Genomic DNA, 115343 nt, shown 5'->3' on the forward strand with positions numbered 1-115343 from the left:
CATCTGCAATTCGTTGTCAACAACTTTTTAAAATTTATTTTGTTGTTAATCTGTTGAATCGTTTGTGTGATGCGCATTGCGTTATGCAACGATAATTAATTTATCATGATTCCAAACCGAAAGCAAGTCTTTTTTAAAATAAAATAGTACAAGTTAAATATTTCTATAATTCATTTTATTGAAGCAGTTTTAAAACCCCTTAATAAATCACTATTCTCAAAGGTTTTCCTCTCTTTCACTCCCTTACGTATACATACAAAAGCACCGACAGAAGAGTAACCTTCCAGCGGTGCTTTCAACAATAATATAATGGTTAATTAACGATTTTTCATTTGCGGGAATAACAGTACGTCCCGAATAGAAGGCGAATTTGTTAACAGCATCACCAAACGATCTACTCCAATTCCTAAACCGCCAGTTGGTGGCATACCATATTCTAATGCTTCTAAAAAGTCTTCATCCATATAATGTGCTTCATCATTTCCTTGGTCTCTTTCTTTCACTTGCGCTTCAAAACGTTGGCGCTGGTCAATCGGGTCATTCAGCTCACTAAAGGCATTAGCATGCTCTCTTCCTACAATAAATAACTCGAAACGATCTGTAAAACGCTCATCCTCTTTGTTCTTTTTAGCGAGAGGAGAAATTTCTACAGGATGTCCAAAAATAAATGTAGGTTGAATGAGTGTTTCCTCTACCTTTTGCTCAAAGAATTCATTTACAATATGTCCGAAAGTCATCGCATCTGTAATTTCTACGTTATATTCCTTTGCTAAAGCACGTGCTTCATCATTCGATAAGTGCTGCCAGAAGTCTACACCTGTCTCTTTTTTTATCGCATCTACCATATGCAGTCTTGTCCATTTAGGCTCAAGGTTTACTTCCTCATCGCCATATTGAATCGTCGTTTTTCCATATACTTCTTTTGCAATATGTGCAATTAAGTTTTCCGTAAGATCCATAATATCATGATAATCCGCATATGCTTCATATAGTTCAATCATTGTAAATTCAGGGTTATGTCTTGTGGAAACCCCTTCGTTACGGAATACACGGCCTATCTCATATACTTTTTCTAACCCGCCGACAATAAGGCGTTTTAAATGTAGTTCGATTGCAATACGCATATATAATTCAGCATCCAGCGCATTATGATGCGTAATAAATGGACGCGCAGATGCTCCGCCCGGAATACTGTGCATCATCGGTGTTTCTACTTCTAAATAACCTTGAGCATTTAAATATTCACGCATGGATTGAATAATCTTACTGCGGGCTACGAACGTATCTCTGCTGTCCGGATTAGTGATTAAATCAAGATAACGCTGACGATAGCGCTGTTCAATATCTTTTAAGCCATGATATTTTTCTGGCAGCGGGCGCAGTGATTTGGTTAATAGATGAAATTCTTTCGCTTTAACAGATAATTCTCCAACATTTGTTTTAAACATAACCCCTGTCACACCGACAATATCACCTAAGTCCACTGATTTAAATACATCATATGCCTCTTCGCCAATTGCATCTTTACGAACATATAATTGAATTTGTCCGCTTAAATCCTGAAGATGCGCGAATCCCGCTTTCCCTTTTCCGCGCTTTGTCATTAAACGTCCTGCAATCGTTACTTCATCTGGAATTTCCTCCAGCTCTTCTTTAGAATATTGATCATATTTTTCAACTAGATCGTTTGTTAAATGCGTACGTTCAAATTTTTCACCGAATGGATTCAATCCTTTTTCCATGTATTCTGTGAGTTTGTCACGTCTTACCTGCATATGTTCATTCAATTCTTCTGACACTTCTACCACTCCACTTCTTAATTAATTATGATATCTTCTAACCTTGTCATTAAAACAGTTATTGCTTTATCATCACGGAGAATCACCCGTGAAACTCCCACGGAATGAAGCTTCGTTTTATATTTCTGTCTTCCACAGTCTGACGTCCGCCTTATCCTTCTCTGGAAGTTCTTCTAAATAGGCTTCTACAGTCTTCTTTTGTACAGGTACAACAAAACCCGGAGCGATTTCTGCTAATGGAATTAATACAAAAGCCCGCTCATGCATGCGGGGATGCGGTATAATCAATCTTTCTACTGTACTATTTTCATAATTAAATGTCAAAATGTCAAGGTCAATCGTCCGCGGACCGAATCGGATATCACGTTTTCTGCCGAGTTCTTTTTCAATCTGCTGACAAGCCTCAAGCAGATCCATGGATGATAAATTTGTTTGAAGCGCTAATACCATATTTAAAAAATCTGCCTGGTCCTGGTATCCAACCGGCGCAGTTTCATATATAGAAGATTTTTTTTGGATAGAGATATATTCATTTGTCTCTAATAAGTCTAATGCTTGCGTCAGATGTTCTTCTCTCGGTTCAATATTTGTTCCGAGAGCAATAAATGCTTGATTCATTTCGTTCTCTCCCTATAAATTTCTACAGCTACCGATTCATAGTAGCCCGGAATCGGTGGATCCGGCTTTGTTAGACGGATGGAACATGCCTCCAATTGTTCAAAAGAAGTAAAGAGCTCATCTGCAATTGCTTCTGCCACCGCTTCAATCAAATGAAACCTTTCCCCCTCTACGACATGCTTTATTTTTTCATATGCTTCCCCATAGTGAACGGAGTCCTCCATTGCATCAGACTGTCCCGCCTTCTTTAAAGACAGGTACAGGTCAGCATCCACATAAAAACGCTGCCCCAACGTATTTTCTTCAGGTAACAGCCCGTGATATCCATAAAACTGCATTCGTTTTAGAATAATTTTGTCCATCCTTGTCCATCCTTTCTTTAAACATGCTCTCTCCTCTATTCCTATCCCTTATAGATTCGTATAATAAATCGCATCTGCTACTTTTGCCGCTTCCAGGTTCGCCTTTACATCATGTACACGAACAATACGGGCGCCTTTAGCAATTCCAATTACTGTCGTTGCTGCCGTCCCGATATCTCTTTGATTTGCAGGAACATCTAAAATATCACCAATAAATCTTTTACGGGATGCTGCCAAAAGCAGCGGATAACCAAATATATTCAGCTCTTGCAGTTCTTTAATCATATATTGATTCTGCTCCATTGTTTTTGCAAAGCCGATACCTGGGTCAAGAATAATCTGTTTATCCTCTACACCGGCTTGTTTAGCAATAGAAACACTTGCTTGTAAGTCTGCTTTCACATCCGAAATAAAGTCCCCATAGTCCATATCCGTTCGATTATGCATAAGAATAATGGGCACCTGATAACGGGCAGCAACCGCAGCAATTTCCGGTTCTTTTTTTGCTCCCCAAATATCATTTATCATAGAAGCGCCGGCTTTTACTGCTTGCTCTGCTACAGATGCTTTAAATGTATCCACGGATATAGGTATCTGCAAATCATTTTTTAACGCTTCAATAACCGGGATAATACGCTCTGCTTCTTCTTCCGCACTGACAGGAGTATGGCCCGGCCTGGTGGATTCTCCGCCGATATCAATGATATCTGCTCCATCTTCCTCCATTTTCTTCGCTGCGGCAGCCGCCTTTTCAATATCTGTATATTGTCCCCCGTCCGAGAAGGAATCCGGCGTCACATTTAATATCCCCATTATATGCGTCCGTTTATTTAAATCTAATTGAAACTCTTTTGCCTGCATCACTTGCATTATCCGCCCCTTCTCTGTTAAAAATATATCTATTCTACATCCTACCCTAAGAAGGTAAAGAACAAAAGTGGAAAGCGCTGGTTAAGAAAGATTAACGTAAAAAAGGAACCAGCTTCAATACGGCTGATTCCTTTTACATTCCGAGATTTATTTTTCGTCTTCAAATTGATACAGCGCTGTAGATAGGTAACGCTCTCCGTTATCAGGAAGGACGGCAAGAACCTTCTTCCCTTTTCCTAGGTCTTTTGCTACTTTTAACGCTGCAGCAACCGCTGCTCCAGAAGAAATTCCTCCCAGAATTCCATTTGTAGTAGCAACTTTACGCGCTGTTTCAAAGGATTCTTCATTTCCGATCGGAAGTACCTCATCATAAATTGATGTATCAAGCACTTCTGGTTTGAAGCCTGCGCCAATTCCCTGAATTTTATGAGGTCCAGGATTTCCACCAGAAAGCACTGGAGAATCCTTTGGCTCCACAGCATAAATTTTAATACCGTCAAAATGTTCCCTTAGCACTTTCCCTGCACCAGTAATTGTTCCGCCGGTACCAATACCGGAAATGAAAGCATCTAATCCATCTGACATCTGCTCTACAATTTCTTTACCAGTTGTTTTTGCATGAATTTCCGGGTTAGCTGGATTATTAAATTGCTGCGGCATAAAATAACCGTTTTCTTCTTGTAATTCCTTCGCCTTAGCAATAGCGCCCTTCATTCCTTCCGCTCCTGGAGTTAAAACTAACTTCGCTCCATAAGCCTTCAATAAATTACGGCGTTCCTGACTCATTGTATCCGGCATAACCAGAATTGCCTGGTACCCTTTAGCAGTAGCCACCATTGCCAGACCAATCCCGGTATTTCCGCTGGTTGGTTCAATGATCGTGTCACCTGGTTTTAATTCCCCTGACTTCTCTGCTGCTTCTACCATTGCGGCTGCTATACGGTCTTTTACCGAACTTCCCGGATTCATGAACTCTAATTTAACATATACATCTGCGCTATTCTCATCTGCAATATTATGAAGCTTTACAATGGGTGTTCCTCCGATTAAACCTGCAATATTATTAACGACTGTCATATAACTCCTCCTAATACCAAGTATTTTTATATGATTTATATATAATGTATTTCTTTATTAAGAAAATGTCAATCCTAAATGCGAAAAAAACGCCTATTTTTCTAATCTAAAAGCAATATACGAATTTGTCGTCCGATTTTAGCTGCATCCAAAGCAGCTCGTCATGTTTCCATTTTTATCAATGTACCACCTATGATTGCTTAAGTTCTTCTAGCTCTTCTTCTGTAAAATGGTAGTGTTCATTACAAAAATGGCAGGTTGCTTCTGCTCCGTGATCTTCATCGATCATTAGCTGGATTTCTTCATTACCTAACCCAATGATAGCATTAGCAAGTCTCTCTTTCGAACATTTGCATTGAAATTCAATTGGCATTTTCTCCAATATATTTACATTTTCTTCGTCAAACAAGGTATATAGAATTTCTTCTGGTGTTTTTCCTTCCCGAATCAGCGTAGAAATAGCAGGGAAAGACTGAATACGGTCTTCCAGCCGTTCAATCACCGCTTCATCCGCTCCTGGCATTACTTGTACGATAAAACCGCCTGCCGCTAAAATACTCAAGTCCGGGTTAACCAGAACCCCTGCGCCTACTGCGGATGGAACCTGTTCAGAGGTTGCAAAATAATACGTGAAATCTTCACTTATTTCTCCAGAAACAATCGGTGTTTCACCGGTGAAATAGTCTTTCATCCCTAAATCCTTGATAACGCTCAGATTCCCCTCTGTCCCGACTGCTCTAGCCACATCCAGCTTTCCTTTATCATTTAAATCAAAATCGACATGCGGGTTTGTAACATAGCCGCGGACGTGACCTTTACCATCTCCATCAGCAACAATAGCTCCAGTTGGTCCATTTCCCATTACTTTTACGGTAACGGAGTCGTCCCCTTTTAACATTGCTCCCATCATTGCTGTTACCGTTATGGTACGTCCAAGTGCTGCAGAAGCTGTTGCCCATGTATCCTGTCTCCGGCGAGCTTCCTCCACTGTTTCTGTCGACGTAATAGCATATGCTCGGATCATGCCATCATAGGTTGTCGCTTTAATTAAATAATCCTTCACCATCATCATTCCTCCGTTTATTGATAATACTTTTTATAAATAAGATACAGCCCATTCAACGTGAGATAGGGCTCGACAGCATCTATGGTTTCTGATTCATGTGCAATAAGTTTAGACAAACCACCCGTTGCGATAACCGTTGAGTTTGTCCCTTTTTCTTGTTGTATTCGTTTGACCAGCCCATCAATTTGACCAATGTACCCGTAAAATACACCAGATGTCATTGCCTCAACAGTAGAAGAACCAATCACACGCTGCGGTTTCTGAATCTCAATTTTCGGCAGCTTCGAAGCTCTTGTGTTCAGCGCCTCCATCGAAATATTTACACCCGGGGTAATAATCCCGCCAGCATACCTTGCTTCTTCATCCACATAGCAGTAAGTTGTCGCTGTCCCAAAATCAATGATGATTAGCGGTGCTCCGTATTTTTCAATACCTGCTATAGCATTAACAATCCGGTCCGCCCCAACTTCAGACGGATTTGGATAATTCATCTTAATTAGCTTATCATAAGAAGTTTTCCCGATAACCACAGGTTCTATATCAAAATAATCGCGGCTCATTTTTTCTAACGCAAACATAATAGGCGGTACAACGGAAGAAATAATCACCCCGGTGATTTCCTTAAAATGAACCCCTTTATATTCAAATAAAGAATGGACAAGCATGCCAAATTCATCTTCTGTTTTATACCGGTCGGTTTTTATCCGCCAGTGATGAATTAATTTATCATTATCAAAAACACCCAGAACTGTATTGGTATTCCCTACATCAAGAACAAATAACATCTGTCACCATACCTTCCTTTGTTTCTCTAAAATTTAATATAACATACTTCTTTTCAGGAAAAACCAAAAAAGCATCCGTCCAATGAACAAAAAGAAGCAGCCTTTCTATTCCTTTGGCTGCTTCCTTTCTATATCTTTTCCAATCCTTTAGTTTTTACGATCAGAATCGGAGTCATCTTCCTTATTATCATCCGTGTGATCTGTTTCTTTTTCTTCAGAACCACCGCCCATAATCGGGTCGTTAATATAAGAGTCGGATTTCTTTTCCGCTCTTTCTTTTGCTTCTTCAAAAGAAAGACCTTTTTTATCCTCATCCTCTTTTTCTTCCTTCGAATGGATGCTTACCTTCACATCATCTGAATCCTCTTCCGGTTCAGGAAGCGTTCCATTTTCAAAAAGAGACTTGATTTGTTTCGCATCGAGTGTTTCTACTTCTAATAATGTTTTTGCAAGCAATTCTAATTGCTCTCTATGCTCTGTAAGAATACGTTTTGCACGGTCATAACAGTAATTAATGAAATTTTGCATTTCCTTATCGATATCCTGTGCAATCGCATCCGAATAGGTCTGTTCATTTTGAATGTCTCGGCCAAGGAATACATTCCCGCCACCGCCGCTGCTGAATTGAAGCGGACCAATCTTATCACTCATACCGAATTCGGTTATCATCTTATGCGCAATACCTGTTGCACGCTGGAAGTCATTCGAAGCACCTGTACTCACTTCGCCAAAAATGATTTCTTCTGCAACACGTCCGCCCAGTAAACCGGTGATTTTATCAAACAGCTCTGGTTTTGTCATGAAGTAACGGTCTTCCCTTGGAAGCATCACCGCATAACCGCCGGCTTGGCCACGAGGAACGATGGTAACTTTGTGAACCACATCTGCATCATCAAGAACCATCCCGATAACGGTATGACCACTCTCATGATAAGCAACGATATTTCTTTCTTTTTCAGAAATAACTCTGCTTTTCTTCGCAGGTCCCGCAATCACACGGTCAATGGCTTCATCGATATCCAGCTGACTGATTTTCTTACGGTCAGCTCTTGCTGCAATTAATGCTGCTTCATTGAGTAAGTTCTCTAAATCCGCACCTGAAAAGCCTGGTGTACGCATAGCAATCGTTTTTAAATCTACTGTATCTTCCAACGGTTTATTTTGAGCGTGAACACCAAGAACCGCTTCACGGCCTTTGACATCTGGACGATCTACCATAATCTGCCTGTCAAAACGTCCTGGACGCAATAGGGCCGGGTCAAGAATATCAGCACGGTTTGTTGCAGCGATCATGATAATACCTTCATTCGCTCCAAATCCATCCATTTCCACCAATAGCTGGTTTAATGTTTGCTCACGTTCATCATGTCCACCGCCAAGACCCGCTCCACGCTGACGGCCGACTGCATCAATCTCATCAATAAAGATGATACATGGCGAATTTTTCTTCGCATTTTCAAATAAGTCACGGACACGGGACGCACCGACACCAACGAACATCTCTACGAAATCAGAACCACTGATAGAGAAAAATGGTGTTCCCGCTTCACCAGCAACTGCTTTTGCTAATAAAGTTTTACCAGTACCTGGAGGTCCGACAAGAAGTACACCTTTTGGAATACGTGCGCCTACTTGTGAGAATTTGCGCGGATCTTTTAAGAATTCCACAACCTCGACAAGCTCTTGTTTCTCTTCATCGGCACCAGCGACATCTTTAAAGCGGACTTTTTTCTTATCTTCAGAGTACATTTTTGCCTTACTCTTACCGAAGTTCATCACACGGCCGCCGCCACCGCCGCCTTGCGCCTGGCTAAGAATGAATAGTAAGAATAGACCAATCAATAAGAATGGAATAATTCCAGTTAAGAATGTGAGCCAAGGACTAGGCTGCTCTTCCTCTTCCACCGTTAATTCACTTTGCTCGCTTGCACTATTTGTAATTTGTGAAACAAGTGCTTCATTATCCGGTACCTGAGCAACAAATTCTGTCTCATCGTCCATTAATGTACCCGTCAAACGGATGATACCATGTGACGGCTGAAAGGTCAGTTCTTTAATCTCACCATTATTTAAAGCATTCATAAATTGCTGTACATCATACTGCTCCTGATCTTCACTTGGATTGTTAAATACTCCGATTACACCAATAATGATTATAAATAAGAGCATCCATACGAAGACCTTACGAAATATCTGATTCATTGCTTACCTCCTCCCAAATGGGGAAAAACTATAGTAAATCGTATCATAGTAAAATCGCTTTATACAAATAATTTAACCATTTTTGACGAATTATTTTTTTGGAATGTTTAAGAAATCCGATAAATATAATCATACGCTTGGAACATCCGCATGTATGAAAGAAATTATTGCAAAAACCCGGATGATATCGTCCAAGATGATTTTTCAAATACATGCATTGCCCGCAAAGTAAAAAATCTATTTTATGCGGGCTTTCTTTTACAGCCTGTCCCTTCCCAAGCGCGGCTTCTTCCTTTTCATTTTCTCCATCAGCCGCCATAAATTTCTGGCTTAAGAACACCGATATACGAAAGGTTTCGATATTTTTCTGCATAATCTAAACCGTAGCCGACAACAAATTCATCCGGAACTTCAAAACCAATTAAATCTGCTTTAATATCTGCTGTTCTTCCAGCCGGTTTATCAAGAAGTGTCACGATCTTAATGGAATTTGCTTTACGATATTTAAACAGGTCTACTAAGTAGTTCAATGTCAGTCCGCTGTCAATAATGTCCTCAACAATAATTAAATCGCGGCCCTCTACTTTTGTATTCAAGTCCTTCAGGATTTTTACTTCTCCTGTGGAGGATGTGCCGCCGTCATAGCTGGATACATCCATAAAATCCATTTCTAAATGGATTTCTGTATGCCGAAGAATATCTGACATAAACGGCAATGCACCTTTTAACACGCCAATAGCCAAGGGAAATTTGCCCTCGTATTCTTCTGTTAATATTGCACCGAGCTCCTTGCATTTTTTTTGAATTTCTTCCTCGCTTACCAAGATTTTTTCAATCTCATTATGAATTGTTTCCTGCGCCATTTTTTCTCCTCCTAATCAGCGTCATGAGCTAATTTTCAGTTTTATATTCATTCCTTTACCATTTTGTGCAGTCTCCGCTTTTTTTAGACCGACGACCCACAGGATCTCCTCTTTATCATCCACTATTATCGGCCAATTATCCCGCAGATTTTGGGGTATCTTCGCATCTATAAAAATATCCTTCAGCTTTTTTGAACCATTTAGTCCCCTTACAGACATACGATCTCCCGCTCTTCTTACTCGGATATGTAGTGGTAATGAAATCGAATCTAGCGGAAAAACAAAGGTTGCTTCATCCTCTGCCGGGGCTTCTTTGATGATGGCAGCCTCAATCTTTGTGCCATCAGACAGCACCGTTTCACCTGGAACTGGCAATAAAGAGGGTTGAGCTGACTTTACGGATGATTGATGACCAAATTGCAGATAAATCTTCCCATATATATTTGTCACACGGAGCCTTAACGGAAAATCAATACTTGTACTTCCATTTCGGCGTCTCAACAGGTCAAAAAAGTTTATTTCGTGGATATAAGATAGGTCTTTAGGCAAGGTTCCATATAGATAGTTTAATATTAGATGAAAGGCCCGTCTTTGTAAAGCCTGAGGAAGCTCTGAAAACGCTTCTGCTGCAAAACAAATTTCCCTTGTATCTTCCCGAAATTCCGCCACTTTTTCTACCATTTCCTTCGCCTGCTCCTGCAAGTATTGTTCGTCCTGGACTAACGTTTCGCTGAGCGTCTGAATGGTGTCTGCGATACGCGGATTTTTCTCCTTCAGCAGCGGGACGACGTTTTTCCGGTAATAATTTCTCGTATACGTATCATCCGCGTTCGTTTTATCGACCTGATAGCTCAATTGATACTTTTCCAAATAAGCCAGGATGTTATTCTTTGTCACCCCTAATAAAGGACGGATAATTTCACCGCCGGCAAAATCACGCCGCACGGGAATCCCTTTTAAAGCATTTGAGGTCGCCATTCTTACCATTCGCATAACCATCGTTTCAATTTGATCATCGGCGTGATGTCCAAGAGCAAGCAGATCAGCTTTTTTCTCATGCATCAGATCCAAGTAAACATTATAGCGTAATTCACGTGCAGCAACCTCTTCACTGACACCCTTTTCCTTTTGATATTGTCTGACGTCCACCATTCTTTCCACGCAGGGTATTCCCCATTCCTGACAAGTATCTTTCACAAATTGACAATCGTCGACAGAATCTCCGTTACGCAGCTGATGATCTATGGTCACTGCTATAAGGCTTAATTCCCATTTGGATGAAATGTTGTTCAAGAAATGTAATAGCGCAATCGAATCCGGTCCTCCTGAAACGCCGACAAGAACCGTTGCATGCTTTTGAATTAGGCGGTGCCTTCTGATAAATGCACACACTTCCTGCTCCATCTCATTCCTCCTCCATCCATCGGTTCTGGCTCCCTATACGGTTAGGATAAAATTAGAAAAAAACCGTATTTTAACTATACTTCTATCATACTCCTTTTTGAGGAACGGTTCAAAAGAGAGGATGCAAAAAAGCATATTTTCAGTCGATCTTTTTTCAGTTTAAGGCAATAACAAAGAAATAATCCAAAAAACAGAGGCTGCCAGAGAAATACTAAAGGATTCTTTCACAGGATATACTTTTTTTTGCTGTGTTTTTTTTCGATATTGGCTGCGCTTGTGCTGTACCTGTTTTATCTTGCCCATTACATCTTTTTTCATTTCTGTTGCGGTAGAATACTTTCCTTTTAGTGCCTTCTTTAAAAATGGATGCAGGAGCTGCAGGTCGTTGGCCCGATACAACTTTTTCTCAAGCAGCTTTTCAGAGGATTCCCCCGCTATCCGGTCAAAGCGTCTCGGATAATAGATATGGAGAAACACCATCGCAACCGCAAATAAATCATAGCTTGGCTCTGCCTTGCGCGTTCCAAGCCCCCAATAGCCGCGATCAAAAAACTCTGTATATTCTTTAATAGAACGCCCCATCCTTGTTGTGCCGCCTACATCAACCAGTCTGATTCTTGGCGGATTCGATTCCACAAGAATATTATCTGTTTTTAAATCGCCAAAGGTCCAGCCTGCCTGATGAAGCTGGTCTAAATCCTCTAACAGCTGAACCATCAATACGCCCAGCCACTTCTTGCCTCTCGCCTGAATAAACGCACCTAATGTCTGCCCCTCCATATACTCCATCACATAAAAGGAATACACCCTGCCGCCTGGTGCTCTCCAATCATCGACATCCAATAAAGAAGGTCCAAGGCGATATCCTTGAACCTTTTTCAATGCTTTGAGCACATTGACTTCTACCGTTACAGCCGTATCCTGTTCGCTTATTTTCAAAGCAACCGGCCGTCCATGATGCATGCAGAGATACACAGCTCCAATTGCACCTTCGCCAATTTTTCTCACAACGGTATAGGATTTTTGATGCCACTTCCCTGTTATCTTTTGCTGAGAATGTAACCTAATAGCCGGTTTCTTCCATGTCGAATGGTTCTTCATCCGAATTCCTCCGTAGCTGCTTTTTGCTAAATTGGTACATTGCTGCTCGTAATGCCGGCCCGGTCGGGGTGATTCCTCCGCTTGTTAATTTCGGAAAAACCTTGGAAATCCCATCCAGCCTCGGCGACCAATCAAGCACAAGCTCAATATCGTTCCGTCTGCCCGGAAACCGGTAAATACAAAAGCGGTTTTTTCCAACTCGTGCATTCAAGCTCATAGATAAGTCAAACAACGCCTCCTTGACTGTTTCTAATTTATCACGCATGCTCGCACTGCTGTCGACTAGCACCACCACCTCTAAATCGCTGGTTTCTCCTAAGTCCTCTACCACTTCCATGATTTCACCGCGTTTTTCCGGATCCAGCTCTTCCATCGACTGGTCTTTTCCTAAAATGCTGCGCAATTCTTTATTGACAAATCCCTGCAATGTTTGTGTCATTGCCTGTCTGGTTACCATTTGCACCGTTTGAGATAAACGTTCACTATAGACAATTTGACTGACGCCGCCGCCAGATACAGCGATATCCTCCACTTCCTGAATACCCTCTGGCTGTTCCGTCTGATCATCGTCTAATATACCAATGACATTCACTGTGATTCCCTGTTGGTTTGCTAAACCGGCTACCGTTGCAGGGCTTTCGCCTTTATTGGAGCAGCCATCGGTTAATAGCAAAATTTGTTTTAATGTTCCTGCGTTCATTTCATGTATACCTCCTCATCTTCCATTACCATCATCACCAAATAATGCCTTCTGTATACGTATATTTGGCAGATTGGCTTGAGAGAAAGAAGCATACAGCTGAGCGTGCTCTACATCGAGAGCAGCTTCTCTTGCCGGACTGGAACATTAGCCCATTTCGGTGTATTTTTCTTTACTTTAGCAACCAATACGGTCATGTCATCATGAATATCCCCCGATCTGGTTCGAATCACCTCTTCTAATAATAAATCAGCAATTTCCTGCGGATCCTCCGTATCCATCTCTTTGATTTTCCGTTTAATCCAAATATCAATGTTTTCCACGTCTTTCGGGCCGTCAAAAATGCCGTCACTCATCATGATTAATAAATCATTCGGCTTTAGCTGCTCACTGACAATATCTACATCAAATTCCTGAATAATCCCCATCGGCAAATTGCTGGCCTCAATTTTTATCATGGAATTCCCTCTGCGGACAAAGCTTGGAGTCGAACCAATTTTTAAAAATTCAGCAGATGCATTATGCAGATCCACCACTGCTAAATCAAGCGTTGCAAACATCTCATCCGTAGTACGCAAAGCAAGAATCGAATTAATTGTTTTGATTGCTACCTTTTCCCGTATCCCAGTCTGCAAAATTTGCTGCAGTAAACGTAATGTCTCTGTACTTTCTTCCTTTGCACGCTTTCCATTCCCCATCCCATCGCTGATAGCCATTGCAAATTTCCCTGCGCCCAGCTCAATGGTCGTAAAGCTGTCACCAGATACAAGCCCCCCTCCTTTTGCTGCATTGGCCGCCCCTGTCTCCACCTCAAAATCCCTTGCTGATCCAAAGACGAAGTGGCTGTATCCATAAGGGAAAGAAGAAATGTCCTCATTCCTTACCACAATCATCTCATCGAGCAGCTCCGAAAGAACCGGAGCAATTAATTTTTCCCCTTCCCCATGATATTCGTAGAAACTTGTCGTTAGTTCAATATCTACATTTCCCTTCTCTAAGTGATAAATATCTAAACGGACTAATTCGATTCCCATCTGTTTCAAAGCTTGAATAATTTGCGATTCCTGCAGTTCATGATGCTGCCGTTCCTTTAATATTTCTTTAGCAAAATCATTCATTACATCAGAAACGCCCTGAAGCTGGTCAGAAACTAAGCGCTTACTTTCTGTCACCTGCTGTCTCAGCTGTTGGTTCGCCTCATAGAAGCTCATTTCTGACTGCATTGCCTCCTTGACCTGGCGCGATCGCACACAATGATTCTCAAATTCCTTCACGACATTTCGGTGGGGCTCCTGCCCGGCGGTAATATTCTGCTTCATCGTCTCCATCAGCGAATAGGTTTTATCAAATTCCTTCTGCCAGCATTTATTCTTTAAAAAGCAGTCCTGACATGTTTTTTCCGTTACCTGGCTTAAAAAGTAATCGGTATCTCGCTTCTCGTCCCTTTTTTCATCACTTAATGTCCTGTCTGTCACGGCAAAGCTTTTGGATAACGCCTGAAAGACATCGGAAAATTGTTCCACGCGTTTGGCAGTAACATTTCGGACCTTTTGCGAGTACTGCTCCTGTTCATTTGTATATGCTTCTGTTCCCGGAATATAACGGGCAATTTGCTCCAGCCAGGATGCCGGTGTCATCAAAAATAGCAGCACAGCCATAAGTGATTCCGTTAACGACGGCAATAAAGCAACACTCTCCCCATAAACACCGATGAGTCCTGTCCCAATCAAAAGCCCCACCGCTGTTCCCGGTTTCCTTCCTTCCTTCAGCAGTCCTCCAAGCACACCTGAAAATGCAAGCAGACTCATTTGATAGAGGTTAACCACATTGGCTAATGACAAGATCATTCCTGCCACCACGCCCACCGTAGAACCAATAGCAGCACCTCCAATAAAGGCAAACACCAAAACAAAATACCTTGAAAAAACATGCTCTAAGGATGCGCCGTACACCTCCCAGCCGATAAACCCTGTTAATACCGAGGCAATCAGAATAATCAAGCAGACAATTTCTTCACTTTTTAAGGTGGGTTTATATCGTTTTGGTGATAATAACGGAATACTTTGCATAAATATAAGTACAAGGATTGCCCCAAGGACTCCTTCAACGGCCAGCATCATCCATTCAAAGGATGATATGGTGCCCTGGAGAGAATATAAAAACATTCTCGGCAGACTGGTTGCAAAAAAGACAGTAATGGGCAGCATCCACTGTTGATGCTTTAAAGATTTTGTTGCTGCCGAGATAAAGATAAATAAAATAAAAGCAATAAAAATATAAGCTACATGCTGCATCGAGTAAGTCAGCGCCCCTAATATAACAGCTATCATCGACCGGAAGGATTTTTCCCGATGGACAAGCCACATGCTCGCAATGAAGGCCACAGCAAATGGAGATACTGTCTGCAGGATGACAGCTCGTCCTAATAAAAAGCCTGTAATATAGAATAACCAGCCCTGTGCGATCAATATATGGTTGACCTTCGCAGTAATCTGTTCTCTCCATTTTCTCTTTTTACTTGCTTTCTCGATTGTAATGCTTCCCGATTCCACCCTTGGAATTGAACCTATCATTTTATCCACTCCCATCTTTCCAACTAGTAAAACATAGGTTGCTTTCTTTTTTTGTCAAAAAAACATGGCAGTTTATAAAAATCGTTCGACGTAATCTTGGGAAGTTACCATCGTTTTACAAAAAGGGTGTACCTTAGGATATTCATCCAGTTTCATTAAAAAAGCAGAGGATACGTTGATTTGCAAATCATATACGGGATTTTACTTCATTTTAAACCTCCGCATTTTTTTAAACATCGCTACATCATTTGTAGAAAAAGTGAGGGGAAATGCGGTTCTTTTTTATAACCTCGACAAGATAACCGAACTTTTCGAAATTAAGGAAGTAAACGCGGATTTTTTAGTTCGCAGGAATCATATCCGGAAGAATTTTAAAATAAGCTTCAAAAAATTATAGAGAAACTATTGACAGTTTATGCTGTCTGTTGTATGATTTTTCTTGTTGATTTCACTTGGCGGCGTAGCTCAGCTGGCGAGAGCGTACGGTTCATACCCGTGAGGTCGTGGGTTCGATCCCCTCCGCCGCTATCCTAAATAATAAAAAAACTCATTTCTTTAAATAAAGAGATGAGTTTTTTTGTGTAAACGAAATAAATTGATTTCATCATTCCAGGAGGAGAAATCCTCGCTACATGTAAAAAAAAAGCAGGAACCAGCGTCCCTGCTTTTTTATTTATCCATAGAGCATTATTAATAGACAGCAACTACTATCCTCTTCTCGCACCCCGTCCTCCGCGCTTGGATTCTGTGTGCTTCTTCAAAGAGGCTAAACGATCCTCGGAATCCTTCAGGAAACGATTCATTTTGGACTCGAAGTTCTCTGTGCGTTCTTTTTGACTCTTTTGACTTTTTGGACGTGCTTGTTGCGGGCGATCTTTCGCCTTTCTGATGGACAGGCCGATTTTGCCATCCTTTTCGACATTAATGACTTTAACTGTTACTTCGTCTCCAACTGTTAAATGCTCATTAATATCTTTAACATAGTTGTCAGCAACCTCACTAATATGAACGAGACCTGTTTTACCCTCTTCTAACTCCACAAAAGCTCCAAAATTAGTGATTCCGGTTACCTTTCCTTGCAGCTTGCTGCCTACTTCAATTGACATAAAAGAAATGCTCCTCCTTAAAAGATTAAATGTTCTTCAATATATAGTATATTAATCAAAATAAAAAGTGTCAATATGACGGGTCTTCATCCGGTAATTTAAATATAAGTTCTCCTTCATTTGAGAAGAAATAATTAGTTCTGGCAATCTCAAGAACATATTCTTCATCCTGCAGGAGTTCGATTTCATGATTTAAATCTGATTCTTGCTGCTCTAAATCTGCAAGCTGCTGTTCTAACTGTTCGTATTCTTCCATTTTGTCTGCCTTTGTTGCCCGCTGATTAAAATGATAGATGGACATACTTCCTACGATAACCGCTACAACTAATGCATACAGTACCAACCGTCTGGTAAGACGCTGTTTTTTTCTATTCTGCCGCTCTATGTACGCATCGTACTGGTGCACGGATTTAGATTGAAGCTTTGTTACTTTCTTCTTTCTTTCCTCCACAGCTTTACCTCCTTCGATAAGACTGAATCCATTTTGGGATGCTTAAAAAATCCACTTAATCATATTTTTTAAACACGTATTTATAAACTATATTCTTCATTTTACTATAAAATCCTGCTATTTGCAGAAAGAAATTTTGAATAGATTGTGGACAAAGGCGAAAAAGCCCTTTCCCTATCCACCGGAAAGGAGTAAATAAAAATAGACACAGCCATGTTATTATTTTGAAAACTCCCATCAGAATTGCCTTTATCATACGATAGAACGTCAAGAATATCCACTGCAAAGGAGAAATAAGCAAGAAATTTATTATTTTTTCTATACCCCGATAAATTGCTTTAAAAACACGAATCATATGCTCTAATAATTTTTTATACAGCTGCTTCGCCAAGGCCTGGTAAATAGAAAAACCAAAGAGACACGCTAACACAATATAAATCCTGAGCTCTCCTTGGTTGACACGATATAATATATAAAATAAAATGCCGGCCTGGGTCATCCAAAATAATATTTCTAAAAAATAAGTTAAAAATAATCGTCCCTTCCAATAAATCGTGAAGCGCCGGAAGGTTTCCTGGACAACACCTAGATAAAACCCACTTATAATCATCGTGATAAGTGTTAAAAATTGCGTAGATAACGTCATCGGAATATCTTGCTAAAGAACCCTTTAGCTTTCTCCTGCTGCTGATCATCTACATAGGAAAGCTCGTATATTTTTCCTTTAATGGTGACAATACCTTCTGTCACATCTAAATTCTTCAATTGCAGATTCTGTCCGCGGATAATCAAGTATCCCATCACCGTTTCTAAAAGGAATGCTTCATTATCAAAGCTGTCCACTTCTTTGACGCCCGTAATTTCAAGGTTTTTTCGTTTGTCTATTTTTACGGTATGCTCTAGTTCAACATGATTTCTTACATCTTTATTCTCATAATAATTCATATAAAAACCCTCCCTATCGTTAATAATTTATGATGGGAGGGACAAGTATAGAACTATATTTTTACTGCTCTATTTTTTCTTCTTTCACAATGGTGTAAAGGGTATCTGCTTCATCTTTACGGACATTTTCCCGCAGTGAATTTACTTTTACCGTAACCAATTTCTGGCCAAATCGAATAACAAGCTCATCCCCTTCAGAAAGGACGGAAGAAGCCTTCGCTGCGTTTCCATTTACAGTGATTCTTCCTTGGTCTGCTACTTCTTTAGCTAATGTACGGCGTTTAATGATTCGGGATATTTTTAAAAATTTATCTAATCTCATCTTTCTTCTCCTCTCACCGCTTGATTTTTCTTCGCTTCTTCCCAATAAGCATCCATTTCCTGCAGAGAAGCTGTTTCAGGACTCTGCCTCTTTTCTTCAAGCTTGTTTTCTATATATTGAAATCGGCTGATAAATTTCCGGTTGGCACGCTCCAGCGCAACCTCAGGATTGACTTTATAGTATCTGGAAATATTCGCTAAGACAAATAATACATCTCCCAGCTCCTCTTCCACATCCGTCAAATCTTTATCCTGAACAGCTTCGATAACTTCATCGATCTCTTCCTTCAATTTCTCCCATACTTCGTCTACATGACGCCATTCAAAGCCGACTTTCCCTGCTTTGGACACAAGCTTATATGCTTTAGCTAAAGCAGGAAGATGTACGGGAATACCGTCCAGCACGGATTCCCTCTCTTTTCCTTTTTCCTGTTTTTTGAGCTCTTCCCAGTTCTCTAACACTGTTTCCTCAGTATCTGCTGTTGCTCCCCCAAAAACATGCGGATGGCGGTAAATCATTTTATCCGAAATCGACTGAATTACATCATCTATCGTAAAATAACCATTGTCCTCGCCAATTTGACTATGCAATAAAATATGCATCAACAAATCACCAAGCTCCTCGACAATATGGTCATCATCTTCTTCATCAATCGCTTCAATCAGCTCATAGACCTCTTCAATCGTATGATGACGCAAGGATTCATGCGTCTGCTTCTTATCCCACGGGCAGCCATCAGGTCCGCGCAAAATCGCCATCACTTCACGTAAGAACGGGAAGGTATGGTGCAGATATCCTTTTGGAACCGGAGGGATATATAGCGTAGTCAAATTGCTGATTTCCATCCGGTGATCCAATTCCTCTAAACGAACTTTTTCAATTTTTTCCGCCCTGCTGCCAGCCGCTTCCACAATATAAACCTCATAAGCAGGCGGCAAATCCTCCAATAAAGTCAGCTTGACCTCGGAGGCAATGAACATGTCATATACCTGACAAACAAATAAATGATTACCGAAATGAAGCTGATCACGTCTGAAATCTGTTCCGTCTACAAATTGAAATCCTTCAATAGGATCAATTTGCATGGCAGTAAATAAGTCATCTAAATAGCTTTGCCCGCCTGCAATCAATACCTCGACCTCGTTCTGCTCCAATAGAAGCTGAACGGTTTTCTCTGCCAGCATAGGATGGCCGGGAACAGCGTAGATAACGGTGTCCTCACTTGTTTTAGCAGCTTCTACAAGCTGTGCTGTAATACGGGCATATACCGTATCAAACTGCTCTTCTTCTTCATAAAGCGTATCAAAAGAAGTAAAAGAGACTCTCTCTGCTTCCAGCACTTTGATAACGGGATGATCATTAGTTCTTGCATAAATCGTTTGCTGTGCTTGCGTTAATTTTCTATATATACCGAGCGGGAGCTGCTCTATATCTCCTGCGCCCAATCCAATAACCTCTATTTGCTTCAAGGTTTTTTCCTCCCTTTATGATAAATACGTAACAGGTACGCTGATTTTGGTAAAATACGAATTTGTGCTTCGGTTAATCCGCCTGTTTTTAGCAATACAAAGAGGAATAAACCTGCGCCTGATACCGAAATAAAAAGAACATATATCAGCAGCAGCAGCCTTATATCTATCACAAGTGCAGAAAACATTCTCTGCATCACCAAAAGGTATATAACCATCGATAAGCTCGCTGCAGCCAAGCTTTTCCATGACATTGAACGATATAATGACACGCTTGGCAATTTTCGATATAACTCGATTCCTACAAGCAATAATAACACACTGAGACTTAAAATCGTTGCTATACTCGCGCCATATACCTCAAAATGCGGAATAAGAATCAGGTTGCTGCCTACCTTCACTACAAAGGAAATACCGATAAATACAGCTGTTCGCACAATCATCCCCAAGCTTTGCAAAATCGATGCGCCGATAATCGAAATGGTAGACATGCCGATAGCTATAATCAATAATCTTAATTCGCTCGTACCCTGCATATTTTTATAAAGCAGCTGGTTGACCTCCGGGAAAATAATAAATAGCCCTAAAACAGCACCTATGGCGATAAAAATACCAACATGCATGGCTGTTTGAATATAATTCATTACTTGCTCCCGTTGTTTTTTTAATTTCTGATAATTAATCGCCGGTATAATCGCTAAAGCAATGGACGAACCAATGATGGTCACCACCTGAATCAGCGGCTGCCCCCGGTCAAACACGCCTTTCATTTCTTTAGCAGCTATCTCTGCTGCTCCGCTTGCCATCAATCTCGGCACAAATGTAAAAGCATCTGCTAACTGCATGAATAAAAGTGTCATATGATTCATCGCCGCAGCTACCCCAAATAAAAGCAAGGTTTTCACATATTTTTTCCATGGGACAGCTTCCTCCAAAGAAAATGCTTTAACGTCTGCAGGGGAATGCTTTCGATTTTTATAATAAAAGCACACCAGCACAACAAGCGCACTGACTCCTCCCAGCAAGGATGCAAGCACGGCCGTCGTTCCAATGGCATCAATTTGAAAAATACCTTGGCTGACCAGCAGCGCTCCGGCAATAATGGTCCCTACACGAATAAATTGTTCTCCGATTTGCGAAAATGCAGTAGGAGCCATCTCATACTTTCCCTGCTGTATCCCCCGGAATAAAGCCAGTACAGGAACAATCAGGAACACGGCGGCTGTAACTTGATATAAACCAACAAAACGCTCATCCCCAGCTAATCGGGCTAATAATGGAGCTGTAAAATACACGATTACAATAAGCAAGAGATGAAAGCTCCCAAGAATAAAAAGGATTGGCCGATAGAATCCTCTCCAGGACAGCGCTCTTCCTTTTTCCAGCTCCGTTGCTGTTAGCGAGGAAATAGCAGAAGGGAACCCGTACAATGCAAGCATCGTAGCAATTCCCAATAATGGATAGAGCTGCTGATACATATAAAAGCCGATATCCCCTGTTAAGTTTTGCAATACAATACGATAAACAGCACTAAGCACTTTACTTATCAAACCAGCGATACTCAGTACCACCGCACCTTTAACCAGCCGGCTTGTTTCATTATCTGACATGATAAATTTTTCCTTTTCCAAATGAATTTCTCTCAGTATATCATATCAGGGAGAGAAGCACGTTGCTAAGAAAAATCAAGAAAAAAAGAAGCCTGTCTTCTAGATTGGAGGTAACCTAGAGAAAGCTTCTTCTAGAAAAAATAATAGTAAAAGTATGGTCTATTCCATTTGTTTCGCCAGGAAAACAGATGCCGTCTCTGCCGCCTTCTGTTCTACCTTGCTCAGTTTATCTTCTTTCGAAAAAATCATTACACAGCCGATGGGGTCGCCATTGGCAATAATCGGATGAATCGAATAAGAGTGCAGCTCCTGTTCATTTCCATCTACAATTTCCATCTGGGACTTATCCCCTTCATAAACAGGCGATCGTCCTTCAATAATGTCAGTAATCTTACCGCTCAGCGATTTATTCAAGTACTCTTTTTTAGATTCTCCTGCTACAGCAATAATTTCATCCCGGTCAGTGATAATAACCGGTGCTTGCAAGGATTGAAACAATGCCTCCGCATATTCTTTCGCAAAATGACCCAGTTCACTGATTGGGGAATATTTCTTTAAAATAACCTCTCCTTCCCGGTCAACGAAAATTTCGAGGGGGTCTCCTTCACGAATACGCAAGGTTCTCCGAATTTCTTTTGGCACCACTACTCTTCCTAAATCATCGATACGTCGTACGATTCCTGTTGCTTTCATCTAAGTATCCTCCCTTTCTAAATGACGATTCTGACCTGGATGGAAGGACTTCCTTCCATGATTCATCACCGGTTGTTGTTATAGTATTAAACAACCAGAGATAACTATACATTCCAATTGAAATTTTTGTTATTTTATTTGGAATGTATAGGAAAAACCTCCGCTCCAGCCGTGTTCTTCGCATAAAAAAAGCTGCTCTCTTTTCGTAAGAAAGCAGCTTTTCACTGGTTTATCATAACTTTAACGATTCACATCGCTTAATTTTTTAATGAATTCAATAACGGTATCGTGCCGTTTATAAGCCTTGTCTTTGCTCCATTTAATACCTGCTTTTAAGTTTTGATTTTCGGTGCCCAGACTGACTTGACGATCAAATTGATTCGCCGCTTCAAATAATTTAGAGCCATCAATTTCCTGACTTCTTTCTTCATCGAGCAGCATCGTGATTTTTTGCGGCGCTTCTGTAATGGATTGCACACGCTGTTTCTTCGCATGCATTCTCATAATGCTTACCGTGAATAAATTTTCGACTTCTGCAGGATAATCTCCGAAGCGGTCAATTAATTCGTCTCTTAAATCCTGGACTGCTTCCGGGCTATCCACGTTTTGGAATTGCTTATACATTTCAATTTTCTGTTTCTCATCATTCAAGTATTCATCCGGAATATATGCATCGATTTTTAATGAAATCTCCGGTTCAAACGGCTTAATATCTTCTACTTCTTTTCCTTCTTTGCGGGCATCGATTGCATCCTTCAGCATTTGAGAATACATATCAAACCCAACTGAATCAATAAATCCGTGCTGCTGTGCGCCGAGTAAATTTCCAGCACCGCGAATAGACAAATCGCGCATCGCAATCTTAAATCCAGAGCCGAGCTCTGTAAATTCTTTAATGGCCTGCAATCGTTTCTCAGCCACCTCTGTTAATACCTTATCACGCTGATACGTGAAATAAGCATAAGCTACACGATTAGAACGCCCGACACGGCCTCTTAATTGGTAAAGCTGGCTCAGCCCCATACGATCGGCATGATTGACAATCAAAGTATTCACATTCGGGATGTCCACCCCTGTTTCAATAATGGTCGTACTGACTAAAATATCAAATTCCCCTTCTATGAAACCGAAAATAACATTCTCCAGTTCGGATTCATTCATTTGTCCATGCGCAATGGCTACCTTGGCATTTGGTACAAGCATGCCAATATCGCGGGCTGTTTTCTCAATATTTTCTACTCTGTTATGCAGGAAGAAAACCTGCCCCCCTCTGGACATTTCCCGATCAACAGCTTCCCGAATAAAGGATGGATTATATTCCATCACATAGGTTTGAATCGGAAATCTGTTTTCAGGGGGGGTTTCAATAACAGATAGATCCCTTACTCCCAGCATGGACATATGCAGTGTTCTTGGAATAGGCGTTGCTGTCAGCGTTAAAACATCGACATTGGTCTTCAGCTGTTTGATTTTTTCCTTGTGCTTCACACCAAACCGCTGTTCCTCATCGACAACAAGCAAGCCTAAATCCTTGTATTTTACATCCTTTGATAACAGACGATGTGTCCCTACAACAATATCCATATTTCCATCTTCCAGCCCTTTTACCGTTTCATTGGATTGCTTACGCGTGCGGAAACGGCTTAATAAACCAATGTTTACCGGGTAATCCTGGAATCTTTCGCGAATTGTCTCATAATGCTGCTGTGCCAGAATCGTTGTCGGCACCAGAATAGCAACCTGCTTTCCATCTGCCACTGCTTTGAAAGCAGCACGGATAGCAACCTCTGTTTTCCCGTAACCAACGTCCCCACAGAGCAAGCGGTCCATTGGTTTTACTTTTTCCATATCCTCTTTGATTTCTGTGATACACCGCAGTTGATCCTCTGTCTCCTGGTAGGCAAAGGACGCTTCAAATTCACGCTGTAATTCAGAATCTGGTGAGAAAGCGTAGCCTTGCCGGGATTCACGCTCCGAATATAACTTGATTAAATCATCAGCAATGTCTTCCACAGATCGCTGAACTTTGCGTTTTACCTTTGTCCATTCCGTACCGCCTAATTTATATAGCTTCGGTTCCTTTCCTTCAGAACCGACAAATTTCTGAACTAAATCAATTTGATCAATTGGCACGAACAGCTTATCGTCTCCAGAGTAACGGATCAGCATATAATCCTTATGCAGTTTGTTAACTTCTAACGTTTCAATCCCGAGATATTTCCCGACACCATGATTTGCATGAACTACATAATCGCCGACCTTGAGCTCTTGATAATTCTTAATGCGCTCTGCATTCGTAATCTTTGGCTGTTTTCTAGAACGCTTCGTGCGCTGCTTGAACAATTCATTTTCGGTGATAATCGCCAGCTTATGCATCGGGAATTCAATTCCCGAATGCAACTGCCCCACGATAACGGTCGGCTTTTGTATCGGCAGTTTTAATTCTTTTTCCACCTGTGTTTCAATATCATAATCTTCTAAAATAGAATGTACTTTTTCTGCGCGCTGTTCATTTGGTGTCAGAATAACAACCGAGTAATCTCCCTTTTCCCAGCGCTTTAATTCATTTTTAAATAAAGGCATCTGCCCATGAAATTCCTGCATCGTTCGTGTCGATAGATTAATAATATTTTGCGGGTTCGTATTTGGAATATGCCGCATAAACACAGACATATATACACGAGAATGGGAAATACCGTCTATCAATGTATTCCATCCAAAAGAAAATTGACTGCCCTGGACCATTTTATTTCCTTCCAGCAGCCCCGTATACCATTCCAGCTCTTCATGATCTAAATTGGTCGCCGTTTCCTGAATACGGCTCATTTCATCAAAAAAGACAACCCCATTCCGCGGCAAATAGTCTAACAAACTAGCTGGCTCGTCATATAAATAGCCAATGTATTTATACATCCCCTGGAAACGGTTTAATTGTTTAAATTGTTCAATATCTTGTTCAATAACCTCCACAAGCTCTTCTTGATCAGAAGGTTTTTTGACTTTTTTCAATGTATCTGAAAGGGCATCCTCTAGCCGTTCTGCTACTTTCACCATTTCTTGTTTATCTATCAATAATTCTGTAGCAGGGTGGATTATTACCTCTTCTACTTTGTCTAAAGAACGCTGTGACTCCGCATCAAAATAGCGGATAGAATCTACCTCTTCATCAAATAGCTCAATCCGGATTGGATGCTCCTCCGTAATTGGATAAATATCAATAATTCCTCCCCGCTGGCTGAATTCACCAGGGGCGGTAACCATTGAGGCGCCTTCATAGCCCATTTCCACCAAGGAACGCAGATAGGCCTCTACCTCAATGTCTTTTCCTGTTTGAAATAGAAGCTGATATTTATTCCAATATGCTTTTGGCGGCAGCATTCTTTTTAATGCTGCAACAGGAGCGATTAGTATCCCTTTATCTTTCTGTGTCCAAGCAGTTAATGCTTCAATCCGCTGAGCGCGCAATTCAGGGCTCGCTACAGCCATTTCGGAGGCTATTAACTCGTTGACAGGATAAAGATATACCCCCTCCTCATTTGCCAGCTCTGCTAAATCATCATACAGCTGCTGTGCCTGAGCGAGCTGATGGGTAACAATTAATAAAGGACGATTCATGGATTGATGTATGGTGGATAAGAGCAGGCTTCTAGCAGAGCCGCTTAAGCCGGCAACCATCTGCTCCTTCATGCCTGCCAGCAATCCATCCATAATCGACTGAATATCTTCCTGTGATTTTAAATAATTATGAATTGCTTTCATTCGTATTTCCCCTCTAAATTGTTAAAGTATTTTAAAAACGCGCATTGTGCGTGAAAATAGTCGATAAAATATATTTTATTTTTAAGAAAATGGTATATACGGTCATAGGTCTATCCAGAAAATAATCATCAGACTGGAATCCATTCAGGCTATTGTAAAAAATGGTCCAATTCATGATAATCAGGATGCATATCAAGAGCCTGCTGACAGTATTCACAAATGACTTCTAAGCGGAAATAGCCATCTTTTTCAGAGACTATCATTTCTGCTAAATCCTTTTCCTCCAGAAGTTCAAGGAATCGTAAGGTTATATCCATTTCTGTATGCTGCAGCACACCCAGCTCTTTTCCGCAATGTCGACAACCATAGTAGATAACCATCTCATTCACCTCGATTAAAATACAAAAATTTAGAGCGCAGCCTATTCCTTGCTCAGAAAGGATATCTGCACTTTTCATTTAGTTTTAACCGAGAGGAATAAGAATATACCCTGCTTCCATTTCCCACTCAAAAAGGTGGATGAATGGAACTTCCCCTTCAAACCAAAGGTATGCTTTATTGATTAAAATCATTCATCACTTCTACAAAAGGTTTGCCTTCTATCCACGCTTCAATAGCATCAGCTGCATCTTGAACACTTTGTTCAACCGCTTCTTTTTCATCTTTGGGAAACTTCCCTAATACATAATCTACGACAGGAGTTGCATTTACCGGTCTTCCTACCCCTAAACGTATTCGTTTAAATTCTTTTGTTCCTAAATGTTCAATTGTGGAACGAACTCCATTATGACCGCCATGGCCGCCCTTTTGCCGTAACCTGATTTTCCCTGTCGGCAAATCAAGATCATCATAAATAACGATCACGTCTTCTGTCTCTATATCATAATAATCCATCAGCGGCCGAATGGACTCGCCTGACAAATTCATATAGGTTTGCGGCTGTAATAATACAATCTTTCCTCCATTGAAATGTTCAATGGCATAATCCCCGTGAAATTTCGAGTTATTCAGCTTCCATCCATGACGATCTAACAGCGCATCAATCGTACGGAAGCCAATATTATGACGCGTCTTCTTATATTTCCTTCCAGGGTTTCCTAGCCCAACAATTAACTTCATCACCATACCCTCACTTTTCCCTGTCCACAATTTCTGTTAAACGCAATAACCCTTCTTTACGCATACCAGTATTGTATGCGTAAAGAAGGGAGGTATTACTTCTATATTGTTAACTTAAAAATTACTCTTCCTCTGAGTCAGATTTTTCTTTAATGACTTCCGGTTCTGCATTTTCATCTGCTTCTGTGTCTGTTTCTAAATCTTCTTCTGTAGTTGGAGGAACAACGGAAGCGATTGTCGTATCTGGATCATCTAAAAACTCATAGTTTCCAGTTACTTTCAAATCAGAAATAGATAAGCTTTCGTTCACATCCAGGTCAGAGACATCTACCACGATTTCCTCAGGAATATCTTTTGGTTTTGCACGGACTTGAATTTCATAAAACGGCTGCTGTAGTACGCCGCCTTCTTTTTCACCTTTTGATTCACCATCAAGGCGAACAGAAACATCAACGTCCATTTCTTCAGACATATTTACGATATAGAAATCGGCGTGAAGCAAATCATCTTTTATCGGATCTATTTGATAATCATGCAGCATCACATCTACCGTGTCGCCGCCTTCGACTTGAAGTGAAATGATTGCATTTCGTCCTTCATCCCGAACGGTTTTCACTAAATCAACGCTATCTACAGAAATTGTCTTCGCGTCTTTGTCCTTTCCATAGACGACCGCTGGAATTCTACCGCTTTTTCTAATTTCGCTTGTTACTGATTTTGCAAGATCTTCTCTTTTTTTTGCGTTTAATTTTACTGCCATTCGTATCACCCTCCAAGTTGATTAAAAAAATAATATGAAACATTGTTACTGCATATGTTGCATTATTTCTTTTTCTCAATAAAATAAACGGTCAATATAATACATACCCTAAAATGGAACAAGTTAAACCTTTAATCAAAAAGAATACTTACAGATTGCATTTCGTGAACACGGATAATCGCTTCGCCCAGCAGAGAAGCAACCGATAATTCGGTAATTTTATCAATACATTTTTCTTCCGGCAAAGGAATCGTATCTGTGACAACGAGCTCTTTGATTTTTGAATTGTCAATGCGCTCGATAGCTGGTCCAGAAAGTACCGGGTGGGTACAACAAGCATATACTTCTTTTGCGCCACTTTCAATTAATGCGTTCGCAGCTAAGGTAATTGTACCAGCTGTATCAATTAAATCATCAATTAAAATAGCTGTCTTCCCTTCAATGTTACCAATAATATTCATCACTTCAGCAACATTGGGCTTTGGACGTCGTTTATCAATAATACCAATTGGGGCTTTTAAGCGGTCTGCCATTTTTCTGGCACGCACTACACCGCCATGGTCAGGAGAAACAACAATCACATCCTCCAGATTCTTCTGTTCGAAATAAGTAGCTAAAATAGGGACACCCTGTAAGTGGTCAATTGGAATATCAAAGAAGCCTTGAATTTGTGGTGCATGCAGATCAAGTGTAATCATTCGATTTGCTCCTGCTTTTTCAATTATATCTGCCATTAATTTTGCCGTAATCGGCTCACGGGCTCTGGCTTTACGGTCCTGCCGAGCATAACCGTAGTAAGGCATAACAATATTGATTGATTTGGCAGAAGCGCGCTTCAATGCGTCGATCATAATCAGCAGCTCCATAATATTCTGGTTTACCGGTGCTGACGTAGACTGGATAACATATACGTCAGAACCACGCACACTCTCATCTATATTAATTTGAATTTCACCGTCACTAAATTGCGTTACGGTACATTTTCCTAATTTCGTTCCGATTTGAGCTGCAATACTTTCTGCTAATGCTGGATTCGAATTTAACGAAAATACTTTCAACGAAGCGTCCTTATAGTTGGATGACATTCCTCTAACCTCCATGACTTTGTTTGTAGTCTATTTTTTAAACTTCTTTGCATATCCTTCTTTATTTGATTGCTTCGATCTTGCAATGGATAATGCCTCGTCCGGCACATCATTTGTAATTGTCGATCCGGCTGCCACATATGCACCTTTACCAACTGTAACCGGCGCAATTAAATTGGAGTTACATCCAATAAACGAATCATCTTCTATTGTTGTCAGGAATTTATTTTTTCCATCATAATTTACTGTTATTGTACCACAACCGACATTTACACGCTCTCCCACATTAGCATCCCCTACATAACTAAGATGAGAAACCTTGCTGTTGTTGCCCAGAGTCGTTTTCTTCAGCTCTACAAAATTGCCAATTTTTGTGTCGTTTCCAACATTTGAGGCTGGACGGATATGTGCGTAGGGACCAATATTCACTCGATTCCCAATGCGGCTGTCTGCAGCGACACTGAATCGGATCGTTGTAGCTTCCCCAACTTCACAATCTTTTATTTCTGTATGCGGACCAATCTCTGAACCAGCCGCAATGGAGGTATCCCCTTTTAAGACCGTTCCTGGATGAAGATACACATCTGCAGCAATTTTCACATCCGGACCGATATATGTATTATCAGGATCCACGATGGTCACACCATTACGCATGTGCGTCTCATTAATACGCCGTTTCATAATTTTTTCCGCTTCACTTAATGCAACACGATCATTAATCCCTATCGTTTCATTAAATTCAGCTGCTACATAAGCGCTGATACGCTCTCCCTGGTCACCTAAAATTTTAATGACATCAGGTAAATAATACTCTCCTTGTGCATTGTCATTAGACACCGATTTTAAAGCTTCAAATAATGCTTTATTGTCAAAACAATAGGTTCCTGTATTAATCTCATTTATCGTTAATTCCTCTTCCGAAGCATCTTTATGTTCGACAATTTTCTCAACTTCCCCTGCATCATTTCGAACCACCCGGCCATATCCGGCAGGGTTATCTGCAAGTGCCGTCAATATACTTGCTTTAGAACCCGTCTGCTCATGATGTTCAAACAATTTTTGGAATGTTTCTGCACGAATCAAAGGGGTATCCCCGCAAGCTACAATGGTTACACCTTCTTTATTCTGTAACAGTTGTTCCGCCTGCATCACAGCATGTCCTGTGCCGAGTTGTTCTTCCTGTACGACAAAGTCACTGGACGCTCCAAGCTGCTCTCTTACTTGCTCTGCTCCAAATCCGACAATGGTAACTAATTTATCTAACCCAGTTTGTTGTAATTGATCCGCAACATGCTGTACCATTGGTTTGCCAACTACAGGATGAAGCACTTTATATAACTTTGATTTCATCCTTGTTCCTTGCCCAGCTGCTAAAATAACAGCAAATCGATTCGTCATTAGGAAACCTCCATCATCTCTAAATATCCATTTAAAAATATATCGTAAAAAAACCTTTATTTCAATAAAATAAAAGGTTTTATTTCTATATCTTATGTTATCATATTTTTATTTTTTTCGTGACATCGCTTAACTAAAATACGAAAAAAACTTTCATTGCTGCATTCATTGGTTTATTACAGACAAAACGGCAGCCGGTAGCTCAAATTAATCCCATAAAATACCAGGTTTGTTATTATTAAAAAGCCTTTGAGGTCGCAGCAAATATATTTTTTCTACAAACGATTGCTGCGGAAATATACTACATCAGCCAGTTGCCTTGATCACATTTAATTTGATTTTTCGGCCATATGGTGCTGCTCCAATAAAAAAGAACAAAAAAAAGAAGGCAAATCTTCATTCAGATTTCTACCTTCTCGCCCAATCGCCCTCCAGCGTATGTTCAGGAAACACCGGCTTCTTCTTTATAGCCTAGTCCCTCTTCATTCTCACGTTCACGTTGATACTCCCCTAAAACAGCTTCTTGAATTTTTGAGCGTGTTCCAGAATTAATCGGATGAGCAATATCCCTAAACTCTCCGTCTGGCGTCCGCTTTGACGGCATTGCAACAAATAATCCACTATTCCCGTCGATGACACGGATATCATGGACAACAAACTCGTTGTCTAATGTGATTGAGGCAATGGCCTGCATTCTTCCATCTGTTTTTACGCGGCGCAATCTTACGTCAGTTACTTCCATGATGTTTCACCACCTTTTTCCTAATTCAAAAATCATCCTTTATACTTATACTATTTCAACATAAATTACAAAAATCCTTCTTATAAATACCAATAAAATAAAATATTTTAAATTTATTCTCCCCTATACCTAAGAATTGATTTGTTTTCGACTTTCTTAGTCATTATTATCCACCTTTTTCTTCCAAGTAAAATGATTGTCTAAAAACAATGAAATTTCATCTTTTTAATCAATCAAATGTATAAAAAAAGACCTTAATCTGTAAATAGATTAAGATCTGTATCGTATGCTTGGATACGGTTTATTCCATTTGATAATTCCCCGGCAGTACAGACACATGATGATTCTGTATGTCGACAGGAGATATTTTCAAGAGGGACGTATAATCGGTAATCACTCTTTCATCTTCCTCATCATCTGCTTCTGCCAGTACTCCAACAGCCTGTACCGTTGCAGAGAATTCCTCCAAGAGGCTTTTTATCCCTGTAATCGTTCCCCCTGCTTTCATAAAATCATCGATGATACATACGTTTGAGCCATCAGGCAGACTGCGCTTTGGCAGCACCATCGTTTGAATTTTCCGGGACGATCCAGAAACATAATTGATACTTACAGAGGATCCTTCTGTTACTTTGGGGTCTCTGCGCGCAATAACAACCGGCACATTTAAAAAGGATGCTGTTGCATACGCCAAAGGAATCCCCTTTGTTGCAACAGTGACAATTGCATCAATCTCTAAATGGGCAAAGCAGGAAGCAAAGACACGGCCAATTTCCCGGACCATGGAAGGGTCACCAAGGATATCGCTCATATACAGATACCCTCCTGGAAGAATACGGGCAGGATCTTCTAACTTTTTCTGAAGCGTGGAAATAAACTCTCTGCTTGATTCTGCCGAGCTGGTAGCAATATATTTCACACCGCCGCCAGCTCCGGTCGTTCTCTCCAGATACCCCAATCCTTTTATTTGAAAAACTTCATGTATAATATCTAAATCCTCACTTATCGATGACTTCGTTGTATCACAAAGCTCGACAAAGTAAGGCAATTGAATATGTTTCCTCGGGTTTTCTAAAAAGTACTCTGTTAACACAACCAATCGATTACTTCTTTTCAAACTCACACCTCAAATCCGAATGTTCTTAATATAATATAGCATTTTCATATGCATTTTAGCAATGCCTATCCTAACATTCGGATTAATTGAACGTCCTTGCAAAAGCCCCGCATACTGTTATAAATCCGCAGTGCCTTCCGGTGATGCTTCATTAAGCCAAACACGGTCGGCCCGCTCCCGCTCATCATCACACCTTCTGCTCCTGCCAGCTGCATCGCTTCCTTCAGCCGTGCAACTTCCGGATGCATGGAAAAAGTAATTGGCTCCAATGCATTTCCCAGATGATTGCACAGCTTTGAAAAGTCTCTTTCCTCCAAAGCTGCCAGTACCTGCTTAGTATTTGGGTGCTGTAACTCCGGAATTTTAATTTGATCAAATACAGTATAGGAGGATACACCAATATCCGGTCTGGCAAGAACAACCCAGCAAGTAGGCGGTGCAGGCAACAGTTCAATGCACTCGCCGTAACCTTTTGCTATCGCTGTTTTACTGTGAACGCAAAAAGCAATATCCGCCCCTAATTGCGATCCTAAATCAGCTAATTCAGCTAACGGGATATTCAGTCCCCATAATCGGTTCAATCCCCGTAAAACTGCTGCAGCATCAGCACTTCCGCCCGCCAATCCAGCAGAAACAGGAATCGATTTATCAATTTGGATGTGAACACCTTTTTTGATATTGTATGTTTTTTTAAATAAAATTGCTGCTTGATATGCTAAATTCCGTTCATCGCTGGGAACATAACGGCTTTCCAAAGATAATTGAATTTTATCTGCAGGTAATTCCCGTAATTCTAAACGATCTGCTAAGTCTATTGTTGTCATGACCATTTCAACATCATGATAGCCATCCTCCCGCTTATTTAGCACATCTAATGATAAATTTATCTTAGCAGGCGCCTTCTCCATGACAAGCATCTTCAATCACATCCTCAAAGCGTTGGAAATTCGTTCACCTATTTGAAACTATAGCTACGTCCATAAAAATATGTTTTATTGTATCATAATCAAAACACGTAGGCTAATTTAGTTTAAGAAAGGGTTTCAAGGGCAGCCGAAAAAAGATCTTGATTAAGCTTTTCAGTCTCCTGAAGCCAGGAACAGAATTGCGTTAAAACAAAAAAAGCAAGCCCGGTCAGGACTCGCTCTTTTTCATACTTTCTTCTGCCATTTCTATCGCCCGTTTCACCATATTACCGGCATCGCGAGCTTTTATTCCTCCCCAGCCTTCCTGCTGTACCGTATCGTAAAATCCTAATTCTTTCGCTATTTCTTCTTTCATCTGTGTGGACATAATCCCTCGTCTACCCATATAAAAGCTCCCCTTTACGAATGAAGTTTTATTTTATCGACAGGCAATTATAGCTTATGTACTTTTCCTCCATTCAATCACAAAAGAATTAACCAAGAAAACCATTTTCTGTTCTTTTTACCCAATATAAAAAACAGCAGACAATATGCTTGTCTACTGTTTAAAAAATACCGCTGAACTTCCTTCCACAAAATTCAGCTCCACCGTTTCTGTCAATATGTCTGTATAGCTGTATGAAACCCGTTCGAATGCATTCTCGTCCTGGTCAAGCTCAACAATGAAAACAGAGGGATATGTCTCCGCTAGAACACCGCATCTTTCAACGGTTTTCCGTCTTCCGCCATTCGCTCTGAGCTTTAACCGTTTACCTACCTGACCATCTAGACCTTGCTTGATTTCGATCAACGTTTTGCCCACTACACTCCACCTCACATACATTTATTTTAGCATATATGCCGATGAAATGTCAAGCAAAACAAACAATTATATCAGCATATGTTTTAGGTTGTCAACTATTTATTTTGTCTATTTCTGATATTATTTGTCATGATGCTATTTTTATACATAAATTGTCACAAAAAAATGCATAATAGGCTGATTTTATAAAAATTACAAAAAAATAACTAATCTGAATGGTCTAATTACAGGTTCCAATTCATTGGAAAGAAGGAGGAACAAAAGCATACCTCATATTCCCATAACTGTCTTTTCTAAGCAGCTTTTGATATTATCATTCACCTTCGTCCTCATTCGCTAAGTAAGGCATGCCTGTTCGTAATAATCCTCTTGTTTGTATTCCTCCTAACCCTTTTTCTCCCGTTAACGTATTACGGAGTGCTTCCCACACCGATACACTTTCCATAAATGACGTGTACGCTACCTTCGCGACAATATAGACTGGATCCAGGGCATGAATATTGACTCTGGATGGCGAGCTGGCAAAATTGGATCCCGCACGAATCAATGACTCAAAATGCGATTGGCATGCTCCTGCAAAAATAACGAGCTGATCCAGATTCGGATAAACGCTCCTCGCTTCCCGCACAGCCTCTACAAAATATTTAGAATGTCGGTAGGCACTTAAATCATGCTTCATCCCCTTATTATGTGAATAAGCATCGTGACCCGTAATAACCATAATATCCGGCTGGATTTTCTCAAGCAGATCTTTTATTTGAAAAGGCATCTCTGTCTCCGTTAAGTGAACACCATGCACTTGCAGCCCAATACGCTGATATAATTGGATACACTTTCTTAAATAGGACGGATCTCCATCAATATGAAGGACTTTTGCCGGTAACTGAAAATAATTTGCAGCATCCGTATAGCCTTCTGTTGCCTCATAATTTCTTTTTTCTTTCATCATTTGATAGTCCTGACGAAATAACCGATAGGAGGATTCTTGTTTTTCTCTGTCTACTGCTTTTCTTTTTTTATGCTCCCTTTGGTTTACTAGTGTTAAATCAGATAAAGCTGCATCTGCCTTTAACCTCAATTCTTCCCCGTGAAGGATAGCAACTCCCTTTTTTATTTCTGCCACACGGAATAATAAATCATGATCATATGATTTCCTTGTAACTAACGCACCCTTCTGTATATCCATCGCTGCACCTCTCACCTTTTACTCTTTCTCATTGTATGAATAAAAGCACAGCTCTGTTCCAATCATAAGAAAAAACAAGAACACCGCTTGAGCTTTAAAACTTCGGTGTTCTTGCCAAAGAGATGTCCGCTACGGAAAGTCGCTTTCCGCGGGCAACGTTCAGCCGCACGGTAAGAAAACCGCTTCCTGTTCAGGTCTACCTGTTGCTTTTCCCGCAGGAGTCGACAACATCCGCTCCCATCTAAGTGGAATTATGTTTTATTTGCTTTTTTACAAGGAAATAACGCAAATTCTAGCGACGGTTTTGATGGGGCGAGTAATCGCAATGGTTTTCGGTGGGACGAGTAATCGCAGTCCCAGGGGGAAGACCCCGCAGGAAAAAAGGGTTCTTCTTTTTTTCTACCCGCGGGGCATAAGTGCGACTATGCTTCTGTCTGCGCCTGACGGCTTGCCAATCAGCAAGTCTTCTTTAAAGGAGATGAGCTCGGGGCCCACGGAAAGCGGAGTGTATTTCTGGGGTTGCGGTTACTCACCCCATGAAACCCGTTGGAGCGGCTATATTCAGCATTTTTTATCCTTTCTTATTCTTAAAAAAAACTGATCAAAAGATTATATCTTCTGATCAGCTTTTTGGAAGCTCTTTATGGATTACATTTGCCAAGGATGCAAATTCCTCCATGGTTAAAGTTTCACCGCGTCTTCCTCCATCTATTGCTGCGTTTTCAAGGAAGGTTTCTATTTGCTGTTTTGCAAATTTATCCTGCAAAAACCGGTTTAAGTTATTACGGAGGGTTTTTCTTCTTTGAGCAAAGCTTGCTTGAATCAATTCAAAAAAGAAATCTACATTATCTACTTGAACAGGCGGTTCTTTGCGCATCACAAGCTTTAACACACTGGAATCGACATTAGGCTGCGGCATAAACACCTGCTTCGGCACATTTAAAACGACACTGGCTTCCGTATAGTATTGTACGGCAATGCTAAGCGAGCCATAGCTTTTGGTATTTGGGACAGCAGCCATTCTATCCGCTACTTCTTTTTGGATCATCACAGTCAGGCTGGTAACCGGAAGCTGATCACGTACAAGCTTCATCAAAATTGGTGTCGTAATATAGTAAGGAAGATTAGCAACGACATGAATATCCTGACCTTCCTCGAAATGTGTCTGAATCACTTCTTCTACATTCGCCTTTAAAATATCATGATGAATAATTTCTACATTATCGTAATCGGCTAACGTCTCTTCTAAAATCGGGAGCAGGCGCTGGTCAATCTCAAATGCAACAACCTTGTCTGCATGAATAGCTAATTGCTCCGTTAAAGCACCCATTCCAGGTCCAATTTCAATAGCTCCTGTTTCCTTTGTTATCCCCGCTTGATGGATAATATTTTCCAATACATTCACATCAATCAGGAAATTTTGTCCTAAGCTCTTTTTAAATGCAAAACCATATTTGTTCAGCAGTTCTTTTGTTCTCGTCGGTGTTGCAATAAATTTTTTAGACATCCTGCTCCTCCTGCTCTATAACTTCCATCGCTTCCTCCAATTGTTTCTTGGGAATTTGGAATTGGGTAAGGCGTTTTAACAGCTGCTTTCCATTGGTATGTCCAATATGCAAAAGCTCTCCCAGACGTTTTCTCCGTCCGGCCGCCTTCTTACCTCCAATTAATCCATAATCAATCAGGTCTGCTTTGTTAATATCGCTATCCGAAAAATCCGCTAGTTCATAAACATCCGCAAGTGCTTTTTGAATATCCTCCACAGAGGCATGTTCAATACCTAAGCTTTTATTCATGGAATGCTTTGCCTTTGCCTGATCTCTTCGTAAAAAAGCGTGCTTGCAGCCGGGGATTGCCTGATTAATTAAGTGCCTGATCCGCTCGCCCGGATAATCCGGATCTGTAAACACAATCACTCCGCGCTTTTCTTTTGCATGACGAATTTTATCGAGCGTTGCTTTGTTCACTGCAGAACCATTTGTTTCAATCGTATCTGCATCCACAGCAAGTCTGATTCGTGTTGTGTCGTCCCGTCCTTCTACTACAATCATTTCTTTTATCTTCAATCGATTTCCTCCACTTTATTCCATAATACGACAGATTTAATCAATTTTAAAAAATCGTTTCGCATTTTCAGTTGTAATATTTCCAATTTCCGCTGTATTCATGTCACGTAATGCCGCAATATCTTCCGCTACACGTACTACATATGCCGGCTCATTTCTTTTTCCACGGTATGGATGCGGTGCTAGAAATGGGGCATCTGTTTCAATCAGCAGACGGTCTAAAGGGACCTGCTTTGCTACTTCCTTCGGCAACGGAGCATTCTTGAAGGTTACCGGACCGCCTAAGGAAATATAAAAATTCATATCCAGACATGTCTGGACATATTGGACAGAATCATTGTAACAATGCATGATGCCGCCAACCTCTGCAGCGTTTTCTTCCTGCAGGATAGCAATAATATCTTCTGTCGCTTCCCGGTTATGAATAATAATTGGCATTTTTACTTTTTTAGCAAGTGCGATTTGCTGACGAAAGACCTTCTTCTGTACATCTTTCGGCGATTTATCCCAATGATAATCCAAGCCCATCTCGCCAATCGCGACCACTTTAGGATGTTCTGTTAATTCTTCAATCCATTCCAATTCTTTCTCTGTCATATCAATTGCATCAACAGGATGCCAGCCGACTGCCGCATATATATTCTCATGTGCTTCCGCGATTTCAATAGCCAGGGGAATTGTTTCATGATCAAAACCAACCACGACCATATATTCCACACCTGCATCCTTTGCGCGCTGAATTGTCTCTTCTCTATCTTCAGCAAACTGCCTTGCGTTTAAATGAACATGTGTGTCAAATAACATTCTAATCATCCTTTTTTGTTCTTCTATCGAAAAGGAAGGAGCTGACATGAACACGATGACAGCTCCCTTCCATCTATTATTAATTAAGAAATCGGCGATCCGTTTGGTGCGCTTTCCGGTGCTGGAACGATTTCTAATTTCCCGTCCTTCTCGGCAGAAAGAATCATTCCCTGACTGATTTCTCCACGCATTTTACGCGGTTTAAGGTTCGCTACGATAACAACCTTTTTCCCAATCAATTTTTCCGGTTCCGGGTAATATTCGGCGATTCCCGACAAAATTTGTCTGTCAGCTTCATCACCAGCGTCCAGGCGGAATTTCAATAGTTTATCTGCACCTTCGACCTTACTGCAGTCTTTCACTTCCGCAACTTTCAGCTCTACTTTATCAAATACATCATATTTGATTTGTTTTTCTTTGGTAGAAACAAGCTCTGTTTCATTCGGGTCCCAAGTTTCTTCTTCTTCAACTGCAGCAGTTCCTCCCATTTGGGAACGGATATATTCTACTTCTTCTTCCACATCTAAACGAGGGAAGATAGGCTGCCCTTTTTTCACAACGGTAGTGCCTTCCGGGAAGTTTCCAAACGTAACATTCTCCCAGGCTAATCCGCTGGCTTCGTCTAAACCAAGCTGCTCGATGATTTTTTTCGGTGCATGCGTCAGACAAGGCTGAAGCAGCGTTGCAACAACACGTAATGTTTCTGCCAGATGTGCCATAACACTGGCCAATTCAGGACGCTTTTCCTCATCCTTCGCAAGAATCCACGGCTGTGTTTCATCAATATATTTATTCGCACGGGAAATTAACGTCCATACTTTTTTCAATGCATTACTGAATTCCATCTGCTCCATCGATTCTTGATAATCCTGGATAACAGATGCTGCCAGCTCCTGCAGATCAGCATCTTCTTTATTAATAACGCCGTTTACTGTAGGGACTTTTCCGTCAAAATATTTATTAATCATCGCTACAGTACGGTTCAATAAGTTCCCTAAATCATTTGCTAAATCATAGTTTACTCTGGAAACAAAATCTTCCGGTGCAAAGACGCCATCACTGCCAAAAGCAACTTCTCTCATTAAGTAGTAACGTAAAGCATCGAGACCATAACGCTCTACAAGCATTTCCGGATAAACCACATTTCCTTTTGATTTCGACATTTTTCCGTCTTTCATCAACAACCAGCCGTGGCCAAATACTTTCTTCGGAAGCGGCAAGTCTAAAGCCATCAGCATAATCGGCCAATAAATGGTATGGAAACGAACAATTTCTTTCCCTACCATATGCACGTCTGCCGGCCAATATTTTTGGAAGTTTTCATCATCATTTGTACCAAAGCCTAATGCTGTGATATAGTTTGCCAATGCATCGATCCATACATAAATCACATGCTTTGGATTACTTGGTACCTTGACTCCCCAGCTGAAGGTAGTACGGGATACAGCTAAATCCTCTAAACCTGGTTTAATGAAGTTATTAATCATTTCATTTTTACGCGACTCCGGCTGAATAAAATCTGGATGCTCCTCGTAATATTTTAATAAGCGATCTGCATATTTACTCATCCGGAAGAAATAGGACTCCTCTTTAATCAGCTCAACAGGGTGACCACTGTCCGGTGACTTCCCGCTGATAACATTACCATCCTCGTCCCTTTCAACATCTTCCAGCTGTGTTTCCGTATAAAACGTTTCATCCGGCACAGAATACCAGCCCTCATATTCATCCAGGTAGATATCTCCTTGTTTTAAGAAACGCTCAAAAATATCAGCTACAACCTTCTGATGCTGTTCATCGGTTGTGCGAATAAATTTATCATTGCTGATTTCAAGTTTCTTCCATAAATCCTGCATTCCAGCAGCCATGCCATCTACATATTCTTGCGGAGAGATATTTTGTTCAGCAGCCTTCTGCTCAATTTTTTGTCCATGCTCATCACTGCCTGTTAAATAAAACACATCAAACCCTAATAAGCGCTTATATCGCGCCATCGTATCGCAAGCTATCGTTGTGTATGCACTGCCAATATGTAATTTTCCGCTCGGATAATATATTGGCGTTGTAATGTAAAAAGTATTTTTGCTTCCCATCCGTTTTATTCCTCCTAGATTTGTTCCTATTTAAAAAATCTTGTCCTGAGATGTACAAGTGGCAGAAAGATTTCCCATTTATCTATAAAAAGATACATGCTATGAAACAAGCATTGCCATCTCATCCGAAAAAGATTCAAAATCAACTTTTAGAATTTCAGCTTTCGCCCTATTTTTTATGGTATCACATGACGCATATAAAATATCAACATCTATTGTAGCTATTATAACGTAATTTGCCAAATTGTGTACCTATTCACTCATTCTTTATCCAACTTCTTAGAAATTAATTTTACAAAAAAAGAGATACTTTCTTCCTCTTAAATAAATAAAAACGGATAAAAACCTGAATATTTATGAAAAAGGAATAAAACTTTTCCTTTTACAGTAAAATTGTATTGACAATACCAAATATTGTTGCTATTCTAATGTTATCAGTACCGACTAGTAACGACATTTTTTGCAATTTATCTCATTATTTGAAATTGTAATACTTATTTATTCAGAAAATTTTATTAAATCTAACATTGGAGGAATGAAGAATGAAATCTACTGGTATCGTACGTAAGGTTGATGAGCTTGGTCGCGTAGTCATTCCTATTGAATTACGCCGCACCCTTGATATTAAAGAGAAAGATACAATGGAAATATATGTAGACAATGATCGTATTGTCTTGAAAAAATACCGCCCAAATATGACCTGTCAAATCACTGGAGAGCTGACAGATGATAATCAGACCCTGGCTGACGGCAACCTCATCCTTAGCCCAGAGGGTGCAAAAATTTTACTGGAAGAAATTCAAAACCGTTTTAAATAAATTTAAAAGGCAAAAAAAGGACGACCTCCTCTATGTACGTAGGTCATCCTTTTTTTGCCTTTATTATCTAGCGAACTGGAACAAAGCTAATCAATATGGTAGCTCTGATAAACTTCCCTTTTCGGCACTTTCCGTTCGATGGCTGCCTGCTTAATGGCTTCTTTACTGGATAGATGCTCTTTATCCATCAACGCTTCTACATGTTCTTTCACAGATAACGCTTCCCACCAGCTTGATTCCTGCTCAAATGAAGCTGATTCTGCTTCCGTTGGACCTTCTACCACAATAACAAACTCGCCTCGCATGTCATTTTTCTTACTCCATGAAAAAAGTTCTTGTATGGTACCTCTAACAAATTCTTCAAATTTCTTAGAGATTTCTCTTCCTATGGCCGCTTTCCTGTCATTTAGGATACCTTCCATTTCCTGCAGGGTATCTTTGATGCGGTAAGGAGATTCATAAAAAATTAAAGTTGTATTAAAATTTTTTAATTTTTCCAGTGTTTCTTTTTTATCTTTTTTCTTTCTGGGAAGAAAACCGTAAAATGTAAAAGGCTGTGCTGTTAGGCCAGACCCGACCAGTGCTACGAGTGCCGCATTGGCTCCTGGTAACACGATGACATCCAGCCCTTCTTGAATAGCTGCTTGGACCAGCTCTGAACCAGGATCAGAAATCGCAGGCATCCCCGCGTCGCTTACAACAGCAACCGATTCTCCCTGACGAATCGTATCTAAAAGCTGTTTTTCTCTTTCCTGATGATTATGCTCATGATAGCTGATGAGAGGGGTGTGAATCTCAAAATAATGAAGCAGCTTTTTTGTATTCCTCGTATCCTCCGCAGCAATCAACTTGCATTCCTTTAATACCCGAATCGCCCGAAAAGTCATATCCTCCAAATTTCCAATAGGTGTCGGGACAACGTATAATGCAGCATGCTCCTCCGGCTGATAACTATTTTGGATATTCATTCATGGCACATTCCTTTCTCATAAGCTTGAATCATTTCCAGCTTTTCCTGGCGGGTTAATTTTTTTATTCGATATTCCTCGCGCAAGGCATCTGACTTATTTTCAAATGCGCATGTATAGATGATTTCAAAAGGCCCTCTTCCTCTAGTATATTTTGCCCCTTTTCCCTCTTCATGCATACGAATCCGATGCGCTAAATCATTTGTATACCCCGTATACAGCGTTCCGTCCTGACAATGTAACATATAAACCAAATGCTCTCCGTCAGCCATAGATAACTTCCTCTGCCTGCTTCGTATAGGAACCATCCTGTTCATAAATATAGAATGGCGGCAGGATTTTCACATCTGCTTTCCCGTCACGAATCCCTTCTATCAAGAGCATATTTGCTTCCTTTCCTTGTTTCGGATAAACAAATTGCACACGTTTGGGCTCGATACGGTACTTTCTAAATTGCTCTATAATATCTACCAGGCGTCCGGGACGATGCACCATGGCAACTTTTCCCCCGGGCCGGACATATCTTTTACAAGCTTTGACGACATCCTCTAATGTACAATACACTTCATGCCTGGCAATCGTAAGGTACGCATTATGATTATGCTCTGTTGCAGAGGGTGTTTTAAAATAGGGCGGATTACAGGTGACCATATCAAAAGCACTTTGATCCAGGGTCGACTGCATTTCCTTTAAATCCCCATGAATCATTCGTAATCGAGGTTGCAAATCATTTAAAGCGACATTTCTCTCCGCCATCTGAAAAATACGTTTTTGAATCTCCACCCCAATAATTTCCGCATTTGTCTTTTTAGACAGCAATAACGGAATGACCCCATTTCCTGTACACAAATCAAGAATTTTTCCTCGTTTTTTAGGGATAGAACTAAAATGAGCTAACAACACCGCATCCAATGAAAAAGCAAACGCTGTCGGGCTTTGGATAATTTTCATCGTTTCATCTGCTAATAAATAATCTAATCGTTCATCATCATATAGCTCCACCATTGGTTCACCACATCCTTATGTTCTCATTGGACAGCTTATCAGAAAAATAGCTGCCTTCATAGGAAGACAGCCATCCAATACGATACTTACCGTACTCTATTTCATTTTATCACAGCATGAGTGTCCGTCATTTTCCCCTTTAGGTTATAGAAGAAATATTTAAATATCCCTGGGGAAAAAACGGTCACTTCATCTCCTGATTAACTCAAGCTAATAATCATGGAGAGAAGAACACCACTCCCCATGGTTAAAGTTTCGTTTTATCAAAGAAGTCCAAGCAAAAAATACAATCTTCGTTTCGTCTCGGACTGCCAAACTCTAAACTGCAAATATGGAAACCTTCTTCATAAAGACGTGCTAAATTATCATAGCCTTCCCCCGGAAATATTCCTTTTTGTTGTTTAGAATCGCTTTTTTCCTGCTGTTTTTCCACAGATTCTTCTGTAAAACTGTCTAGGTGATTACGCAAATGATGATTTTCATGGGCCAACCGGTGATTTTCTTCAAGCAAATCACTAAGTTTACCTTTTAAATCACCTAACTGCTCATATAATTCACCAATTTGCTTCTCCATATCGGAAACTTGATCGAATATCTCTCTGTTTCCCAAGATTGATCACCTGCCTCTATTCTGTGACTTGTGCTACAATTCCTTCTTCGATTAATTCATCTAATGTATACTCCACAACACGTTCTTTATCTAAAAGCTCAATTTGAACCATTTTTTCTAATATATTTAACCCGACAACCTTTCCTTTTCCGTGCGGTGTCGGCATCGTTTCACCAATATCCGGGAGCTCTCTTTTTGCTGTTTCATATTCATCATTCTCATATTTCAAACAGCACATTAGCCTTCCGCATAAACCGGATATTTTTGCCGGGTTTAAAGAAAGATTTTGATCCTTTGCCATTTTAATAGACACCGGCTCAAAGTCTCCTAAGAAAGTGGAACAGCAGAGCATACGGCCGCATGGACCAATTCCGCCCAGCATTTTCGCTTCATCTCTGACTCCAATTTGCCTTAATTCAATACGTGTCTTGAACATCGACGCAAGATCTTTTACAAGATTTCTGAAGTCCACTCTTCCGTCCGCTGTAAAATAGAATATGATTTTATTGCGGTCAAATGTATATTCTACATCAACCAGATTCATATCCAGCTTATGCTGCGTAATTTTATCTGTACATATGTCAAAGGCTTTTTTCGCCTGATCCTGATTCTCTATAACCGTTCGCTTATCCTTCTCGTTTGCGATTCGGATTACTTTCTTTAATGGTAAAACTACATCTTCTTCATCGACTTGCTTTTCCGTAATGACTACTTTTCCAAATTCTATCCCTCTCACTGTCTCCACGATGACATAGCTATCTGGAGTGACCGGGTAAGAATCTGGATCGAAATAGTAGATTTTACCGGCTTTCTTAAAACGTACGCCAATAACTTCTAACATTTTTTCACCTCTGTATTTGAAGCGCTAGTTGTTCAATCACCAATGTTGGCTGAACATTTGCCTTTAATTTTCTTTTCGCCATTAAAATCTGATTTAAAATAGTCAATAATTGAGCTTGGGAAAACGTGATGACTATTTTTTCTAACTTAGATGAATCATTGGATAGCAGTATCGTATTGGCGTCTGTATATATATGCTGATGTAAAATATCTTTAAATCCTAGTATTAATAAGTCCAGACCTCGTTCTTGACCTTCTCTATCTTTAAAATGAGGTATCCAATTTTGATGAATGTATGTGTAGATATCCTCAGGCTGTGCAGTATACATTTCTACCCATTGTATCACTATTTTTCGCGCGTCTGCAAACCAATCATCTTGGGCAAGTTCGAGGGCTTCTGTCAGACTGTTTGTCAATGCACTTAAAAGTTTAGCATCGGTCTCATTCACACCCTCTTGCTGTAATCTTTCCTGCAAAATCCCCGGCGGAAGCGGCTGCAAATCAATAATCTGACAGCGTGATCGAATAGTTGACAGCATGGAGTGACCATTCTCTGTAAGCATCATAGCCGTTGTTTCCACACTTGGCTCTTCTAAAAATTTCAACAATCGATTGGCAGCATTTACGGTTAATGTATCTGCATCCTTAATGATATACACCTTCTGGTTGGACTCCATTCCCGAATACGTAAATTCCTTCTGCAGATTACGCACCTGTTCTATTTTAATAGAGGCGCCATCCGGCTCAATCCAGTGCATATCCGGATGGTTTCCAGAATCAATCCGCTGGCAATTGATACAGTGATTACATGGATTCTCTCCTTGGCGATTCATACAAAATAAATACTTTGCCAACAGAAGCGCCATTTCTTTTTTGCCAGTCCCTCGATCTCCTTGGAATAAATAAGCATGGGAAATACGATTCTTCTTGATACTATTCATTATCGTCCGGGTTGCTACAGGCTGTATTTGTTCTATCTCTTCCCATGTCTTCATCATTACTTCCACCTTTAAACAGGAGCTGTTTCTATTTATTTTTATGAAAGGCTGCTAAAGTCCTTTCGATATAAAAGCTTTGCTCAAGTATAAATATTAACTAATAACCCCTTGATTTCCCCGATTAATCCGAGAATATCAATGGTTTTCTTTTCTTCATCCATTAAATCTTCTGCTAACTGGGCAATCTTTTCATCAATTATCTTCACTGTAGACAATTGCCTGCTTCCTTGCATGCTGAAGCTTTGCTTTTTTTCTAAAAGATACCCTTCCGAGGTCGCTTTTTCCAAAAAGCCCTTTACCATTCGTTTAAACTTGACTAGTTCACGAAAGGAACGATATCGGCTCAGTTTATCTCCCTGCTCCGTAATCTGCTTCACCATTTGAGTAAATTCCTGGGTCTTCAGCTGTTCCGATTGGGATTGAACAAGGTTTTGAAAAGAGGCATTATTTGTCTGCGCCGGACGCTTTAAATTGCCATCTCTCGGTGTTACGATATCACTGGAAATCTTCATTGTTCTCCCCCTTCGGTTTAATCATATTACATAGCTTGTTTTTAAAACAGAATTCCTGTTTAGAATTGATAAAAGGACTCGATAGGCAAGATGAATACCGTAGCACCGCCGACTTCTACCTTCACTGGCTTTGGAATATACGAATCGGCATTTCCTCCCATCGGAGAAATTGGCGCCACCATCTGTTCACGATGCGAGCAATTATCACGAATAATTTCAAGCGCATCATTCACATACTCATCCTCACAGCCAATCATTAACGTGGTATTGCCTTCCTTTAAAAATCCGCCTGTTGTCGCTAATTTTGTTGTCTGGAATTTATTTTCACCTAATGCGTTTACTAAACGATTGGAATCTTTATCTTGAATGACCGTTATAATTAATTTCATGATTGACCAGCCCCTTTTGGCATATTTATTTATTAAATAAAGCTGTAATTCTTTCTAATACATCTTGATAGACCGCTTCAAGCGAACGATCAGCATCCACAGTTTGAAATCGCTCCGGAAAACGAGACCGGATCAGCTGATATCCTTCATAGACTTTCTCATGAAATTCAAGGGTTTCTAAATCCAAGCGATTTTTCTCTCTGTCTGCATTTGCTGATATACGCTCCAGTCCTTTTTTTGGAGAAATATCAAAGTAGAACGTTGTATCCGGCATACAATCCTCAATCACAAATTGATTAATCGCATATACCTCATCTACACCAATGCCTCTTGCATAGCCTTGATAAACCAGACTGCTGTCTACAAAACGATCGCATAATACAATTTTCCCTTGTTCTAATGCAGGAAAAACCTTTTCTACAAGATGCTGTCTTCTTGCTGCTGCATATAATAACGCTTCTGTTCTTTCTTCCATTTCCAGATGGAGAGGGTCATGGATAATTTCTCGAATCTTCTCGGAGATACGGATACCGCCTGGCTCTCTTGTCTTGATAACCTCTATCCCCCGAGCTGTCAGCTCTTCATAAACCTGATTTAGGATAGTGGTTTTGCCAGCTCCTTCGCCACCTTCAAATGTTATAAACAAACCAGTTGTCATCATCTTTCCCCTTTGTTCCTATATATGCGTATTCCTTCGTCCCTATGCTGTATTCGAACACCCTGCTCCACTAATTTTTCCAAATGTGCGATATGCATCTCTTGGATTCGTTCTCCTTTTAAGAGAAGCGGAATACCAGGCGGATAGGGAATCACTGCCTCAGCAGCTATCTCTCCTATGCTTTCCCTCATCGAGACCAGATACGTTGGATAATTATTCATTTCTTGATAAGACAAATCTAATTCTTGGACCTTTTCGGGAAAAAGATTTGTCCTCTCTATTGTAGCACGATTTACTGATTTTTTTAATGGATGCCCTATGGTTTTCAACCTTTTTTCCAGTGTATCTATTTCTTCCATCGGAGCAAGCCCGTGGACAAATAAAATTTGCTCATCCGTCGCAAGCTCCGGAAAAATTCCTGCTTTTTCGAGTAAGTTTACAACGGACTTTGTCGAAAAAGAATGTTTCACGTGGAACGTTAGCTTTAATGAATCGTCGGAAGGCATGAATTCCCAAAATGAAAAAGCGGAAAACAACTGCTTTACCTGTTCCACACTTTTTATCGTTTTGATTCGATCTTCTTTTGAAAAGTGTGCTAAAAAATGCCTTGCTATATCTAAAGAAGCCATAAGTATATAAGATGGACTGCTCGATTGGAAAATTTGTAAATAATGCGCAATTTGAGACGGATTGATACGGGAAGTCCCCAGATGTAAATACGAAGCCATCGTCATTGCGGGAGCCATTTTATGCGCAGAATGCACCACAGCATCTGCCCCCAGCTCTATCGCTGAAGCTGGAAAAGGGTCTCCTAAAGCAAAATGAACACCATGCGCTTCGTCTACTAGTACAGGGATATTGTATTGGTGCGCCTTATCAATCATTGCTTTCAATTGATAGGTTTGACCAAAATAATCCGGGTAGGTAAGAACGATTGCTTTGGCATCAGGATGCTGCTCTATGGCGGATGCTATGGTTTCATAGCTTGGACTTGTAAATCGGCTGACCTGCCCCTCCCATTCCGGAGCTAAAAAAACAGGCTGTGCTCCTGCTAACTCTACGCCATTCATCACCGACTTATGACAATTACGCTGAATAAGAATCTTATCTTCCTGCTTACACGCCGCGAGAATCATCGCCAGATTGCCAGCTGTCGATCCCCCAACCAGAAAAAATGTATGCTGGGTCTGAAAAAAAGCTGCTGCTAAGCTTTCCGCATCTGCAATAATTCCTGCAGGCGCATGCAAATCATCCATTCCTGTAATTTCAGTCACATCCCAGCGGAGCATGTGTTGAAAATCGTTATAATATGCAGATGGAAAAACTTGTCCGTGCTTATGGCCCGGTACGTGGAAAGAGATTGGATTCCTTTTTGCAAATGCTTGTAAATGCTCTGCTAATGGCATACGCTGCTGCTCCATTTGTCTGCCTCATTTCTTTATATATGTAAATAAACAAACCAATTCATTAAAATTGATTTGTTTATTATGGTGTACTTCTTATTATACCAAGCAAGTGAAAGGGATGAAAAACATGGATACAAAAATGACTATTATTCCACTTTTTTAATGTTAACAAGTATTTTTCTTCTATTTTATCCTAACAAAAAAGCCTTTGCATGCAAAGACTTGTAAAAGGGGATTATATTAAGAATGTAATGTTGATTGATTGATATTTTTTAACTTTGAGAGATAGTATTGATATTTTTCTTCCCGCGGCTCCGTATGAATCATATTATGCTCACATTCCGAACATAAAAACATGGAATACAAATGAATACCGTTTTCCTTTGGTTCCTCACAAATTCCGCAATACTCATACTCTTGAACTTTTTGCTGCTTCATTTCTCCACCTCCGTTAAAACTAGTATCTCCTAATCTAACGGATGCTATACATAGATATTATTTTTTAGATTTTTACTCAATCTAAAAAATAAAACAGCGTCTCAAAGAATAAATAAATGAATCGCTGCAAGGGAACCGACACCGAATATACCAAGAAATCCAGATACCAGGACTGTAAATAGATTAATTGGAATATGCAGGCCAACAGCCCCTCCAAATACATTCAAGAAAAAAAGCAGCAATACACCTATCCCCAGCTTCATCGTTGCTTTCCCAATATGTTTCATTGGTTTTACCGGCGCACCTACAATAAATAAAAGAATAATTAATCCGACAATCGTTCCAATAAATAGTGTTGAATTCATTCCTCTCCCCACTTTCCTTCCATCACTTTAACTTATTTCTATGATTTACCGGAAGCGATTAGAACAGGTTTTAAAAGCAGCAGGATAATTGACAACTTTCTAAGATTCATTAGCAGCTTCCTTCTTTAGACGAGAAGAACGGACATTGAACTACCCCCGCTTATCAACCTTCAAGGTTGATTGAAGTGGGGGATTCCTAAGAACACCAACCTATCGGTCAGTTATGGTTTAGGCTAGCCCCGCAGTCCCTGCGGTTAATCGCAATGCTTCTTTACGAAGATTCCTGCTTGCGTTCTTATCTCTTTGGTGATGGCATTGACAGATATCACACGTCCATGCACGCAAAGCAAGTTTTTTAACGTCTTGGTTTTGGTGTCCACAATTGGAACACAGCTGACTGGATGGATAGTTTTTAGCGACCTTAACAATCTGCTTTCCATACCAGGCTGCTTTATATTCCAGCATTGTTCGGAACGTTGACCAGGATACTGGTTTTTGACTATCTCGGTGGAGATTTTATCTAACATGTCTTTTCTTTTATTAGTAATTTTCTCGTGAAGCCGGGCTACTTTTCTTTTTTGTTTCTGCCAATTCGCCGAGCCCACCTGTCGCCTTGAAAGAATCACCTGCGCTTTTGCCAGCTTCTTTTCTAATGTCCGGAAAAACCTTGGATTTTCATACACCGTCCCATCGGAAAGGGTTGCAAAATCGGTTATTCCAACATCGATGCCTACAGAAGAACCTGTTTTTTCATAGTGCTTAACTTCCGTTTCAACCACAATCGAAACAAAGTACTTGCCTGAAGGATTGCGCCGGATCGTTGCATTGATAATACGTCCTTCCACTTCCCGACTTTTGGCAAAACGAACCAATCCGAGCTTAGGCAGTTTGATATGTTTATCCAATACAGCAATGTTTCTATTGACATGTTTCGTGGTATACGATTGAACAGGATTCTTTTTTGATTTAAAACGAGGTGCCTTATTCTGCTTCTTATAATAGCGCGTATAGGAATCATTCACATTTTCCACCGCTTTTTGAAGGGCAATGCTATCGACTTCTTTGAGGAAGGGATAGTTTTTCTTCAATTCTGGAACCGCTTTGATTGCCTTATTTTTATTGAAAAATTCGCCCTTCCAATTATTTTGAAGAAGCTGTCCGTTTTGTATCATTTCATTCACCGTATGCCAATAGTGGTCTTTTTCTTTTTGTTTTCCTGTAAAATAGTTGTAGACAAAGCGGAAGCAGCCGATTGTCTTATGGGATGAAGGTGATTTGTTTTTTGTTCGGATAGATACGAAAACGAAATGCTTTTTTTACTTTCATAGCTTCTTACCTCCTCTTGTCTATTATATCAGAAGAAGGATGATTTTGGAACGTTTGTTCGACTCGGTGTTGGATAGTCGAGACGCCCTAAAGTAATCTTTTGTGCATAGGAGATTCATCTCCCCCTCACCTCTACGCGCTTGAAGAGGGAGTTTTCTCTCATTTTTTTGATAAAGAAAGCAATCGTCCCTGCAAATAGAAGAATAATGAATACCAAAGACCACGTATTTATATAAGATGGAAGCCCTCTCGCAACACGAATATCATTCCATATAATAAAAGGGAAGAGAATAGCTATCTCATTTTTTTAAACGTTCACCAGCATTCTGGAATTGATATATTGCCCTTTCACATTTGCTTCTGTTAGATTCCGATAATTATATACATGTGGAAATCGTTCCATAACAGTCATCCCAAACCATAAAAGTAACCCGATGCCTAAGAGGATGAACAGTTCTTCCCTTCCTCCCCATCTTGTTACTTCCCCTGCTTCATTATATTGTCCGGGAATCTGATTTGGAATAGCATCCCATGTAAAAATAATATACACAATAACACCAGAGAAACTCAGTATTCCCAGAACATTCAACAGCTTTTCAATTGCAGTCATTTTTAAGTTTAGATTCGGCGGGTTGGTTTCCCTAATAAGTGTCCCCTCTTTTTTTCTTAGAAAAATAAAAAAGAATCAGGCAGCTTGAAACATACTTGATTCTTTTGGAAAAATATATTCTTTAATTTTAAAATCGTGTCGCTTTAACCTTGCGAATACGAGCTTCTTTCAACAGCATCAAATATTTGGATCTCGCTAATAGCTCCTCTTTCATCCCATTACGTGACGGGTCAATACTTTTTCGCACAAAATCCTGAAGCTGCCTCCACTCGCCCTCTACTTGATATAAAGCATTCAGAAGCTCCTGGTCCATATCTTTTTTCTTTAATTTCTTTGCCATATTTCCCACCAAACCTCGTTATAAAATGAAATTTCATCCCATGGAAGCTTTATTCTCCTCATGAATGATCAGCGATACAATTTAGACATCTCTTCGTCCCTCTAATGCTTTTGATAATGTAACCTCATCCGCATATTCCAAATCACCGCCGACAGGCAATCCATGTGCAATACGTGTGGTACGAATACCAGAAGGCTTTACCAACCGGGAAATATACATTGCCGTGGCTTCCCCTTCAATATTCGGATTGGTTGCTAAAATAAGCTCTTCTACTTCTTCGTCTTTCAATCGATTAATCAAATCCGGCACATTAATATCCTCTGGACCAATTCCGTCCATCGGTGAAATGGCTCCATGGAGAACATGGTATTTGCCGCGAAATTCTTTCATTTTTTCCATCGCAATCACGTCTTTCGGATCTTGGACAACACAAATAATCGATCCATCCCGGCTGGTATCCTGACAAATAGCACACGGGTCTTGGTCTGTAATATGTCCGCAAACAGAACAATGGGTAAGCTCCCGTTTCGCATTCACTAATGCATTAGCAAAATTCATCACATCGTCATCCTTCATATTTAAAACAAAGAAGGCCAGACGTGCTGCTGTCTTTGGACCAATTCCCGGTAATTTGGAGAAGCTATCCATCAGCTTGGTTATCGGCTCTGGATAATACATACTTTCTTACCCCCTTATCAAAAAAAGTCAATTAAAAACTCTATCTTTTGCGAAAATAAGACGCCTTGGCAGTGAAGCCAGACGTCTTATCTTTAATTAGAAAGGAATTAGAACATTCCTGGCATATTCATTCCTTTTGTAAATTGTCCCATGGTATCATTTGTTTTGTCATCGATTTGTGTTAACACGTCATTAGTCGCTGCTAAAATAAGATCCTGCAGCATTTCAATATCATCCGGGTCAACAACCTCTTCTTTGATTTCTACATCTGTAATTTCTTTTTTGCCATTCGCCCGGACAGTTACCATGCCGCCGCCAGCTGAAGCTTCAAAGGACATTTCATGTAATTCATCCTGTGCCTTCATCATTTTCTTCTGCATTTTCTGCATTTGCTTCATCATGTTATTCATATTTCCCTTCATGGAAAATACCTCCTTTAAATGTATATGTTAATCATGAATTTCTAAAAGATCATCACCAAAAAGCTTTCGCGCTTCATCTACGAGCGGGTCTCCTTCTGGTTTCTTGGGTTCATCCGGCTTTTCCTGCTTTTGAATATACTCACTGCGCAGGTCATTCCACTCTTTCTCCGGAATAGGAATAATCGTGCGGTGTTTATCCAAATTCCCTAATATCGATTCTACCATTTCCCGATGATCCAGGAATAAAGAACAATGAATTTCATATTTAAACGCAACAATCAGGGTATCAGCTGATGCCGCAGCAGGCTTGCTGTCCTGAATCGTCGCATGAGCCGGGGCATTTGTTGTTTTCAACTGATTTAAGAAGTTTGCCCAATGTGCATGAACATCTTTCAGTTCTTTTTTCTCTGCCTTTCCTAGTGTATCACGAATTCGATCAAATGGAATCTTATAAGTGTTTCGTGAATTTCTCGAGCTGGGACGGCGTCTTTCCTGTGCAGGGGCGGTACCGCCAGCATCTTGCTGCTGGGGCGGGGCTTCTTTTAATTTTGCAATATCACGCTCCATCGCCTGCAGTTTCTGCTGAAGCTGCCCGACAACAGCTGAGTGCTCCACAGCTTCCGGCTGAAGCTGTCCGGATCCTTGCGTCTTTCCAAATTGATCTGTAATGGACAACAGTGCAACTTCAATAAAGATTTTCGGACTGTTGGACCATTTCATTTCCTGCTGGCATTGATTCAGTTCAATAATTGCATGCTGAATCCAGCTGTTCTCCACTTGCTCCGATAATGCTTCAAAAGCTTCATTGGCTACTGCCCATTCTAATAAATCAGCTAAACCTGACGAGCTTTTATATAAAAGTAAATCACGCATAAAGTAGATTAAATCCTGTACAAACTTTCCTGGATCTTTTCCGGTCTGAATCATCTGGTCCAATCCTTGAAGCACCGTCTGCACATCCTGCTGAATCATTGCACGGACGATATTGGTGAGCACCTCCTGAGATACTCCGCCAGTTACAGCAAGCACATCTTCTAATTCTACCTGCTCCTCACTATAGGAAATTGCCTGGTCCAGGATACTCAGTGCATCACGCATTCCGCCTTCTGCTGCTAATGCCACAGACTCTAAGGCTTCCTCTGTAACAGAAATAGTTTCTGCCTGCATGATTTTTTGCATTCTTTCCACAATTGCCTGATTAGAGATCGGTTTGAAATCAAAGCGCTGGCAACGGGATATAATCGTTAATGGTATTTTATGCGGTTCGGTAGTTGCCAGAATAAATACAACATGTTTTGGCGGCTCTTCCAGCGTTTTCAAAAGCGCATTAAATGCATTGACAGATATCATATGCACTTCATCAATAATATACACTTTATAAGGCACAGCACTCGGTGCATACTTTACTTTATCACGAATATCACGAATATCATCGACGCTAGTATTTGATGCCGCATCAATTTCAATGACATCCGAAATAGAGCCATCTTGAATCCCTTTACATGCCGCACATTCATTACATGGTTCTTTGACAGGCGCATGCTCACAATTAATCGTTTGTGCAAAAATCTTTGCAGCACTCGTTTTCCCTGTCCCTCTTGGGCCAGAGAATAAATAAGCATGTGAGAATTTATCCTGGGTAATAGCATTTTGTAATGTTCTCGTGATATGCTGCTGTCCTACGACATCTTCAAATGTTCTTGGTCGCCAGACGCGGTATAAAGCTTGATAACTCATGATTTCGATTCCCCTTATTTGTCTCCTTCTTATTATACCCGATTAAAGGCTTGGATGAAAACCTTAGAAATGATTATCTGGAAGTAATTTATGTTTGCAAAAATTAGCTTAGAATTTAATTTTTTTATGTTGAATAAAAAGGTTCGTCTAAATTTATAGAACTAATGTTCCTATTATGGTATAATACACTAAGATACTCACAGTAAGAAGTTAAACGGTGGAAGGTACCATCTCCTATATGAAAGGAGGTGATGCCTATGGCTACTTTTGATGCCTTATCTTTAATGATCAGCTTTGGCTTGCTTATTATAGCCATTCTTTCATTTCATGATAAAGACCAAAAGTAAAAAAACCACCCTTCGCTTGCCGGCAAACAGGGTGGCTTCATTGTCACTTAAAACAGCCTTCCCTCTCTGATGGAGAGAAATCACTGTGTGTATTTTCCGGGCAGCATGTGGTTGCATGCTGCCCTTTTTTATATCGTATGCTTTGCTATAGAAATTATATCATATCCCTGGTTTCTAGTACAATTTTACCTGTAAAAAGAAACTCGTACGGGGAATCATCCTTCTATTCGTCTGCATTCATCACTACTTCTTCGGATAAGCACGCTTATATTGTCTTGCCGGTTCCATCGTATCTCCCAACTGTTCGCTTGCCCGAATGGCCCAATAAGGATCTTTCAGCATACCGCGGCCAATCGCAACCAGGTCCGCATCGCCATTGCCAATAACAGACTCTGCCAACGCAGGGTCTTCTAAAAGGCCGACAGCAATCACCGGCATATCCAGCTCTTCTTTAAACCTGCGTGCAAATGGAAGCTGATAGCCTGGATTGGTGGCTGGTTTTTGCTTTCCTGGAGGTGCTTCTCCGCCGCTGGAAATATGGAACATATCAACACCAGCCGCTTTATATTTTTTGGCAATTTCTAATGCGTGGTCTATATCATAGCCGCCATCCATGTATTCTACAGCTGAAATGCGCATCAGAAGCGGCATATCTGCAGGAATCACATCTTTCACAGCACGGATAATTTGTACCCCAAAGAAGGACAGCTCCTGATATTCATCCTCTCTCTGATTAATTAACGGAGAATGAAATTGATGAATCAAATAACCGTGTGCTCCATGCAATTCAATCGTATCAAAACCAGCTTCGACTGCTCGTTTTGCTGCATCCTGGAACTGTTGAATCGTTTCCCGGACTTCATCTGTCGTTAAAGCACGAGGCATTTTATCATCCTCTGTAACAGGAATTGCCGATGGAGCAACTGGCGGGTTCGCATCCTCAGCCTTTCTGCCGGCATGCGCAATCTGAATACCAATTTTAGCGCCCTGCTTATGAACGGCATCAACTATTTTTTTATAAGCTGGAATTTGCTCGTCTGACCAGAGACCAAGGTCATTATCTGTAATCCGCCCATCCGGATCGACATCTGTCATTTCCACTAAGATTAATCCGGCGCCGCCCACTGCACGGGAGGTATAATGAACAAAATGCCAATCGTTTGGAATCCCGTCCTTAGCATCTACTGAATACTGGCACATTGGAGCCATGACAACTTTATTTTTCAAGGTTAAATTTTTTAATGTAAAAGGTTGTGTTAATTGAGCCATTTTTACACCTCGCTTGTAAATTTTAAGTAATTCATAGCATATGCTTTCTTATGATTCAGTGCAAATAATCTGTTTATCCCGCTATATTTTTGCATAAAAAAAAGAACTGCATTCACAGTCCTTTTCTTTCATATGTAACGTGCACCTGCTTTCGATGGAGTGACCATATGCGCTACGTAAGTTCATGGCTCAGCCCAGGTTTCCCTGCGGCACACAAGAATGACCACTTACTGCTGCTTCCTTCCGGACCTGACAGGGTTCATGGGTTCCTGTTGCGCAGGACCCGGACGTCAACACCAATTCCTTACGTCTGACCACACAGTCATCCCACCTCGAGCAGGAATTCGGCCTCGCTATAGCGGATTGCGAGTACAGGGCACCGCTACCTCCCCGCTTAGCACGTATTTATTATTATAGCTTCCTCGTCCTAAAAATGCAATGAAAAAAGTATCTTTTCCAGTGCCGGCTCTATTCTCCCGCCTCAGCATCCTTTTCATTCTTCTTCTGACGCAGCTCTTTAAAAAAATTCTTTAAAACCGTACTGCATTGTGGTTCAAGCACACCAGATTTCACCTCGACCTGATGGTTAAACCGCGGTTCTTCCAATAAATTCATTAAGGTTCCCGCACAGCCTGCTTTTGGGTCACTTGCTCCATAGACTACACGCTTCACTCTTGATTGAACAATTGCTCCGGCGCACATAGGGCATGGCTCTAATGTAACATATAAGGTGCAATCCTCTAATCTCCAGCTGCCGACTTTTTGATTGGCATCCTGAATAGCAAGAAGCTCTGCATGAGTTAAAGTAGTCTGCATGGATTCACGCAAATTAAAGCCTCTGCCGATAATTTCTCCTTCCTTCACGACCACTGCACCAATAGGAACTTCGTTTAACATCCAAGCTCTGCGTGCCTCCTGCAGAGCAGCTGCCATATACTTTTCATCTTGGCTTACAGATATTTCTTCTGTCATTTTTATCACATCACTTTATTCTCGTTTTAATAATTGTTTAGCGGGAATACTATATTAACTGATTTCTTTAAAAAAGGAGAAGCTCATGAATATAACACCAGAGAACACAGCACTCGTTTTTATCGACTTAATCAATGATTTTAAATTTGACGGCGGTGACAACCTTCTTGCAAACACAGAAGAGATTCTCCCAAATTTAATTAATTTGCGTCACTTCGCCAAAGAAAAGTCGATACCTATTATCTACGTTAACGATCATTATGGCTTATGGCAAGCAGATTTCCGGGAGATTATCAAATATTGTAAAAATGAAAAGAGTGAGAACATCATTGAAAAAATCAAACCGGATGATGACGATTATTTCCTAATTAAACCACAACACTCCGCCTTTTTTCAAGCACCCTTACACGCTCTTTTAACAGATTTAAAACGAACACATCTTATTTTGGCAGGGATCGCCGGCGATATTTGTATTCTGTTTACGGCAAAGGATGCCTATATGTATAAATTCAGCCTTTCCATTCCTAAAAACTGCCTCGCCTCCGAGGGAGTGGATAATAATAACTATGCGCTTTATCTAATGGAATCGGTCATGGATGCAGATATTACAGCAATTTAGCATATTACTTTCTCCCCCTTCATATAGTGAGTAAGAAGCACTCTGAAGGGGGTTATTAATTTGCAAATATACGTCGTTGAACAAGGAAATACGCTGGAGCAAATTGCAGATACATACGGTTCCTCCGTTCAAGATATTGTCAATGCGAATGAACTAAATGCACCTGACCAATTAGTTATCGGGCAAGCACTTGTCATTCCCATTGTCGGAGAGTTTTATTTTGTGCAGTCTGGTGATACACTTTCTTCCGTGGCGGCTCAATTTAACATCCCTGTGGAGGAATTAGCAACGATTAACGGATTAAATGCAAATCAGATTATTTATCCTGGACTTCGCCTATACATCCCGCCTGCTCCAAAAGAACCGATTACTTCCAATGCCTATGTCGAACCAATGGGAGAGGAGGTTTCCCAGACATTAGAAACAGCAGCAAGCACGTATTCTCCTTTTTTAACGTATCTCACCTTATTTAGCTACCGCGCTAATCGGGATGGTACACTGACAGCTCCGCCAACAGGGAATCTTATCACCTCCGCACGAGCAAACGGCGCTTCCATTGCGATGGCCATTACTAATTTAGAAGAAGGAGCATTCAGCTCGGAGGTCGGGCATATTATCTTAACGGTGCAGGCTGTTCAAAACCGGTTATTAGATGAGATTATTAATATCGCAACAGAACAAGGCTTTCGTGATGTACATTTTGATTTTGAATTTCTTCCATCAGATGATAGGGAGGCTTATAATACCTTTTTGCGTACCGCGAAGGATCGCCTTTCCCAAGCTGGACTGCTGATTTCAACAGCACTTGCGCCAAAAACGAGCGCAGAACAGGCAGGGCAATGGTATGAAGCTCATGATTACCGCACCCACGGAGAGATTGTTGATTTTGTTGTGTTGATGACTTATGAATGGGGCTACAGCTACGGGCCACCGATGGCTATTTCACCTCTCAACTCCGTCCGCGACGTGGTGGAATATGCTGTTTCTGAAATTCCATCAGAGAAAATTTTACTCGGTCAGAATTTATATGGATATGATTGGACACTTCCTTTTGTAGAAGGAGGGGAAGCGGCACGGGCTATCAGTCCGCAGCAGGCCGTTCAAATCGCCTGGGAGAATAATGTTGCGATTCAATATGATACCACAGCCCAAGCGCCCTATTTTATGTATGCAGATGCCTCCGGACAGGAGCACGAGGTTTGGTTTGAGGATGCCCGTTCAATCCAGGCTAAATTTGATTTAATCCGCGAATTTCAACTTTTAGGCATTTCTTATTGGAAATTAGGGCTGTCCTTCCCGCAGAACTGGCTGCTTTTAAATAATGAATTTGATATTCAAAAATTAGAGGAATAAGCAGAATATGTACATGAAAAAGAGTGCTTTGAAACCATATTTTCAAAGCACTCTTCTTTATTTCTAATTATACTTTTTAATTAACCAAGCACTTTCACAGACTCACGATTAAACGCTGGAATATCATCTGGTGTACGGCTTGTTACTAATTGATTTTGACAAACGACAACTTCTTTATCCTGGAATTTCGCACCTGCATTTTCTAAATCAACCTGGATTGATTTAAAGCCTGTTGCTCCACGTCCATTCAGTGTTTTTGCAGTGATAAGAAGCTGCGGTCCATGACAAATGGCCATCACTGGTTTCTTCTCATCCATAAAATGTTTTGCAAATGCAACGAAGCGGTCATCTGCACGAAGCATGTCTGGAGAGAAACCGCCAGGAATAAATAATGCATCAAAGTCTTCTGGTTTTACGTCATCAATACCTTTATCGATAGTTACTTTTGTATCTTCTGATTTGCCTGTTACGGTATTGCCTTGTTCTTTTTCAATCGTAACCAGCTCATGACCAGCTTCTTCCAATGCTTTTTTAGGGTCTGTATATTCTACGTCTTCAAATAAGTCTGTGATAACTGTTGCAATTTTTTTACCCATGAATTATTCACTCCTTTAATATTGGTTACATCCTATATCTTCCCAAATAGAATTTATTTAAAACATACGAATTGATATTCTTTGTAAAGGGCGTTATCGAAGGAACGATTAACTCCTGTTTCTGTGAAAAAAAAGTTATTTTTTAATGTACGAAAGTTTGAGTACATAAAAATAGTGGCTTCTCATTTTTATCGTTAAATGAGAAGCCACTATGTTCATTTTATAAAGTATTTCCTGCTTTTTTTACAATAGACGGATTACTCCTCTAACGTCGAAGTATCTCCTGTCGGCAGCCCTAATTCCCATGATTTTAATAAACGGCGCATGATTTTACCGCTCCGTGTTTTAGGAATAGAGTCTTTTACTTCAATTTCTCTTGGTGCAGCGTGTGCACTTAATTCTTTTTTAATAAATTGACGAATTTCTTCCAACAGCTCATCACTTTTTTCATGACCCGGATTTAAGGTGATAAATGCTTTAATAATTTCTCCACGCTCCGGATCCGGCTTACCGATAACTCCCGCCTCTGCAACAGCCGGATGTTCAATCAGCTTGCTCTCGACCTCAAATGGTCCGACCCGTTCTCCAGATGTATTGATAACATCATCCAGACGGCCCTGGAACCAGAAATATCCATCTTCATCGCGATATGCACTATCTCCAGAGACATACCAGCCGTTAATAAAATAACTTTCATATTTTCCTTTATTGTTCCAAACCTCGCGCATCATGGACGGCCATCCCGCTTTGATGGCTAAATTACCCATTTGATTTGGAGGGATTTCATTGCCTTCATTATCGACAATGGACGCCTCTACCCCAGGGATTGGTTTCCCCATGGAACCAGGTCTGATTTCCAGTGACGGGATGTTTACAATCACCTGCGCCCCTGTCTCTGTCATCCACCAGGTATCATGAATTCGTAAATCGAAAGCTTTTAATCCCCATGTAATTACTTCCGGATTTAATGGCTCTCCTACGCTCAAAATATGACGCAGCGCAGACAGGTCATATTCTCTGACCTTCTCTTCGCCGTGACTTACAAGCATCCGTAATGCTGTCGGTGCAGTATACCATACGGTAACATGATTATCCTGTAACGTTTTATACCAATCATCTGGAGAAAAACGTCCGCCGCGAATCACATTTGTCACTCCGTGCAGCCAAGGCGCAAAAATACCATAGCTTGTTCCTGTAACCCAGCCAGGGTCAGCTGTACACCAATAGATGTCATCGTCCTCTAAATCTAACACCCATTCTCCAGTTGCGTAATGCTGTATCATAGCGTTATGGACATGCAGGATGCCTTTTGGCTTCCCTGTGGAACCAGATGTATAATGAAGCAGCATGCCATCTTCTCTATCCACCCAAACAATATCAAAATCCGTGGATGCCTCTTTCATTTCGGAATCGAAATCAATATACTGGTCTCCTTCTTCCTCATGCGCACCTACTAACACGATTTTCTCTAAATGAGGCAGTCTGTCCTGCGGGATACGGTAGAGTAAATCAGGAGTTGTTATTAATACACGCGCCTCACTATTCTCTAATCGATCGCCGACTGCCTGCTCCATAAATGCCTCAAACAGCGGTCCTGCAATCGCCCCTATTTTTAGAATACCAAAAAATGCTTGATAGAACTCCGGACTTCTCGGCATAAAAAGAAAAACACGATCTCCTTTTTGCACATCGTATTTCTTCAATACATTCGCAAATTGATTACTTTGTAAACGAAGTTCATCAAAGCTGACCTTTTCTTCTCGATTGGGATCTGAATATAGTAATGCGATTTTATCCTTCTTATCCGGATTATCAGCATGTCTATCAATTGCTTCATAGGCCATATTCACTTTTCCTGTTTCATGCCAGGAAAAGTTCTTCTCCACACTTTCCCAAGAAAATGTTTTTCGAAAATCCTCGTAGTTTTTTAAATTATGATTGCCTTCACGTGCCGGAATTGCTTGCATATCCATCTAATCACCTCATTCATCTTAATTGGAAACGATTACAAATAGAATTAAAAAAAGGATTAAAATATTTTGTTAACTATTTCTATTTTAGAACATTCTGTGACATTTTTAAAGAGTTTGTTTCTAATTTTACAAAATAAAGGAGATATTACTGGGATGAATACCCGTTAACCCATGATTTACAGCAGTTTATCAGGAACAAATAAATTAAGCAGAAAGCGTGCTGCAGGTTATCTCTTAATCAACTTCCAGCTAAATAGAATAAAAACAACGTACGAAACAAAGAAATCCGGACCCATTTTGAACATTCTCTCGTTAGAATGCAAATGCGTTCGGATTTCATTGAATTAAATATTGATTTTATGCATTTTGTGTCTTTTTCTCATTCCGTTTTCCCCGTTCAGATATAATATATGCACAAGTAGCATCGCCGGCAATATTTAGAGATGTCCTTAACATATCGAGAAGACGGTCAATACCAATTATTAAAGCAATACCTTCTACCGGCAGCCCAACTTGGCCAAGTACCATTGCCAGCATCACCAGTCCGACGCCAGGGACGCCTGCTGTACCAACACTTGCCAACGTAGCGATAAGAACGACCATTAATAAATCCATAAAAGTCAGCGGGATATCATACACTTGGGAAATAAATACGGTTGCTACAGCCTGCATAATTGCTGTCCCGTCCATATTAATGGTTGCACCGAGCGGCTGAACAAAGCTGCTGACAGCTTTTTTTACACCCAGTTTTTCTTGAGCTGTCTTCATCGCCACAGGAAGTGCAGCATTAGAGCTGGAAGTACTAAAGCCAACCACCATTGCCGGGAAAAATACTTTAAAAAATGTAATTGGGTTCCCGCGTCCGATTAGCCAAATAGCAAGCGAATAGATAATGAGTGCGTGCAGCAGCAAACCTGCAATCACCGTTAACATATAGCTCAACATGGAACCGAGTGCATTCAGTCCAGCATCACCAATTGCTGAGGCAATCAAAGCAAATGCCCCATACGGAGCAAATCGCATAATCACTGTAATTAACCAATTCAAAATTTCGTTTGCCTGTTCAAATAGATTATATATTCCTTTTGTTTTATCACTTAAAAATGCCAATGCAACCCCAATAAAGATAGCAAATGCAATAATCTGAAGCATTTCTCCAGATGCCAATGCTTCTATAGGATTCTCAGGAACAATATTAATCAACGTCTCCATAATTGGCGGTGCTTCATCTGCGCTGTATTCTGCATTTGACGTATCAAAAATCCCTGTCGACCCCGGCTGGATCAAATAACCCAAACCTAGACCTAAACTGATTGCAATTGCCGTTGTTGTTAAGAAAAAGGCAACCGCGGAAACACCAATCTTTCCTAATTTTTTCGGGTCTCCCAGGCCTGCTGTTCCTAATACAATGGATACAAATACAAGCGGAACTACTAACATCATTATAAGATTAATAAATATTTGACCAATCGGGTCTAATACATATTTATCGAGAGGTTCAAAAAAACTTTCCGGGGCAAATGTCAGTGCTATACCAGCAGCTGCACCAGCAACCAGAGCAATTAATATTCTTCTCGTTAATTTTTTAGAATCCATATACCTTCTTCCTTTCACTATGTTTTCGGGTACAAAAATATCCAACTGAAACAAAGTTTTTTTATTTACTGCTAGTTACCTTCTCTTTAATCAGTCATTCTTCACTCTTGATAAACACTTTATTTTCATTGGATATAAAACATAGATTTATTGGATTTTTCATTGTAGTTGAGGCGACTACATTTTACAGGGTTTATTCTAATTGTAGAGTAAGATAAATTCTACCATAAATGTAAGGTACTTGAATAGTATGTTTTTAAATATTACATTATATTCCATATTACATAAATATGTTTAAAATCTTTACCCAGTTTTTTATTGAGTAAAACACAAGCTTCATTTATCCAATAAAAAACTACCTCCCTATGAACGAGGAGATAGAACCCGAATTACGTATTATAACAGGATAAAATATATTGTGGTTGAGAGATTTTTCTTTGAGGGGATAGCTATGTGGCGCTTAATGATAGTTATATCATTCCAGCTCTTCGAGGTATCGTTTTGATCTAGGGTGTATAAAATCTCTTCCTTTTTATTTTCGTTTATAAAAGCTCTTTGCATTTATTTAATGCATCATTCAACTCCTTATCAAATAACATTTTCACATCAATTTCTAATGCATCTGCTATTCTTTCCAGGGTATCTACATCTATCTTTGTTTTTCCCTTGGAAATATTGGTGTACCAGGCAGGAGTTTTAGAGCATTTTTTTGCAATTTGTGTCTTCGTTATCTGCTTTTGCTGTCTGATAAATTCGATTTTCTCATGTATTTCCACTAAATCACCCCATCCATCTTTTGGTTTTTATACTTTAAATTATAATTAAGCGCTTTGCATAAGTCAATATACGAAAACAATAAAATTTGCATTTCGCTTAAAAATATTATTGTTTTTATTAAAAATGGTATTATCTCTATATTGAGGTGGATACTATGAAAATTCTTTCCCAAAGATTAAGAGAAGCACGAGAAAAAGCTGGATTAAAACAAATTGAAGCTTCGAAACTTTTAGGTATTTCAAATGGTACTTTATCTGGTTATGAAAGAGAATATCGTGATCCGGACACAGACACGTTACATAAAATGGCTAATTTATATGGTGTTTCCGTAGATTGGCTTTTAGGTAAATCTATGTCTCCCTCAACAAAGGATACTTCCCGGCCGGAGCCGATGTCGGAGCAAGATACATTGATGTTCCGTAATTGGAAACGAATGACAGAAGATGAGAAAGAAGAAGCTTTAAATGTGATACAATATATTTTATACAGAAAGAAAACAAATAATGGTAACGCCAATCAAAATGACTAATGCTGATTTATACTTCCATAAGCAATATAAAAACAGGTGTACTTGCTGCACCTTATTTTTAGCACTTCAAATCGAACGTATATTCTTATTGAAGGTGGGAAATCAAATGTACTATTCAGATGTAGAAAAATTTGTCGAAGTATTATACAAGCAGCTGAATATCCAGACTCCGGCAGAGCTCTCCATTTCTGCTATTGCACAAGCTTTAAATATTGAAATTATTTATGCAGCATCTGTCAGTATGCGGATAGATAATTATATCGTACTTCCAAATACTTCCCAGCAAAATATATGGCAATGTTTTGGGCATGAATTATGCCATTATTTTTTCCATGAAGGAGATCAGCGTTTTATGCATTCCCTTTTTGTCGACCTGCAAGAAAATCAAGCCAACCATTTTGCATATCATTTTTGTATCCCGACATTTATGCTGGACCAGCTTCATATCGAAAATGTTTATGATATTCTGCAGCATTTTCCGGTGGAATTTTCCTTTGCGCTGCACAGGCTGGAGATGTACCATAATAACCATTTTTCTCTGTATGAAAAAACCGCTTCCTATCTCACAGGGTAAAAATTAGACCTTGTTTCCTTTCCAACAGGCAAGAAACAAGGTCTGCGAACTTAAAATAATGTACAAAAAGGACAGTGAAAAAGAATTTTTAAATATCCTCTTAAAAGATATTGAGTACGATTATTCCACTGATAATCATAATAACAGCGATAACCCTTCTTTGATCAATTAAATACTTCGGAAGGTTAAACAGCCCAAAATGATCAATTAACAGTCCCATGATAATCTGCCCTAAAATAGCAGCCATCATCGTTAATGTAACACCCAGATAAGGCATTAAACTGATATTTGATGCGATATATGCTGCGCCGAGTGCACCACCGGCAAAATGCCAGGGCTTTAATTTAAAATCTCCAGAAATACGTGTTAACTTTACTCCTTTATTCACTATCATCGACAGAATAAATAACACAGCGGTTCCTACAATAAATGAAATAAAAGCAGCATAAATAAAGGAGTCTACTTCATAACGCAAGGCGCTATTGATTGCTGTCTGCAGCGGCGGCATCATTCCTGTACATATCCCGAACAATACCCACAGACGGGAATGACTCTGCGAAACGCCGGGATTTTTTTTCGCATTCATATAGACAATTCCGGTAATTAAAAGAAGAACACCAACGATATGCATAAAATGCAACGGTTTTACCTCTGCACCAAACCAGCCAAAGGTATCAATCAAAATACCAATCACCATCTGTCCTGTTACGGTAACAATAACCGTTAATGCTGCACCAATTTTGGGCAGTAAAATAATATTCCCTGTAAGAAAAATTACTCCAAGCACACCACCAGTAAACCAGATATAGGAAAAGGATTGATCTGCAAAGAATGATACTGTAAATTTGTCAGGATCTATCATAAGATTAATGAAAAATAAAATAATACTTCCAGATAAAAAGGAATAAAAGGATGTCGGCAACACCGCTTTCGTAAACACAGTCAGCCGATTATTTACTGCTGTCTGCAGCGGAATCATCATTCCTGCAATGATCCCCAGAACAATTATTACATACAATAAAGAAACCTTCCTTCTAAAAACCGTAATGTATTTATTTTAAGCAAATATATAGCAGAAAACAATACACTTGCTCCGTTCCCCTATCCAAAACCCGGTATTTATTAAGAGAAACCAAGAAAATCACTTGGTCTTTAAAATACTAATATTCTTGCCGAGCAGATGTCCGCTTCGGGAAGTCGCTTTCCGCGGGCAACGGTTTTGACGGGGCGAGTAACCGCAGCAGTCCTAGTGGGAAGACTCCGCAGGAAAAAAGTGTTCTTCTATTTTCTACCATAGGCATAAGCGCGACTATGCTTCTGTCTGCGCCTGTCGGCTTGCCAATCAGCAAGTCTTCTTTAAAGGAGATGAGCTCGGGGCCCATGGAAAGCGTAGTGTATTTCTGGGGCCTAAGATTACTCCCCCTATGAAACCCGTTGGAGCGGCTATCCTCAACATTTTATACTTTCTTACTCTTTAAAAAAGGCTTGGAACGAATGTTACTATTTTATAAAATCCTCTTATTTCTCAAGCTTTAAATTTGAACATTTTAAGAACTTTCTTCATTTGTGAAGTATTTCACTTGTTTTATTTTCCGAAACCGTTATAATAAAAATAGAGGTTATTGTGAATTTATTCACAATTAATTAAGAGGAGGGTTTTTGTTATGAAAGTAGCAGATGAAATGGTAAAAAGAGTCCCTTGGGATGGTTTCGTTGAAGGCAACTGGCAGCAAGAAATTGATGTTCGTGATTTTATTTTACAGAATTATCATTTATATGAAGGAAATGAATCCTTCTTAACTGATGCAACTCAAGCCACCAAAGACCTGTGGGAGCAAGTCATGCAATTAACCAGAGAAGAACGGGAAAATGGCGGTGTATATGATTTAGATACAAAAATCGTATCTACTATTACCTCTCACGGTGCTGGTTATTTAAATAAGCCCTTGGAAAAAATCGTCGGCGTGCAAACAGATGCGCCTTTCAAACGTGCTCTAATGCCTTTTGGAGGTATCCGTATGGCTGTAGCTGCCGCAGAATCCTATGGCTACAAAGTTGATGATGACGTTGTCCATACCTTTACAGAACACCGGAAAACGCATAACCAAGGCGTCTTTGATGCCTATACACCCGAAATCTTAAAAGCAAGAAAAGCAGGAATCATCACCGGGCTTCCAGATGCATACGGCCGCGGACGTATTATCGGTGATTACCGCCGTGTTGCCCTGTATGGAGTAGACCGTTTAATTGAAGAAAAGAAAAAAGACCTGCAGCTGATTGGTAACGGAACAATGACGGACGATGTGATTCGCGACCGTGAAGAAACCTCGGAGCAGATTCGTTCCTTAATGGATTTGAAAAAGCTCGGAGAAAAATATGAATTTGACCTTTCCAAGCCTGCAACAACTGCACAGGAAGCATTCCAATGGCTCTATTTAGCCTATTTAGCTGCCATTAAAGAGCAAAACGGGGCTGCCATGAGTCTTGGCCGTGTTTCTACATTCTTAGATATTTATATAGAGAGAGATATTGAAAATGGGGTTATGACAGAGCAAGAAGCGCAAGAACTTGTCGATCATTTTGTGATGAAGCTGCGTCTCGTAAAATTCGCAAGAACACCAGATTATAACGAATTATTTAGCGGAGACCCGACTTGGGTAACAGAATCATTGGCAGGAATAGCAGAAGATGGACGCCCACTTGTAACAAAGAGCTCCTATCGTTTTCTGCACACATTAGATAACTTAGGACCGGCGCCAGAGCCAAACTTAACCGTACTTTGGTCTGCTAAACTGCCGGAAAACTATAAAAAATATTGTGCAAAAATGTCTATTAAATCAAGCTCGATTCAATATGAAAACGATGATATCATGCGCCCGATCTATGGAGATGACTATGGAATTGCCTGCTGTGTATCTGCAATGCGCATCGGGAAACAAATGCAGTTCTTCGGTGCACGGGCAAACTTGGCAAAAGCACTTCTGTATGCGATCAATGGCGGTGTAGATGAAAATCTAAAAATGCAGGTAGCTCCAAACTATGCACCAATCACATCAGAGTATCTTGATTACGACGAAGTGATGGAGAAATATGATAACCTCCTAGACTGGTTATCTGGTTTATATGTCAACGCATTAAACATTATCCATTATATGCATGATAAATACAGCTACGAGCGACTGGAAATGGCGTTGCATGACCGGGAAGTATTACGGACCATGGCTTGTGGTGTAGCAGGACTATCCGTCATTGTCGATTCCCTAAGCGCCATTAAATATGCGAAGGTAAGAACCATTCGTGATGAAGACGGACTTGTTGTTGATTATGAAATAGAAGGAGACTATCCAAAATACGGCAATAACGATGATCGCGCAGATGAAATTGCTGTGAATCTCGTAAAAGACTTTATGAATAAAATTAAGAAACACCATATGTATCGCGATGCTACACCAACACAGTCTATCCTGACGATTACTTCCAATGTGGTTTACGGGAAGAAAACGGGAAATACACCAGATGGACGAAAAGCAGGAGAACCTTTTGCTCCAGGAGCAAACCCATTACACGGACGTGATAAAAATGGCTCATTAGCTTCTTTAAGCTCCGTTGCAAAATTGCCATATAAATACGCACTGGATGGTATCTCTAACACCTTCTCCATCGTGCCAAAAGCGTTAGGTAAAGATGAAGAAACAAGAAAAACAAACTTAGCCGGTATCCTCGATGGCTATGCAGCAAAAAAAGGACATCATCTAAACATCAATGTCTTTGATCGGGAAACTTTATTAGATGCGATGGAGCATCCGGAAGAATACCCGCAGCTTACCATCCGCGTCTCTGGATATGCAGTAAACTTTATTAAGCTGACAAGAGAACAGCAAATCGATGTCATTAACCGGACCTTCCATGAAAGCTTGTAAGGCCATTCTGTAAGAAGTCAATATCAAGCGCTCATTAAATAACTTGAGCGCTTGATGCTGAATTATTTTCAGCATATGAAGTGAGGGGGAAAAGTATCATGAAAGAAGGAAGAATTCATTCAATCGAAACGTGTGGAACCGTAGACGGGCCTGGATTACGCTATGTTATCTTTACTCAAGGCTGTTTATTACGCTGTCAATTTTGTCATAATCCGGATACATGGAACATGGGAGCAGGAAAGAAAATGTCTGTACAAGAGCTGGTGAAGGATATTAAGGGCTATCTCCCATTCTTCCAATCTACCAATGGAGGAGTGACTGTCAGCGGCGGAGAGCCTTTACTTCAGGTTGAATTTTTACTCGAATTGTTCACCGAACTGAAAAAATTAGGAGTACACACAACCATTGATACTTCTGCCGGATGCTTTAACCGCTCCCCTCACTTTATAAAAAATTTAGATAAAGTACTGGAATTAACTGATTTGGTTTTACTTGATTTAAAGCATATCAACGCTGCAGCGCATAAAGAGCTCACTGGTCTGTCCAATGAACATATTCTCGACATGGCCCGCTATTTAGACGAGAAGAAAGTGCCTGTCTGGGTCCGTCATGTACTTGTTCCCGGTGGCAGCGATAACGATGCACATTTACAGCAGCTCTCCGATTTTATTGCGACATTAAATAATGTCGAAAAAATAGAAGTGCTGCCGTATCATAAATTAGGTGTCTATAAATGGGAAAATCTTGGTTTGGACTATCCGCTGGAAGGTGTAGAGCCACCGACAGAGGAACGGGTGAAAAACGCCGAAGATATTTTGAATCGGGTGAAAGTGATATAGCGATAGGGAATCGGAATCCATTGCTGTATCCTGCCCTTTATATAGATGAGAAGAATGGAGCCGCTTCTTTTTAGGAGCGGCTCTATTCATTATTACCGTCTATAAAACAAAAAACATCAATGGTGTTTCTCATTTTGCTTTTTCACGAAAAATAAGCAGAACAATAATTGTCTTCTCTATATAAAAAAAAGCCACCTTTCAGAAATCTTGTCATAAAACAAACAAGAAAACGAAAAATGACGTCTGTCGGTTTATGTAATTTTCAAGTATAAACCGTGGCCTCCGATAATATAACTGAAAGACACAAATCTCTGTATAACAAGACTTTTTTACGCCCCCGGCAGGATTCGAACCTGCGGCACATGGTTTAGGAAACCAATGCTCTATCCCCTGAGCTACGGGGGCTTTGCACATAATCAGCAGTGGAAACCGCTCAATTATGCTTCATTATCCGTCCATTGAAAAATAAACGAACAATCGTATTATACTAAACCTTATCTATTTTGGAAAGCATCATGTTTCATTTATTTGCCGGCTCTCTGCAATCTCGTCCGATAAGGAATCGACAGGACGTGAAGAATCATCAGCAAACAGCCCATGAGAATAATTTCTACAGAAGACAGCCTTAGCAGAAAGGCCAGCCCTAACAGAATAGGTATGGCTAATAAAGGGAGCCAGCCGCCTTTTTTACTTGCATTATAATAATTTTCTTTGCCGCAGTGCGGACAAATCATTTTAATCTTAAATACCTGCTTAAAGGTCTGTCCATAACTCCATTTTTTCCCGCAATAACTGCAATCCGGTGTATGCATCTGCTTTCCCTCTTCTCTTTTTTAAAGTACGTGTAAAAAATTAGTTCTGAGCATTCGTAATCTCGATAGACCGATTTCGTGCGCCATCTACACATGCTTTAATTATCTTATCAAATTCATTCGCCATTAACTGGTTTAAACCAGCCTCTGTGGTTCCTGCCGGGCTGGTAATATTAACACGGAGCTGTTCCGGGTCTGCGCCAGATGTCTCCAGCATTTTTCCTGCGCCGATCACCGTCTGGGTCAGCAGCTCTAATGCCGTATCCCGGTCCAATCCTGCTTCAATTGCTGCTTTTTCCATTGCTTCCACCATGTAATAGAAAAATGCCGGTCCGCTTCCTGCAATCGCCGTAATCGTATGCATCTGCTCCTCATCGACAATTTTTGTTGTACCCACTGTCTGGAATAGTTCCTCAGCAAAGTAAAGCTGACCGAGTTCGACATTGGTTCCCTTTGAAATAGCAGTAGCTGATTGGCCGATCAATGCAGACGTATTCGGCATGGTTCGAATAACAGGAATACCTTCTCCCAGCGTTTTTTCCATCTGTTCGATAGATAACCCTGCAATCACCGAAATAACCATGTGATGCGGTTTTATATAATTTTTTAGCCAGTCTAAATAATCCTTCGCATCCTTAGGCTTCATCGCTAAAATAATAATATCTGCTTTCTTGATCATTTCTTCTTTATCCAGGTCGCAAGTCACTCCATACTTTTCAGCAATCAGATCTAACCTTGCTTTATCACTGCGATTCGTCACCAGCACCTGTTCTTTTGTAACAACATTAGTCCTTGTAATGCCTGCAATAATCGCCTCTGCTAAATTTCCTGCTCCAAAAAATGCAATTGTTTTTTCCATGTAGTTTCCTCCTGTGTGTTTCTTCTTTCCTTTAATATTTTATTTCACCGATACCTCAGAGCAATAAAAAAACTGATTATACATCCCTTGTAAAGGACGAAATCAGTATTATTCCGCGGTACCACCTTTGTTGATAAAAGTTATCCACTCACATTGATAATGCAGTTTACTGCAGTCAGCATACACTAACCTACTCCCGGATAGGTTCATCAAGGCATTTACAGAAATCTTACAGCCGCCGGATTTCCTCTCTTTGGTAAATACACATCGATTACTGGCCCGTTCACCGTATTTCTTTATTGAATTGTACTATAAGGCCTTGCCATACTTTTGTCAAGACTGCACCCATCAGAATGGATTGCAGCGTCTTTTTATCTGCTATTCAAAACAAATTTTGCTATACTTATATTGTACATGAATGTAAGCCAGAAAGGAATTTTATCAATGGATGAATCAAAACAGATACACCAGTTAACCGCTGTACGAAAAGAACTGACACGTTTCATGCTCAGCTATAAATTTGGACTGGATGAAATCAATACCAAGCTGAACATCCTTCAAGAAGAATTTGAGCATATTCATGATTATAATCCGATTGAACATTTAAAATCACGTATAAAAACACCTGAAAGTATTTTACGAAAATGCCAGCGAAAAAATATTTCGATTACGCAAAAATCTATCAAGAATCATATCAAGGATATTGCAGGAATCCGAATTGTCTGCTCCTTTATATCCGATATTTATAAAATCAGCGAAATGATCCAAGGTCAACAGGATATCAAAGTCATTGAAACGAAAGACTATATTAAGCATCCAAAACCAAATGGATATAAAAGCCTTCATCTGATTTTATCTATTCCTGTCTTTTTCTCTGACCGTCAGGAAGAGGTATTTATCGAAATTCAAATCCGTACCGTTGCGATGGATTTCTGGGCGAGCTTAGAGCATAAAATTTATTATAAATATGATGGAGAAGTACCCGCACATCTGGTAGAAGAATTAACAACCAGTGCAAATATCGCAAATCAACTGGATGAAAAGATGGAGTTTCTTCATACGGAAATCAATGAAGCAAAAGAGGATAAACACGCAGAGAGCAAGCTTAACTTTCTGCCGCTTGATAACAAACGCTTCCCGCTGCCAAAACAGTTATTAGAATCGTTGTTGGAGCGAAGAGATAGAGAGTAAACATATATATGTATTAGAAAACCCGCAGCACGAAAGCTGCGGGTTTTTATCTCCAATTTTTTACGGTTGTTTTAAATGGAGGAGGTAGAGGGATTCGAACCCCCGCGCGGTTTGACCCGCCTCTCGGTTTTCAAGACCGACCCCTTCAGCCAGACTTGGGTATACCTCCATGAAATAACGCTAATTTGCTCACTTCCTAGCGAACAAAATATACTATATCATCCTCAAAGATGACTTGTCAATATTTTTTATCAAAAAATAAGAGGCCCCCAAAGATGGAGAGCCTCTTACTTAATCATTACTTGCCAATCACTTCAATGCCGCCCATATACGGACGCAATACTTCAGGAATTACTACACTTCCATCTTCCTGCTGGCAATTCTCTAAAATAGCCGCTACAGTACGTCCTAACGCAAGACCAGAACCGTTTAACGTATGGACAAATTCTGGTTTTCCATTTGCTTCGCGGCGGAAGCGAATTCCGGCACGGCGCGCTTGGAAATCCTCAAAATTAGAACAAGAAGAAATTTCACGGTACGTATGCTGGCTTGGAATCCATACTTCAATATCGTATTTTTTCGCTGCTGTAAAGCCTAAATCACCTGTACACATACTCATCACACGATAAGGGAGTTCTAACAGCTGCAATACTTTTTCCGCTTCCCCTGTCAGTCTTTCTAATGTGTCATAAGAATCTTCCGGTTTCACGAAATTCACAAGCTCCACTTTGTTAAATTGATGCTGGCGAATCAAGCCGCGTGTATCTCTTCCGGCAGAACCTGCTTCAGAACGGAAGCTGGCGCTGAATGCAACATATTTTTTCGGCAACGCCTCTCCTGATAAAATCTCATCACGGTGATAATTGGTTACAGGGACTTCTGCAGTCGGCACCAGAAAATAATCCCAGTCTTCCAGTTTAAACGCATCCTCTTCAAATTTCGGAAGCTGTCCTGTTCCTGTCATACTCAGGCGATTCACAATGTATGGAGGAAGCATTTCCTGATAGCCATGCTTATCCGCATGCAGATCCATCATGAAGTTTAATAATGCACGTTCCAGTCTTGCTCCTAATCCTTTATAAAAAACAAAACGGCTTCCTGTTACCTTTGCTGCACGTTCAAAGTCCAAAATATCTAAATTTGTCGCAACATCCCAGTGCGGCTGTGCTTCAAATGAAAATTCCGGCACCTCTCCCCATTTACGTGCTTCTACATTATCATCCTCATCTTCACCAACAGGCACACTCTCATGCGGCAGATTAGGAATAGAAAGCATGATATGTTCCAGGGTTTCCTCAATGTCTTTTAATTCTTTATCATATTTAGAAATTTGATCTCCAACTTCACGCATAGAAGCTATGGCTTCCTCCGCATCCTTCTTCTCGCGCTTTAAAACAGAAATTTCCTTAGACACTTCATTACGTTTTGCCTTTAGTTTTTCTGTCTCTGCAATCAATTCCCGTCTTCTTACATCAAGCTCGCCAAATTTGTCTAAATCGCCAAGGTCTTCTCCGCGGTGTGCTAATCTTTGCTTCACTTCATCAAAGTTATTTCGTACATATTTCATATCTAACATACTGATTACCTCCTATATTTTTAATGTCTTTAAAACCATAAAAAAACTCCCATCCCTTATGTAGAAAGGGACGAGAGTATATTTCCCGCGTTGCCACCCTAGTTAAAGAATCTATACAGACAGATTCTTCCGGCTTTATATACGAATAACGTCGTATCTCCGTGCTTACTTACGTGACTGAACCACTTCAATAAGCATGCTCCAGGATGGATTCACTGCATTCTAACGCTAATTTGCACCAGATATTAGCTCTCTATAGATAGAATCAAACAGCTACTGCTTCCTATCAACGCTTTATTATTTCAATGAATGATTGTATATCATCATAATCTATTTCCAATCAGGTTGCAAGACTTCCTGCAAAAATTAGCTGAAAAGTCCCTTCACCCAATTAAATGCACCTTGGAACATGTTTACAAAGAAATCACCAATAGATTGTAACGTAAGCATAAACCAATTTGCTTTTTCAACGGAGTCCATTGCAACTAAATCATAACTTTCCTGACTCGCTTCATCGGAAATATATCCAAAATCTTCTTCTTCTCCATCATAGACAACGGTAACTGTTCCGATAACTTCATCTGCTTCCACTGGAGCTTCTAACTCTCCATTATCATTCAATCTGTCTTCATCAATTTTATATTCTAAATGATACAGATCTTCCTCACCAGTTTTGATCGGAACATGAATCCCTTCATTGATGCCAATATTTACTTCTTTTTCTTTTCCTCTTGCAACCGGAGCTGTTTCATTGCCTTCTTCTTGATATCCTGCCGGGAATAATTCTTGTGTTTCAAATTGATCAAATCCATAATCAAACAGTTTTGCAGTCTCATTAAAACGGGCATCTTCACTGTCTGTTTTCATAACCACACTGATAAGACGTCGTCCATCCCGTTCTGCTGTTCCTGTAAAAGCATAACCGGCAACCGTTGTAAAACCAGTTTTTAAACCATCTACACCTTCATAGTAATGCTGCTGTAAATAATCTGCATCATGATCCAGCATGTAATTCCAGTTACGGATCTCCTGATCATCAAATTCCGTACTCGGCACGCTGGAAATTTCTAATGCTTCCGGATAATCATTCACTAATGCAGACCCTAAAATTGCTGCTGAACGGGCTGATAATAAGTTTGTATCGTTAGGACTTGTTCCTTCTGGATAATTATCCCCCAGACTCTCATTATCTAATCCGCTGGAATTAACAAATTTATATTCCGGCATTCCCAGTTCTTCTGCCTTTGCATTCATCATTTCGACAAATTCACTTTCTGAACTTGCAATTAACTCTGCAAGTGCAATCGTTGTCGCATTATCTGAGTTGATTGCCATTGCTTTATATAAATCTTCTACTGTGTAATCTTGCTGCTGTCTTAATCCAACCCCTGAAAAATCATCATTGCTGGATATTTCATATGCATAATCACTAATTTGTGTTGTTGTATCCCAGGAAATATCTCCGTTTTCAACTGCTTCCCAAACGAGATATTCTGTCATTATTTTCGTCATGCTAGCAGGAGGCAATGCCACATCCGGGTCCTTTGCAAATAATACTTTCCCCGTTTCTGCATCCACTAAAATAGCCGATTCCGCTTCTATATCTAATCCATCTGCATACACAGACATGGATGGTGTAACAAAAGATGTTAAAACAAGCGCTGCTGCAACCACCAAAAGAAACAATTTTTTCATAGACTTTCTCACATTTCCGTACCTCCGTTTAATAATATAGCCATCAACATACGTTCTATGTATTCTGCTGAGCACGCTTCACATTTTACCATAAAAATTCATAAAAAAATAGATGGAGCAACATCCTCCATCTATTTTTTTTACGACCGTATGACACAAATTTGTCATCAACTAAATTGCTTAATTATTCTCTTTTTTACTGCATAAAATAGTTCGGTGCTTCTTTCGTAATCTGAACATCATGCGGATGGCTTTCCTTCAACCCAGCCCCGGTAATCCGGATAAATCGGGAATCGTTTCTTAAGCTCTCCAGATTTTTCGTTCCACAATATCCCATGCCGGAGCGTAAACCGCCTGCCAGCTGATGGAAGGTATCTCCCAGCGAGCCTTTATACGCAATACGTCCTTCAATGCCTTCTGGAACAAGCTTTTTATTCTCTGATTCACTTTGGAAATAACGGTCTTTGGAGCCTGCTTGCATTGCTCCAACAGAGCCCATACCGCGATATACTTTATATTGACGTCCTTGGAAAATTTCTGTTTCTCCAGGGCTTTCCTTTGTTCCGGCAAAAATACTTCCCAGCATTACAGCATGTGCACCTGATGCCAAAGCCTTCACAATATCGCCGGAGTATTTGATTCCGCCGTCTGCAATAACGGGTACACCGTATTCTTTTGCTGCTCTTGCGCAGTCATAAACTGCTGTAATTTGTGGTACACCGACCCCTGCTACTACTCTTGTGGTACAGATAGACCCCGGTCCAATACCTACTTTGACAACGGAAGCTCCTGCTTCAATCAAAGCTTTTGTCCCATCCTCTGTAGCAACATTTCCTGCAATAATTGTCAAATCAGGATACGTTTCGCGAATGTGTTTTAATTGATCGAGAACACCTTTAGAATGACCATGTGCTGTATCGATTACAATGGCATCTACACCGACATCCACTAATTTTTCAATCCGCTTCATCGCGTCGCCTGTCACGCCGACTGCAGCTGCTGCAATCAACCGTCCTTGTGCATCCTTTGCTGCATTTGGAAATTCAATGACCTTTTCAATATCTTTAATCGTAATTAACCCTTTTAGAATTCCCTGATCATCAACAAGAGGCAGTTTTTCAATTTTATATTTCTGCAGAAGCTTCTCTGCTTCATCCAGTGTTGTTCCCACTGGCGCTGTCACTAATTCCTCTGTGGTCATCACTTCCGAAATCAGAATCGAATAATCTTCAATAAAACGTAAGTCACGATTGGTTAAAATACCGACGAGCTTTTGTTCCTCAATATTATTTACAATGGGAACTCCTGAAATGCGGTATTTTCCCATTAAATGTTCCGCATCATAAACCTGATGCTCCGGAGTTAAGAAGAACGGGTTCGTGATTACGCCGCTTTCTGAGCGTTTCACACGGTCTACTTCCTCTGCCTGCTGTTCAATAGACATATTCTTATGAATAACTCCAAACCCGCCTTGACGTGCCATCGCAATTGCCATTTCTGCTTCTGTTACTGTATCCATTCCAGCACTGATAAATGGGGATTTCAATTTTAAATTTGATGTTAAATCAACACTCAGATCCACCTGGTTTGGTAAAACATCTGATTCTGCCGGAACAAGCAATACATCATCAAATGTCAAACCTTCTTTTGCAAATTTGTCTTCTCTCATTGCTAGCTCATCCTCCAATCATTGAATTCGCAACCTCAATTCACTTCACTTACGGGTATTATACAGTTTTCAAGGTATATCCTTATCGAATATCGGAGAAACTGCTAAAAAAATACCAATCCTGTGAAAGCAGCAGCAAATATCTATTTTTACTTACATTACGCTTTTTTTCATGCTTTTTCAAGCACCCTACATATAGAAAAAATAGAGGATAGATTCAAAATATTTAAATAGTTATGGAGCTGTAGAAATGTTGCATGTTGAAGATTTATATCCATTTTTAACCACTCAGGAAAATGCACAAAATTACCTGAAGAAAAGTTACTCATTTCTTCGTGAAGCTCAGGCAAAAAGCTATCAAAACAGCTCTGCTTTTATCCATTATATTCATAATGGAACATGCTTTATGGAATCAAGCAGGCAAAGCAGTGTGCTGGTTCAGCCTGTTCTGTCTTTTTATGGAATGACACATCTTTTAAAAGGCTGGTTGCTGTCAAAGCGCCCTGATTATCCGGAAACAACAGCTGTTCTTGCGCATGGTCTGACTGCCCGGAAAAGAAAACGCAAGGATTATCGATTTATCGAGGATGAGGTCAAATTACAGCAAAAGGGGTTATTTCCATATGTAAGCCGCCATTTATTTTCTCTCTATCCCTTTCCATTAGAACGTGTTTCAATGCGTCTGTTATTAGCTTCTATTCCAGAATTAAGCAATATTTGGCAGCTTTATCAGGAGGAGTCGATGATTATTATTGGGAATAAAAACAGTAAACTGCTTCGTTTTCCCAATCGGATTTTAGATGGATTTTATTTAAAAGAAGATACCTTTGTCGAGCGTATTCGGGCTTTTTTGCCTCCAATTGAGGATATACAACAAAAAAAGGAGGAATTACAGCTTTATCTGACCGGGCCCGTCAAAGATTGGGACGGCCCCTTTCGTTATGATTTGCATAATGAAGCAATTTATTTTCCAGCGAATCGGGCAAACTATTTTCCTTATTCCGAAATCCTGGTACATTATCTGCTGCTATTTAATTTGAGTATGATTTGCCGTTATGAAACAGAATGGTGGGGTGAGCTGATGCAAATGAAAGCAGACCGGGAATATCCGCTTATCCAACGATTTTTAACCGTCACCCAGCAAAAAACACCAGCGCTTATCGGCCATCATTTACTACAGAATTTTAAAGAATAAAGCTGTTCCAGCAGATACAAAAACAACGGACGGGCTATGAATCACTTCGCCTGTCCGCTGTTTTATATCATCTTTCAATATCTCATCGTTTTACCTATTCCTCGTTGTTATCGTCTGCACCTTCATTAACTTCTTTATTTTCCTCAGATGCTTCGATTTCCTCTGCCGCTTCCTCTTCTTCTTTCTCAATTCGTGCTACTGTTGCAACTTCTTCGTCATCCTGCAGACGTATCAAGTGTACCCCTTTGGTATTTCTTCCAGTTTGTGAAATATCGGATACTTGCATTCGGATCAGAACGCCGCCGGCAGTAATAACCATTAAGTCTTCATCACCCTGAATGGCTTTTACATCAACTACATGTCCTGTTTTTTCATCCAGCTTACACGTAAATACACCTTTACCGCCACGATTGATACGGCGATATTCATCTTCTGGTGTCTGCTTTCCAAATCCTTTGCTGGTTACATGGAGAATTTTAGAACCTTCATCCATAATTTCCATGGAAACAACTTCATCATCCTCACGCAGGGAAATACCTTTTACTCCTGCTGCGGTTCTACCCATTGGACGCATTTGTTCTTCTTCAAAACGAATCAGATAGCCATTTTTCGTAGCAATCATAATTTCTTTTTCGCCATCTGTCATGCGGACAGAAATCAGCTCATCCTCTTCCCGAAGATTTACAGCAATCAGGCCGCCTTTACGGATGTTTTTGAATTTTTCAAGGGATGTACGTTTTGCAACCCCAAGCTTCGTTGTAAAGAATAAGAAGTGATCCTCATCAAACTCAGTTACAGAGATAACGGCGTTCACCCATTCTCCTTTTTCTACTTGAAGCAGGTTAATAATTGGAATCCCTTTAGCTGTCCGGCTGAACTCCGGTACTTCATAACCCTTTGTTTTATATACCTTCCCTTTATTCGTAAAGAAAAGAACTGTATCATGTGTTGATGTGGATACAAGGTGTTCTACAAAGTCATCCTCATTGGTTCCCATGCCCTGGATACCTCGTCCGCCACGGCGCTGCGTACGGTAAGTAGAAGCAGGCAAGCGTTTAATATAGCCCTGGTGGGTCAATGTAATAACGATATTCTCTTCCGGAATTAAATCTTCATCTTCAAAGAAGCCCGCTCCACCGGCAACAATTTCTGTACGGCGTTCATCACGGAACTTCTCTTTGATTTCCGTCAGCTCTTCACGAATGATTTCCAATACTTTCTCTTCATCCGCTAAAATAGCTTTTAATTCAGCAATCAATGCCTGCAGCTCTTTGTATTCTTCTTCAATTTTTTCGCGTTCTAATCCTGTTAAACGCTGTAGACGCATATCAAGAATAGCTTGGGCTTGTTTCTCGGATAACTGGTAACGTTCCATTAACCCTTCTCTTGCAATATCTGCTGTTTTTGAATTACGGATTAAAGAAATAACCTCATCCAAATGATCGAGTGCAACACGCAAGCCTTCTAAAATATGAGCGCGTGCTTCGGCTTTATTTAATTCAAAGGCTGTACGACGCTTGATAATTACTTTCTGGTGATCTAAATAATGCATCAGGCATTGTTTGACAGTTAATACCTGCGGACGTCCGTCCACAAGCGCAAGCATATTGATACCAAATGTCGTTTGCAAGGAAGTATGCTTATATAAATTATTCAAAACCACATTCGCATTTGCATCTCTTCTAAGCTCCATAACAACCCGCATGCCATTACGGTCTGATTCGTCACGAAGATCGGTAATGCCGTCAATTTTCTTATCGCGGACAAGCTCCGCTATTTTTTCGATGAGCTTGGCTTTGTTCACTTGATAAGGAAGCTCTGTCACAATAATGGTTTCTTTGTCATTTTTGCCTTGCTCAATATTGATTTTAGCCCGGATGGTAATGGAGCCTTTTCCTGTTTCGTATGCTTTACGGATACCGCTTCTGCCTAAGATTTGTCCTGCAGTAGGGAAATCTGGACCAGGAAGATAATTTTCCATGATTTCATCCACAGTTAAATCCGGATTTTTACTGATTGCCAGAACAGCATCAATCGTCTCTCCCAGATGATGCGGCGGAATATTAGTCGCCATACCGACTGCGATTCCAGAAGTTCCATTGACAAGTAAATTCGGGAAACGTGCCGGAAATACAATTGGCTCGCGTTCCGCTCCGTCATAGTTATCCTGATAATCAATCGTGTCTTTATTAATATCACGAAGCAGTTCCATGGAAATCTTAGACATACGTGCTTCTGTATAACGCATCGCTGCTGCTGAATCGCCATCGACCGAACCAAAGTTACCATGTCCATCCACTAGCATATACCGGTAACTGAAATCCTGTGCCATTCTTACCATTGTCTCATAAACAGCTGAGTCACCGTGCGGATGGTACTTACCTATAACCTCTCCGACGATACGTGCTGATTTTTTAAATGCTTTGTCAGAGTGCATTCCTAAATCATTCATTGCGTAAAGAATACGGCGATGTACGGGCTTCATTCCATCTCGAACGTCTGGCAATGCTCTTGCCACAATGACGCTCATTGCATAATCCAAGAAGGATGTGCGCATCTCTTTACTTATATTTATTTCCTGGACACTCGGACGATTTTCCTCTGCCATAGTCTAATAACCTCCCAATCACCATTATGTTAGTGATTCCTCGAATCTTTCATTTGGATAAGCTGGATTGCATTATTTAAACAATTTGAATATGTTTGAAAAACAAAAATAACAATACAACTTATACAGCTATTATATTTTTAATATCTGACAAGAAAGGGATAGAAGTACTTCTATCCGCTTTGTTGTCCTTATTAAAAGGATGTAATACTTAAATATCTAAGTTTTGTACGTATTGGGCGTTTTCTTCGATAAAGTTGCGTCGCGGTTCTACTTTATCGCCCATCAGCATATCAAAAACCTGGTCTGCGTCGATTGCGTCACTGAGTTCAACCTGCAGCAGTGTGCGGGATTCTGGGTTCATTGTGGTATCCCATAGCTGATCTGCATTCATTTCTCCCAACCCCTTATAACGCTGAATACCTGGTTTTGGTGCTTTTGGAATCTCTTCCAGAAGCGCATCCAATCCTTTATCCGAATAAACATAGTGAACAGATTTTCCTTGTTTGATTTGATAAAGCGGCGGCTGGGCAATATAAATATACCCGTGCTCAATCAACGGACGCATATATCGATAGAAAAAGGTCAATAATAACGTTCGAATATGAGCGCCATCTACATCGGCATCTGTCATAATGACTACTTTGTGATAGCGTGCCTTTGTAATATCAAATTCTTCGCCGATACCGGTTCCTAATGCCGTAATCATAGCTCGTACTTCATTATTTGATAAAATTCGATCTAAGCGCGCTTTTTCGACATTCAGAATTTTTCCGCGCAATGGCAGGATAGCCTGATAATGACGGTCTCTTCCTGATTTTGCGGAACCGCCGGCAGAGTCACCCTCTACGATATACAGTTCACTCAAAGAGGCATCTTTGGAAGAACAGTCAGCAAGCTTGCCAGGCAGACTTGTTACATCCAATGCACTTTTACGGCGGGTCAGCTCTCTTGCTTTTTTCGCTGCCAGACGTGCTCTGGATGCCATAAGTCCTTTATCAACAACGATTTTAGCAATTGTCGGGTTTTCATAGAGAAATTTAGAAAAGGACTCTGAAAATACACCATCTGTAATGGCCCGTACTTCGCTATTACCAAGTTTTGTTTTTGTCTGTCCTTCAAATTGCGGGTCTGGATGCTTTACAGAAACAATCGCTGTCAGTCCTTCGCGGACATCCTCTCCGGACAGGTTGGCATCACTATCTTTCAACAGGCTGTTCTTTTTCGCATAATCGTTGATAGCACGTGTCAAACCGGAACGGAAACCAACTTCATGTGTACCGCCCTCGTACGTATGGATATTATTTGCAAAAGAATATAAGCTCGTTGCAAACCCATCGTTATACTGGATAGCAATTTCCACGGCTATTCCCTGATCTTCGCCTTCTGCAAAGAAAGGTTCATGCAATACTTCTTTATTTTTATTAATGAATTCAACATAAGAGCTGATTCCGCCCTCATAGTAGTAAGATGCCGGCTCTTTTCCAGACCGTTTGTCTTCAATCGAGATACGCAATCCTTTGTTTAAAAAGGCAAGCTCTCTCAGACGCTGTTCTAATGTTTCATAGTTATATTCGGTAGTTTCTGTGAAAATTTCCGGATCCGGTATAAAGTGTGTTGTTGTTCCGGTAATATCCGTATCACCAATAATCTCAATCTCTCCATCAGGAATTCCTTTATGAAAAGAAAGATAGTGAATTTTCCCATCAAGGTGGACGGTCACCTCTAATTTACTGGAAAGAGCATTTACAACAGATGCACCTACACCATGAAGTCCGCCGGAAACCTTATATCCGCCGCCGCCGAATTTACCGCCGGCATGAAGGACTGTCATAATTACTTCCAGCGCTGGACGACCTGTTTTCTTTTGAATACCGACAGGAATCCCCCGGCCGTTATCTTTTACAGTAATACTGTTATCTTCTTCGATAATGACTTCGATATGATCACAATAACCTGCCAGTGCTTCATCGATACTGTTATCCACTATCTCCCAGACAAGGTGATGTAATCCTTTTTCACTGGTGGAGCCAATATACATTCCCGGTCTTTTCCGAACTGCCTCAAGACCTTCAAGTACTTGTATCTGATCAGCATCATAGGCTTGGTTTTCTGTCATTTTGTCTTCCATCGACATCTTCTCACACTCATTTCTATATGAATTACAATCCATCCATTTGTATATATTAAAAAGAGAAGGCTCTGCATTTTCCTCAGCAGAAATCTCTTGATTTTGTTATCTCAGGCTTATTCTTCATAATAATCATCTAGATTACTGATTGTAGTTAAAATACCTGACCGTTTTCTTAAAGTAGTTACAGATAAAGAACTGAAAAAAATATGATCTGCAGTAACCACAATGGATTTGGCCTTTTTTTCAGGACCGGAAACTTTGTTTTGCTGCTTCCATTCCTGTATCATTTGATACATTCCTGATGCATTGGTATATAAATCGTAATCAATAATCGCAACGATTTCCCGAGACCGGATAACATTGTCATTGCCAATGTGAATGAACACGATCAATCGCTTCCTTTCTTCATTAAACCAGACTTTTTTCCATCCTCAGGGGGAGATTTTGTATAAAGAATAAACGCTCTTAAGTGCCAAAAAATGCAATACCCTGGAAACTTTTTGTACATCCTCTTTTTACAGCTGGAAATTATGACTCTTCTTTATTGGTCGCAACTCCCTGATGAACATAAAATAACTCAGCATTTTTTAGCGTTTCATGGTGAATCCCGTCTACATTTGTGGTGGACACAAATGTCTGCACCTTTCCCTGAATGGTATTTAATAAATGCGACTGGCGATAATCATCCAGTTCACTTAACACGTCATCCAGTAAAAGAATCGGATATTCGCCTACTTCCTGATAAATCAATTCAATCTCAGCCAGTTTAATCGACAATGCGGTTGTCCGCTGCTGTCCCTGAGAACCATATGTTTGTACATCTTTGCCATTTACTAAGAAGATAAGGTCATCCCGGTGCGGACCAATCAGCGTGGTGCCGCGCTCTATTTCTTTTTCACGGACATCCTTGAAGGAATCTTGGTAGATAGTAGCTATTTTCTCCTTATCTGCCTCTTCTGATACCTTTATTGTCGCGTCATATTGAATTTCTAAGTTTTCTAGATTGCGGCTGATGCCTTCATGAATCGGTCCTGCCCACTTTCTTAACAAATCAAGATAGACAAATCTTCTCTCCAACAAAAAAGAAGCATGCTCAACCAGTTGGTCTGTTAATACATCCAACATCGTTTCATCAGCAGAGCTCCTGCGCTGCAGCTGCTTTAATAAATGGTTTCTTTGCTTTAGTATTTTTTGATATTGAGATAAATGGTATATATAAGTTGGCTGGATTTGGCCTAACTCCATATCCATAAAACGCCGGCGAATCTGCGGAGCACCTTTTACAATGGTTAAATCCTCCGGTGCAAACATAACCACATTAACCGCACCAATATAGTCACTTAACCGGTGCTGCTCCAAATGATTTACTTTTGCTTTTTTTCCTTTGGATGAAATGGAGATTTGCAGGGGAATCGATTGATTTCTTTTTGTAATCCTGCCCTCTATTGTAGCATAATCTGAATCCCAGCGTATGAGCTCTTTTTCCCGCATGGTCCGGTGAGAACGGGTAAAAGAGAGTACATAAATAGCTTCCATCAGATTGGTTTTCCCTTGAGCATTCTCACCGATGATGACATTTATTTTATCATCAAATGTAATATCCAATGTTTCATAGTTGCGGTAATTGGTTAATTTTAACTGTTCAATATGCATGCTTTAATCCTCTTTAAGAATGATAAATGATCCTATCTCATCAATTTCAAGGACATCTTCGGGATATAATTTTCTTCCGCGGCGATGTTCACGTTCCCCATTTACCACAGCACCTATATCTTGAAGATATGCTTTGACCATTCCGCCAGAATCTAAAAAGTTAATCAGCTTGATGCATTGCCCAAGCGTAATGTATTCCGTATCTATTTTTATCTGTTCATGCATGGATATCACCAAATACTTTCTATTTGTTTTATCTGCCTTTATTTTGACCAAAGACAAATACGATTATTTTTTCCTCTATTGTCTATTTTACTAAAGATTGATTAAAAAAGGAAGAATAGGCCTCAAATAATTACAAAAAGATGCGTTACAGAGCTTTTAAGATATTTTTAATGGGGGAATTCTTATTTCCCTAATCTCTTCTTAGAGCGCGTTTTCTGTTGTTTTTTTAAAGGGGTTGTCAAAAAAATGCGGTTTTCTTTCTCATTATCGGTTCTAATCCAAAAGAAAAAGCTCTTTCTTCCACAAAAGAGCTTTTAAATGATCAGGTATAACTTTTACTTATCATCCAGCTGGAATACTTTTTTAACGCGTAATGCGTAAAAATTAATAGGTTCTTACCGGTAAAATAAGCTGCAGGATGGAATCATTTTCTACCGGGCAAATGATAAATGGACGCATTGCTCCAGTGAATTCTATCACTACTTCATCATATTCAATCGCTTTTAGCGCATCGATCATATATTTTGAACTGAAGGATATCTTTAAATTCTCTCCGTTAATCTCATCAGCTGTGACTTCTTCTTCAACATTTCCGATTTCTGGAGAGTTACTTGAAATCTGGATAACCCCATCATCATTGCTGGTAAATTTAACAACATTATTTCTTTCTTCTTTTGCTAATAAAGAAGCACGTTCGATTGATCTTAATAGCGGTGTTGTTTTTATTTGGATTGTTGTTTTACTATGATCCGGAATCAATCTCGATGTTTCTGGATAATTCCCGTCCAGTAATCGGGATAAGAAATTTAAATGCTTCGTACGGAAAAGAATTTGGTTATTCGTTACACTGATTTCTACTGTTTCCTCTGAATCATTTAAAATTTTATAGAGTTCATTGAGACTTTTTCCAGGAACAACAACCTGTTCTATCGATACATTCGTTCCTGTTACTGGAACCTCTCTTTTGGCCAGTCGATGGCTGTCAGTTGCTGTAAATACAAGCTTTTGATCTTCCAGCTTGATATTTACTCCGGTTAAAATTGGTCTGGTTTCCATCGTAGACACAGCAAAAACAGTTTGTTTAATCATACTTTTTAATAAGTCAATTGGCATTTCAAAGCTATTTTCTGTTTCTACTTGTGGAAGATGCGGATATTCATCGGCGCTCTGTCCATTTAAATTAAATTCTGATTTTCCGGAAGTAATTTTTACATTAAACTGCTCATCAACAACTATATCTACTTGTGCTTCCGGGAGCTTGCGGACAATTTCAGGAAAATATTTAGCCTGCAATACAATAGTTCCATCTTCTATATTTTCAACATATACTTTATCTTCATCTTCTGCAGGAATATAAGATTCAATAGAAATATCTGAATCACTCCCGGTTAATGTCACTCCGTGTTGTCTCACTTCTATCTTCATTCCAGTCAATATCGGAATAACTGTTCTGGAAGAGATTGCTTTCATAACATCCTGTACACTGGCAATCAGTTTATCTCTTTGTATTGTAAAACGCATGTTTATATCCTCCTCAGGTTTTAAGAAAAGTTTTACAGCAACTATTTCTTAAATTCTTTTCAAAATCAATAAAAAAGGGTTCTATATATTTATTAATTATAATATAAAACCAGTAATAACAGTAATAAGTGTTGTGATTACTGTGGATAAGTAAGTTTAGCATGAAAACATCAAAGTTTTCCACATGTGTATAACCTGTTCATAAGTGATTCACTTTTTTCACAGCATACACAGCTGCTTCCTTCTGCATAATTAAAAAGCAGGAGGACAACAAAGGCAATCCTGTTTCTATTTAGGTTTGCCTTTGTTGTGTTTTCTCTATAGGTGGATGCTCAAAAACTCCAATAAAAACGCATTTTTTGAACATGTCTTATAAGGATTTAAGTTTTTCTTTTAATTCTTCAATATCCCGATCGAGCTCTGTATCTGTTTCAAGCAGCTTCGAAATTTTTTCATGGGCGTGAATGACGGTCGTATGATCTCTTCCGCCAAATTCCTGGCCAATTTTAGGCAGGGATGAGTCCGTAAGCTCCCGTGACAAATACATTGCAATCTGTCTTGGAAAGGCAATCGATTTGGTACGTTTTTTAGCAGGAAAATCTTCCAGACGGATATGATACCGGTCTGCGACAACCTCTTGAATCGCAGGAATGGTAATTTCTTTTGGTTTATTACTTGGAATGATATCCTTTAATGCATTTGCTGCCAACGATGCGTCAATGTCTTGATTGACTAAAGAAGAATAGGCAACAACACGTATCAGCGCGCCCTCCAGCTCCCGGATGTTTGTATTGATTTGATTAGCAATATAGAGCATAACCTCATTCGGAATATCTAAACCTTCTGCTTTTGCCTTTTTATTTAAAATGGCAATTCTTGTTTCTAAGTCAGGAGGTGTGATATCGGTAATCAGACCCCATTCAAAGCGTGAACGCAAACGATCCTCTAATGTAGGAATTTCTTTTGGCGGCCGGTCACTGGAAATAATAATTTGCTTGCTTTCTTCATGCAGCGCATTAAATGTATGGAAAAATTCTTCCTGTGTGGATTCTTTTCCAGCAATAAATTGAATATCATCAATAAGAAGGACATCAATATTGCGATATTTATTACGGAAATGATTCGATTTATTATCCATAATGGCATTGATAAATTCATTCGTAAATTTTTCAGAAGTCAGGTAAACCACTTTCGCATCTTTATTATGTTCTCTTACATAATGACCAATTGCATGCATTAAATGTGTTTTCCCTAAACCGACGCCGCCGTAGATAAATAAGGGATTGTACGCTTTAGCAGGAGCTTCCGCTACAGCTAGCGATGCTGCGTGTGCAAAGCGATTTCCGGCGCCGATAACAAATGTATCAAATGTATATTTATCATTAAGCATTGACTTGGGGGAATCCGTTGTTTTTGCATCGATATTCGGTTTTGGCATGGGTTTTTGATCGGATGGCTCTTCCACAGAATCAGGAATAATAAATTTTGCATTCAGACTTGTCCCAGTAGTTTTTTCCAATGTTTGCGTAATTAAATCTGTATACTGTGTCTCCAGCCAGTCCTTTGTAAATTCATTTGGAGCAGAGATAACCAATGTATTTTTTTCTAAGTGAAGGGCTTTTGTATTCTTCAGCCAGGTGTCAAAGCTCGGCTTACTTAATTTCTCTTTAATAATGTCCAATGTGGCATCCCAAAGTTCTTCAATATTTTCCAAAGTTACTTTCACTCCTTTCGACCTGAGTTAGGAAATAGGCTTAATAGCTGACAGCAATAAAAAAGAATCAACCAGCGCATTCCATTAATATTCATCATAGAAATTCATAACTTCTATTCAGAAGAAAAAAGCCTCTCTCAATCTATTTCATGTATTAGATGGAAAGGCAGACGTATTAAAATAAAAAAAGCGCTGTGGATAAATAAAAAAGAAATCATATATACGATTAAATACGAATATAAAAGGTATTTACATTATACTATTAAAGCTAATTCTAAATAAAATATGACATATATAAACGCTATCCACAACTTTGTAGAAAACTTTATCAAAAATCAGTGGAAAGAATATCCACATCTTATCCACAATCTGTGAATAAGATTTATCTGCGAAATGATTTCCACAAACTAAAACATAAATATAATACCAAATAAAACTGAATAAATCAATGGCTTTTAAATAGTTATCCACATATTCTATCTGTTGTGTGTTTTGCTTATAAACAACACTGTATTTTGTGATTATCCTGTTTATTTTTTGTGTGGATAGAAAAAAAGAAAGGAAATATATCCGATATAAGATGTGGATAATAAGAGTGATTTCTAAAATAGAAATTCTGTGCGGGCTGTATTAATTTCTGTACTATTTTTGGAGGGATACCAAAATCAATGATTAAGCTGCATCGATGTTAAAGCAAGGTGATTAGTGGAAGAAGTAAAATTTAGAAGGAATAAAGGGGATGTTATATGGAAAGGAATATATCAGCATGGTAATAATGAAAATGTGTGGCAGAGAATATGATTAATCTTTACACGACAGCTGTCGCAGCGAACGCAAAATGATAAAATTTTATTTCAACTATATATAGCAGTTAAAATATCGACCGAAAAAATGTGTGAGGAATAAAGGTCGTTGGAATTTTATTAAATACCCGGTTGACAAAATCAATCATTTTTTCGTATAATATCAAGGACTGTCTAAAGGATAAGTTATAAGCTATTTTAGTTTAAATATGAACTTGGAGATTCCAAGGAGGTGCACACTCATGAAAAGAACGTTTCAACCAAATAACCGCAAACGTAAAAAAGTTCACGGCTTTCGCACGCGTATGAGCACAAAAAATGGTCGTCATATCTTGGCTCGTCGTCGTCGCAAAGGACGTAAAGTTTTATCTGCATAAGCCACTGACAACTATCAGTGGTTTTTTTTCTGTATTTTAGAGGATATGCTTATTCACATAAGGAGTACATATTTTATGCTGATAAAAATGGACAAGTTTGCTGAAACAAGATGAATAGAAAAAGATGTATGCGGGTTAAATTAAAAGGTGATGACGGTGAAAAAACAATTTCGGATTAAAAAAAATGAAGAATTTCAGGCAACATTTAAACATGGGAATTCTTTCGCAAATAGGCAGCTGGTTATTTATTATAAAAAGAAAGATAATCAGGATCATTTTCGGATAGGTCTGTCTGTAGGGAAAAAAATAGGAAATGCCGTTGTCAGGAATCGGATTAAAAGGTTGTTGCGAGCGTCTTTTCAAGAGTTAGAGCAAGATATTAAACCTTGTTATGATATTGTAATCATTGCCAGAAACCCAACGAAAACAATGAGTTACGAGATGATGAAAAAAAGTCTCTCGCATTTACTATATAAAGAAAAATTATTTAAACATTCCAAGTAAGAACAAGTTTAGGATAGAATTCGCAATGTAAATAAGCTAAAATAGCAATTATAAGCGTTGGTAATATTAAGGAGGAAATGTTTTGCGTAGAAAATACGGGATATTAGTCACATTTCTCGTGTTAGCGGTTTTTTTAGCTGGGTGTACCCAAATCGATGAACCGATTACACCTGAAAGTGAAGGAATATGGAATACAATCTTTGTTTACCCATTATCATGGTTTATAACAATGATTGCAGAATTTTTAAATGAAAACTATGGACTGGCAATTATCCTGGTAACAGTAGTTATCCGTTTACTCTTAGTACCATTAAATGTAAAACAGATCAAAAGCACGAGGGCAATGCAGGAAGTGCAGCCGCAATTACAGGAACTTCAGAAAAAGTATGCGTCTAAGGATGCGAATACACAGCAGAAATTACAGCAGGAAACGATGCAATTATTCCAAAAGAATGGGGTCAATCCATTAGCAGGTTGTTTACCGATTCTTGTACAGATGCCAATATTTATTGCAATGTATCATGCAATCAGACGTACGACAGAAATTGCTACACATGATTTCCTCTGGTTCCAGCTTGGAACACCAGATTTTGTTTTACCGATTCTGACAGCGCTGTTTACGTTCTTACAGCAGAAATTAATGATGTCTACGAACTCCGCAGCAAACAGTAATCCGCAAATGCGTTTACAGCTGCAGATTATGCTTTATGTCATGCCGATCATGATTGGTGTTATGGCATTCTTCTTCCCGGCAGCATTGGCGTTGTACTGGGTAACAGGTAACATATTTATGGTATTCCAGACACTTCTTATTAATAAGCCGATGATGTCAAAAAAATAATTTTTAATAATGGGGGAAGAAATTCCCCCATTATTTATAAGAAAAATAGTTAAATATTTTGCATTTTTAAAAATATATGTGAATTCATCAAAAGTCCTAGCTACAGTACTTAATCAGAAGATATAGCAGCCGTTTTCCCTCACAAAAGTATATATCATTTTTTGCCAAGTAAGGGAAATTACGGATACTCATGCTGTGATTAATGGAGGGGAAGCGATTGAGAGAAGTAACTGCAAGTGGTCAAACCGTTGAAGAAGCGATTCAATCAGCTCTGGAGCAATTGGGAGTGGAAGAGAATCAAGTAGATGTTGAGGTCATTGATGAAGGCAAAAGAGGAATGTTTGGCATATTTGGGTCCAAGCGTGCTTATGTAAAAGTAACGGTCGCAAAGGATCCAGTTGAAGAAACTGCTCAATTTATCAAAGAAGTTACTAGCAACATGAATCTCTCAGTAAAAGTAGATACCGAAATAAAGGGAAACCATGTAACGTATACGATGCATCATGAAAATATTGCGAAGCTTATCGGAAAACGGGGCCAGACTTTAAATGCGCTGCAATATTTAGTTCATTTAGTCATTAATAAACAGAATGATACGTACTATACGGTAACCTTAGATGCAGAAGGTTACCGCGCGAGAAGAAAAGAAACACTGGAATCACTCGCGTTAAAAATGGGAGATAAAGCACAGAAAACGAAGAAAAAAGTAGTACTGGAGCCGATGCCGGCATTTGAACGTAAAATTATCCATAGCGTCCTGCAGGATAAGCAGGTTTCTACTTATTCTGACGGCGTCGAGCCACATCGTCATATTGTTATAAAACCATAGATAAAAGGAAAGCCAGGGAGATTAAAATCTTTCTGGCTTTTCATTTGTATTTTAATCAACTTTCGCACCTAATAATAAGTATATATATCTTGCTATCCTGGCAGGAAGAGAATGATTAAATAGTGTTATGCACATGTGGATAACACTAGGTCGAAAATAAACAAAACTATTTTTGTGGATAAGTTTCCTTTTTTCTAAAACTATGTTATTCTTGATTGTTAGTGATAATAAAAATTAACGAATTAATTTATAGATATAGAATGAAAGGAAGGCAGGTGAATAAGTATGGATACAGATACAATAGCAGCGATATCCACTCCAGTAGGTGAGGGGGCGATTGCAATTGTGCGTCTAAGCGGACCGGAAGCAATTCCGTTAGCCTCGGATGTGTTTGAAGGAAAGAGCCTGAAAGAGGCAGATTCCCATACAATTCATTATGGGAAAGTGATTGACCCGGAAACAAAGGAATTAGCAGAAGAGGTTATGGTTTCCGTGATGCGTGCTCCGAAAACCTTCACCCGTGAAGATATTGTTGAAATCAACTGTCATGGCGGATTGGTTTCCGTGAATCGTGTGTTAGAGATTATGCTCGCAAAAGGAGCACGTCTGGCCGAGCCGGGCGAGTTCACTAAACGTGCCTTTTTAAATGGCCGCATTGATTTATCACAAGCGGAAGCAGTAATGGATTTGATCCGTGCAAAGACAGATAAAGCAATGAATGTGGCATTAAAACAAATGGATGGACGTCTGTCGAAGCTTATTCAGACGTTGAGACAAGAATTACTGGAGACCGTTGCCCATGTAGAGGTAAACATCGATTATCCAGAGTATGATGATGTTGAGGAAATGTCGCACACCTTGATGGAGGAAAAGACCAAAGAGGTGGGAGAAGAAATAGAGAAGCTTCTGGAAGTTGCAGCGCAAGGGAAAATTTTGCGCGAAGGCTTAGCAACGGCCATTATTGGACGTCCAAATGTCGGAAAGTCTTCCTTAATGAATACCCTGGTGCAGGAAAATAAAGCTATTGTTACAGAAGTTCCAGGGACAACGCGTGATATCATTGAAGAATATGTGAATGTCCGCGGGGTTCCTTTACGTTTAGTAGATACAGCAGGAATCCGGGAAACAGAGGATATTGTAGAGCGTATTGGCGTGGATCGTTCCAGACAGGTATTGAAGGAATCCGATTTAATTTTATTTGTATTAAATTATAATGAAGCTTTGAGTGAGGAAGATAAAAAATTATTTGAAGCTGTGCAAGGTTTAGAGTATATTGTCATCATCAACAAGACAGACTTAGAGCAGAAGTTAGATTTAGAAGAAGTACGGAAATTTGCAGAAGGCAAGCCTGTCGTGACAACTTCCTTAATTGAAGAGCAGGGTGTTGATCAGCTGGAGCAGGCAATTGCCAATACCTTCTTCTCTGGTGAAGTAGATACAGGCGATTTAACGTATGTATCCAATGTACGTCATATTCAGCTGTTAAAACAGGCAAAACAGGCTTTGGATGATGCTCGCGAGGCAATTGAGCTTGGCATGCCGATGGATATTGTGCAAATTGATGTAACACGTTCATGGGAGTTTATGGGAGAAATTATTGGCGATACAGCAAGTGACAGCTTGATTGATCAGTTATTCTCTCAGTTCTGCTTAGGAAAATAACGGATATGTTTATATAAAGGAAAGGAAGAAAAAAATGACTTACAACGCAGGAAATTATGATGTCATTGTTGTTGGAGCCGGTCATGCTGGAATAGAAGCAGCGCATGCTTCTGCCCGTATGGGGGCAAAAACATTAATGCTGACATTGAACTTAGATATGATTGCATTTATGCCTTGTAACCCATCTATTGGCGGTCCTGCCAAAGGTATTGTCGTACGGGAGATTGATGCACTTGGCGGAATTATGGGGAAAATCATTGATAAAAGCTATATCCAAATGCGGATGCTGAATACTGGAAAGGGGCCGGCTGTACAAGCATTACGTGCACAGGCTGATAAACCAGTATATATGCAGGAAGTGAAGAATCTGGTTGAAAATGAAGAGAACTTAACGGTCCGCCAAGGGATGGTAAACTCGCTTATCGTAGAGGACGGCATTTGTAAGGGAGTTATTACAGAAACAAAAGCAGCTTATTATGCTGAATCGGTTATTGTGACTACCGGAACATTTATGCGCGGGAAAGTGCTGATGGGCGATTTAGAATATGAAAGTGGCCCAAATAATCAGCGTGTATCCATTAAGTTATCAGAAAACCTGGAGGAATTAGGTTTTAACTTAACACGTTTTAAAACAGGCACGCCTCCACGTGTAAACAGCCATACAATTGATTATTCACAAACAGAAATTCAGCCTGGAGACGAGAATCCGAAAAGCTTCTCTTATGAAACAACGGAAGTGATTGAAGATCAAATTCCTTGCTGGTTAACGTATACGAATGAATTCACACATGAAGTAATTAATGAAAATTTGACGTTATCAGCCATGTATTCTGGTATGAAGCGGGGAACCGGGCCAAGATATTGTCCGTCAATTGAGGATAAAATCGTTCGTTTTAATGATAAGCCCCGACATCAAATTTTCTTAGAACCAGAAGGAAGAAATACAGAAGAGGTTTATGTACAAGGGCTATCAACTTCTTTGCCGGAGTCTGTGCAGCATGAAATGGTAAAATCTGTTCCAGGTCTGGAAAATGCAGAAATTATGCGTGCCGGCTATGCGATTGAATATGATGCGGTAGTTCCGACACAGCTGTGGCCGACATTGGAAACCAAACGTTTGCCTGGATTATTCACTGCCGGTCAAATTAACGGAACTTCAGGTTATGAAGAAGCAGCTGGTCAAGGCTTAATGGCCGGCATGAACGCAGCAGCAAAAGTAACTGGTAAAGAACCGATTATCTTAGATCGTTCCCAAGCATATATCGGCGTAATGATTGATGATCTCGTAACGAAAGGAACAAATGAGCCTTATCGCTTACTGACATCACGTGCAGAATACCGCTTATTGCTTCGTCATGATAATGCAGATTTACGTCTTACCGATATTGGCTACGACTATGGGTTAATTTCTGAAGAAAGATACGCTGCTTTCACAGCGAAGAAAGAGCAGGTGGAAGCAGAAAAGAAACGTCTAAATAAAATCGTGGTCAAACCAACGGAAGAAATACAAAACGTGATGAAATCGGCTGGTGCTGCACCGATGAAAGAAGCAGTTAAAGCATATGATTTATTAAAACGTCCCGAATTAACGTATGAATATGTCGAGCAAATGATTGAAATTGACGAGAATATCAGTAATGATGTAAAAGAACAGGTAGCGATTCAAATTAAATATGAAGGCTATATTAAAAAAGCAAAAGAGCAAGTAGCAAGAATGCTGAAAATGGAAGATAAGAAAATACCAGCAGATATCGACTATAATGCAATCAATGGCATTGCCACAGAAGCAATTGAAAAATTGAAAAAGGTACGCCCGCTTTCTGTTGGTCAAGCATCCAGAATTTCCGGAGTAAACCCGGCAGATATCTCTATTTTGCTCGTTTATATTGAACAAGGAAATATTGCCCGAATTGCAAATTAAAATAAGAAAATAGCGGCGTTATCCATACGTCGCTATTTTTCTAAATATTATACAGCGCTTTCTATTTTGATGTATCGATAATATTGATGCAGCAGGGGAGGGGAGTTCTCCCTGTATGAATAAAAAAGAATACATAAAACTCTCGCGTAATTGATATAAGTTGAAATTTGTATTTCAACTTATATAAAAAGATAAAGGATGCTTGATATCGAATTTATTTTTAACGAACAGATGATCAAATACAAATGAAGGAAAAGGAGACTATAATGAAACCAGAACAATTTGTCCAAGCGTTGGAAGAAAAAGGAATAACATTAAATGAATCACAACAACAAGCATTTCATCTTTATTTTCAAGAGCTTGTCGAATGGAATGAAAAAATAAATTTAACAGCAATTACAGAGGAAGAAGAAGTATATGAAAAGCATTTCTATGACTGTATTACGGCCGCTTTTCATACAGATATGACGCAGGAGCTGTCTATTTGTGATATTGGCGCAGGTGCGGGCTTTCCAAGTATTCCACTGAAAATATGCTTTCCACACTTAAAGGTAACTATTATTGATTCATTGAAAAAACGAATTACATTTTTAAACCATTTAGCCAATACACTGGGATTGACTGACGTTGCTTTTTATCATGACCGTGCTGAAAATGCAGGGAAAAACGATACATTCCGCGAACAATATGATTTAGTAACGGCCAGAGCAGTAGCCAGAATGTCGGTGTTGAGTGAATTATGTCTTCCATTTGTGAAAAAAGGCGGCTATTTTGTTGCGATGAAAGGATCACAAGCAAAAGAAGAGCTGGAAACAGGAAAAGCAGCGATTGAATTGCTTGGGGGAGAAGTAGAATCGATTGATACGTTCACACTTTCCCCTGATGCAGGAGAACGTTCTATTGTTAAAATCGCAAAGAAACGAAAGACACCAAAAAAATATCCTAGAAAAGCAGGAGTACCAAATAAAGAACCAATTGAATAGCTGCTTTTTAATCTAAAAAAAGATTCACAAACTGACAAAAAGATGCGCTTTCGATTATTTAAATTCATTTTATATTTTTTCAGCGGTAGGTATGGTAAAATAGAAACTGTACATATGGACTGTTCGTTGTTGTATTTATAAAAGGATAGATGCTATTATATGAATGTTGTACAGGTGAATAAACCATCTATATAATAGTAGATGAATTCACGAAGTAATTTGGAAAGTTTAATAATGTTTCACGTGAAACATTATCTTTTAATTAAGAAGTAAATTAGGAATGTTAACATATGAAAAAGAAACTTCTGCTAAAAATTGTCCGTTTAAGCGTGACAAGAGATGTTGAAGTTAACTTAAATGTTTTCGGTGGGACGCGTAATCACGAAATCTCTTCGATGGGGCAGGTGATTACAGCTCCGAGCTAATCTAAGTCCCGTTCTGTGAAAGCTCGTACAGCTTCGGGCTTTTATTTTTAATAGATTTGATAATGAATAGTTTGTTAATTTTAGAAGGTGGTGTCAGCAAGTGGTGAGTCCTTTTAATCGGATATTTGGAAAAAGCGATAAGGATCCAATTGATACGGAGAAGGTTTCCTATTCTTCAGATGAAGTGATTCAAATCGATATCGATAAAATTCAGGCCAATCGCTACCAGCCACGAACGATTTTTCAAGAAGAAAAAATAAAAGAATTAGCACAAACCATACACACACATGGAATGATTCAGCCAATTGTCGTTCGTAAACTAGATGAAGATTCCTTTGAGTTAATTGCAGGGGAAAGAAGATGGAGAGCAGTTCAGCATTTAGGCTGGAAACAAGTATCCGCAATTATTCGTGAAATGAGTGATACGGAAACAGCTTCTGTTGCACTTATTGAAAATCTGCAACGGGAAGAACTGACAGTAATAGAAGAAGCCATAGCATATAATAAATTGCTTGAGCTGCATGATTTGACGCAGGAAGCATTAGCGCAGCGTCTTGGTAAAAACCAGTCTACAATCGCTAATAAACTGCGATTATTAAAGCTTCCGAAAGAAGTGCAGGATGCTTTATTGGAAAAATTAATTACAGAAAGACATGCACGTGCTTTAATTAAGTTAAAGGACGAGGAACAGCAGCTTCTCCTGTTAAAAGAAATTCTTGAGAAAGAATTAAATGTGAAGCAAACAGAAGAGCGAATCTCTAAAATCAATGAGCCAAAAGAGGAAAAAAAGAAGCCAAAACCAAAATTCAAAGGTATTAATAAAGATGTCCGGATTGCAATGAATACAATCCGACAGTCCCTTAATATGGTGTCAGATACGGGTGTTGATGTGGAATCAGATGAACAAGAACTCGATGATTATTATCAGATAACCATTAAAATACCTAAGCAAAAATAGCAGCAGAATGAATTAGCATACCGGCTTTTCTTTGCCCATCTTAAGATTAGATGGGTATTTTGTTTTGAACATACATGATACATTTGCTCGGGTAGTATTTTGGATTGTTCTATATTAAAATTAAATTAAAAAATGCTAGAAAGCATCGTAAATTTAAAATAAATGCTATGATAGTGAATAGAGAAGTGATTGCTCAATTTTTTTTGATGAAAAGAATGAAATTTCATTTTATCAGGAAAAATTTGAACAACCTCCAACTAAGGTAGGTGTCAACATGGGAAAAATTATATCCATCGCAAATCAAAAAGGAGGCGTTGGAAAGACAACCTCATCTGTGAATGTCAGTGCTTGCTTAGCTTCATTGGGGAATAAGGTATTACTCGTGGACACAGACCCCCAAGGAAATGCAACAAGCGGGGTAGGCGTGAATAAAGCAGATGTCAGTCAATGTATCTACAATGTATTAGTAGAAGATACACCAGCAGCAGATGTCATTGTTCCCTCGAATTTAGAGAACTTAGATATTATTCCTGCAACGATTCAACTGGCAGGATCAGAAATTGAACTTGTTCCCATTATTTCAAGAGAAATTCGACTGAAAACGGCATTAAGCGAGATAAAAGACCAGTATGATTATATTATTATTGATTGTCCGCCATCATTGGGATTACTGACAATTAATGCATTAACCGCATCCGATACTGTTATGATTCCAGTACAATGTGAGTATTATGCATTGGAAGGCTTGAGCCAGTTATTAAATACAATACGATTAGTGCAAAAGCATTTGAATACAGAATTAATGATAGAAGGGGTTCTTTTAACGATGCTGGATGCACGTACTAATCTCGGTCTTCAAGTGATTGAAGAAGTGAAGAAGTATTTCCAAGATAAAGTATTTGAAACCATTATTCCAAGAAATGTTCGTTTAGGGGAAGCACCGAGTCATGGCCAGCCGATTATTTCTTATGATTCCAAATCTCGTGGTGCAGAGGTATATCTTGATTTAGCGAAGGAAGTGATGACAAATGCAGAGAGGGTTAGGTAAAGGAATTAACGCGTTGTTTCCAGAAGCTGAAAAAGACAGTAAAGATAATGTGCAGGAAATTGAATTATCTCATTGTCGTCCCAATCCTTATCAGCCAAGGAAGAGCTTTCAGGCAGATTCTATTGAAGAGCTAAAAGACTCGATTAAAGAGTACGGTGTTATTCAGCCGATTATTGTACGGAAAAGCCTTAAAGGTTTTGAAATTGTTGTCGGGGAAAGAAGATGCCGGGCAGCAAAAGAAGCTGGATTAGAGACAATTCCTGCTATTGTCCGTGAATTGACAGATGAACGCATGATGGAAATTGCGTTACTAGAAAACTTGCAACGTGAGAACCTGACTCCAATTGAAGAAGCACAAGCCTACGCTAATTTAGTAGACAGGCTGAATATTACGCAGCACGTCCTGGCTGAAAGATTAGGGAAGAGCCGTTCCCATATTGCGAATATGATTCGTTTATTATCCTTGCCCGAGGAAGTAATTGCTCATATTAATAATGGTGAGTTATCCATGGGACACGGACGGGCATTACTTGGGTTAAAAGAACAGGAAGTGATGCTTGCTGTAGCCAATAAAATACGCAATGAGAAGTTAAATGTGCGGCAGGCAGAGAAGCTTATTATCGCTATGAACGAAAAACAAGTGAAACAACAGAAGAAGAAGCCGAAAAAGGATGTATTTATCCAGGAAAGAGAAACGGTGCTTCGTGATACGCTTGGCACAGCCGTTCATATTCATAAAGGAAAGAAAAAAGGTAAAATTGAAATTGAATTTTACAATGACGATGATTTAAATCGTATTCTGGAATATCTGGAAAAATAGGAAACAGCCGATATACTGCAAATAAGCAGTATATCGGCTGTTTTTTTGTTAAAAAGTAAGAAAGTATAAAATGTTGAGGATAGCCGCTCCAACGGATTTCATGGGGTGAGTAATCTTAGGCTCCAGAAATACACTCCGCTTTCCGTGGGCCTCGAGCCCATCTCCTTTAAAGAAGACTTCCTGATTGGCAAGCCGACAGGCGCAGACAGAAGCATAGTCGCACTCATGCCCCGCGGGTAGAAAAAAAGAAGTCCGCTTTTTTCTGCGGGGTCTTCACACTGGGACTGGGATTGCGATTACTCGTCCCATCGAAACCCGTCGCAGTGGACATCTCTTTGGCAAGAATACTCGTGTTTTAAAGATCAAGCGGTATTCTTGGTTTTTCTTAATCGTCGTAAACAAGCTAGGTGTAGATGGAATGAAAGAAGTCATTTTGACAAAAAATAAAACTGTTTTATTTTATATGCTGGGAATATATGGTAAATAAAATTTCTGATGCTTAGGAAAGTTAGCTTTAGCCTAATAAGCTAAGCCTCAATATTTACGTATCCTGCTCAAAATGTAATTGCAGAGACTGTAAATACGATTTACTGTTTGCATATATGGATGAACGAATACAAGTTAAAAAATTTTTCACATGAAGAAAATATGTATTTAGATAGCTTAATTATTCTGAAAAGGTCTTTCAAATTAACTATGTAAACGTTTAATGGAATTTAATGTGTTAAATGTTTCCTTAGGGAAAAATAGTAGACTAGCTAAAATTTACTTGACAAAACGAAATACAATGCATAAAGTAGGGATTAGATAATAAAGTTTACCTTATGCAAAAAACGAGGGAGGAAGAAAGATGAAGAAAGCTTGGAAGAAAATACTGGGCTTTGCTATACTAACGGGAGTATTCGTTTTAGCAGCTTGCGGCTCAGACAGTGAGGAAGAAAACGGAAGCGGAGGCGCATCAGGTGACAAGCCAATTGAAATTGTCACAACAATTGCGCAAATCGGGGAGCCGATATCCCAGATTGGCGGAGACCTAGTAAATGTAGAGACATTAATGGGGCCTTCTGTGGATCCGCATTTATATGACCCAACACAGGGGGATATAGCTACGTTATCAGAAGCAGATGTCGTCTTTTATTCTGGGTTACATTTAGAAGCGAATATGGAAGAACCATTAGAATCAATCAGCTCCGAAAAACCAGTGTTGGCAATTGGGGAAACATTGCCTGAGGATGCTCTCTTAGAAGATGAAGAAGAGCCGGGAGCTCCAGACCCACACATATGGTTTGATTATAATCTGTGGCAGGGCGCATTAGATGTTGCAGTAGAAGAATTAAAAGAGTATGCTCCTGAGCATGCAGATGAACTGGAAGAAGGAAAACAGGAATATTTTGCACAGCTAGAAGAACTAGATGAAGAAGCAGCAAAATTACAAGATATCCCTGAAGCGCAGCGCGTGCTTGTAACGGCACATGATGCATTTAATTATTTTGGTCAGTTACACGATATGGAAGTAGTTGGTCTGCAGGGAATCAGTACAGAAAGTGAAGCCGGTGTTTCTGATGTGAATAATACCATTTCTATTATTGAAGAACATGAAGTTCCAGCTATATTTGTAGAAAGCAGCGTGAATCAGGACACGATCAATGCAGTTATTGAAGGAGCTTCCAATAATGGAATGGAAGTAGAAATCGGCGGAGAACTATATTCTGATGCAATGGGCGAAGAGGGAACAGACGAAGGCACATACATTGGAATGTATAAGCATAATATAAATACAATCTATGAAGCATTATCTGGAGGAGATGAGTAAGATGACATCATCTGTAATATGCGTAGATGATTTATCAGCTTCTTACCAAAAAAATAAAGTATTGAATGATGTAAGTTTTGAAGTGAAAGAAGGAACGATTACAGCGATTGTCGGTCCTAACGGTGCCGGTAAATCGACATTAATCAAGACCATGTTAGGACTTCACCCCAAGCTGACAGGAAATGTCAGATTTTGGGGCAGTCCTTTTAAAACTGCAAAGAAGAAAATCGGTTATGTCCCTCAACGCGGCTCGGTTGACTGGGATTTTCCAACGGATGCTCTGGATGTAGTAACCATGGGGCTATATGGAAAAATCGGCTGGTTTCGTATTCCTTCTAAAAAAGATAAAGAAAAAGCAATGAATGCCTTGAAGAAGATGGGTATGGAAGCTTATGCACATCGTCAAATCAGTCAGTTATCAGGAGGGCAGCAGCAGCGTGTATTCTTAGCACGTGCACTCGCTCAAGATGCGGAACTATACTTTATGGATGAACCTTTGGCAGGAGTAGATGCGTCTACGGAAAAAGCGATTATGACTATTTTGAAAGAATTAAAGAGCAATGGCAAGACCGTGTTGGTTGTCCATCACGATCTGCAAACCGTCCCAGAATATTTTGACCATGTCTTATTTTTAAATAAAACCGTATATGCTCATGGGAAAACAGAAGAAGTGTTCACAACGAATAATATAGCGACAACGTATGGTGGAGATATGCAATGGGTTGGAAAGGGAGATCAATATGTTATCCAATCTTCTTCACATTAATACGCTATGGGTGATGGCAAGTACTATGATTTTGGGTATCGCTGCAGGGGGAATCGGATGCTTAGCTTATTGGAAAAGACAAAATATGATGAGTGACGCTTTGTCCCACGCAGCATTACCCGGTGTTGTAGTAGCTTTCTTGATCATCCAGGAAAAAAATTTATTATTACTTGTTATTGGTGCAGCACTCAGTGCGCTTTTAGGGGCCTTTTTTATTCAATGGTTTTCGAGCGCGACAAGAATTACGGAAGATACCGCCATGGGAATGACGTTATCCGTCTTTTACGGTGTCGGTATTATGCTTTTGGCGATTGCCAACCGTTCTCCCGGCGGGAACCAGAGCGGATTAAATAACTTTATCTATGGGCAGGCAGCGGCAATGGTTCGTTCCGATGTCATTACAATGATTGCACTGGCATCAATTGTTATTTTGATTATATTCCTTGCTTTCAAGGAATGGAAATTATTCTTATTCGATGCTAACTTTGCAAAAGGTGTCGGAATGTCCATACGCGGCATGAACGTGCTGTATACCATCGTGCTGGTAACAACCATTGTTATTGGTATCCAGGCGGTTGGTGTTATTTTAATGGCTGCGATGCTGATTATCCCGGCTGTGAGTGCAAGATATTGGACGCATTCCTTTAAAATGATGATTTTGCTTTCTTCTGCAATAGGAGGCTTAGCTGGTGCGTTTGGTACATGGGTAAGCTCCACAGGAAGCGGATTGCCGACAGGACCTTTTATCGTCCTCACTTCCTCCACTGTTTTTATCCTTTCCTTATTATTTGGAAAGGAAAAAGGGATAGTTATTAATTTCATCCAATTTAAAATGCAGCAGCGGGCATCTCAAAAAAAGCATCCATTAGCAGCTGAAAAAGGAGGATCACAATGACTTATACGATGTGGATTATTTTAACAGCATCTCTTGTGGGTCTTTCCTGCGGCTTAATCGGTGTATATCTCATCCTGAAGAAACAGGCGATGATGGCAGATGCAATTAGCCATACGGTGCTGCTTGGGATTGTATTAGCTTATATGGTAACACAGCAGTTATCTGGAACCGCAATGCTAGTAGGCGGTATTTTTGCCGGAATTCTTACTGCATTCCTTGTGCAATCCCTTAATAACTTGAAGGTACAGCACGACGCTTCCTTGGGAATTGTATTTACAACCTTATTTGCCATTGGTGTTATTTTAATTTCTACCTCTGTTGGGAATGTGCACTTAGACGTACAGCACGCATTGATGGGGGAAATAACATTTGTTCCATTTACAACAATGGATATTCCATTGATCGGATCAGTACCTAAAGCCACTGCTATTCTTGCACTTGTGTTAATTGTTGTGATTTTCTTTATTATTGCCTTTTATAAGGAATGGAAAATTACTTCTTTTGATCCGGCGCTGGCAGCAAGCATAGGTATACCAGTGATTTTCTTTCACTACTTATTTATGACACTTGTGTCGGTAACCACCGTTGCTTCTTTTGATGCAGTCGGTGCCATCCTTGTGGTTGCCATGCTGATTACTCCAGCAGCAGCAGCTTACCTATGGACAGATAAATTAATCTTGATGCTGTTTTTAAGCGGTGGATTTGGCATCATCTCCGCTGTTGCAGGATATTGGGTAGCTACGTGGCTGAATACATCTATTTCCGGATCCATGGCGCTTATGACAGGCTGTATCTTTTTTATAACCTTCCTGCTCTCGCCAAAGCATGGTCTGATCTCGAGATGGGTTCGGCCGGCAGAAATCAGGGAAGAGGCGTAAAGTGAAACTTCCTCCAGCGGGAGATTTTCGACGCACCACGATAAAATCTTTTCAAAAGGGATTTCGTATCTGGAATAGGATATGGAATTCCTTTTTCTTTTGCTATACTTACAGATAAGAGAAAAAATAATAGGAGTAATCAACATATGGCGAAAATTTTAGTAATAGAAGACAATAACGAAATCAATCAAATGATAGTAAACCTGTTGTCAGAGCATTATCCCGTGGCAGGAGCTTATTCAGGTACAGAAGGATTGCTGTTATTTCAGCAGGAATCTCCAGATTTAGTTTTATTGGATATTATGTTGCCGGGAAAGAATGGAGACCAAGTATTATCAGAGATTCGTAAAGTCAGTGAAGTACCAGTGATTATGCTGACCGCTTTAGGGGAAAAAAAGTTAGTCAGTGAATATTTACTGAATGGCGCCAATGATTATATTACAAAACCTTTTGATGATGAGGAATTATTAGCTAGAGTCATGGTCCAGTTACGCCAATTCAGGCAGGAGTCCGTCACCGGGGGAGCGCAATCTATTAAAAATATTTATGTAGATAGTTCTAATTTTGAAATTTCACGCGATGGAAAAAGGGTGCGGCTTGGTAAAAAAGAATTGGAGATTTTAACCTGTCTATTAGAGCATCCCAGTCAGATTTTTACGAAAGAGCAGTTATATGAAAGAGTTTGGAAGGAGCAATATATGCCGGGGGATAATACGTTAAATGCGCAACTGAGTAATCTGCGAAAAAAGATTGCTCTTTTAGATTCAGAAGAAGAATATATTGAAACAATCTGGGGGCTAGGAGTGCGTCTGGCAGGTGATCAGAGATGACAGTCCTAGTTATTTTATTATCTACTGGTTTATGCTTCCTTTTTGCGTTTCTCTATTTTCGACAGAAACACGCTTTAAAAAGATTATTGATGGATATAGAAGCGAAGAAAATATCTGAAACCAATTTGTTGTTAACAAGTCGAATACAGAATACGGAAGTAGAAAAAGTAATAAAGGTGTTTAACCTGCTTTTTGAAGAGCTGAGAGAGACGAAAGTAGCAAGCAGGCAAGAGCAAGAAACGTTAAAATTAGCTCTTCACAATATTACGCATGACATTCGTACACCGTTGACAGTTGCCAACGGTTATACGCAGCAGCTATTAAGGAAGGACACCAGCGAAAAGTCAATCGTCGAGAAAATCCAAGATAATATACGTACAGTGTCTGGGCGTTTAGATATTTTACTAGAATACCAAAACCTTTTAGAGCAATCTATTGAACCTATATTTCAGTCAGTGAATCTTACAGAGCTTGTGAAGCAGGAATTATTACAATACTATGATGCTCTTCAGGAAAAGAATTTTAACGTTGATATTGATTTAGAACAAGCGTATATCATTACAAATGATGCCGATTTGTTAAAGCGAATCATGCAAAATATTTTTGGAAATGTGTTAAAGCATGGGAGAGAATATTTACAGGTTCGTGTAAGTGGAACACAAGAGAGAATCCAGTTAGAAGCGATTAATCGGGAGCGGCATCCCATTAAAAATTTAGAAAAGCTGACGACGCGTTTTTATTCAGAGAACATGTCTAAAACAGAAGACTCCTCTGGATTAGGTTTGTATATTGCAAGAGAGCTTACTGAATTAACAGGCGGCTATCTGATTATTCAAGAGAAAGAAGATTTATTTATGGTGATGTTAGATTGGCCACACAGCTAAAAGCAGGGGAGGGCAAGGTGGATCAAAGAAATAAGGTTCTATTGCCTGTCAGAAGCAATAGAACCTTATTTGTTTTCCTTTTTTATAAGCTTTTATTACGAAAAGCTTGATAAGCAATATAACTCATAACTATGATGACACCTAAACTGAAGCATAGGAAAACGAGCCAGGAAAAATCCGGCAAGTCACGTACCCAGGCGTAATTTATCCCATATTGAAAGTCAACATATTTCAACCAGCCAATATTGAAAAAAGCACTTAAAATATTAATAATCAATGGAAGCAGGATGACGCTAAGGATACCCGCAACGTTGGAAAATGTGATTATCAGAATGCAAAGGCCAATGATAAAAATGGCATGGAAAGCGATAAATTGGATTCCTATTGTTTGTAAAGCATTCATCCAGAAATCCTGTGGAGCGGTACCAAATCCATTCTTAACAGCAGCAGTAAGAAAAGCAGAAGCGTAATAAAACAGAAATTGCAGGAAAGTGACTACAATGAAAATCAAATACTTAGAACCGAAGTATTGAAGACGGGAGACGCCGGAAGTCAGTTGGTTTTTATAACTTTTATGTACTAAATCATAGCCTGCAATCATAACAAGTAAAGGCAGACAGAAATAAACCAGGAAGTTCGCCATGCTGGAAAAAGCAATGAAGGTCTGATAGCTGTCCCAATCATAAACCTGCAAATGGTTTTGCATCTCTGTCGCCCCATCTGAAGTATTTACACCAACATTTCCTGTGGCTTCTGCTGTAACGCTGATGACTACAAACAGGATTAATAAAAACTGGGTAATATAAAATCCTTTTGTATGGAATAAGCGGTAAAGATCTGCACGTATCGCATTAACCATAGGTAATCTCCTCCATCTCTTCATGAACTAGGCTTGTAAAATATTTTTCTAAATCTTGTTTTTGGTAGTAGATTCCATCGATAGGAATTTGCTCCTGCACCAGTAAAACAATAATATGATTGATGTGATGCGAGTCATCGAAAATATGCATTTTATCTTTGGCAATAATCTTAAGCTGATAATGATTTGTTTCTTGCAATACACGACTGGCATTTTCCATCTGTGAAGTCTGTAATACAATATATTCTTGACTCAGCGTCTCAAATTCTTCTTTTGAGATTTCTTTCACCAATTTACCATGATGGATAATTCCAAAACGGGTAGCAACATGATAAAGTTCAGATAAGATATGACTTGAAATAATAATGGTCATTCCTTGTTCCTGCTGCAGCCGTTTTAACAACTGTCGAAATTCAATAATCGAGAGGGGGTCTAACCCGTTAATCGGTTCATCTAGTATAAGAAAATCAGGACGGGATAAAATGGCGATCGCAATCCCAAGCTTCTGTTTCATTCCTAAAGAATAATGTTTGAATTTCTTTTTATCTTTTGGGTCTAATCCAACGATATTCAGCGTTTCCTGGATAATCGTTTTTTCGTCAGTAATTCCCCGTAGTTTGCAGTAATAGGCAAGATTTTCCCAACCGGAAAGCGACTCATAGGCGACAGGGACTTCGATAACACTGCCGGTTCTGCCTAAAGCTTTTACCCAGCTTTTTTCAGATGAAGAACCGAATAATGTAATCTTTCCGTTTGTTGGAGCAATTAGCTTTACAATGGATTTTAATAGGGTTGTTTTTCCCGCTCCATTTCTGCCAATTAAACCGTAGATTTCTCCTTTTTGTATGGATAAAGAAACGTTTTTAAGAGCATATTGGTCTTTATATTTCTTATTCAAGCACTTAATTTCTAATACAGTTTCCATTTCATTTACCTCCCATTCCTTATATTCTATATCATAAAGGGTGTTTCTCAGATTTTGCTCAATCAATTCTCAAATGTTTCTAAAAAATGAAAAGAACAGCATGATTTTTTTGAGAATATATTACCCAACGAAAATTTAAAAGAAGGTTCTCTATGATAAGCTTATTGGATAAAGAAAAAGCATTGCAAATTTATTGAAAGTTGATTATAATGCTCTTTAACTCTTTGTTTGATGAGATAGCTAATCATCTATATATTCATACATAAAACGAAATTTCATTCAGTGGGAGTTTTTATGGGAGGTTCTCCTTGATAAAACATATTTAGACGAAAATGTTTCACGTGGAACATTTTAAAAGAGGAATCCTGTAAAACTGTATAGACATAGGGGCTGTAAATACTTGTCCTGTTAAATCTCATGAAAATAGGAGGCAGGAAGTGGCTTTATTCGGAACAATTATTAATTTCGCATTTATTATTATTGGAAGCATCATCGGTTTATTTTTTACAAAAATTCCGGAACGGTTTAAAGAGACGGTGATGAACGGGATAGGACTGGCTATTGTTTTAATTGGTCTGCAGATGGCATTGCAGACGGAACAGATTATTGTGGTCTTATTAAGTTTACTATCTGGAGCAATCATTGGAGAAGGGTTAAAGATTGAAGAAGGCTTAAATCGTTTTGGAAAGTGGATTGGCTATCGTTTTGCAGCGAATGAGAATGATACAAGCATCTCGCAAGGGTTTGTAACAGCTTCTCTTATCTTCTGTGTTGGAGCAATGGCAATTATCGGTGCTTTAGACAGCGGCATTCGCGGAGATCATGGTATTTTGATTACCAAAGGAATCATTGATGGATTTACAGCACTTGTGTTAACGACTACCTTAGGCATTGGTGTGATCTTATCAGCCATTCCCGTTGTGCTTTATCAGGGAACGATAACGCTTTTGGCAACCCAAATTGACAAGTGGGTGTCGGCCGCTTTTTTAGATGGATTAATTGTCGAGTTGACTGCAGTCGGCGGTCTGCTTATCCTGGCAATTGGCTTCAATTTATTAAATATCACCAAGATTCGCATCGGGAATTTACTGCCAAGTATTTTGACAGTAGTCCTTGTTTACTATCTTTTTACTTTATTCTAGAACGAAAAAAATCGGGCAGAGAGAGCCCGTTTTTTTATGCTTAAATCATATTTTTAACTGTATTTATATGCCGGGAATAAGTTAATTGTCTGTCCACCTGTTTGAGTATGCCTGCTACTTCTAAAGCCATATCCATGACGAGTGACAGGCGGGTATTTTGTAAAACGGTTTGTTCCATAAATCCGCTGACATTGACAACCCCTGTAATGTTCATATTGCCAACCTGAGGGAGCTGTTTGTTTAATGCAAGACCAGGCTTTAAAGGCTTGTTTTCAGCAATTATACTTCCAACAGAGCTGCTTTTGCCCAGGCATGCATCAATGGCAATCAGATAAGGTTTCTCGTGATTTTTATAAATGCTTAAGAGGGATTCTTTCAGGTTAACCGCATGAACCGGCTCATGAATCGTTCCATAAACATGTAAATTTCTGGGACGCATTTCCTCGAAATACATACCAGCGAGCGGGCCTAATGCGTCTCCTGTAGAACGATCAGTACCAATGAAGACAGCGATATAATCAACAGCTTTCAAAGGAAACCAGGGCATGATTTGATTAGATAATGTTTTGGCTATGTCGGGTTCTTGATAATTTGCTCTAAAATGGTTTGATTGTATGCGTAAGCTTGTTTTTAGATTCATAGCAGTTCCTCCAAAATCATATTGTTACAGTATACGGTAATTTACGAAGAACTATACGTATGAATTGGAGGAAATACCATGTGGAGAAGAGGCCTGCAATGGACGGCATTAATCCTTGGTGCAACGATTGGTGCCGGATATGTATCAGGAAGAGAACTGTGGCAATTTTTTGGGCATGAAAGCGGACTGGCTATTGTGTTATTTTCTTTTCTATTTTCATTCTGCTGTTATGTGATTATGGCAATCAGCTACCAAATGAAAAGTGAAAATTATTTACCTGTTTTAGAAATAATTGCTGGAAAAAAGCTGACGAAGGCATTTGACGGATTAATCCTTCTGTATCTGTTCACCACGACGATGATTATGATTGCGGGAAGCGGGGCAACGGGGCAGGTATTTCATTTACCATATCCGGTCGGTATCGGAATTACTGGAATTGTACTTGTATTGTTATTTATTAAGGGAATAAACGGGTTATTGACTTTTAATGAACTTATATTGCCTATTTTGATTGGCGGGCTTTTGTATGTGTTAGCAATGTATGTTTCCAATCAAAATTTACAGCTGTTTGCATATTGGCACCAGCAGCGAAATTGGTTTTCCGCCTTTCCCTTTACAGCATTAAATATTCTTCCGCTGATTGCTATTTTAGGAGCGATTGGAAATAAGGTGAAGGGAAGAGGAGAAATTATTATTTGCTGTATTGGGACAGGGGTGTGCTTAGGAATTGTTTCGTATATTTACAATAGTAGCTTGATTCAAATCGCGGATGAAATTATTCTTTATGAGATTCCCTTATTCGCTATTTTAAAAGAATTTCCATTAGGGATGATTCTATTTATGTCTATCCTTCTTTGGCTGGCAATCTTTACAACCGCCGCTGCAGGGATGCTGGGTATCGCAACCAGGGTGCAGTCATTTTTAAGAGAAGAAAAGCCAATGTACCTGATTGTACTTATTTCGGTATTGCTTATGCTTCCATTAACAGGATTTGGTTTTGCTAATTTGGTGAATTTCCTCTATCCGCTATACGGTATTCTAAATTTATATATTTTAGCCAGACTGTTAACCTATCCGTTATGGAAAAAAACAAAATAATACTTCATTGATGAATAACATGTATATAACTTCTAAATAAAGGACTGTTAAAAAAATGAAGGTGTCAGAGAATAGTATAATCCCGATGTCATCTCAATTTATAAATAAAAAACTTGCAAAATATAAGATATATATGTTTATATTTTTGCAGATGGGAAAAACATTATGGTAGTATTTTTTAACATCCAATAATAGAAGAACTGTTTTATTAAGAAAGTGAAAGGAGTTATATACGCATGAACTTGAATTTTATAAGTCATCAATTTGACAGGTTATGGGATTATTTCAGCAATCCTGAATTGTGGTTAACCATTTTAGGAGGGGCCATCCGGATTGCTTTAATTCTTCTTATTTCTTGGCTGGTTGTCCGTATCGTGCGGAAAATAGTAGATAAATTATTTGTACAAAGGCAGCATGGGCCAATAAAGATTCCGAAACGCCGGGAAGATACACTGAAGAAATTGATTAAGAGTGTCGTTGCATATGTTGTTTATTTTATGGCACTTGTTATGATATTGGAAGTCTTTAACTTTGAAATTGGACCATTGTTAGCCGGCGCTGGTGTTGCAGGTCTGGCAATCGGTTTTGGGGCACAGAACCTTGTGCGTGATATCATTACTGGCTTCTTTATTATTTTTGAAGATCAATTTTCAGTAGGTGATTATGTGTTAGCTGCTGGAATAGAAGGAACAGTGGAAGAAATTGGACTACGCACGTCAAAAATTGTTTCCTGGACAGGAGAACTGAACATTGTCCCTAACGGAAATATTGATCAGGTAATCAATTATTCATCTCGAAATGGCCTTTCTGTTGTCGATGTAAATGTGCCGTATGAAAGTGATATCGCACATGTAGAACAAATTATTCATGAAGTAGCAGAAACACTGCCGGAAAAATATGATTTTATTTTAGGTGTTCCAGAGATTATCGGTGTTCAAAATCTGGATGTTTCTCATTTCGTTGTTCGTATTATTGCAGAAACAGAGCCGGTCTTCCAATGGGCGGGAGAACGGAATATCCGTAAAGAGATTCAGGACAAGCTATATAAATCCGGGGTTAAAATTCCTTCTCCTCGTATTGTTGCTTATTCCGAGCAGGAAATGGATCAATTAACACAGGAACGTCAAGAACGTCGGCAAAATCGAGGATAATCCTCCTTTAAATTTGCTATAATGTAATGTAAGAAAAGCGCTGCGTTTTCGTTAAAAAGGTTCTTGGAGCCAGACAGCATTATTTCAAAAAAGGAGCAGGAGTTATGGATAAAGAATTTGGTTTGCGTGACGTTGTCCAAATGAAAAAGCCGCATCCATGTGGAGAGAACCGATGGCAAATTATCCGGATGGGGATGGATATCCGGATTAAATGTCTTGGCTGCGGGCATAGTGTGCTTATCCCGAGAAGAGATTTTACGAAGAAGATGAAAAAAGTTCTAGAAAAACACGAAGAATAGTAAAAAATGATTTTACTGATGAAAAGACAAGACAAAAATAAAAAATTCCTTAGAAGAAAACTCAAAATGGGGTCAGACAATGGCCCTGTTTTGAGTTTTCTCATGCTTGTCTTTTTGCAGCGGACTATCTATAATTGGAGTTACGAAAATGTTCATGAACGAATTAAGTCCTTAAGGAGTTGGAAAAAGTAATATGGCATTAACAGCAGGAATTGTCGGCCTTCCAAATGTAGGAAAATCTACCTTATTTAATGCAATCACGCAGGCAGGAGCGGAAGCAGCAAACTACCCATTTGCTACAATTGATCCGAATGTAGGGATTGTGGAGGTTCCAGACGAACGTTTAAATAAATTAACAGAGCTTGTAAAACCAAAGAAAACAGTCCCGACTGCATTTGAATTCACGGATATTGCCGGAATTGTGAAGGGTGCAAGCAAGGGGGAAGGACTAGGAAACCAATTTTTATCTCATATCAGACAGGTAGATGCGATTTGTCAGGTTGTACGCTGCTTTGAAGATGAGAATATTACACATGTTTCCGGAAAGGTCGATCCAATTGATGATATTGAAATCATTAATCTGGAGTTGATTTTAGCAGACTTGGAATCGGTCAATAAACGATTTCAGCGTGTAGAAAAACTGGCGCGTCAAAAGGATAAAGAAGCATTGGCAGAGTATGAGATTTTAAACAAAGTAAAAGAAGGCTTAGAGAACGATCAGCCGGTACGTGCTTTAGAGTTTACAGAGGAGCAGGAGAAAATAGTTAAAGGACTGCATCTGTTAACGAGTAAACCTACCTTATATGTGGCCAATGTAAGCGAAGAAGAGGTAGCAGACTCTGATTCAAATGAAAATGTTCAAAGAGTAAAAGAATATGCAGCCAATGAGAATGCAGAAGTAATTGTGGTCTGCGCACGTATTGAGGAAGAAATAGCTGAATTAGAACCGGAAGAGAAAGAAGAATTCCTGGAGGATTTAGGTATTTCTGAATCTGGTTTGGATCAATTAATTAAAGCATCTTATAATTTACTTGGACTGGCTACATATTTTACAGCCGGTGAACAAGAAGTGCGGGCCTGGACTTTCCGTCAGGGTATCAAAGCACCTCAGGCTGCAGGGATTATCCATACTGATTTTGAACGAGGATTTATTCGTGCAGAGACCGTATCTTATGATGCTTTAGTAGATGCAGGCAATATGGCGACAGCAAGAGAAAGAGGTCAAGTGAGACTGGAAGGAAAAGAATATATTGTTCAAGACGGTGACGTTATTCATTTCCGATTTAATGTGTAAGTGTATTTTCTAATTATAAGCTGGATAACAGTAAATATTTAAAAATAAACGTAATCAGGTTCTCTCGAAGGCTTGTCATAACATAATTTATTTGGTATAATGTCCAAATGTGAGTAATTAAAAAATTATTCCTTGCTCTTATATCTGTGATTCATACGGAGTTGCAGAGAACAGAGCCGCTAAGACCAAAAGGAGGTGTAACGGATGAGAAAATACGAAATTATGTACATCATCCGCCCAGATATCGAGGAGGAAGCACAAACTGCTTTAATCGAGCGTTTTAACAAAATCCTTACTGATAACGGTGCGGAAATCGAAAAAGTTGATGAAAAAGGCAAGAAACGTCTTGCATATGAAATCAATGACTATCGTGATGGCTATTATGTTGTTATCAATTTCCAAGGTGATGAAAATGCAGTAAATGAATTTGACCGCCTAGCGAAATTCAACGATGATATTATTCGCCATATGGCAATTCGAGATGAAAAATAATAAGGAGTGGTTCTGATGTTAAATCGTGTCGTATTAGTTGGCAGATTAACGAGGGATCCTGATTTACGCTATACACCAAGCGGTGTGGCAGTAGCTAATTTTAATATTGCTGTGAACAGACCTTTTTCAAATCAACAGGGAGATCGCGAAGCAGATTTTATTAACTGTGTCGTTTGGCGCAGACCTGCGGAGAACCTGGCGAATTATATGAAAAAAGGAAGTTTGATTGGTGTAGATGGCCGTGTACAGACACGTAATTTTGAAGGCCAGGATGGCAAACGGGTTTATGTAACAGAGATTGTTGCAGATAGTGTTCAATTCTTAGAGACGAAAGGTTCCCAAGGGGGCGGACAGTTTCAATCGGATGGATACCAGAACAACCAAAATAATCAGAACCAATATCAGCAAAATCCATTTTCATCAAATCAAAATCAAGGATTTAATCAAAACCAAAATCAAAATACAAGTCAGGAAGATCCATTTAAAAACAATGGAGAACCAATTGACATATCAGATGATGATTTACCGTTTTAAATCATTTTCACTAAATTAATTTAAAAGGAGTGTATTCACATGGCAGCTCGTCGCGGACGCGCAAAACGTCGTAAGGTGTGTTATTTCACAGCAAATGGAATTACACACATTGACTATAAAGATGTAGATTTGCTAAGACGTTTCGTTTCTGAACGTGGAAAAATTCTTCCTCGTCGTGTAACTGGAACTTCTGCAAAATATCAACGTAAATTGACTATTGCAATTAAACGTGCTCGTCAAATGGCTTTATTGCCTTACGTAACAGACTGATTAAAAAATCCCTCAAGTTTTAATGGACTTGAGGGATTTTTTATGTCTTTAAAAGGGCATAGAAGCCCTTTTGGGGATACTCACGTCATGTAGGCAGACAGGGAGGGTCATTTCATCCAGTAGAAGTTTATTAAATAACAAAATAAATACGATTCAGGCAAGCATAGAAATAATAATAATAAAAAAGGGATCTACAGCCTGTCTTTTTTATTTCTCTTCTAGCCTCTCCTCATAAAAAACGCTTCAAGTACAGGCAAATACGTAGCTGTACTTGAAGCGTTTATATGAATTTATGAATCTAATATTATAGAGTAACCACACCAATTAATACAGCAATGACTAATAGAACGATACTGAATCCCCATAACCAGAAGAAAGAGTATTTGATATGTTTCCCCATGTTAGCTGACGCAAGTCCAATTCCTAACCATAATGCAGGAGAGAAAGGACTTACAAATGTTCCAATGATGTTACCAATCATCATAGCGTATGCGGTAGATACAGAAGCAATCCCTTGGGAGCTCGCAATCTGATCAACAATCGGCATCAATGCAAAATAATATGCGTCAGTACTGGTCAGTAAATCTAAAGGAACACCGAAGATACCAACAATAATGTGTACAATAGGAACAACAAATGCTGGCATGATAGCAATTCCGGCAAGTGCAATTTGTTCAAGCATGCCTGATTCGTTCAAGACCCCAAGGAATACTCCGGCAGCTAAAATAACTGCTGCCATCATTAGGGCATTAGGAGCATGGGCTTTGACACGGTTCATTTGATTATCGACGCCCTTGTAATTCAATGGAAGGGCAATCGCTACACCAATCATAAATGCATATTGAGGAGCCAGTAAACTAGCCATCATGGCCCCTAATACCAGAACCGTAAGAACAAGGTTTGCCGCGTTTCTCCATGCTAAATTTCGCGGCTGTTCTTTCGCCTGTGCCATTTCTTCATTTTGTCTTTTCGTAAAATTGTCAGCAATCGCAAGAATATTTACGTTTTCACTTAAGGTGATTTCACCAGCCGCCACTTTTTTACTGATTTTCTTTTTCTCACGAATTCCGAGAAAAGCAGCCAGTACTAAAATTAATACAGCTCCAATTGCCTGTATCGGAATAAGCGGCAGGTAGAAGTCAATCAAATCCATATCAATAACGGTTGCTGAACGTGCAGCAGGCCCGCCCCAT

The 115343-nt window shown here is 39.6% G+C and carries 111 protein-coding genes, 3 tRNA genes, 1 other RNA gene, 1 pseudogene and 2 other annotated features (1 of these 118 running past the window's edge); of the genes and pseudogenes, 35 read left to right on the forward strand and 81 right to left on the reverse strand.

All coding sequences use genetic code 11. The annotated features are described in order from the left end of the window. Nucleotides 1-317: 317 nt before the first annotated feature. The 13 genes from lysS to spoIIE form a co-directional block, all read right to left on the reverse strand. Nucleotides 318-1799, reverse strand: coding sequence for a lysine--tRNA ligase (gene lysS / locus ACZSMY_RS18045; RefSeq protein WP_193065220.1), 1482 nt, complete (start codon nt 1797-1799; stop codon nt 318-320). 117 nt (nt 1800-1916) lie between these two features. Further along, nucleotides 1917-2417: a 2-amino-4-hydroxy-6-hydroxymethyldihydropteridine diphosphokinase gene (gene folK / locus ACZSMY_RS18050; RefSeq protein ID WP_193065219.1), complete on the reverse strand. Its 501-nt coding sequence runs from the start codon at nt 2415-2417 to the stop codon at nt 1917-1919. After that, nucleotides 2414-2779, reverse strand: a complete 366-nt coding sequence (folB, locus tag ACZSMY_RS18055) for a dihydroneopterin aldolase (RefSeq protein WP_193065218.1) — start codon at nt 2777-2779, stop codon at nt 2414-2416. The genes folK and folB overlap by 4 nt, the downstream gene beginning before the upstream one ends. Before the next feature lie 48 nt (nt 2780-2827). Beyond that, nucleotides 2828-3649, reverse strand: coding sequence for a dihydropteroate synthase (gene folP, locus ACZSMY_RS18060; RefSeq protein ID WP_465148117.1), 822 nt, complete (start codon nt 3647-3649; stop codon nt 2828-2830). Between the two features lie 147 nt (nt 3650-3796). Next, nucleotides 3797-4726, reverse strand: coding sequence for a cysteine synthase A (gene cysK / locus ACZSMY_RS18065; RefSeq protein WP_465148118.1), 930 nt, complete (start codon nt 4724-4726; stop codon nt 3797-3799). Between the two features lie 190 nt (nt 4727-4916). Then, the gene (hslO, locus tag ACZSMY_RS18070; protein WP_042535596.1) at nt 4917-5789 is read right to left on the reverse strand and encodes an Hsp33 family molecular chaperone HslO; all 873 of its coding nucleotides are present in this window, start codon (nt 5787-5789) and stop codon (nt 4917-4919) included. 17 nt (nt 5790-5806) lie between these two features. Continuing rightward, a complete protein-coding gene (locus ACZSMY_RS18075) occupies nt 5807-6577 on the reverse strand; it encodes a type III pantothenate kinase (RefSeq protein ID WP_042528555.1) in 771 nt (256 codons plus the stop codon). A 147-nt stretch (nt 6578-6724) separates the two neighbouring features. Beyond that, nucleotides 6725-8779, reverse strand: a complete 2055-nt coding sequence (ftsH, locus tag ACZSMY_RS18080; RefSeq protein ID WP_193065216.1) for an ATP-dependent zinc metalloprotease FtsH — start codon at nt 8777-8779, stop codon at nt 6725-6727. Nucleotides 8780-9087: 308 nt separating this feature from the next. After that, on the reverse strand, nt 9088-9642 hold the full coding sequence (gene hpt, locus ACZSMY_RS18085; protein WP_084612793.1) for a hypoxanthine phosphoribosyltransferase: 555 nt from the start codon (nt 9640-9642) through the stop codon (nt 9088-9090). Between the two features lie 21 nt (nt 9643-9663). After that, complete coding sequence (tilS, locus tag ACZSMY_RS18090; protein WP_465148119.1) at nt 9664-11046, reverse strand: tRNA lysidine(34) synthetase TilS; 1383 nt, start codon at nt 11044-11046, stop codon at nt 9664-9666. Nucleotides 11047-11205: 159 nt separating this feature from the next. Next, nucleotides 11206-12147: a serine/threonine protein kinase gene (locus tag ACZSMY_RS18095; protein WP_193065214.1), complete on the reverse strand. Its 942-nt coding sequence runs from the start codon at nt 12145-12147 to the stop codon at nt 11206-11208. Next, entirely contained in the window at nt 12110-12847 is a 738-nt protein-coding gene (locus tag ACZSMY_RS18100; RefSeq protein ID WP_465148120.1) for a hypothetical protein, read from the reverse strand. Before ACZSMY_RS18100 ends, ACZSMY_RS18095 begins: the two co-directional genes overlap by 38 nt. Before the next feature lie 110 nt (nt 12848-12957). Continuing rightward, complete coding sequence (gene spoIIE / locus ACZSMY_RS18105) at nt 12958-15420, reverse strand: stage II sporulation protein E (protein ID WP_042528561.1); 2463 nt, start codon at nt 15418-15420, stop codon at nt 12958-12960. A gap of 454 nt (nt 15421-15874) precedes the next feature. On the opposite strand from spoIIE, the gene ACZSMY_RS18110 reads away from it, so the two are divergent. After that, a tRNA-Met gene (locus ACZSMY_RS18110) sits at nt 15875-15948 on the forward strand. Nucleotides 15949-16127: 179 nt separating this feature from the next. On the opposite strand, the gene ACZSMY_RS18115 is transcribed toward ACZSMY_RS18110, so the two are convergent. The 24 genes from ACZSMY_RS18115 to metG all read right to left on the reverse strand — a co-directional run bounded on the left by ACZSMY_RS18115 (nt 16128) and on the right by metG (nt 39873). Continuing rightward, a complete protein-coding gene (locus ACZSMY_RS18115; protein WP_042528562.1) occupies nt 16128-16526 on the reverse strand; it encodes a S1 domain-containing RNA-binding protein in 399 nt (132 codons plus the stop codon). A 70-nt stretch (nt 16527-16596) separates the two neighbouring features. Further along, nucleotides 16597-16977 carry an FtsB family cell division protein gene (locus ACZSMY_RS18120; protein WP_042528563.1) on the reverse strand — a complete coding sequence of 127 codons (381 nt, stop codon included), beginning with the start codon at nt 16975-16977 and terminating at the stop codon, nt 16597-16599. A gap of 55 nt (nt 16978-17032) precedes the next feature. Further along, nucleotides 17033-17623 (reverse strand): spore cortex biosynthesis protein YabQ, encoded by a 591-nt coding sequence (gene yabQ / locus ACZSMY_RS18125; protein ID WP_042528564.1) that lies wholly within the window; start codon nt 17621-17623, stop codon nt 17033-17035. After that, on the reverse strand, nt 17620-17922 hold the full coding sequence (gene yabP, locus ACZSMY_RS18130) for a sporulation protein YabP (RefSeq protein ID WP_042528565.1): 303 nt from the start codon (nt 17920-17922) through the stop codon (nt 17620-17622). Before yabP ends, yabQ begins: the two co-directional genes overlap by 4 nt. Before the next feature lie 61 nt (nt 17923-17983). Further along, nucleotides 17984-18244, reverse strand: coding sequence for an RNA-binding S4 domain-containing protein (locus tag ACZSMY_RS18135; RefSeq protein ID WP_042528566.1), 261 nt, complete (start codon nt 18242-18244; stop codon nt 17984-17986). Next, entirely contained in the window at nt 18241-19713 is a 1473-nt protein-coding gene (gene yabN / locus ACZSMY_RS18140) for a bifunctional methyltransferase/pyrophosphohydrolase YabN (protein WP_289585116.1), read from the reverse strand. Before yabN ends, ACZSMY_RS18135 begins: the two co-directional genes overlap by 4 nt. Further along, nucleotides 19710-21323, reverse strand: a complete 1614-nt coding sequence (locus ACZSMY_RS18145) for a putative polysaccharide biosynthesis protein (protein ID WP_465148121.1) — start codon at nt 21321-21323, stop codon at nt 19710-19712. Before ACZSMY_RS18145 ends, yabN begins: the two co-directional genes overlap by 4 nt. 159 nt (nt 21324-21482) lie before the next feature. Then, nucleotides 21483-22016: a stage V sporulation protein T gene (gene spoVT, locus ACZSMY_RS18150; protein ID WP_042528568.1), complete on the reverse strand. Its 534-nt coding sequence runs from the start codon at nt 22014-22016 to the stop codon at nt 21483-21485. Between the two features lie 240 nt (nt 22017-22256). Next, nucleotides 22257-25775, reverse strand: a complete 3519-nt coding sequence (gene mfd / locus ACZSMY_RS18155) for a transcription-repair coupling factor (protein WP_256705459.1) — start codon at nt 25773-25775, stop codon at nt 22257-22259. 149 nt (nt 25776-25924) lie between these two features. Then, a complete protein-coding gene (locus ACZSMY_RS18160; RefSeq protein ID WP_042535602.1) occupies nt 25925-26155 on the reverse strand; it encodes an anti-sigma-F factor Fin in 231 nt (76 codons plus the stop codon). A gap of 175 nt (nt 26156-26330) precedes the next feature. Beyond that, nucleotides 26331-26894, reverse strand: coding sequence for an aminoacyl-tRNA hydrolase (gene pth / locus ACZSMY_RS18165; protein ID WP_465148122.1), 564 nt, complete (start codon nt 26892-26894; stop codon nt 26331-26333). A gap of 121 nt (nt 26895-27015) precedes the next feature. Further along, the gene (locus ACZSMY_RS18170) at nt 27016-27654 is read right to left on the reverse strand and encodes a 50S ribosomal protein L25/general stress protein Ctc (RefSeq protein ID WP_042528571.1); all 639 of its coding nucleotides are present in this window, start codon (nt 27652-27654) and stop codon (nt 27016-27018) included. A gap of 131 nt (nt 27655-27785) precedes the next feature. Beyond that, nucleotides 27786-28739: a ribose-phosphate diphosphokinase gene (locus tag ACZSMY_RS18175; protein ID WP_042528572.1), complete on the reverse strand. Its 954-nt coding sequence runs from the start codon at nt 28737-28739 to the stop codon at nt 27786-27788. Nucleotides 28740-28769: 30 nt separating this feature from the next. After that, complete coding sequence (glmU, locus tag ACZSMY_RS18180) at nt 28770-30137, reverse strand: bifunctional UDP-N-acetylglucosamine diphosphorylase/glucosamine-1-phosphate N-acetyltransferase GlmU (protein ID WP_042528573.1); 1368 nt, start codon at nt 30135-30137, stop codon at nt 28770-28772. Nucleotides 30138-30579: 442 nt separating this feature from the next. Then, nucleotides 30580-30879, reverse strand: coding sequence for a septation regulator SpoVG (spoVG, locus tag ACZSMY_RS18185; RefSeq protein ID WP_042528574.1), 300 nt, complete (start codon nt 30877-30879; stop codon nt 30580-30582). Nucleotides 30880-31180: 301 nt separating this feature from the next. Then, the gene (purR, locus tag ACZSMY_RS18190; protein ID WP_193065205.1) at nt 31181-31996 is read right to left on the reverse strand and encodes a pur operon repressor; all 816 of its coding nucleotides are present in this window, start codon (nt 31994-31996) and stop codon (nt 31181-31183) included. Between the two features lie 65 nt (nt 31997-32061). Next, the gene (gene ispE, locus ACZSMY_RS18195; RefSeq protein ID WP_042528576.1) at nt 32062-32913 is read right to left on the reverse strand and encodes a 4-(cytidine 5'-diphospho)-2-C-methyl-D-erythritol kinase; all 852 of its coding nucleotides are present in this window, start codon (nt 32911-32913) and stop codon (nt 32062-32064) included. A 217-nt stretch (nt 32914-33130) separates the two neighbouring features. Further along, nucleotides 33131-33307, reverse strand: a complete 177-nt coding sequence (locus ACZSMY_RS18200; RefSeq protein WP_040977646.1) for a small, acid-soluble spore protein, alpha/beta type — start codon at nt 33305-33307, stop codon at nt 33131-33133. A 153-nt stretch (nt 33308-33460) separates the two neighbouring features. Further along, nucleotides 33461-33724 (reverse strand): biofilm formation stimulator Veg, encoded by a 264-nt coding sequence (gene veg / locus ACZSMY_RS18205; RefSeq protein WP_212929459.1) that lies wholly within the window; start codon nt 33722-33724, stop codon nt 33461-33463. 313 nt (nt 33725-34037) lie between these two features. Beyond that, nucleotides 34038-34910: a sporulation peptidase YabG gene (gene yabG, locus ACZSMY_RS18210; RefSeq protein WP_193065203.1), complete on the reverse strand. Its 873-nt coding sequence runs from the start codon at nt 34908-34910 to the stop codon at nt 34038-34040. Nucleotides 34911-35532: 622 nt separating this feature from the next. Beyond that, nucleotides 35533-36417: a 16S rRNA (adenine(1518)-N(6)/adenine(1519)-N(6))-dimethyltransferase RsmA gene (gene rsmA, locus ACZSMY_RS18215; RefSeq protein ID WP_212929461.1), complete on the reverse strand. Its 885-nt coding sequence runs from the start codon at nt 36415-36417 to the stop codon at nt 35533-35535. Further along, nucleotides 36410-36976, reverse strand: a complete 567-nt coding sequence (gene rnmV, locus ACZSMY_RS18220) for a ribonuclease M5 (RefSeq protein WP_193063803.1) — start codon at nt 36974-36976, stop codon at nt 36410-36412. The genes rsmA and rnmV overlap by 8 nt, the downstream gene beginning before the upstream one ends. A gap of 36 nt (nt 36977-37012) precedes the next feature. Next, nucleotides 37013-37780 carry a TatD family hydrolase gene (locus ACZSMY_RS18225; RefSeq protein ID WP_368901758.1) on the reverse strand — a complete coding sequence of 256 codons (768 nt, stop codon included), beginning with the start codon at nt 37778-37780 and terminating at the stop codon, nt 37013-37015. Between the two features lie 83 nt (nt 37781-37863). Then, nucleotides 37864-39873, reverse strand: a complete 2010-nt coding sequence (gene metG / locus ACZSMY_RS18230; protein WP_212929463.1) for a methionine--tRNA ligase — start codon at nt 39871-39873, stop codon at nt 37864-37866. A 542-nt stretch (nt 39874-40415) separates the two neighbouring features. On the opposite strand from metG, the gene ACZSMY_RS18235 reads away from it, so the two are divergent. Beyond that, entirely contained in the window at nt 40416-40691 is a 276-nt protein-coding gene (locus tag ACZSMY_RS18235) for an AbrB/MazE/SpoVT family DNA-binding domain-containing protein (protein WP_040977653.1), read from the forward strand. 86 nt (nt 40692-40777) lie between these two features. On the opposite strand, the gene rsmI is transcribed toward ACZSMY_RS18235, so the two are convergent. The 18 genes and pseudogenes from rsmI to dnaX form a co-directional block, all read right to left on the reverse strand. Continuing rightward, nucleotides 40778-41659, reverse strand: coding sequence for a 16S rRNA (cytidine(1402)-2'-O)-methyltransferase (rsmI, locus tag ACZSMY_RS18240; RefSeq protein WP_042528583.1), 882 nt, complete (start codon nt 41657-41659; stop codon nt 40778-40780). After that, nucleotides 41656-41931, reverse strand: coding sequence for a GIY-YIG nuclease family protein (locus ACZSMY_RS18245; protein ID WP_042528584.1), 276 nt, complete (start codon nt 41929-41931; stop codon nt 41656-41658). Before ACZSMY_RS18245 ends, rsmI begins: the two co-directional genes overlap by 4 nt. After that, nucleotides 41924-42664 (reverse strand): tRNA1(Val) (adenine(37)-N6)-methyltransferase, encoded by a 741-nt coding sequence (locus ACZSMY_RS18250; RefSeq protein WP_193063799.1) that lies wholly within the window; start codon nt 42662-42664, stop codon nt 41924-41926. Before ACZSMY_RS18250 ends, ACZSMY_RS18245 begins: the two co-directional genes overlap by 8 nt. Nucleotides 42665-42911: 247 nt before the next feature. Next, nucleotides 42912-43274, reverse strand: a complete 363-nt coding sequence (gene yabA, locus ACZSMY_RS18255) for a DNA replication initiation control protein YabA (RefSeq protein ID WP_042528586.1) — start codon at nt 43272-43274, stop codon at nt 42912-42914. Nucleotides 43275-43290: 16 nt separating this feature from the next. After that, a complete protein-coding gene (locus tag ACZSMY_RS18260; protein ID WP_042528587.1) occupies nt 43291-44115 on the reverse strand; it encodes a PSP1 domain-containing protein in 825 nt (274 codons plus the stop codon). Between the two features lie 4 nt (nt 44116-44119). Next, nucleotides 44120-45109 (reverse strand): DNA polymerase III subunit delta', encoded by a 990-nt coding sequence (gene holB / locus ACZSMY_RS18265; RefSeq protein WP_042528588.1) that lies wholly within the window; start codon nt 45107-45109, stop codon nt 44120-44122. An 83-nt stretch (nt 45110-45192) separates the two neighbouring features. Then, nucleotides 45193-45624 carry a YaaR family protein gene (locus tag ACZSMY_RS18270; RefSeq protein WP_193063797.1) on the reverse strand — a complete coding sequence of 144 codons (432 nt, stop codon included), beginning with the start codon at nt 45622-45624 and terminating at the stop codon, nt 45193-45195. A 59-nt stretch (nt 45625-45683) separates the two neighbouring features. After that, nucleotides 45684-46013, reverse strand: a complete 330-nt coding sequence (locus ACZSMY_RS18275; RefSeq protein WP_040977662.1) for a cyclic-di-AMP receptor — start codon at nt 46011-46013, stop codon at nt 45684-45686. Nucleotides 46014-46038: 25 nt separating this feature from the next. Beyond that, complete coding sequence (gene tmk, locus ACZSMY_RS18280) at nt 46039-46671, reverse strand: dTMP kinase (protein ID WP_256705458.1); 633 nt, start codon at nt 46669-46671, stop codon at nt 46039-46041. Then, a complete protein-coding gene (locus tag ACZSMY_RS18285; RefSeq protein WP_042528591.1) occupies nt 46671-48092 on the reverse strand; it encodes an aminotransferase class I/II-fold pyridoxal phosphate-dependent enzyme in 1422 nt (473 codons plus the stop codon). Before ACZSMY_RS18285 ends, tmk begins: the two co-directional genes overlap by 1 nt. Before the next feature lie 225 nt (nt 48093-48317). Further along, nucleotides 48318-48515 (reverse strand): sigma factor G inhibitor Gin, encoded by a 198-nt coding sequence (locus ACZSMY_RS18290; RefSeq protein WP_042528592.1) that lies wholly within the window; start codon nt 48513-48515, stop codon nt 48318-48320. Between the two features lie 101 nt (nt 48516-48616). Continuing rightward, the gene (locus ACZSMY_RS18295; protein WP_465148123.1) at nt 48617-48880 is read right to left on the reverse strand and encodes a pro-sigmaK processing inhibitor BofA family protein; all 264 of its coding nucleotides are present in this window, start codon (nt 48878-48880) and stop codon (nt 48617-48619) included. Nucleotides 48881-49108: 228 nt separating this feature from the next. After that, a pseudogene (locus ACZSMY_RS18300) lies at nt 49109-50206 on the reverse strand (RNA-guided endonuclease TnpB family protein). Between the two features lie 307 nt (nt 50207-50513). Next, nucleotides 50514-50816 carry a DUF1648 domain-containing protein gene (locus tag ACZSMY_RS18305; RefSeq protein WP_341172351.1) on the reverse strand — a complete coding sequence of 101 codons (303 nt, stop codon included), beginning with the start codon at nt 50814-50816 and terminating at the stop codon, nt 50514-50516. A gap of 127 nt (nt 50817-50943) precedes the next feature. After that, nucleotides 50944-51156, reverse strand: a complete 213-nt coding sequence (locus tag ACZSMY_RS18310; RefSeq protein WP_042528597.1) for a YaaL family protein — start codon at nt 51154-51156, stop codon at nt 50944-50946. An 81-nt stretch (nt 51157-51237) separates the two neighbouring features. Then, nucleotides 51238-51834 carry a recombination mediator RecR gene (gene recR, locus ACZSMY_RS18315; RefSeq protein WP_042528598.1) on the reverse strand — a complete coding sequence of 199 codons (597 nt, stop codon included), beginning with the start codon at nt 51832-51834 and terminating at the stop codon, nt 51238-51240. Nucleotides 51835-51941: 107 nt separating this feature from the next. Beyond that, entirely contained in the window at nt 51942-52256 is a 315-nt protein-coding gene (locus tag ACZSMY_RS18320) for a YbaB/EbfC family nucleoid-associated protein (protein ID WP_042528599.1), read from the reverse strand. Nucleotides 52257-52283: 27 nt separating this feature from the next. Then, on the reverse strand, nt 52284-53993 hold the full coding sequence (dnaX, locus tag ACZSMY_RS18325; RefSeq protein ID WP_465148124.1) for a DNA polymerase III subunit gamma/tau: 1710 nt from the start codon (nt 53991-53993) through the stop codon (nt 52284-52286). A gap of 257 nt (nt 53994-54250) precedes the next feature. Here dnaX and ACZSMY_RS18330 point away from each other — a divergent pair, with 257 nt between their 5' ends. Further along, nucleotides 54251-54340 carry a putative holin-like toxin gene (locus ACZSMY_RS18330; protein ID WP_226894862.1) on the forward strand — a complete coding sequence of 30 codons (90 nt, stop codon included), beginning with the start codon at nt 54251-54253 and terminating at the stop codon, nt 54338-54340. A 243-nt stretch (nt 54341-54583) separates the two neighbouring features. Here the strand turns inward: ACZSMY_RS18330 and ACZSMY_RS18335 are convergent, their stop codons facing one another. From ACZSMY_RS18335 to tadA, 3 genes are all read right to left on the reverse strand, one after another. Then, nucleotides 54584-55609 (reverse strand): NADH:flavin oxidoreductase/NADH oxidase, encoded by a 1026-nt coding sequence (locus ACZSMY_RS18335; RefSeq protein ID WP_042528601.1) that lies wholly within the window; start codon nt 55607-55609, stop codon nt 54584-54586. 137 nt (nt 55610-55746) lie between these two features. Then, an RNA gene (gene ffs, locus ACZSMY_RS18340) (signal recognition particle sRNA large type) lies at nt 55747-56012 on the reverse strand. A 65-nt stretch (nt 56013-56077) separates the two neighbouring features. Continuing rightward, the gene (tadA, locus tag ACZSMY_RS18345) at nt 56078-56581 is read right to left on the reverse strand and encodes a tRNA adenosine(34) deaminase TadA (protein ID WP_042528602.1); all 504 of its coding nucleotides are present in this window, start codon (nt 56579-56581) and stop codon (nt 56078-56080) included. A 91-nt stretch (nt 56582-56672) separates the two neighbouring features. Here tadA and ACZSMY_RS18350 point away from each other — a divergent pair, with 91 nt between their 5' ends. Both ACZSMY_RS18350 and ACZSMY_RS18355 read left to right on the forward strand, forming a co-directional pair. Beyond that, complete coding sequence (locus ACZSMY_RS18350; RefSeq protein ID WP_042535603.1) at nt 56673-57200, forward strand: cysteine hydrolase family protein; 528 nt, start codon at nt 56673-56675, stop codon at nt 57198-57200. A gap of 60 nt (nt 57201-57260) precedes the next feature. Continuing rightward, entirely contained in the window at nt 57261-58553 is a 1293-nt protein-coding gene (locus ACZSMY_RS18355; protein WP_042528603.1) for a glycoside hydrolase family 18 protein, read from the forward strand. Between the two features lie 80 nt (nt 58554-58633). Here the strand turns inward: ACZSMY_RS18355 and ACZSMY_RS18360 are convergent, their stop codons facing one another. The 4 genes from ACZSMY_RS18360 to ACZSMY_RS18375 form a co-directional block, all read right to left on the reverse strand. Continuing rightward, nucleotides 58634-59149, reverse strand: a complete 516-nt coding sequence (locus ACZSMY_RS18360) for a type 1 glutamine amidotransferase domain-containing protein (protein ID WP_042528605.1) — start codon at nt 59147-59149, stop codon at nt 58634-58636. A gap of 257 nt (nt 59150-59406) precedes the next feature. Beyond that, complete coding sequence (gene acsA / locus ACZSMY_RS18365) at nt 59407-61122, reverse strand: acetate--CoA ligase (RefSeq protein WP_256705454.1); 1716 nt, start codon at nt 61120-61122, stop codon at nt 59407-59409. 357 nt (nt 61123-61479) lie between these two features. Next, nucleotides 61480-62718: a dicarboxylate/amino acid:cation symporter gene (locus ACZSMY_RS18370; protein ID WP_042528609.1), complete on the reverse strand. Its 1239-nt coding sequence runs from the start codon at nt 62716-62718 to the stop codon at nt 61480-61482. Nucleotides 62719-63260: 542 nt separating this feature from the next. Continuing rightward, a complete protein-coding gene (locus ACZSMY_RS18375; RefSeq protein ID WP_042528610.1) occupies nt 63261-63494 on the reverse strand; it encodes a helix-turn-helix domain-containing protein in 234 nt (77 codons plus the stop codon). Nucleotides 63495-63649: 155 nt separating this feature from the next. On the opposite strand from ACZSMY_RS18375, the gene ACZSMY_RS18380 reads away from it, so the two are divergent. After that, the gene (locus tag ACZSMY_RS18380) at nt 63650-64024 is read left to right on the forward strand and encodes a helix-turn-helix domain-containing protein (protein WP_042528612.1); all 375 of its coding nucleotides are present in this window, start codon (nt 63650-63652) and stop codon (nt 64022-64024) included. Nucleotides 64025-64130: 106 nt separating this feature from the next. Beyond that, a complete protein-coding gene (locus tag ACZSMY_RS18385) occupies nt 64131-64598 on the forward strand; it encodes an ImmA/IrrE family metallo-endopeptidase (RefSeq protein WP_042528614.1) in 468 nt (155 codons plus the stop codon). A 100-nt stretch (nt 64599-64698) separates the two neighbouring features. On the opposite strand, the gene ACZSMY_RS18390 is transcribed toward ACZSMY_RS18385, so the two are convergent. Next, nucleotides 64699-65616 (reverse strand): DMT family transporter, encoded by a 918-nt coding sequence (locus tag ACZSMY_RS18390; protein WP_052484845.1) that lies wholly within the window; start codon nt 65614-65616, stop codon nt 64699-64701. Nucleotides 65617-66262: 646 nt separating this feature from the next. On the opposite strand from ACZSMY_RS18390, the gene pflB reads away from it, so the two are divergent. Both pflB and pflA read left to right on the forward strand, forming a co-directional pair. Continuing rightward, nucleotides 66263-68518, forward strand: coding sequence for a formate C-acetyltransferase (gene pflB / locus ACZSMY_RS18395; RefSeq protein ID WP_332093965.1), 2256 nt, complete (start codon nt 66263-66265; stop codon nt 68516-68518). A 98-nt stretch (nt 68519-68616) separates the two neighbouring features. Next, nucleotides 68617-69357, forward strand: a complete 741-nt coding sequence (gene pflA / locus ACZSMY_RS18400; RefSeq protein ID WP_042528620.1) for a pyruvate formate-lyase-activating protein — start codon at nt 68617-68619, stop codon at nt 69355-69357. Nucleotides 69358-69689: 332 nt separating this feature from the next. Here pflA and ACZSMY_RS18405 read toward each other — a convergent pair. The 3 genes from ACZSMY_RS18405 to proC form a co-directional block, all read right to left on the reverse strand. Continuing rightward, a tRNA-Arg gene (locus ACZSMY_RS18405) sits at nt 69690-69762 on the reverse strand. Nucleotides 69763-69881: 119 nt separating this feature from the next. Continuing rightward, on the reverse strand, nt 69882-70169 hold the full coding sequence (locus ACZSMY_RS18410; protein ID WP_465148125.1) for a TIGR04104 family putative zinc finger protein: 288 nt from the start codon (nt 70167-70169) through the stop codon (nt 69882-69884). Nucleotides 70170-70209: 40 nt separating this feature from the next. Beyond that, nucleotides 70210-71028 (reverse strand): pyrroline-5-carboxylate reductase, encoded by an 819-nt coding sequence (gene proC / locus ACZSMY_RS18415; protein WP_465148126.1) that lies wholly within the window; start codon nt 71026-71028, stop codon nt 70210-70212. An 89-nt stretch (nt 71029-71117) separates the two neighbouring features. After that, nucleotides 71118-71324 (reverse strand) — a binding site (T-box leader). 148 nt (nt 71325-71472) lie between these two features. Between proC and ACZSMY_RS18420 the strand changes: the two genes are divergently transcribed. Beyond that, nucleotides 71473-72219, forward strand: a complete 747-nt coding sequence (locus ACZSMY_RS18420; protein ID WP_042528626.1) for a GTP pyrophosphokinase — start codon at nt 71473-71475, stop codon at nt 72217-72219. Nucleotides 72220-72295: 76 nt separating this feature from the next. On the opposite strand, the gene ACZSMY_RS18425 is transcribed toward ACZSMY_RS18420, so the two are convergent. The 4 genes from ACZSMY_RS18425 to guaB form a co-directional block, all read right to left on the reverse strand. Then, nucleotides 72296-72388, reverse strand: a tRNA-Ser gene (locus ACZSMY_RS18425). 129 nt (nt 72389-72517) lie between these two features. After that, complete coding sequence (gene serS / locus ACZSMY_RS18430) at nt 72518-73795, reverse strand: serine--tRNA ligase (RefSeq protein ID WP_042528632.1); 1278 nt, start codon at nt 73793-73795, stop codon at nt 72518-72520. A gap of 63 nt (nt 73796-73858) precedes the next feature. After that, nucleotides 73859-74094 (reverse strand) — a binding site (T-box leader). Between the two features lie 67 nt (nt 74095-74161). Further along, the gene (locus ACZSMY_RS18435) at nt 74162-75502 is read right to left on the reverse strand and encodes a D-alanyl-D-alanine carboxypeptidase family protein (protein ID WP_465148127.1); all 1341 of its coding nucleotides are present in this window, start codon (nt 75500-75502) and stop codon (nt 74162-74164) included. A gap of 184 nt (nt 75503-75686) precedes the next feature. After that, the gene (guaB, locus tag ACZSMY_RS18440; protein ID WP_042528636.1) at nt 75687-77159 is read right to left on the reverse strand and encodes an IMP dehydrogenase; all 1473 of its coding nucleotides are present in this window, start codon (nt 77157-77159) and stop codon (nt 75687-75689) included. A 250-nt stretch (nt 77160-77409) separates the two neighbouring features. On the opposite strand from guaB, the gene ACZSMY_RS18445 reads away from it, so the two are divergent. Further along, nucleotides 77410-78354 carry a YaaC family protein gene (locus ACZSMY_RS18445; protein WP_042528638.1) on the forward strand — a complete coding sequence of 315 codons (945 nt, stop codon included), beginning with the start codon at nt 77410-77412 and terminating at the stop codon, nt 78352-78354. Nucleotides 78355-78448: 94 nt separating this feature from the next. Here ACZSMY_RS18445 and gyrA read toward each other — a convergent pair whose 3' ends face one another. From gyrA to dnaA, 7 genes are all read right to left on the reverse strand, one after another. Continuing rightward, nucleotides 78449-80962, reverse strand: coding sequence for a DNA gyrase subunit A (gyrA, locus tag ACZSMY_RS18450; protein ID WP_256705450.1), 2514 nt, complete (start codon nt 80960-80962; stop codon nt 78449-78451). A 211-nt stretch (nt 80963-81173) separates the two neighbouring features. Then, on the reverse strand, nt 81174-83099 hold the full coding sequence (gene gyrB, locus ACZSMY_RS18455; RefSeq protein ID WP_465148128.1) for a DNA topoisomerase (ATP-hydrolyzing) subunit B: 1926 nt from the start codon (nt 83097-83099) through the stop codon (nt 81174-81176). A 110-nt stretch (nt 83100-83209) separates the two neighbouring features. Then, the gene (gene remB, locus ACZSMY_RS18460; RefSeq protein WP_212929179.1) at nt 83210-83482 is read right to left on the reverse strand and encodes an extracellular matrix regulator RemB; all 273 of its coding nucleotides are present in this window, start codon (nt 83480-83482) and stop codon (nt 83210-83212) included. Nucleotides 83483-83624: 142 nt separating this feature from the next. After that, nucleotides 83625-84749: a DNA replication/repair protein RecF gene (recF, locus tag ACZSMY_RS18465; RefSeq protein WP_042528646.1), complete on the reverse strand. Its 1125-nt coding sequence runs from the start codon at nt 84747-84749 to the stop codon at nt 83625-83627. 3 nt (nt 84750-84752) lie between these two features. Then, nucleotides 84753-84974: a S4 domain-containing protein YaaA gene (gene yaaA, locus ACZSMY_RS18470; RefSeq protein ID WP_042535606.1), complete on the reverse strand. Its 222-nt coding sequence runs from the start codon at nt 84972-84974 to the stop codon at nt 84753-84755. Nucleotides 84975-85358: 384 nt separating this feature from the next. Continuing rightward, nucleotides 85359-86495, reverse strand: coding sequence for a DNA polymerase III subunit beta (gene dnaN, locus ACZSMY_RS18475; protein WP_193063772.1), 1137 nt, complete (start codon nt 86493-86495; stop codon nt 85359-85361). Between the two features lie 370 nt (nt 86496-86865). Then, entirely contained in the window at nt 86866-88209 is a 1344-nt protein-coding gene (gene dnaA, locus ACZSMY_RS18480; protein WP_042528650.1) for a chromosomal replication initiator protein DnaA, read from the reverse strand. A 1045-nt stretch (nt 88210-89254) separates the two neighbouring features. On the opposite strand from dnaA, the gene rpmH reads away from it, so the two are divergent. The 16 genes from rpmH (at nt 89255) to ACZSMY_RS18560 (ending at nt 105446) form a co-directional block, all read left to right on the forward strand. Next, entirely contained in the window at nt 89255-89389 is a 135-nt protein-coding gene (gene rpmH, locus ACZSMY_RS18485; protein WP_042528652.1) for a 50S ribosomal protein L34, read from the forward strand. Between the two features lie 156 nt (nt 89390-89545). Next, nucleotides 89546-89893 carry a ribonuclease P protein component gene (gene rnpA, locus ACZSMY_RS18490; RefSeq protein ID WP_042528654.1) on the forward strand — a complete coding sequence of 116 codons (348 nt, stop codon included), beginning with the start codon at nt 89546-89548 and terminating at the stop codon, nt 89891-89893. Nucleotides 89894-89975: 82 nt separating this feature from the next. After that, nucleotides 89976-90734: a membrane protein insertase YidC gene (gene yidC, locus ACZSMY_RS18495; RefSeq protein WP_042528655.1), complete on the forward strand. Its 759-nt coding sequence runs from the start codon at nt 89976-89978 to the stop codon at nt 90732-90734. A gap of 217 nt (nt 90735-90951) precedes the next feature. Further along, the gene (jag, locus tag ACZSMY_RS18500) at nt 90952-91563 is read left to right on the forward strand and encodes an RNA-binding cell elongation regulator Jag/EloR (RefSeq protein ID WP_042528657.1); all 612 of its coding nucleotides are present in this window, start codon (nt 90952-90954) and stop codon (nt 91561-91563) included. Nucleotides 91564-91848: 285 nt separating this feature from the next. Then, complete coding sequence (gene mnmE, locus ACZSMY_RS18505; protein ID WP_042528659.1) at nt 91849-93225, forward strand: tRNA uridine-5-carboxymethylaminomethyl(34) synthesis GTPase MnmE; 1377 nt, start codon at nt 91849-91851, stop codon at nt 93223-93225. Between the two features lie 34 nt (nt 93226-93259). After that, nucleotides 93260-95146 carry a tRNA uridine-5-carboxymethylaminomethyl(34) synthesis enzyme MnmG gene (mnmG, locus tag ACZSMY_RS18510; protein WP_368901755.1) on the forward strand — a complete coding sequence of 629 codons (1887 nt, stop codon included), beginning with the start codon at nt 93260-93262 and terminating at the stop codon, nt 95144-95146. A 266-nt stretch (nt 95147-95412) separates the two neighbouring features. Continuing rightward, nucleotides 95413-96129, forward strand: coding sequence for a 16S rRNA (guanine(527)-N(7))-methyltransferase RsmG (gene rsmG, locus ACZSMY_RS18515; RefSeq protein WP_042528663.1), 717 nt, complete (start codon nt 95413-95415; stop codon nt 96127-96129). 525 nt (nt 96130-96654) lie between these two features. Further along, a complete protein-coding gene (gene noc / locus ACZSMY_RS18520) occupies nt 96655-97512 on the forward strand; it encodes a nucleoid occlusion protein (RefSeq protein WP_042528665.1) in 858 nt (285 codons plus the stop codon). A gap of 274 nt (nt 97513-97786) precedes the next feature. Further along, on the forward strand, nt 97787-98560 hold the full coding sequence (locus tag ACZSMY_RS18525; RefSeq protein ID WP_042528667.1) for a ParA family protein: 774 nt from the start codon (nt 97787-97789) through the stop codon (nt 98558-98560). Further along, on the forward strand, nt 98541-99380 hold the full coding sequence (locus ACZSMY_RS18530) for a ParB/RepB/Spo0J family partition protein (protein WP_465148129.1): 840 nt from the start codon (nt 98541-98543) through the stop codon (nt 99378-99380). The genes ACZSMY_RS18525 and ACZSMY_RS18530 overlap by 20 nt, the downstream gene beginning before the upstream one ends. A gap of 850 nt (nt 99381-100230) precedes the next feature. Then, a complete protein-coding gene (locus ACZSMY_RS18535; protein WP_465148130.1) occupies nt 100231-101193 on the forward strand; it encodes a metal ABC transporter solute-binding protein, Zn/Mn family in 963 nt (320 codons plus the stop codon). A 1-nt stretch (nt 101194) separates the two neighbouring features. After that, complete coding sequence (locus tag ACZSMY_RS18540; protein ID WP_256705448.1) at nt 101195-101959, forward strand: metal ABC transporter ATP-binding protein; 765 nt, start codon at nt 101195-101197, stop codon at nt 101957-101959. Continuing rightward, on the forward strand, nt 101934-102854 hold the full coding sequence (locus tag ACZSMY_RS18545; RefSeq protein ID WP_465148131.1) for a metal ABC transporter permease: 921 nt from the start codon (nt 101934-101936) through the stop codon (nt 102852-102854). Before ACZSMY_RS18540 ends, ACZSMY_RS18545 begins: the two co-directional genes overlap by 26 nt. Then, the gene (locus ACZSMY_RS18550; RefSeq protein ID WP_256705446.1) at nt 102851-103732 is read left to right on the forward strand and encodes a metal ABC transporter permease; all 882 of its coding nucleotides are present in this window, start codon (nt 102851-102853) and stop codon (nt 103730-103732) included. Before ACZSMY_RS18545 ends, ACZSMY_RS18550 begins: the two co-directional genes overlap by 4 nt. 146 nt (nt 103733-103878) lie before the next feature. Then, nucleotides 103879-104562 carry a response regulator transcription factor gene (locus ACZSMY_RS18555; protein WP_465148132.1) on the forward strand — a complete coding sequence of 228 codons (684 nt, stop codon included), beginning with the start codon at nt 103879-103881 and terminating at the stop codon, nt 104560-104562. After that, on the forward strand, nt 104559-105446 hold the full coding sequence (locus tag ACZSMY_RS18560) for a sensor histidine kinase (protein WP_256705444.1): 888 nt from the start codon (nt 104559-104561) through the stop codon (nt 105444-105446). Before ACZSMY_RS18555 ends, ACZSMY_RS18560 begins: the two co-directional genes overlap by 4 nt. 82 nt (nt 105447-105528) lie before the next feature. Here the strand turns inward: ACZSMY_RS18560 and ACZSMY_RS18565 are convergent, their stop codons facing one another. Then, on the reverse strand, nt 105529-106305 hold the full coding sequence (locus ACZSMY_RS18565) for a hypothetical protein (protein WP_256705443.1): 777 nt from the start codon (nt 106303-106305) through the stop codon (nt 105529-105531). Beyond that, nucleotides 106298-107230 carry an ABC transporter ATP-binding protein gene (locus ACZSMY_RS18570; RefSeq protein WP_465148133.1) on the reverse strand — a complete coding sequence of 311 codons (933 nt, stop codon included), beginning with the start codon at nt 107228-107230 and terminating at the stop codon, nt 106298-106300. The genes ACZSMY_RS18565 and ACZSMY_RS18570 overlap by 8 nt, the downstream gene beginning before the upstream one ends. 437 nt (nt 107231-107667) lie before the next feature. Here ACZSMY_RS18570 and ACZSMY_RS18575 point away from each other — a divergent pair, with 437 nt between their 5' ends. Then, nucleotides 107668-108372: a DUF554 domain-containing protein gene (locus tag ACZSMY_RS18575; RefSeq protein ID WP_042528678.1), complete on the forward strand. Its 705-nt coding sequence runs from the start codon at nt 107668-107670 to the stop codon at nt 108370-108372. 40 nt (nt 108373-108412) lie between these two features. Here the strand turns inward: ACZSMY_RS18575 and yyaC are convergent, their stop codons facing one another. Continuing rightward, nucleotides 108413-109012, reverse strand: coding sequence for a spore protease YyaC (gene yyaC, locus ACZSMY_RS18580; RefSeq protein WP_042528680.1), 600 nt, complete (start codon nt 109010-109012; stop codon nt 108413-108415). A gap of 78 nt (nt 109013-109090) precedes the next feature. Here yyaC and ACZSMY_RS18585 point away from each other — a divergent pair, with 78 nt between their 5' ends. The 7 genes from ACZSMY_RS18585 (at nt 109091) to rpsR (ending at nt 114150) form a co-directional block, all read left to right on the forward strand. Next, the gene (locus tag ACZSMY_RS18585; protein ID WP_193063761.1) at nt 109091-110110 is read left to right on the forward strand and encodes a YkvI family membrane protein; all 1020 of its coding nucleotides are present in this window, start codon (nt 109091-109093) and stop codon (nt 110108-110110) included. 236 nt (nt 110111-110346) lie between these two features. Next, nucleotides 110347-111261 carry a mechanosensitive ion channel family protein gene (locus tag ACZSMY_RS18590; RefSeq protein ID WP_256705440.1) on the forward strand — a complete coding sequence of 305 codons (915 nt, stop codon included), beginning with the start codon at nt 110347-110349 and terminating at the stop codon, nt 111259-111261. Between the two features lie 104 nt (nt 111262-111365). Continuing rightward, nucleotides 111366-111560, forward strand: a complete 195-nt coding sequence (locus tag ACZSMY_RS18595; protein ID WP_256705439.1) for a DUF951 domain-containing protein — start codon at nt 111366-111368, stop codon at nt 111558-111560. A 193-nt stretch (nt 111561-111753) separates the two neighbouring features. Beyond that, entirely contained in the window at nt 111754-112854 is a 1101-nt protein-coding gene (ychF, locus tag ACZSMY_RS18600) for a redox-regulated ATPase YchF (RefSeq protein WP_042528690.1), read from the forward strand. 204 nt (nt 112855-113058) lie between these two features. After that, the gene (gene rpsF / locus ACZSMY_RS18605; protein ID WP_042528692.1) at nt 113059-113346 is read left to right on the forward strand and encodes a 30S ribosomal protein S6; all 288 of its coding nucleotides are present in this window, start codon (nt 113059-113061) and stop codon (nt 113344-113346) included. A gap of 15 nt (nt 113347-113361) precedes the next feature. Further along, complete coding sequence (ssb, locus tag ACZSMY_RS18610) at nt 113362-113880, forward strand: single-stranded DNA-binding protein (RefSeq protein WP_042528694.1); 519 nt, start codon at nt 113362-113364, stop codon at nt 113878-113880. Between the two features lie 39 nt (nt 113881-113919). After that, nucleotides 113920-114150, forward strand: coding sequence for a 30S ribosomal protein S18 (gene rpsR, locus ACZSMY_RS18615; protein ID WP_042528696.1), 231 nt, complete (start codon nt 113920-113922; stop codon nt 114148-114150). Between the two features lie 304 nt (nt 114151-114454). Here the strand turns inward: rpsR and ACZSMY_RS18620 are convergent, their stop codons facing one another. Then, nucleotides 114455-115343, reverse strand: partial view of a CitMHS family transporter gene (locus ACZSMY_RS18620; RefSeq protein ID WP_042528698.1) — the 3' portion only. The gene runs 482 nt beyond the window's last position; only the last 889 of its 1371 coding nucleotides appear in the window; its start codon lies beyond the right edge, outside the window; the stop codon is at nt 114455-114457.

Source organism: Oceanobacillus sp. B139/18 (assembly GCF_055524595.1).

Bases quoted from the DNA above. Each gene is read 5' to 3' on its own strand.
- ACZSMY_RS18175 (WP_042528572.1), bottom strand. From the start codon at position 28,739: ATGTCATCCAACTATAAGGACGCTTCGTTGAAAGTATTTTCGTTAAAT.
- ACZSMY_RS18095 (WP_193065214.1), bottom strand. From the start codon at position 12,147: ATGAAGAACCATTCGACATGGAAGAAACCGGCTATTAGGTTACATTCT.
- yaaA (WP_042535606.1), bottom strand. From the start codon at position 84,974: ATGCATGAACAGATAAAAATAGATACGGAATACATTACGCTTGGGCAA.
- tmk (WP_256705458.1), bottom strand. From the start codon at position 46,671: ATGACAACTGGTTTGTTTATAACATTTGAAGGTGGCGAAGGAGCTGGC.
- ACZSMY_RS18555 (WP_465148132.1), top strand. From the start codon at position 103,879: ATGGCGAAAATTTTAGTAATAGAAGACAATAACGAAATCAATCAAATG.
- rsmG (WP_042528663.1), top strand. From the start codon at position 95,413: ATGAAACCAGAACAATTTGTCCAAGCGTTGGAAGAAAAAGGAATAACA.
- ACZSMY_RS18335 (WP_042528601.1), bottom strand. From the start codon at position 55,609: ATGGCTCAATTAACACAACCTTTTACATTAAAAAATTTAACCTTGAAA.
- yabG (WP_193065203.1), bottom strand. From the start codon at position 34,910: ATGGATATACAGAAGGGTGCGTTAGTTACAAGGAAATCATATGATCAT.
- gyrA (WP_256705450.1), bottom strand. From the start codon at position 80,962: ATGGCAGAGGAAAATCGTCCGAGTGTCCAGGAAATAAATATAAGTAAA.
- glmU (WP_042528573.1), bottom strand. From the start codon at position 30,137: ATGACGAATCGATTTGCTGTTATTTTAGCAGCTGGGCAAGGAACAAGG.
- ssb (WP_042528694.1), top strand. From the start codon at position 113,362: ATGTTAAATCGTGTCGTATTAGTTGGCAGATTAACGAGGGATCCTGAT.
- yabP (WP_042528565.1), bottom strand. From the start codon at position 17,922: ATGAATTATTATGAGAATAAAGATGTAAGAAATCATGTTGAACTAGAG.
- ACZSMY_RS18565 (WP_256705443.1), bottom strand. From the start codon at position 106,305: ATGGTTAATGCGATACGTGCAGATCTTTACCGCTTATTCCATACAAAA.
- mnmE (WP_042528659.1), top strand. From the start codon at position 91,849: ATGGATACAGATACAATAGCAGCGATATCCACTCCAGTAGGTGAGGGG.
- ACZSMY_RS18285 (WP_042528591.1), bottom strand. From the start codon at position 48,092: ATGGAGCAGCAGCGTATGCCATTAGCAGAGCATTTACAAGCATTTGCA.
- ACZSMY_RS18530 (WP_465148129.1), top strand. From the start codon at position 98,541: ATGCAGAGAGGGTTAGGTAAAGGAATTAACGCGTTGTTTCCAGAAGCT.
- ACZSMY_RS18560 (WP_256705444.1), top strand. From the start codon at position 104,559: ATGACAGTCCTAGTTATTTTATTATCTACTGGTTTATGCTTCCTTTTT.
- dnaN (WP_193063772.1), bottom strand. From the start codon at position 86,495: ATGCGTTTTACAATACAAAGAGATAAACTGATTGCCAGTGTACAGGAT.
- ACZSMY_RS18570 (WP_465148133.1), bottom strand. From the start codon at position 107,230: ATGGAAACTGTATTAGAAATTAAGTGCTTGAATAAGAAATATAAAGAC.
- rsmI (WP_042528583.1), bottom strand. From the start codon at position 41,659: ATGAATATCCAAAATAGTTATCAGCCGGAGGAGCATGCTGCATTATAC.
- ACZSMY_RS18585 (WP_193063761.1), top strand. From the start codon at position 109,091: ATGTGGAGAAGAGGCCTGCAATGGACGGCATTAATCCTTGGTGCAACG.
- rsmA (WP_212929461.1), bottom strand. From the start codon at position 36,417: ATGTCTAAAAAATTTATTGCAACACCGACGAGAACAAAAGAACTGCTG.
- ACZSMY_RS18305 (WP_341172351.1), bottom strand. From the start codon at position 50,816: ATGACTGCAATTGAAAAGCTGTTGAATGTTCTGGGAATACTGAGTTTC.
- serS (WP_042528632.1), bottom strand. From the start codon at position 73,795: ATGTTAGATATGAAATATGTACGAAATAACTTTGATGAAGTGAAGCAA.
- ACZSMY_RS18370 (WP_042528609.1), bottom strand. From the start codon at position 62,718: ATGGATTCTAAAAAATTAACGAGAAGAATATTAATTGCTCTGGTTGCT.
- spoIIE (WP_042528561.1), bottom strand. From the start codon at position 15,420: ATGATAGGTTCAATTCCAAGGGTGGAATCGGGAAGCATTACAATCGAG.
- ACZSMY_RS18420 (WP_042528626.1), top strand. From the start codon at position 71,473: ATGGATGAATCAAAACAGATACACCAGTTAACCGCTGTACGAAAAGAA.
- ychF (WP_042528690.1), top strand. From the start codon at position 111,754: ATGGCATTAACAGCAGGAATTGTCGGCCTTCCAAATGTAGGAAAATCT.
- ACZSMY_RS18135 (WP_042528566.1), bottom strand. From the start codon at position 18,244: ATGAGATTAGATAAATTTTTAAAAATATCCCGAATCATTAAACGCCGT.
- recF (WP_042528646.1), bottom strand. From the start codon at position 84,749: ATGCATATTGAACAGTTAAAATTAACCAATTACCGCAACTATGAAACA.
- pflA (WP_042528620.1), top strand. From the start codon at position 68,617: ATGAAAGAAGGAAGAATTCATTCAATCGAAACGTGTGGAACCGTAGAC.
- ACZSMY_RS18590 (WP_256705440.1), top strand. From the start codon at position 110,347: ATGAACTTGAATTTTATAAGTCATCAATTTGACAGGTTATGGGATTAT.
- tadA (WP_042528602.1), bottom strand. From the start codon at position 56,581: ATGACAGAAGAAATATCTGTAAGCCAAGATGAAAAGTATATGGCAGCT.
- tilS (WP_465148119.1), bottom strand. From the start codon at position 11,046: ATGGAGCAGGAAGTGTGTGCATTTATCAGAAGGCACCGCCTAATTCAA.
- ACZSMY_RS18290 (WP_042528592.1), bottom strand. From the start codon at position 48,515: ATGAAGCAGCAAAAAGTTCAAGAGTATGAGTATTGCGGAATTTGTGAG.
- ACZSMY_RS18260 (WP_042528587.1), bottom strand. From the start codon at position 44,115: ATGTTAGAAGTTATTGGCGTACGTTTTAAGAAAGCCGGTAAAATCTAC.
- spoVT (WP_042528568.1), bottom strand. From the start codon at position 22,016: ATGAAAGCAACAGGAATCGTACGACGTATCGATGATTTAGGAAGAGTA.
- metG (WP_212929463.1), bottom strand. From the start codon at position 39,873: ATGGGAAGCAAAAATACTTTTTACATTACAACGCCAATATATTATCCG.
- dnaX (WP_465148124.1), bottom strand. From the start codon at position 53,993: ATGAGTTATCAAGCTTTATACCGCGTCTGGCGACCAAGAACATTTGAA.
- ACZSMY_RS18100 (WP_465148120.1), bottom strand. From the start codon at position 12,847: ATGAACGCAGGAACATTAAAACAAATTTTGCTATTAACCGATGGCTGC.
- ACZSMY_RS18275 (WP_040977662.1), bottom strand. From the start codon at position 46,013: ATGAAATTAATTATAACGGTCATTCAAGATAAAGATTCCAATCGTTTA.
- ACZSMY_RS18160 (WP_042535602.1), bottom strand. From the start codon at position 26,155: ATGGTTATCTACTATGGTTGTCGACATTGCGGAAAAGAGCTGGGTGTG.
- folP (WP_465148117.1), bottom strand. From the start codon at position 3,649: ATGCAAGTGATGCAGGCAAAAGAGTTTCAATTAGATTTAAATAAACGG.
- ACZSMY_RS18225 (WP_368901758.1), bottom strand. From the start codon at position 37,780: ATGTTATTTGACACACATGTTCATTTAAACGCAAGGCAGTTTGCTGAA.
- rpmH (WP_042528652.1), top strand. From the start codon at position 89,255: ATGAAAAGAACGTTTCAACCAAATAACCGCAAACGTAAAAAAGTTCAC.
- ACZSMY_RS18170 (WP_042528571.1), bottom strand. From the start codon at position 27,654: ATGGCAGTAAAATTAAACGCAAAAAAAAGAGAAGATCTTGCAAAATCA.
- ACZSMY_RS18245 (WP_042528584.1), bottom strand. From the start codon at position 41,931: ATGGCTGACGGAGAGCATTTGGTTTATATGTTACATTGTCAGGACGGA.
- ACZSMY_RS18250 (WP_193063799.1), bottom strand. From the start codon at position 42,664: ATGGTGGAGCTATATGATGATGAACGATTAGATTATTTATTAGCAGAT.
- folB (WP_193065218.1), bottom strand. From the start codon at position 2,779: ATGGACAAAATTATTCTAAAACGAATGCAGTTTTATGGATATCACGGG.
- cysK (WP_465148118.1), bottom strand. From the start codon at position 4,726: ATGACAGTCGTTAATAATATTGCAGGTTTAATCGGAGGAACACCCATT.
- ACZSMY_RS18200 (WP_040977646.1), bottom strand. From the start codon at position 33,307: ATGGGTAGACGAGGGATTATGTCCACACAGATGAAAGAAGAAATAGCG.
- ACZSMY_RS18545 (WP_465148131.1), top strand. From the start codon at position 101,934: ATGTTATCCAATCTTCTTCACATTAATACGCTATGGGTGATGGCAAGT.
- ACZSMY_RS18320 (WP_042528599.1), bottom strand. From the start codon at position 52,256: ATGAAGGGAAATATGAATAACATGATGAAGCAAATGCAGAAAATGCAG.
- ACZSMY_RS18310 (WP_042528597.1), bottom strand. From the start codon at position 51,156: ATGGCAAAGAAATTAAAGAAAAAAGATATGGACCAGGAGCTTCTGAAT.
- spoVG (WP_042528574.1), bottom strand. From the start codon at position 30,879: ATGGAAGTAACTGACGTAAGATTGCGCCGCGTAAAAACAGATGGAAGA.
- hpt (WP_084612793.1), bottom strand. From the start codon at position 9,642: ATGGCGCAGGAAACAATTCATAATGAGATTGAAAAAATCTTGGTAAGC.
- yyaC (WP_042528680.1), bottom strand. From the start codon at position 109,012: ATGAATCTAAAAACAAGCTTACGCATACAATCAAACCATTTTAGAGCA.
- gyrB (WP_465148128.1), bottom strand. From the start codon at position 83,099: ATGTCGATGGAAGACAAAATGACAGAAAACCAAGCCTATGATGCTGAT.
- ACZSMY_RS18550 (WP_256705446.1), top strand. From the start codon at position 102,851: ATGACTTATACGATGTGGATTATTTTAACAGCATCTCTTGTGGGTCTT.
- ACZSMY_RS18540 (WP_256705448.1), top strand. From the start codon at position 101,195: ATGACATCATCTGTAATATGCGTAGATGATTTATCAGCTTCTTACCAA.
- mfd (WP_256705459.1), bottom strand. From the start codon at position 25,775: ATGAAAGCAATTCATAATTATTTAAAATCACAGGAAGATATTCAGTCG.
- ACZSMY_RS18535 (WP_465148130.1), top strand. From the start codon at position 100,231: ATGAAGAAAGCTTGGAAGAAAATACTGGGCTTTGCTATACTAACGGGA.
- ACZSMY_RS18380 (WP_042528612.1), top strand. From the start codon at position 63,650: ATGAAAATTCTTTCCCAAAGATTAAGAGAAGCACGAGAAAAAGCTGGA.
- ACZSMY_RS18410 (WP_465148125.1), bottom strand. From the start codon at position 70,169: ATGCATACACCGGATTGCAGTTATTGCGGGAAAAAATGGAGTTATGGA.
- ACZSMY_RS18270 (WP_193063797.1), bottom strand. From the start codon at position 45,624: ATGAAGATTTCCAGTGATATCGTAACACCGAGAGATGGCAATTTAAAG.
- ACZSMY_RS18145 (WP_465148121.1), bottom strand. From the start codon at position 21,323: ATGTCAGATAATGAAACAAGCCGGCTGGTTAAAGGTGCGGTGGTACTG.
- guaB (WP_042528636.1), bottom strand. From the start codon at position 77,159: ATGAGAGAAGACAAATTTGCAAAAGAAGGTTTGACATTTGATGATGTA.
- ACZSMY_RS18445 (WP_042528638.1), top strand. From the start codon at position 77,410: ATGTTGCATGTTGAAGATTTATATCCATTTTTAACCACTCAGGAAAAT.
- ACZSMY_RS18385 (WP_042528614.1), top strand. From the start codon at position 64,131: ATGTACTATTCAGATGTAGAAAAATTTGTCGAAGTATTATACAAGCAG.
- rpsF (WP_042528692.1), top strand. From the start codon at position 113,059: ATGAGAAAATACGAAATTATGTACATCATCCGCCCAGATATCGAGGAG.
- mnmG (WP_368901755.1), top strand. From the start codon at position 93,260: ATGACTTACAACGCAGGAAATTATGATGTCATTGTTGTTGGAGCCGGT.
- ACZSMY_RS18075 (WP_042528555.1), bottom strand. From the start codon at position 6,577: ATGTTATTTGTTCTTGATGTAGGGAATACCAATACAGTTCTGGGTGTT.
- ACZSMY_RS18235 (WP_040977653.1), top strand. From the start codon at position 40,416: ATGAAATCTACTGGTATCGTACGTAAGGTTGATGAGCTTGGTCGCGTA.
- rpsR (WP_042528696.1), top strand. From the start codon at position 113,920: ATGGCAGCTCGTCGCGGACGCGCAAAACGTCGTAAGGTGTGTTATTTC.
- ACZSMY_RS18115 (WP_042528562.1), bottom strand. From the start codon at position 16,526: ATGTCAATTGAAGTAGGCAGCAAGCTGCAAGGAAAGGTAACCGGAATC.
- acsA (WP_256705454.1), bottom strand. From the start codon at position 61,122: ATGGATATGCAAGCAATTCCGGCACGTGAAGGCAATCATAATTTAAAA.
- ACZSMY_RS18595 (WP_256705439.1), top strand. From the start codon at position 111,366: ATGGATAAAGAATTTGGTTTGCGTGACGTTGTCCAAATGAAAAAGCCG.
- ispE (WP_042528576.1), bottom strand. From the start codon at position 32,913: ATGCTTGTCATGGAGAAGGCGCCTGCTAAGATAAATTTATCATTAGAT.
- ACZSMY_RS18295 (WP_465148123.1), bottom strand. From the start codon at position 48,880: ATGAATTCAACACTATTTATTGGAACGATTGTCGGATTAATTATTCTT.
- holB (WP_042528588.1), bottom strand. From the start codon at position 45,109: ATGAAGACATGGGAAGAGATAGAACAAATACAGCCTGTAGCAACCCGG.
- proC (WP_465148126.1), bottom strand. From the start codon at position 71,028: ATGGAAAAAACAATTGCATTTTTTGGAGCAGGAAATTTAGCAGAGGCG.
- ACZSMY_RS18330 (WP_226894862.1), top strand. From the start codon at position 54,251: ATGGCTACTTTTGATGCCTTATCTTTAATGATCAGCTTTGGCTTGCTT.
- ACZSMY_RS18360 (WP_042528605.1), bottom strand. From the start codon at position 59,149: ATGGGTAAAAAAATTGCAACAGTTATCACAGACTTATTTGAAGACGTA.
- folK (WP_193065219.1), bottom strand. From the start codon at position 2,417: ATGAATCAAGCATTTATTGCTCTCGGAACAAATATTGAACCGAGAGAA.
- ACZSMY_RS18525 (WP_042528667.1), top strand. From the start codon at position 97,787: ATGGGAAAAATTATATCCATCGCAAATCAAAAAGGAGGCGTTGGAAAG.
- ftsH (WP_193065216.1), bottom strand. From the start codon at position 8,779: ATGAATCAGATATTTCGTAAGGTCTTCGTATGGATGCTCTTATTTATA.
- pth (WP_465148122.1), bottom strand. From the start codon at position 26,894: ATGAAGTTAATTGTTGGGCTAGGAAACCCTGGAAGGAAATATAAGAAG.
- recR (WP_042528598.1), bottom strand. From the start codon at position 51,834: ATGTATTATCCAGAGCCGATAACCAAGCTGATGGATAGCTTCTCCAAA.
- pflB (WP_332093965.1), top strand. From the start codon at position 66,263: ATGAAAGTAGCAGATGAAATGGTAAAAAGAGTCCCTTGGGATGGTTTC.
- yabQ (WP_042528564.1), bottom strand. From the start codon at position 17,623: ATGACGTTATCTACGCAATTTTTAACACTTATCACGATGATTATAAGT.